The sequence below is a fragment of the Flavobacterium sp. GCM10022190 genome (assembly GCF_042656445.1).
GTDB classification, from domain to species: domain Bacteria; phylum Bacteroidota; class Bacteroidia; order Flavobacteriales; family Flavobacteriaceae; genus Flavobacterium; species Flavobacterium nitratireducens.
In genome coordinates, this window is record NZ_JBHSOQ010000003.1 from 503,993 (window position 1) to 619,335 (window position 115,343).

Annotated in this window: 101 protein-coding genes, 3 tRNA genes and 1 riboswitch (1 of these 105 cut by a window edge); of the genes, 61 read left to right on the forward strand and 43 right to left on the reverse strand. The window is 33.1% G+C overall.

Features of this window, described 5'->3' with window-relative positions; genetic code table 11:
• The coding region (locus tag ACFPTQ_RS12230; protein WP_379777815.1) for an MBG domain-containing protein at window positions 1-2,118 on the reverse strand (2,118 nt) is incomplete at its 3' end.
• Between the two features lie 231 nt (window positions 2,119-2,349).
• Window positions 2,350-3,402 (reverse strand): sensor histidine kinase, encoded by a 1,053-nt coding sequence (locus tag ACFPTQ_RS12235; protein ID WP_379777816.1) that lies wholly within the window; start codon window positions 3,400-3,402, stop codon window positions 2,350-2,352.
• A 148-nt stretch (window positions 3,403-3,550) separates the two neighbouring features.
• Between ACFPTQ_RS12235 and ACFPTQ_RS12240 the strand changes: the two genes are divergently transcribed.
• Window positions 3,551-4,195: an SGNH/GDSL hydrolase family protein gene (locus ACFPTQ_RS12240; protein WP_379777817.1), complete on the forward strand. Its 645-nt coding sequence runs from the start codon at window positions 3,551-3,553 to the stop codon at window positions 4,193-4,195.
• 10 nt (window positions 4,196-4,205) lie between these two features.
• Window positions 4,206-5,192 carry an aldo/keto reductase gene (locus tag ACFPTQ_RS12245; protein WP_379777818.1) on the forward strand — a complete coding sequence of 329 codons (987 nt, stop codon included), beginning with the start codon at window positions 4,206-4,208 and terminating at the stop codon, window positions 5,190-5,192.
• A gap of 50 nt (window positions 5,193-5,242) precedes the next feature.
• On the opposite strand, the gene ACFPTQ_RS12250 is transcribed toward ACFPTQ_RS12245, so the two are convergent.
• Window positions 5,243-5,677 carry a hypothetical protein gene (locus ACFPTQ_RS12250; RefSeq protein WP_379777819.1) on the reverse strand — a complete coding sequence of 145 codons (435 nt, stop codon included), beginning with the start codon at window positions 5,675-5,677 and terminating at the stop codon, window positions 5,243-5,245.
• 214 nt (window positions 5,678-5,891) lie between these two features.
• Here ACFPTQ_RS12250 and ilvD point away from each other — a divergent pair, with 214 nt between their 5' ends.
• The gene (ilvD, locus tag ACFPTQ_RS12255) at window positions 5,892-7,580 is read left to right on the forward strand and encodes a dihydroxy-acid dehydratase (protein ID WP_379777820.1); all 1,689 of its coding nucleotides are present in this window, start codon (window positions 5,892-5,894) and stop codon (window positions 7,578-7,580) included.
• A 274-nt stretch (window positions 7,581-7,854) separates the two neighbouring features.
• On the opposite strand, the gene ACFPTQ_RS12260 is transcribed toward ilvD, so the two are convergent.
• Entirely contained in the window at window positions 7,855-8,205 is a 351-nt protein-coding gene (locus ACFPTQ_RS12260) for a helix-turn-helix domain-containing protein (protein ID WP_379777821.1), read from the reverse strand.
• A gap of 2 nt (window positions 8,206-8,207) precedes the next feature.
• Window positions 8,208-8,537 (reverse strand): type II toxin-antitoxin system HigB family toxin, encoded by a 330-nt coding sequence (locus ACFPTQ_RS12265; RefSeq protein ID WP_379777822.1) that lies wholly within the window; start codon window positions 8,535-8,537, stop codon window positions 8,208-8,210.
• 183 nt (window positions 8,538-8,720) lie between these two features.
• On the opposite strand from ACFPTQ_RS12265, the gene ACFPTQ_RS12270 reads away from it, so the two are divergent.
• The 5 genes from ACFPTQ_RS12270 to ACFPTQ_RS12290 all read left to right on the forward strand — a co-directional run bounded on the left by ACFPTQ_RS12270 (window position 8,721) and on the right by ACFPTQ_RS12290 (window position 13,880).
• Window positions 8,721-9,938: an AAA family ATPase gene (locus tag ACFPTQ_RS12270; RefSeq protein WP_379777823.1), complete on the forward strand. Its 1,218-nt coding sequence runs from the start codon at window positions 8,721-8,723 to the stop codon at window positions 9,936-9,938.
• Between the two features lie 2 nt (window positions 9,939-9,940).
• Window positions 9,941-10,510, forward strand: coding sequence for a DUF4276 family protein (locus ACFPTQ_RS12275; protein WP_379777824.1), 570 nt, complete (start codon window positions 9,941-9,943; stop codon window positions 10,508-10,510).
• 519 nt (window positions 10,511-11,029) lie between these two features.
• Entirely contained in the window at window positions 11,030-12,442 is a 1,413-nt protein-coding gene (rlmD, locus tag ACFPTQ_RS12280; RefSeq protein ID WP_379777825.1) for a 23S rRNA (uracil(1939)-C(5))-methyltransferase RlmD, read from the forward strand.
• 108 nt (window positions 12,443-12,550) lie between these two features.
• Window positions 12,551-13,081: a DUF6452 family protein gene (locus tag ACFPTQ_RS12285; RefSeq protein WP_379777826.1), complete on the forward strand. Its 531-nt coding sequence runs from the start codon at window positions 12,551-12,553 to the stop codon at window positions 13,079-13,081.
• A complete protein-coding gene (locus tag ACFPTQ_RS12290; protein WP_379777827.1) occupies window positions 13,065-13,880 on the forward strand; it encodes a DUF6048 family protein in 816 nt (271 codons plus the stop codon). The genes ACFPTQ_RS12285 and ACFPTQ_RS12290 overlap by 17 nt, the downstream gene beginning before the upstream one ends.
• Before the next feature lie 586 nt (window positions 13,881-14,466).
• Here the strand turns inward: ACFPTQ_RS12290 and ACFPTQ_RS12295 are convergent.
• Both ACFPTQ_RS12295 and ACFPTQ_RS12300 read right to left on the reverse strand, forming a co-directional pair.
• The gene (locus ACFPTQ_RS12295) at window positions 14,467-14,703 is read right to left on the reverse strand and encodes a hypothetical protein (protein ID WP_379777828.1); all 237 of its coding nucleotides are present in this window, start codon (window positions 14,701-14,703) and stop codon (window positions 14,467-14,469) included.
• A gap of 95 nt (window positions 14,704-14,798) precedes the next feature.
• Window positions 14,799-15,962 carry a THUMP domain-containing class I SAM-dependent RNA methyltransferase gene (locus ACFPTQ_RS12300; protein ID WP_278035988.1) on the reverse strand — a complete coding sequence of 388 codons (1,164 nt, stop codon included), beginning with the start codon at window positions 15,960-15,962 and terminating at the stop codon, window positions 14,799-14,801.
• A 108-nt stretch (window positions 15,963-16,070) separates the two neighbouring features.
• Here ACFPTQ_RS12300 and ACFPTQ_RS12305 point away from each other — a divergent pair, with 108 nt between their 5' ends.
• The 11 genes from ACFPTQ_RS12305 to ACFPTQ_RS12355 all read left to right on the forward strand — a co-directional run bounded on the left by ACFPTQ_RS12305 (window position 16,071) and on the right by ACFPTQ_RS12355 (window position 26,085).
• Complete coding sequence (locus ACFPTQ_RS12305; RefSeq protein ID WP_379777829.1) at window positions 16,071-16,835, forward strand: SAM-dependent methyltransferase; 765 nt, start codon at window positions 16,071-16,073, stop codon at window positions 16,833-16,835.
• Window positions 16,836-16,885: 50 nt separating this feature from the next.
• Window positions 16,886-17,581, forward strand: coding sequence for a ZIP family metal transporter (locus ACFPTQ_RS12310; RefSeq protein ID WP_278035990.1), 696 nt, complete (start codon window positions 16,886-16,888; stop codon window positions 17,579-17,581).
• 606 nt (window positions 17,582-18,187) lie between these two features.
• Window positions 18,188-19,219 carry a hypothetical protein gene (locus ACFPTQ_RS12315; protein ID WP_379777830.1) on the forward strand — a complete coding sequence of 344 codons (1,032 nt, stop codon included), beginning with the start codon at window positions 18,188-18,190 and terminating at the stop codon, window positions 19,217-19,219.
• Between the two features lie 289 nt (window positions 19,220-19,508).
• Window positions 19,509-20,174 carry a hypothetical protein gene (locus ACFPTQ_RS12320; RefSeq protein WP_379777831.1) on the forward strand — a complete coding sequence of 222 codons (666 nt, stop codon included), beginning with the start codon at window positions 19,509-19,511 and terminating at the stop codon, window positions 20,172-20,174.
• 246 nt (window positions 20,175-20,420) lie between these two features.
• Window positions 20,421-21,242, forward strand: coding sequence for an N-acetylmuramic acid 6-phosphate etherase (gene murQ, locus ACFPTQ_RS12325; protein ID WP_379777832.1), 822 nt, complete (start codon window positions 20,421-20,423; stop codon window positions 21,240-21,242).
• A 59-nt stretch (window positions 21,243-21,301) separates the two neighbouring features.
• Window positions 21,302-21,523 carry a DUF6095 family protein gene (locus ACFPTQ_RS12330; RefSeq protein ID WP_379777833.1) on the forward strand — a complete coding sequence of 74 codons (222 nt, stop codon included), beginning with the start codon at window positions 21,302-21,304 and terminating at the stop codon, window positions 21,521-21,523.
• Window positions 21,523-22,095, forward strand: a complete 573-nt coding sequence (locus ACFPTQ_RS12335) for a pentapeptide repeat-containing protein (RefSeq protein WP_379777834.1) — start codon at window positions 21,523-21,525, stop codon at window positions 22,093-22,095. Before ACFPTQ_RS12330 ends, ACFPTQ_RS12335 begins: the two co-directional genes overlap by 1 nt.
• A gap of 52 nt (window positions 22,096-22,147) precedes the next feature.
• Window positions 22,148-22,525 carry a DNA topoisomerase IV gene (locus ACFPTQ_RS12340; RefSeq protein ID WP_379777835.1) on the forward strand — a complete coding sequence of 126 codons (378 nt, stop codon included), beginning with the start codon at window positions 22,148-22,150 and terminating at the stop codon, window positions 22,523-22,525.
• A 47-nt stretch (window positions 22,526-22,572) separates the two neighbouring features.
• Entirely contained in the window at window positions 22,573-23,343 is a 771-nt protein-coding gene (locus tag ACFPTQ_RS12345) for a TerC family protein (protein WP_379777836.1), read from the forward strand.
• A 151-nt stretch (window positions 23,344-23,494) separates the two neighbouring features.
• Window positions 23,495-25,432: a DUF294 nucleotidyltransferase-like domain-containing protein gene (locus ACFPTQ_RS12350; protein ID WP_379777837.1), complete on the forward strand. Its 1,938-nt coding sequence runs from the start codon at window positions 23,495-23,497 to the stop codon at window positions 25,430-25,432.
• Window positions 25,432-26,085, forward strand: coding sequence for a PolC-type DNA polymerase III (locus ACFPTQ_RS12355; protein WP_379777838.1), 654 nt, complete (start codon window positions 25,432-25,434; stop codon window positions 26,083-26,085). Before ACFPTQ_RS12350 ends, ACFPTQ_RS12355 begins: the two co-directional genes overlap by 1 nt.
• Before the next feature lie 39 nt (window positions 26,086-26,124).
• Here the strand turns inward: ACFPTQ_RS12355 and ACFPTQ_RS12360 are convergent, their stop codons facing one another.
• The 6 genes from ACFPTQ_RS12360 to ychF all read right to left on the reverse strand — a co-directional run bounded on the left by ACFPTQ_RS12360 (window position 26,125) and on the right by ychF (window position 35,448).
• Window positions 26,125-28,860 (reverse strand): DNA gyrase/topoisomerase IV subunit A, encoded by a 2,736-nt coding sequence (locus tag ACFPTQ_RS12360; RefSeq protein ID WP_379777839.1) that lies wholly within the window; start codon window positions 28,858-28,860, stop codon window positions 26,125-26,127.
• Between the two features lie 84 nt (window positions 28,861-28,944).
• Entirely contained in the window at window positions 28,945-30,807 is a 1,863-nt protein-coding gene (locus ACFPTQ_RS12365) for a DNA topoisomerase IV subunit B (RefSeq protein ID WP_379777840.1), read from the reverse strand.
• A gap of 184 nt (window positions 30,808-30,991) precedes the next feature.
• Entirely contained in the window at window positions 30,992-31,522 is a 531-nt protein-coding gene (locus ACFPTQ_RS12370; RefSeq protein ID WP_379777841.1) for an NADPH-dependent FMN reductase, read from the reverse strand.
• 52 nt (window positions 31,523-31,574) lie between these two features.
• On the reverse strand, window positions 31,575-33,092 hold the full coding sequence (locus ACFPTQ_RS12375; protein WP_379777842.1) for a response regulator: 1,518 nt from the start codon (window positions 33,090-33,092) through the stop codon (window positions 31,575-31,577).
• On the reverse strand, window positions 33,092-34,237 hold the full coding sequence (locus tag ACFPTQ_RS12380; protein WP_379777843.1) for an FIST signal transduction protein: 1,146 nt from the start codon (window positions 34,235-34,237) through the stop codon (window positions 33,092-33,094). The genes ACFPTQ_RS12375 and ACFPTQ_RS12380 overlap by 1 nt, the downstream gene beginning before the upstream one ends.
• 116 nt (window positions 34,238-34,353) lie before the next feature.
• A complete protein-coding gene (ychF, locus tag ACFPTQ_RS12385; RefSeq protein ID WP_379777844.1) occupies window positions 34,354-35,448 on the reverse strand; it encodes a redox-regulated ATPase YchF in 1,095 nt (364 codons plus the stop codon).
• Window positions 35,449-35,718: 270 nt separating this feature from the next.
• Between ychF and ACFPTQ_RS12390 the strand changes: the two genes are divergently transcribed.
• Window positions 35,719-38,346, forward strand: a complete 2,628-nt coding sequence (locus ACFPTQ_RS12390) for a TonB-dependent receptor (protein WP_379777845.1) — start codon at window positions 35,719-35,721, stop codon at window positions 38,344-38,346.
• Window positions 38,347-38,421: 75 nt separating this feature from the next.
• Here the strand turns inward: ACFPTQ_RS12390 and ACFPTQ_RS12395 are convergent, their stop codons facing one another.
• Complete coding sequence (locus ACFPTQ_RS12395) at window positions 38,422-38,772, reverse strand: 4Fe-4S dicluster domain-containing protein (protein ID WP_379777846.1); 351 nt, start codon at window positions 38,770-38,772, stop codon at window positions 38,422-38,424.
• Window positions 38,773-38,907: 135 nt separating this feature from the next.
• Between ACFPTQ_RS12395 and ACFPTQ_RS12400 the strand changes: the two genes are divergently transcribed.
• The 6 genes from ACFPTQ_RS12400 (at window position 38,908) to ACFPTQ_RS12425 (ending at window position 43,823) form a co-directional block, all read left to right on the forward strand.
• Window positions 38,908-39,966, forward strand: coding sequence for an acyl-CoA reductase (locus ACFPTQ_RS12400; protein WP_379777847.1), 1,059 nt, complete (start codon window positions 38,908-38,910; stop codon window positions 39,964-39,966).
• Window positions 39,967-40,059: 93 nt separating this feature from the next.
• Entirely contained in the window at window positions 40,060-41,130 is a 1,071-nt protein-coding gene (serC, locus tag ACFPTQ_RS12405; protein ID WP_379777848.1) for a 3-phosphoserine/phosphohydroxythreonine transaminase, read from the forward strand.
• A gap of 193 nt (window positions 41,131-41,323) precedes the next feature.
• Window positions 41,324-42,274, forward strand: a complete 951-nt coding sequence (locus tag ACFPTQ_RS12410) for a D-2-hydroxyacid dehydrogenase (protein WP_379777849.1) — start codon at window positions 41,324-41,326, stop codon at window positions 42,272-42,274.
• A 97-nt stretch (window positions 42,275-42,371) separates the two neighbouring features.
• On the forward strand, window positions 42,372-42,929 hold the full coding sequence (locus tag ACFPTQ_RS12415; protein ID WP_379777850.1) for a hypothetical protein: 558 nt from the start codon (window positions 42,372-42,374) through the stop codon (window positions 42,927-42,929).
• Between the two features lie 110 nt (window positions 42,930-43,039).
• Window positions 43,040-43,477, forward strand: a complete 438-nt coding sequence (locus ACFPTQ_RS12420; protein ID WP_379777851.1) for a DUF6146 family protein — start codon at window positions 43,040-43,042, stop codon at window positions 43,475-43,477.
• A gap of 34 nt (window positions 43,478-43,511) precedes the next feature.
• Window positions 43,512-43,823, forward strand: a complete 312-nt coding sequence (locus ACFPTQ_RS12425; RefSeq protein WP_379777852.1) for a DUF6787 family protein — start codon at window positions 43,512-43,514, stop codon at window positions 43,821-43,823.
• On the opposite strand, the gene ACFPTQ_RS12430 is transcribed toward ACFPTQ_RS12425, so the two are convergent.
• Both ACFPTQ_RS12430 and msrA read right to left on the reverse strand, forming a co-directional pair.
• The gene (locus ACFPTQ_RS12430; RefSeq protein ID WP_379777853.1) at window positions 43,820-44,086 is read right to left on the reverse strand and encodes a hypothetical protein; all 267 of its coding nucleotides are present in this window, start codon (window positions 44,084-44,086) and stop codon (window positions 43,820-43,822) included. The two genes, ACFPTQ_RS12425 and ACFPTQ_RS12430, sit on opposite strands and share 4 nt — an antisense overlap.
• Window positions 44,087-44,103: 17 nt before the next feature.
• A complete protein-coding gene (gene msrA, locus ACFPTQ_RS12435) occupies window positions 44,104-44,652 on the reverse strand; it encodes a peptide-methionine (S)-S-oxide reductase MsrA (RefSeq protein ID WP_379777854.1) in 549 nt (182 codons plus the stop codon).
• A 140-nt stretch (window positions 44,653-44,792) separates the two neighbouring features.
• Here msrA and ACFPTQ_RS12440 point away from each other — a divergent pair, with 140 nt between their 5' ends.
• The 8 genes from ACFPTQ_RS12440 to ACFPTQ_RS12475 all read left to right on the forward strand — a co-directional run bounded on the left by ACFPTQ_RS12440 (window position 44,793) and on the right by ACFPTQ_RS12475 (window position 54,700).
• Complete coding sequence (locus ACFPTQ_RS12440; protein ID WP_379777855.1) at window positions 44,793-45,482, forward strand: ABC transporter ATP-binding protein; 690 nt, start codon at window positions 44,793-44,795, stop codon at window positions 45,480-45,482.
• Between the two features lie 14 nt (window positions 45,483-45,496).
• Window positions 45,497-46,261: a TIGR02757 family protein gene (locus ACFPTQ_RS12445; protein ID WP_379777856.1), complete on the forward strand. Its 765-nt coding sequence runs from the start codon at window positions 45,497-45,499 to the stop codon at window positions 46,259-46,261.
• Window positions 46,262-46,481: 220 nt separating this feature from the next.
• Window positions 46,482-46,850 (forward strand): response regulator transcription factor, encoded by a 369-nt coding sequence (locus ACFPTQ_RS12450; protein ID WP_379777857.1) that lies wholly within the window; start codon window positions 46,482-46,484, stop codon window positions 46,848-46,850.
• A 20-nt stretch (window positions 46,851-46,870) separates the two neighbouring features.
• The gene (locus tag ACFPTQ_RS12455) at window positions 46,871-47,974 is read left to right on the forward strand and encodes a HEAT repeat domain-containing protein (RefSeq protein WP_379777858.1); all 1,104 of its coding nucleotides are present in this window, start codon (window positions 46,871-46,873) and stop codon (window positions 47,972-47,974) included.
• 2 nt (window positions 47,975-47,976) lie between these two features.
• Window positions 47,977-49,401: a glycosyltransferase family 2 protein gene (locus ACFPTQ_RS12460; protein WP_379777859.1), complete on the forward strand. Its 1,425-nt coding sequence runs from the start codon at window positions 47,977-47,979 to the stop codon at window positions 49,399-49,401.
• Window positions 49,402-49,430: 29 nt separating this feature from the next.
• A complete protein-coding gene (locus ACFPTQ_RS12465) occupies window positions 49,431-51,857 on the forward strand; it encodes a sulfatase-like hydrolase/transferase (protein ID WP_379777860.1) in 2,427 nt (808 codons plus the stop codon).
• Window positions 51,857-53,119, forward strand: a complete 1,263-nt coding sequence (locus ACFPTQ_RS12470; protein WP_379777861.1) for a YaiO family outer membrane beta-barrel protein — start codon at window positions 51,857-51,859, stop codon at window positions 53,117-53,119. Before ACFPTQ_RS12465 ends, ACFPTQ_RS12470 begins: the two co-directional genes overlap by 1 nt.
• 234 nt (window positions 53,120-53,353) lie before the next feature.
• Window positions 53,354-54,700: a DEAD/DEAH box helicase gene (locus tag ACFPTQ_RS12475; protein ID WP_379777862.1), complete on the forward strand. Its 1,347-nt coding sequence runs from the start codon at window positions 53,354-53,356 to the stop codon at window positions 54,698-54,700.
• A 53-nt stretch (window positions 54,701-54,753) separates the two neighbouring features.
• On the opposite strand, the gene ACFPTQ_RS12480 is transcribed toward ACFPTQ_RS12475, so the two are convergent.
• From ACFPTQ_RS12480 to ACFPTQ_RS12490, 3 genes are all read right to left on the reverse strand, one after another.
• Window positions 54,754-55,287 (reverse strand): peroxiredoxin-like family protein, encoded by a 534-nt coding sequence (locus ACFPTQ_RS12480; protein WP_379777863.1) that lies wholly within the window; start codon window positions 55,285-55,287, stop codon window positions 54,754-54,756.
• Window positions 55,288-55,355: 68 nt separating this feature from the next.
• Window positions 55,356-55,931 (reverse strand): Crp/Fnr family transcriptional regulator, encoded by a 576-nt coding sequence (locus ACFPTQ_RS12485; RefSeq protein ID WP_379777864.1) that lies wholly within the window; start codon window positions 55,929-55,931, stop codon window positions 55,356-55,358.
• 8 nt (window positions 55,932-55,939) lie between these two features.
• Window positions 55,940-57,049, reverse strand: coding sequence for a lactonase family protein (locus ACFPTQ_RS12490; protein WP_379777865.1), 1,110 nt, complete (start codon window positions 57,047-57,049; stop codon window positions 55,940-55,942).
• A 141-nt stretch (window positions 57,050-57,190) separates the two neighbouring features.
• Here ACFPTQ_RS12490 and ACFPTQ_RS12495 point away from each other — a divergent pair, with 141 nt between their 5' ends.
• The 5 genes from ACFPTQ_RS12495 to ACFPTQ_RS12515 all read left to right on the forward strand — a co-directional run bounded on the left by ACFPTQ_RS12495 (window position 57,191) and on the right by ACFPTQ_RS12515 (window position 61,967).
• Window positions 57,191-57,667 (forward strand): DUF4488 domain-containing protein, encoded by a 477-nt coding sequence (locus ACFPTQ_RS12495; protein WP_379777866.1) that lies wholly within the window; start codon window positions 57,191-57,193, stop codon window positions 57,665-57,667.
• Between the two features lie 115 nt (window positions 57,668-57,782).
• Window positions 57,783-59,711, forward strand: coding sequence for a BatA domain-containing protein (locus ACFPTQ_RS12500; RefSeq protein ID WP_379777867.1), 1,929 nt, complete (start codon window positions 57,783-57,785; stop codon window positions 59,709-59,711).
• A 15-nt stretch (window positions 59,712-59,726) separates the two neighbouring features.
• Window positions 59,727-60,980, forward strand: a complete 1,254-nt coding sequence (locus tag ACFPTQ_RS12505) for a dihydroorotase (RefSeq protein WP_379777868.1) — start codon at window positions 59,727-59,729, stop codon at window positions 60,978-60,980.
• Between the two features lie 10 nt (window positions 60,981-60,990).
• On the forward strand, window positions 60,991-61,311 hold the full coding sequence (locus ACFPTQ_RS12510) for a DUF4870 domain-containing protein (protein ID WP_278036026.1): 321 nt from the start codon (window positions 60,991-60,993) through the stop codon (window positions 61,309-61,311).
• Window positions 61,312-61,319: 8 nt separating this feature from the next.
• A complete protein-coding gene (locus tag ACFPTQ_RS12515; RefSeq protein WP_379777869.1) occupies window positions 61,320-61,967 on the forward strand; it encodes an alpha/beta hydrolase in 648 nt (215 codons plus the stop codon).
• A gap of 57 nt (window positions 61,968-62,024) precedes the next feature.
• Here ACFPTQ_RS12515 and ACFPTQ_RS12520 read toward each other — a convergent pair whose 3' ends face one another.
• Window positions 62,025-63,137, reverse strand: a complete 1,113-nt coding sequence (locus ACFPTQ_RS12520) for an FKBP-type peptidyl-prolyl cis-trans isomerase (protein ID WP_379777870.1) — start codon at window positions 63,135-63,137, stop codon at window positions 62,025-62,027.
• A 78-nt stretch (window positions 63,138-63,215) separates the two neighbouring features.
• Here ACFPTQ_RS12520 and ACFPTQ_RS12525 point away from each other — a divergent pair, with 78 nt between their 5' ends.
• Both ACFPTQ_RS12525 and ACFPTQ_RS12530 read left to right on the forward strand, forming a co-directional pair.
• Window positions 63,216-63,620 carry an RNA-binding S4 domain-containing protein gene (locus ACFPTQ_RS12525; RefSeq protein ID WP_379777871.1) on the forward strand — a complete coding sequence of 135 codons (405 nt, stop codon included), beginning with the start codon at window positions 63,216-63,218 and terminating at the stop codon, window positions 63,618-63,620.
• 101 nt (window positions 63,621-63,721) lie between these two features.
• Window positions 63,722-64,222 (forward strand): phosphoribosyltransferase family protein, encoded by a 501-nt coding sequence (locus ACFPTQ_RS12530; RefSeq protein WP_379777872.1) that lies wholly within the window; start codon window positions 63,722-63,724, stop codon window positions 64,220-64,222.
• Here the strand turns inward: ACFPTQ_RS12530 and ACFPTQ_RS12535 are convergent.
• Window positions 64,214-64,732 (reverse strand): shikimate kinase, encoded by a 519-nt coding sequence (locus ACFPTQ_RS12535; protein ID WP_379777873.1) that lies wholly within the window; start codon window positions 64,730-64,732, stop codon window positions 64,214-64,216. The genes ACFPTQ_RS12530 and ACFPTQ_RS12535 overlap by 9 nt on opposite strands.
• A gap of 127 nt (window positions 64,733-64,859) precedes the next feature.
• On the opposite strand from ACFPTQ_RS12535, the gene ACFPTQ_RS12540 reads away from it, so the two are divergent.
• The 4 genes from ACFPTQ_RS12540 (at window position 64,860) to ACFPTQ_RS12555 (ending at window position 65,889) form a co-directional block, all read left to right on the forward strand.
• A tRNA-Lys gene (locus ACFPTQ_RS12540) sits at window positions 64,860-64,932 on the forward strand.
• A 41-nt stretch (window positions 64,933-64,973) separates the two neighbouring features.
• A tRNA-Lys gene (locus tag ACFPTQ_RS12545) sits at window positions 64,974-65,046 on the forward strand.
• A 41-nt stretch (window positions 65,047-65,087) separates the two neighbouring features.
• A tRNA-Leu gene (locus ACFPTQ_RS12550) sits at window positions 65,088-65,170 on the forward strand.
• A 215-nt stretch (window positions 65,171-65,385) separates the two neighbouring features.
• Entirely contained in the window at window positions 65,386-65,889 is a 504-nt protein-coding gene (locus ACFPTQ_RS12555) for a tetratricopeptide repeat protein (protein ID WP_379777874.1), read from the forward strand.
• Window positions 65,890-65,966: 77 nt separating this feature from the next.
• Here the strand turns inward: ACFPTQ_RS12555 and ACFPTQ_RS12560 are convergent, their stop codons facing one another.
• On the reverse strand, window positions 65,967-66,494 hold the full coding sequence (locus tag ACFPTQ_RS12560; protein WP_379777875.1) for a DUF4252 domain-containing protein: 528 nt from the start codon (window positions 66,492-66,494) through the stop codon (window positions 65,967-65,969).
• Window positions 66,495-66,682: 188 nt separating this feature from the next.
• Between ACFPTQ_RS12560 and ACFPTQ_RS12565 the strand changes: the two genes are divergently transcribed.
• Together ACFPTQ_RS12565 and ACFPTQ_RS12570 are read left to right on the forward strand one after the other, a co-directional pair.
• Entirely contained in the window at window positions 66,683-68,140 is a 1,458-nt protein-coding gene (locus ACFPTQ_RS12565; RefSeq protein WP_379777876.1) for a S41 family peptidase, read from the forward strand.
• An 83-nt stretch (window positions 68,141-68,223) separates the two neighbouring features.
• On the forward strand, window positions 68,224-68,838 hold the full coding sequence (locus ACFPTQ_RS12570; RefSeq protein ID WP_379777877.1) for an N-acetylmuramoyl-L-alanine amidase: 615 nt from the start codon (window positions 68,224-68,226) through the stop codon (window positions 68,836-68,838).
• 144 nt (window positions 68,839-68,982) lie between these two features.
• On the opposite strand, the gene ACFPTQ_RS12575 is transcribed toward ACFPTQ_RS12570, so the two are convergent.
• From ACFPTQ_RS12575 to ACFPTQ_RS12605, 7 genes are all read right to left on the reverse strand, one after another.
• On the reverse strand, window positions 68,983-70,050 hold the full coding sequence (locus ACFPTQ_RS12575; protein WP_379777878.1) for a YncE family protein: 1,068 nt from the start codon (window positions 70,048-70,050) through the stop codon (window positions 68,983-68,985).
• Between the two features lie 4 nt (window positions 70,051-70,054).
• Window positions 70,055-71,827: a TonB-dependent receptor plug domain-containing protein gene (locus tag ACFPTQ_RS12580; RefSeq protein WP_379777879.1), complete on the reverse strand. Its 1,773-nt coding sequence runs from the start codon at window positions 71,825-71,827 to the stop codon at window positions 70,055-70,057.
• A 110-nt stretch (window positions 71,828-71,937) separates the two neighbouring features.
• Window positions 71,938-72,205, reverse strand: a riboswitch (cobalamin riboswitch).
• 246 nt (window positions 72,206-72,451) lie between these two features.
• Complete coding sequence (gene cobC / locus ACFPTQ_RS12585; RefSeq protein ID WP_379777880.1) at window positions 72,452-72,973, reverse strand: alpha-ribazole phosphatase; 522 nt, start codon at window positions 72,971-72,973, stop codon at window positions 72,452-72,454.
• Complete coding sequence (locus ACFPTQ_RS12590; protein ID WP_379777881.1) at window positions 72,958-73,770, reverse strand: adenosylcobinamide-GDP ribazoletransferase; 813 nt, start codon at window positions 73,768-73,770, stop codon at window positions 72,958-72,960. Before ACFPTQ_RS12590 ends, cobC begins: the two co-directional genes overlap by 16 nt.
• 42 nt (window positions 73,771-73,812) lie before the next feature.
• Window positions 73,813-75,489, reverse strand: a complete 1,677-nt coding sequence (gene cobT / locus ACFPTQ_RS12595) for a nicotinate-nucleotide--dimethylbenzimidazole phosphoribosyltransferase (RefSeq protein ID WP_379777882.1) — start codon at window positions 75,487-75,489, stop codon at window positions 73,813-73,815.
• Between the two features lie 22 nt (window positions 75,490-75,511).
• Entirely contained in the window at window positions 75,512-76,021 is a 510-nt protein-coding gene (locus ACFPTQ_RS12600) for a bifunctional adenosylcobinamide kinase/adenosylcobinamide-phosphate guanylyltransferase (protein WP_379777883.1), read from the reverse strand.
• Window positions 76,022-76,053: 32 nt separating this feature from the next.
• A complete protein-coding gene (locus tag ACFPTQ_RS12605) occupies window positions 76,054-76,416 on the reverse strand; it encodes a DUF5522 domain-containing protein (protein WP_379777884.1) in 363 nt (120 codons plus the stop codon).
• Window positions 76,417-76,512: 96 nt separating this feature from the next.
• Here ACFPTQ_RS12605 and ACFPTQ_RS12610 point away from each other — a divergent pair, with 96 nt between their 5' ends.
• From ACFPTQ_RS12610 to ACFPTQ_RS12645, 8 genes are all read left to right on the forward strand, one after another.
• On the forward strand, window positions 76,513-77,655 hold the full coding sequence (locus tag ACFPTQ_RS12610) for an ABC transporter substrate-binding protein (protein ID WP_379777885.1): 1,143 nt from the start codon (window positions 76,513-76,515) through the stop codon (window positions 77,653-77,655).
• A gap of 5 nt (window positions 77,656-77,660) precedes the next feature.
• Entirely contained in the window at window positions 77,661-78,692 is a 1,032-nt protein-coding gene (locus tag ACFPTQ_RS12615; protein ID WP_379777886.1) for an iron chelate uptake ABC transporter family permease subunit, read from the forward strand.
• 405 nt (window positions 78,693-79,097) lie between these two features.
• Window positions 79,098-80,486: a dihydrolipoyl dehydrogenase gene (gene lpdA / locus ACFPTQ_RS12620; RefSeq protein WP_379777887.1), complete on the forward strand. Its 1,389-nt coding sequence runs from the start codon at window positions 79,098-79,100 to the stop codon at window positions 80,484-80,486.
• A 272-nt stretch (window positions 80,487-80,758) separates the two neighbouring features.
• Window positions 80,759-83,470: an MG2 domain-containing protein gene (locus ACFPTQ_RS12625; RefSeq protein ID WP_379777888.1), complete on the forward strand. Its 2,712-nt coding sequence runs from the start codon at window positions 80,759-80,761 to the stop codon at window positions 83,468-83,470.
• A 209-nt stretch (window positions 83,471-83,679) separates the two neighbouring features.
• Window positions 83,680-84,531 (forward strand): energy transducer TonB, encoded by an 852-nt coding sequence (locus ACFPTQ_RS12630; protein ID WP_379777889.1) that lies wholly within the window; start codon window positions 83,680-83,682, stop codon window positions 84,529-84,531.
• Between the two features lie 184 nt (window positions 84,532-84,715).
• Entirely contained in the window at window positions 84,716-85,615 is a 900-nt protein-coding gene (gene lipA / locus ACFPTQ_RS12635; RefSeq protein WP_379777890.1) for a lipoyl synthase, read from the forward strand.
• Window positions 85,616-85,710: 95 nt separating this feature from the next.
• Window positions 85,711-86,709 carry a type I glyceraldehyde-3-phosphate dehydrogenase gene (gap, locus tag ACFPTQ_RS12640; RefSeq protein ID WP_379777891.1) on the forward strand — a complete coding sequence of 333 codons (999 nt, stop codon included), beginning with the start codon at window positions 85,711-85,713 and terminating at the stop codon, window positions 86,707-86,709.
• 4 nt (window positions 86,710-86,713) lie between these two features.
• Window positions 86,714-88,894: a response regulator gene (locus ACFPTQ_RS12645; protein ID WP_379777892.1), complete on the forward strand. Its 2,181-nt coding sequence runs from the start codon at window positions 86,714-86,716 to the stop codon at window positions 88,892-88,894.
• 2 nt (window positions 88,895-88,896) lie between these two features.
• Here ACFPTQ_RS12645 and ACFPTQ_RS12650 read toward each other — a convergent pair whose 3' ends face one another.
• Together ACFPTQ_RS12650 and lpxK are read right to left on the reverse strand one after the other, a co-directional pair.
• Entirely contained in the window at window positions 88,897-89,709 is an 813-nt protein-coding gene (locus ACFPTQ_RS12650) for a purine-nucleoside phosphorylase (RefSeq protein WP_379777893.1), read from the reverse strand.
• Entirely contained in the window at window positions 89,681-90,706 is a 1,026-nt protein-coding gene (gene lpxK / locus ACFPTQ_RS12655) for a tetraacyldisaccharide 4'-kinase (protein ID WP_379777894.1), read from the reverse strand. The genes ACFPTQ_RS12650 and lpxK overlap by 29 nt, the downstream gene beginning before the upstream one ends.
• 111 nt (window positions 90,707-90,817) lie before the next feature.
• On the opposite strand from lpxK, the gene ACFPTQ_RS12660 reads away from it, so the two are divergent.
• The 4 genes from ACFPTQ_RS12660 (at window position 90,818) to rluF (ending at window position 94,533) form a co-directional block, all read left to right on the forward strand.
• Window positions 90,818-91,912 (forward strand): Nif3-like dinuclear metal center hexameric protein, encoded by a 1,095-nt coding sequence (locus tag ACFPTQ_RS12660; RefSeq protein WP_379777895.1) that lies wholly within the window; start codon window positions 90,818-90,820, stop codon window positions 91,910-91,912.
• 11 nt (window positions 91,913-91,923) lie between these two features.
• The gene (locus ACFPTQ_RS12665; protein WP_379777896.1) at window positions 91,924-92,703 is read left to right on the forward strand and encodes a zinc ribbon domain-containing protein; all 780 of its coding nucleotides are present in this window, start codon (window positions 91,924-91,926) and stop codon (window positions 92,701-92,703) included.
• A 40-nt stretch (window positions 92,704-92,743) separates the two neighbouring features.
• Window positions 92,744-93,586: an alpha/beta hydrolase gene (locus tag ACFPTQ_RS12670; RefSeq protein ID WP_379777897.1), complete on the forward strand. Its 843-nt coding sequence runs from the start codon at window positions 92,744-92,746 to the stop codon at window positions 93,584-93,586.
• 134 nt (window positions 93,587-93,720) lie between these two features.
• Window positions 93,721-94,533, forward strand: a complete 813-nt coding sequence (gene rluF / locus ACFPTQ_RS12675; RefSeq protein WP_379777898.1) for a 23S rRNA pseudouridine(2604) synthase RluF — start codon at window positions 93,721-93,723, stop codon at window positions 94,531-94,533.
• 47 nt (window positions 94,534-94,580) lie between these two features.
• Here the strand turns inward: rluF and ACFPTQ_RS12680 are convergent, their stop codons facing one another.
• The 4 genes from ACFPTQ_RS12680 to ACFPTQ_RS12695 form a co-directional block, all read right to left on the reverse strand.
• Window positions 94,581-95,969, reverse strand: a complete 1,389-nt coding sequence (locus tag ACFPTQ_RS12680; protein WP_379777899.1) for a DUF4153 domain-containing protein — start codon at window positions 95,967-95,969, stop codon at window positions 94,581-94,583.
• 56 nt (window positions 95,970-96,025) lie between these two features.
• Window positions 96,026-96,316 carry a winged helix-turn-helix domain-containing protein gene (locus tag ACFPTQ_RS12685; RefSeq protein ID WP_379777900.1) on the reverse strand — a complete coding sequence of 97 codons (291 nt, stop codon included), beginning with the start codon at window positions 96,314-96,316 and terminating at the stop codon, window positions 96,026-96,028.
• 11 nt (window positions 96,317-96,327) lie between these two features.
• Window positions 96,328-96,942 carry a hypothetical protein gene (locus ACFPTQ_RS12690; RefSeq protein WP_379777901.1) on the reverse strand — a complete coding sequence of 205 codons (615 nt, stop codon included), beginning with the start codon at window positions 96,940-96,942 and terminating at the stop codon, window positions 96,328-96,330.
• 128 nt (window positions 96,943-97,070) lie between these two features.
• Window positions 97,071-99,659, reverse strand: coding sequence for a TlpA family protein disulfide reductase (locus tag ACFPTQ_RS12695; protein WP_379777902.1), 2,589 nt, complete (start codon window positions 99,657-99,659; stop codon window positions 97,071-97,073).
• A 351-nt stretch (window positions 99,660-100,010) separates the two neighbouring features.
• Between ACFPTQ_RS12695 and ACFPTQ_RS12700 the strand changes: the two genes are divergently transcribed.
• A complete protein-coding gene (locus tag ACFPTQ_RS12700; protein ID WP_379777903.1) occupies window positions 100,011-102,242 on the forward strand; it encodes a response regulator in 2,232 nt (743 codons plus the stop codon).
• Window positions 102,243-102,253: 11 nt separating this feature from the next.
• Here the strand turns inward: ACFPTQ_RS12700 and ACFPTQ_RS12705 are convergent, their stop codons facing one another.
• From ACFPTQ_RS12705 to argS, 4 genes are all read right to left on the reverse strand, one after another.
• Window positions 102,254-103,180 (reverse strand): magnesium transporter CorA family protein, encoded by a 927-nt coding sequence (locus tag ACFPTQ_RS12705; RefSeq protein ID WP_379777904.1) that lies wholly within the window; start codon window positions 103,178-103,180, stop codon window positions 102,254-102,256.
• A 232-nt stretch (window positions 103,181-103,412) separates the two neighbouring features.
• Entirely contained in the window at window positions 103,413-104,294 is an 882-nt protein-coding gene (locus tag ACFPTQ_RS12710; RefSeq protein WP_379777905.1) for a bifunctional 5,10-methylenetetrahydrofolate dehydrogenase/5,10-methenyltetrahydrofolate cyclohydrolase, read from the reverse strand.
• A gap of 164 nt (window positions 104,295-104,458) precedes the next feature.
• Window positions 104,459-105,817 (reverse strand): signal recognition particle protein, encoded by a 1,359-nt coding sequence (gene ffh / locus ACFPTQ_RS12715; RefSeq protein WP_379777906.1) that lies wholly within the window; start codon window positions 105,815-105,817, stop codon window positions 104,459-104,461.
• A 138-nt stretch (window positions 105,818-105,955) separates the two neighbouring features.
• Window positions 105,956-107,734, reverse strand: coding sequence for an arginine--tRNA ligase (gene argS / locus ACFPTQ_RS12720; protein ID WP_379777907.1), 1,779 nt, complete (start codon window positions 107,732-107,734; stop codon window positions 105,956-105,958).
• A gap of 220 nt (window positions 107,735-107,954) precedes the next feature.
• Here argS and ACFPTQ_RS12725 point away from each other — a divergent pair, with 220 nt between their 5' ends.
• Entirely contained in the window at window positions 107,955-110,318 is a 2,364-nt protein-coding gene (locus ACFPTQ_RS12725) for a TonB-dependent receptor domain-containing protein (protein WP_379777908.1), read from the forward strand.
• 149 nt (window positions 110,319-110,467) lie between these two features.
• On the opposite strand, the gene ACFPTQ_RS12730 is transcribed toward ACFPTQ_RS12725, so the two are convergent.
• The 4 genes in view from ACFPTQ_RS12730 to ACFPTQ_RS12745 are tightly spaced (at most 18 nt apart) and all read right to left on the reverse strand, a layout consistent with a single transcriptional unit that may run on beyond the window.
• Window positions 110,468-111,625: an MFS transporter gene (locus ACFPTQ_RS12730; RefSeq protein ID WP_379777909.1), complete on the reverse strand. Its 1,158-nt coding sequence runs from the start codon at window positions 111,623-111,625 to the stop codon at window positions 110,468-110,470.
• Between the two features lie 15 nt (window positions 111,626-111,640).
• Window positions 111,641-113,995, reverse strand: coding sequence for a GH92 family glycosyl hydrolase (locus ACFPTQ_RS12735; RefSeq protein WP_379777910.1), 2,355 nt, complete (start codon window positions 113,993-113,995; stop codon window positions 111,641-111,643).
• Between the two features lie 18 nt (window positions 113,996-114,013).
• Complete coding sequence (locus ACFPTQ_RS12740) at window positions 114,014-115,183, reverse strand: glycoside hydrolase family 76 protein (RefSeq protein WP_379777911.1); 1,170 nt, start codon at window positions 115,181-115,183, stop codon at window positions 114,014-114,016.
• A protein-coding gene (locus ACFPTQ_RS12745; protein ID WP_379777912.1) for a glycoside hydrolase family 76 protein crosses the window boundary here: on the reverse strand, window positions 115,183-115,343 show its 3' portion. It continues 1,030 nt past the right edge of the window; the window shows 161 of its 1,191 coding nt (coding positions 1,031-1,191); its start codon lies off the right edge, out of view; its stop codon occupies window positions 115,183-115,185. The genes ACFPTQ_RS12740 and ACFPTQ_RS12745 overlap by 1 nt, the downstream gene beginning before the upstream one ends.

Below are 115,343 nucleotides of genomic sequence, written 5' to 3' on the forward strand. Positions count from 1 at the left end.
CGTGATGCTGTAATTTGGATTGCTTCCTAATGTAATGGCTATTGGATAACTACCTACTCCCGAAAATTGGGTTGCAGTGGTAGCCAAACTATAATCCAATGCATCGCCGTTTACAGTTCCTGAAATTTGCGCTGTCAATAACGGATTAACCTCTCCATAGATTTTTGTTTTTCCATCGGCAACTATTGTAGCTGATTTTGGCGTAATGCTCAATTCTGAATCTGTTGGCGTGATGCTGTAATTTGGATTGCTTCCTAATGTAATGGCTATTGGATAACTACCTACTCCCGAAAATTGAGTTGCTGTGGTAGCTATACTATAATCCAATGCATCACCGTTTACTGTTCCTGAAATTTGCGCTGTCAATAACGGATTAACCTCTCCATAGATTTTTGTTTTTCCATCGGCAACTATTGTAGCTGATTTTGGAGTAATATTTACTGTAACAAGAGTCCTAATCGGACTAATACATCCTGTTGATATATTGCGAGATTCAGCATAAGCTGAATAAGTTCCTACATTTGTTCCACTTGGCGCCGAACTAGTTGTAGTTCCTGTAGCTGTAGTATACCAATAAATCGCTTCACCCGAATTGACTGTAGCTAAACCTGTATGAGACACTCCATCATAAACTCCAGAATAATCTATAGCGATTGGTGCTACTGGCAATGCAAGAACATGAACTGTTTTATTTACTGTTTTAAAACAACCCGAATTTGGATCAGTAACAGTATAGCTAATAGTTACATCACCTGAAGTTATACCGCTAACTAAACCACTACTATCAACAGTTGCATTTGCGGTATTTTGACTATTCCATACACCTCCTTGAGTAGCATTTGATAACTGCAAAGTATTTCCAATACAAACATTAGTAGTTCCGCCAGGTAAAACAGCACTTACAACTGGTAAAGGATTTACTTCATACACTAATATATTAGATTCAGCAGTACAATTAATTCCATTCAGATTTGAAGTAACAATTCTTTTGAAAGAAGTTGTCATTGTCAAAGCAGAAGGATTGTATTGACTTGAAGTTGCAGAGGGAATTGTTGACCAATTTGATCCACCATCTGTACTTTGTTGCCAAAGATAACTTAGTGTTCCTGAACCACTGGCCGCTGATGTATTACTTGTTATTCCTGGATCCAATGTTCCACAACCTGGTCCAGGTTGCACCGCTCCTTTTCCAATAATTCCTGCAGTTACTCCATTAATTACAACATCAATTTTGGCTCTTGTGCTTTCACATTCTGTTGATTGACTAACATAATAACTAGTAGTTCCTATAGAAGTAGTAGAAGGTGTTGGTGGTGTTGTACTCCCTATCCCTTCTGTCTCAGTCGTATACCATAATAAATTACTACCTGTTGCTGTCAAAGCGGTTGCAGTTGCTCCCTGACAGTAAGTTACAGGACTAGTGACAACAGGAGCTGCTAGAGTCGTACATGCTATAGTATAATTAGCCGTGATTAGCTGACCTCCAGCGCCATTATTGGCACCAACAGCAGTTCCTCCTAAAGCTTTATATATAGTACCTGAGATTACAACATCATTAAAAGTATATTCAACAGTCTGACTATTATTAACTGCAATAGCTGGTGTTGAATTATTTGGGGTTGTAAAATTTATAGCTGTAAAACTACCCCCAGGCGAACCAGTGCTATAAACCCTATAATTTACTGTTACATTAGTTCCATTAGGTAAACCATTCGCTTTAAAAGAAACATTAGCATCCGTAAAAAACACTTCATATGTGAAACCAGAAGTTTCACCTAAGGCACCTAATAATAAATCAGCACCTAATTCACAATCATTTACATACCATGAAGCGGTAAAATTACCATTTTCATCGGCTACCGTTGTCCAAGAAACGTGGGGTTGTGGAGATACCGGACCACAATCTACATTAGGATTCGTGAGATTAGCTACTTCTAGAATTACTGTTTCCCCTGGATGCCAACCAAATCCTGTGATATACACAGTTTCACCTGGTGCATAATCCAAATCAGCCTGGTCAAGCAGTACTGTTTGCCCAAAAGAAATATTGCTAAAAAGCAAAGAGGCAATAAAAAAAACAAATACTAGGGTACGTTTTGGGAGTAAAATTGTTTTCATAGGCAAGTTAGTTATAATGAAAATGGAATTAAGGAACGTAATACAAATAAAAACGGTAAAAAACACCAATAACAAACGGTATTATTTACCACGATTTTACTTATATAATTACGAAATTATATACTCCAATTTTATTTAAACTACATTTCCGATAAAAGCACAAAAAAAACTACGAACTACAATCTATGTGAAAAAATTGCATTATTTCAATCTGATTTTTAAGCAATTGAACTAAATTTTAGGAAAAACAATTGTAAAAGTGGCACCTTTATTTTTTCCTTCACTCATTGCTGTTATTAACCCATTATTCCTCTCAATAATTTGCTTTGACAAATACATCCCAATTCCTGTAGATGCTTCTTTCAAAGTCCCTAAACGCCCCATCTTAGTGAATTTGTCAAATATTTTATGACTTTCATTACTCTCAAAGCCAATACCTTGATCTTTTACTTTTAAATAGACAAAATTAGTATCTTGATAACTGCTAATTTCAATTTCTGAATCCGAAAAAGAAAACTTAACCGCATTACTAACTAAATTATAGACTACTCTAGTAAACAACTCGGTATTGATAGTCAAATTAGCTGATTTTAAATCAAGCTTTTCTACAATTGTGATATTTTTAGCTACTGCAAGCTGCTTTATTTGAAATTGAACTACATCAATTATTTCGTTAAAATCTACTTTCTTCACTTCCTTTGTAATCTTGAAAATTTCATCTTGCTCCTTTAATATTTTGATAAAATTCTCAATGTATTGGAATTGTTCAGCTGTAGATTGACAAATCATTTCGGCTAATTCTTTTACCTCATCAGATGGATTGGAATCAATAATCAACTTAGCCAAAGATTGCGGATTTCCGGCGAAAGACTTTAAATCATGGGATAATAAATAAATCAAATTTTGCTTTTCGTCTATAAAAGATTCACTCTCTAAAATAGAATCATGAATATTAGCCAACAACAACCCTGCTTCATCTGGAAAATGAACAGGAACATCGGTTATAACACGTTTTAATCTATATTCTTTTAAAGCTTTTGAGGCTAATTCAATTGGTTTCATCAATCTTTTTAAAACCAACAGCGTGGTAGCTGTAGCAATCAAAGTCATCACCAAAGAAAAAACGAGTAAACTGCCGGTTGTAAAATTTTCTTTTGCAAAAAGGACAAAAAACAATATTCCTATCAACGGAATATGAATCCCTACAAATGCTACAAATAAAAATTTAAGGGCATAACTTTTTTTTAATAATCGAAAAGTAGAAAGTTTTCCATATAACTTCATTTCTTTTAGTATTTGGGTTGACCAAATGTACGAAAAAACTTTTTTAATCGTTTATTTATTTATTATTAATCAAATAATCTAAAATAAGTGACTAAATTTTATTTTAATACTTTTGCTTTCTTAGTTTAATTTGCAATTTCATAATTTTATGAAGGAAAATTTAGCAATCCAAGATTGGCCCTATTTAGAAAAATATAAAAAGGAAAACAAATTGCTTTCTTTTTCGAAAACTAACGAAAACAAAATTGTATTTCTTGGCGATTCCATAACCGAATTTTGGTCCAATGAACATAAACTTTTTTCCAATAATAAAAATTTCATCAATAGAGGAATCAGCGGACAAACCACGCCACAAATGCTTATTCGTTTTAGAGCCGATGTAATTGACTTAAAACCTTCAATAGTAGTGATATTAGCTGGAGGCAATGATATTGCAGGAAATACTGGTTTTGCAACAACAAAAATGATATGTGATAACATCATTTCAATGATTGAACTCGCACAAGTGAACCAAATCAAAGTAATCCTTTGTTCAGTATTACCTGCCAATTTCTTCTATTGGAATCCAAAAGAAAAACCAGCCGAACGTATTATCGAACTAAATAAAGCTTTAGAACACTATGCAACCACTAAACAAATTACTTTTGTAGATTATTATTCGGCAATGGTGGATGATGAAAAAGGCTTAAAATCCGAATTATCCGAAGACCGCGTTCATCCCAACACGAGAGGTTATGAAATAATGAGCCCGCTAATTCAAAAAGCCATACAACTAACTTTAAACAATCAATAATAACAATAAAATGAACTATCGTAAACTAGGAAAAACAAATTTTGAAATATCTGAAATTGCTTTGGGAACATGGCAAGTAGGTGGAAAATGGGGTTCTCCCTTTAATGATCAATCTGCCGATGAACTCTTAAACACTGCCATCGACAAAGGAATCAATTTTATTGACACAGCCGATGTGTATGAAAATGGATTGAGCGAAAAAGCCGTAGGAAGACTTGTTCGTTCCCGTTCTGAACGTATCTATGTTGCTACTAAATGTGGACGCCATATCAATCCGCATGTCAATGAAGGTTACCAACCAAAAGTATTACAAAAGTATGTAGAAGACAGTTTGCAAAGATTAGGATTAGAAACACTTGATTTAATCCAATTGCACTGTCCGCCTACAGAAGTATATTATCGTCCTGAAATTTTTGAACTTTTTGACAAATTAAAACAAGAAGGTAAAATTCAAAATTTAGGTGTTAGTGTCGAAAAAGTAGAAGAAGGTTTAAAAGCCATCGAATATTCGAATGTGACTTCGGTGCAAATTATTTTTAATCTTTTTAGACAACGTCCATCAGAGTTATTTTTTAAAGAAGCTCAGAAAAAAGATATTGGAATTATCGCCCGTGTTCCATTAGCTAGTGGATTATTGACGGGAAAATTTTCAGCTAACACTACTTTTGACAGTCAGGATCACCGCTTTTTCAATCGTGAAGGAGCTGCGTTTGACAAAGGAGAAACCTTTTCAGGAATTAACTACGAATTAGGTTTACAAGCCGTAAACGAACTCAAAAAATTATTCCCAGAAGTGCAAAACTTGGCGCCTATTGCCTTACAATGGATCTTGAGTTTCCCAGAAGTAAGTTGTATTATCCCAGGTGCTTCAACAGAAAGTCATGTTGTATCCAATCTTTCCACTTTGGATTTAGCTGCTTTAACTCCCGAAAAAATTGCAGCAATGAATGCCATTTATGAGCAATACATTAAAAAGGAAGTACACCATTTGTGGTAAAAAATCAAAAAACCAACAATGACAAAGCAATTGTCTTTGTTGGTTTTCTTCTATTTCTTAACCTCTTCAAATACAAATTCAGGTTTACTGTAATCAATCGGTTCTCCTTTTAAAAAAGATGGAATCCCCATATAAACCGAAATTACCCCTTTTCCTAAAAGCAATTTATTTTTTCGCTTCAATAATGCAATAGGATATCGCTTCAAAACACCCCCTCCATAAGGTTGGTAATAATAACTTCCTTTGATGGTATCGCCTACTATAATTCCCCTTACCTCTCCCGAATCTTTTCGAACGCCTCCATAATGAATTTCATAGGCTCCAAAAAAACGATTGTCTTCTAATCGAATAAAATGCAATAAAGCCGTATCCTTATCATTCACCGCTTTATAAAAATAATGTTTGCCATTTTTTATACTATTGTCGCAATTCATAAACAACGCACAAAAAATAACCAAAACAAAAACAACAATCCCTTTTTTCATTATGTAAGTCTTTCTACTTCGTAAAACAAAAAAACAAAGATACCTATAGCGCTATAAATTCAATAAAAGTTTTTAAAAATTGCTGTTTTTACGCCATTTTACAAATGCTTTTCTTTTTTATGCAAAGATTTAACTTAAAAGATTACTTATCTTTGCCCAAGAAAAAAAATTATATAATCATACAACTTTTAAAAAGTATACAAAAAAGCCTATTATGAGAAGTGATGAAGTAAAAAAAGGACATCAAAGAACCCCGCATAGATCATTATTCAGAGCAACTGGATTAGTAGATGAAGATTTTGACAAACCATTCATTGGAGTTGCCAATTCGTATATCGAAATCATTCCAGGTCATTTCTTCTTAGACCGTGTGTCTCGAGTAATTAAAGAAGAAATCAAAGCAAATGGTTGTGTCCCTTTTGAATTCAATACTATTGGTGTAGATGATGGTATCGCAATGGGTCACGATGGAATGCTTTTTTCTTTGCCCTCGAGAGAAATTATTGCCAACTCTATTGAAACGGTAATGAATGCACACAAACTGGATGCGATGATTGCTATTCCTAACTGTGACAAAATTGTTCCGGGAATGATTATGGGCGCATTACGTGTAGACGTTCCTACTATTTTTGTGAGTGGTGGACCAATGAAAAAAGGACATACTAAAGACGGTGTGCCTATCGACTTGGCTACAGCTTTTGAGGCGGTTGGAAAACACGAATTAGGCGAAATTACCGATGAGGAATTAAAAGATATCGAATGTAATGCCTGTCCTTCAGGAGGAAGTTGTTCTGGTATGTTTACCGCTAACTCGATGAATACTTTGATGGAAGCGATGGGAATTGCCCTTCCGGGTAACGGAACTATCCTAGCTTTGACCAAAGAGCGCGAGCAATTGTACCGCCAGGCAGCAAGAAGAATTTGCGAAATCGCCAAAGACGCTGCACAAACTGAAAAATTCAAGTTGAAAAACATCCTTAACGAAAAAGCCGTACGTAACGCCTTTGCAGTAGATATGGCTATGGGTGGAAGTTCGAATACGGTTTTACACATGTTGGCTATCGCCAAAGAAGCGAATGTAAATTTCAACCTAGAGGACATCAACAGTATCTCAAAACGCGTTTCTCACATTGCTAAAATTTCTCCAAGTTTGTCAACCGTTCACATGGAAGACATCAACACAGCTGGAGGAGTTAATGCGGTTATGAAAGAAATGACTAAAAGAGGTGATGACATCTTATTAGACAACCTAACGATTACAGGTGAAACTCTTTTAGAAAAAATCAAAGACGCATATATCAAAGACACCAATATTATCCACACGATTGACAATCCATACTCTGAAGTAGGTGGTTTAGCTGTTTTATATGGTAATCTTGCCGAACAAGGAGCTGTAATTAAAACGGCTGGTATTACGGGAGACCGTGTTTTCACAGGAAAAGCAGTTTGTTTTGACGGTCAGCCGGAAGCTATCGAAGGAATTTTGGGTGGAAAAGTAAAAGCAGGTGATGTTGTTGTTATCCGTTACGAAGGGCCTAAAGGTGGTCCTGGAATGCAGGAAATGCTTGCGCCAACTTCCTTAATCATGGGAATGGGATTAGGTAGCAAAGTAGCATTAATTACCGATGGTCGTTTTAGTGGTGCAACCAGAGGTGCTTCTATTGGTCACGTATCTCCGGAAGCTGCCGAAGGTGGAATGATTGGTTTATTAAAAGATGGTGACGAAATCCATATTGACGTTGACCAATACATCTTATCAGTTAACTTAACTGACGAAGAAATTGCTAAAAGAAAAGCAGAATTCGTTCCATTGAAAAAAGAATTAACTTCAAGATGGTTAGGACAATACCGTTCTTTAGTAACTAACGCTAGTAACGGAGCTATTTTAAGATCGGATTTGTAATTTTTTTATTGAAAGATTAAAAGATTGAATAATTAAAAGATTCCATCTTTTGAAATACCAATCCTCGTTTTACTTCATTGTGAAACGAGGTTTTTTTATGATTCAACACCAAAAAATTAAAATTAAAATTTAACCCAAAATCTACATTACGATTTTTTTCACGCAGATTTTGCAGATTGATACAGATTTTTAGTTTTCTAAAAGTAAAAATCCGTGTAAATCGGTCAAATCAGTATCATCCGTGAGCTATTGAAAATTTGATTTTAATCAAGCACTATGCAAAAAACACCTCAGCAGGAATATTAAAATAGGATTTTAATTTTTGTGCCATTTTTAAAGTAATTTCTCTTTTACCTGAAAGAACAGCCGATACATGACCTTTACTTCCTATTATAGGTTCCAAATCTTTTGCTTTGATTCCCATTTCCTGCATTTTGTATTTAATAGTTTCCAAGGCATCCAGTTCCGGTAATTGATAGTGTTTCTCATCATAATCTTTGATTAAAACAATCAACAAATCCAATTCATCATGCTCAGCAGTGTTGGGTTCAGCATGAAAAATTTCCATCATTCGTATCGAAGCTTTAGTATAATCTTCTTCGGTTTTTAATACTTTCCAGTACATAATTATCCTTTTTTATCCGTTAAAATTCTAGTATCAAAAACAACACTTTCTACATTAATCTTGTCGTATTCTTTATGTGTTCCAAACCAAATCACATAACAGGCAGCTTGCAGAAAATTGATTGAAACAACTAATCTAAAATCATTGCCTTTTATATTAAAAACGACTCTATTATTATTTACAACACTTGCATTCCCATACACATTTTTAAGCTCATTAAAATTGCTGAAATTGAGCTTTGAAAATTCATTATACCAAATTAGCAATGGCGTTGCCGCAATCGGATACTGCTCTATGTAATAGAGAATTGTTTTCTTGACTAGAATTTTCATTGTACAAATGTATTAAAAAGTTTTCATTTTGCAAACAAACAAAAAATAGGACTTGAAGTATTTTGTAAGATTATTTTATATATTTGAAAATAAATAAAGCTTCGCTTATCTAGCCTATTTTGGGTGTAGATGCTAAGTTTTGATTCGCCTATACACTAGTTAGCTACAATTAATAATAAACTTATGATAAAAATTAAAGAAGTATCTATATATAATTACAAATCTTGCATAAAAACGAATTTTAACATCAATAATAACTTGTCAGCTTTTATAGGTGTAAATGGAGCAGGAAAAAGTAATTTACTAACAAGTATATTATTGTTAAAAGAAATAAATAATAGAAAGTTTTATCATTCACATTTCTTAGAAGACAACAAATTTTTTAAAACACGTTTAGATTTTATAGTTGATATTGACAACATTGAATATAATTTAAAAAGTGATTTTATTGTCGATATCGATGAAAATAATAATGATGTAGTTAAACTCTCAAAAATAAAGTTTAGACAAATTAATAGTAAAGCAAAATTTAAGGATTTAGACGATTCTATTACAGAAATGTATAAATATCTAGACCCAAAGGTCATAGATACGAATTTCGACACTATCGTTAAAGAATTATTTGGTAAAAAAAATTTACGTAAAGATGAAGTTGATTTTCATTTTAAATTAATAGAATATATATCTAGTATTAACTATTATAGTGCAACACAATTTTCTAATCCAAAAAATTGTCCAACTTCGATAGATTTAGATAATTATAAATTAGTCAATTCAAGAAAAAAAAGTTCTCATGAAAAATTTATATATGATTTATATATATCCTCGAAAGAAGATAAAAAACTATATAAAAGATTTATAAATATGGTTGGGAGTATGGGATTAGAATTAATAGAAAACATTAAATTTTTTGAACATTCAATTCCCAATAGTCAATTTAAAGTTAAATCAGGAGGTAAAATTGAAAAAATAGATTCATTAAGAAAAATTATTGTTCCTTCTTTCATCATAGATAGCCTAAATCTTTCGCCAAATCAATTGTCAGAAGGAACATTCAAAACATTGGCGCTAATTTTCTATATTCTTAAGGATAATAGTAATTTATTAATAATTGAAGAACCTGAAGTTTGTGTTCATCATGGTTTATTAAGTAGTATTATTGAATTAATTAAACACGAATCAAAAAATAAACAAATATTTATAAGTACACATTCTGATTATATACTTGATAAACTAAAACCAGAGAATATAATTTTAGTAGATAAGAAGAAGGAAAATGGAACCGTTGCTTATCCTTTAACAGATGCTTTTATTGGCGACGACATGCAGGAATTAAAAGATTATTTAGAATATTCTGGGAATTTAGGTGAATATTGGAAACAAACAGGTTTTGAATTATAAATATGATTAGAACAATTGGTATTATTGCTGAAGACAATAGTGATTTTGACACTATTAAAATTATTATAAATAGATTAACAAATAAAAATTTAAGCTATAAAAAAAATATTGGTAATGGATGTGGAAAAATTAAAAAAAAATGCAAAGATTATGTAAATGATTTACATAAAAGAGAATGTGATTTAGTTTTATTATTCCATGATTTAGATAGAAATGATTATCAAAGTTTATATAATACGTTAAATAAAGAAATTAAAGATTGTACAATTGATAAAAAGTTTATTTGTATACCTGTAGAAGAAATTGAAGCATGGTTTCTATCCGATCCTGAAGCCTTAAGGAAAACATTTAAAATTAGAAAACAAATCAAAATAAAAGGGAAACCAGAAACTATCCCATCTCCTAAAGAATTTTTGGAAGATTTAGTTTTAAAAAGTTCTAATAAAACTGTAATATTCAATAATGTAAAACATAATTCAAAAATTGCTCAAAACATTGATTTAAATTTACTTACCAATTCTTGTCAATCATTTAATAAATTAGAAGAGTTTATAAAACAACATAAATATTAACAGCAGCTAATCGAGTATACGGCTCCCCATCTGGTGCTCGATTACATCGAGTACCTACTTTCAGGAAAAAACGTATCGTAGCGTTTATAACGTGGCTGAATACCAAAACTCCCCTGCCCCCGATTATAGCGAAAAACCCGCAGTGTTGCCGGCAAAAAGAACGCTTGCCAGTAAAGAGCGACTGAAAGAAGCTCCTTTAATGGCATTAGCGTTCCTGCCGGCAATGCGAGGATTTGTAGCGGAAAGCGGGATTGGGCACAGATAAAAAAACTAACTGCTTTTGAGATAAACCATTAAGCAATTAAGAATCATTAAGCTTAATTGTCTTCATTTCTTAATGTTAAAAAAAAGAAATCTTTCAATCAATTACTTATCTTCCGGATTGCTCCCGGGAATTTTAAACCGTTACACTTCATAAACACGCGAACTAAGGTTTACAATCACTACAAAAAACAGCCCTTATCAAAAATATTTCCCAAATTGAATTTATAAAAGCGGACAAAAACTTATTTTTGCGCCATGGGTAGAAAAAATACAGACAAAGTTGTCTTTCATCAGATAAAAGTCCTTGATGCAGGTGCAAAAGGCGTTTCGGTAGCGAAGGCTCCCGATGGTAAAGTAGTGTTTATCCCGAATGTGGTTCCGGGTGATGTGGTTGATGTGCAAACTTTCAAAAAACGCAAGGCGTATTATGAAGGAAAAGCGGTGAAATTCCACGAACTTTCAGAACACCGTGTGGATCCTATTTGCGAGCATTTTGGGGTTTGCGGAGGTTGCAAATGGCAAAACATGAACTACGACCAACAGTTGTTTTTTAAACACAATGAGGTAAAAAATCATTTGCAACGTATTGGAAAAATTGAACTTCCGGAATTTGAACCTATCTTGGGTTCGGAGAAAAAGTTTTTCTACAGAAATAAAATGGAATTTTCGTTCTCCAACAGCCGTTGGTTAACCGAGGCTGAAATTGGAAGCAGTGAAGAATTAGACAATAAAAATGCCTTAGGTTTCCATATTCCTAAAATGTGGGACAAAATCCTAGACATCAAAAAATGTCATTTACAGGAAGATCCATCGAACGCTATCCGTAATGAAGTGCGTGATTTTGCTAATGCTAACGGTCTGACTTTCTTTAATCCGAGAGAACATTCCGGATTATTGAGAACCCTGATGTTGCGTACGGCTTCGACAGGAGAAATCATGGTTTTGGTTCAGTTTTTTGAAGATGACCAAGCCAACAGAGAATTGTTATTGGATCATTTGTATAGCCAATTCCCTCAAATTACCTCTTTGCAATATGTGGTGAACAATAAGGCGAATGATACGCTTTATGATCAGGATATCATTTTGTACAAAGGACGTAATTATATCCTGGAAGAAATGGAAGGTTTGAAATTTAGCATCAATGCTAAGTCTTTTTACCAAACCAATTCGGAACAGGCGTATGAATTGTACAAAATCACCAGAGAATTTGCCGGATTAACCGGTAATGAAACGGTTTACGATTTATATACCGGAACGGGAACTATTGCGCAATTCGTTTCTAAAAAAGCGAAGAAAGTAATTGGTGTTGAAAGCGTTCCGGATGCGATTAAAGATGCCAAAGCCAATGCAGAACGCAATAATATTGACAATTGTGAGTTCTTTGTGGGTGATATGAAAGTGGTTTTTAACGATGCTTTTATTGCCCAACACGGTCAACCGGATGTGATTATCACCGACCCACCTCGCGACGGAATGCATAAAGATGTGATTGAACAAATCTTGAAAATCGCTCCAGAAAAAGTGGTGTATGTAAGCTGTAACTCGGCTACACAAGCACGTGATTTGGCTTTGATGGATGAAAAATACAAAGTAACTCGTGTGCGTCCTGTGGATATGTTCCCGCAAACCCATCACGTAGAAAATGTGGTTTTATTGGAAAGAAGGTAGTCATTAGTACTTAGTCCCTAGTCCTTATTATTTTTCTGAACATAAATGCTACTAAGGACTAAGGACTGAAAACTAAGAACTAAGAACTAGCCCCTAACAACTATAAAAATGAAAAAAACGATACTGCTCTTATTAGTACTCAGCTTTGCTTTCTCCTTCTCCAGTTGCGAGAAAGACGATATTTGTGATGGGAATACTATTACGACTCCCCGATTAGTAATTACATTTTATGATGCTAATAACGCCTCGGTAACTAAGAATGTAACAAACCTTAGTATTTTTAGTGAAGGAATGGATGAAGCAGTAAGCTTTAATGGAAATACTTTAATTAACGGAAGCACGGTTTCTATTCCGTTGAAAGTCAATACCGAGTCGACTACTTTTCGATTCATTTTGAATTATGGAAGTACCAGTGTTGTAGCGCCTGCCAACGAAGATATTATCAAATTCAATTACAGAACCCAAAATATTTATGTATCACGTGCTTGTGGTTTTAAAACGAATTATACTTTGGACTCAACTACGCCTTTCGTACATTCGGATGCAGCAACACCTGATCAAAAATGGATAAATGTGGTTTATGTAAGTAACCCTATTATAGCTAATGAAAATGAGACACACCTTGAAATATATTTTTAGTAGCTTCCTGATTTTATCTTTATTTTTTGTACAAGCACAAGAAACTAAAGTAGTTCCAAAAGACAGTTCAAGTAAAGGAATCATCACTCAAAAAGCGGCTGTTAGCTCTAAAACGAGTACAACTGCCAAAAAGGATTCCATTGCAATTCCTATAAAAAAAGACCGTTATGGTGTTCGTTTAGGTGTCGATTTATTCAAACTAAGCAAAAGTTTTTATGACAAAGATTATAAAGGAATTGAACTAGTAGGAGATTATCGTTACGACAAAAAACATTACATCGCTGCCGAAGTTGGTAACGAAAATAAAACCACCGATGACGCCCGATTAAACTTCACCACTAAGGGTTCTTACATCAAACTAGGTTTTGATTATAACGGTTACGAAAACTGGTTGGACATGGAAAATATCATTTCTATTGGTTTACGTTATGGTTTTAGTTCTTTTAGCCAACAATTGAACAGCTACAAAATCTACAATACCAATCAGTATTTTGGTGAAATTCCGCCATTGACTTCTGGGCAAAAATACAATGGGTTAACAGCCAGCTGGATTGAAGTAGTGGCTGGGATGAAAGCCAAAGTATTCAACAATGTCTTTGTAGGCTTCAGTCTTCGTTTAAACCGATTGGTGAGCAACAAGCAACCAAGCAATTTTGAAAACTTATACATTCCGGGATTCAACCGTACGTACAATGGTGATTTTGGAGTGGGATTCAACTATACGGTAACTTATTTTGTTCCAATGTTCAAAAAAGTCGTAAAACCTGCTGACACCAAAAAAGCAGAAAAGAAAAAATAAACCAACTGTCACATCGAGCGAAGTCGAGAGGCTATATAACCGTTCTCGACTTCGCTCGAACTGACAACCCACAATAACAAAACCGCTAATTCGCAAGCTATATAAATTTGTGAATTGGCGGTTTATTTTTTGTAAACGTAGAAAGCTTTGTGCCTTAGAGCCTTTGTGGCTAAAAAAAATCTACCAAAATCAGCTTAATCTGCGTGCCTATTCTTTCACGCAGATTCTGCAGGTTTACACAGATTTCTCTTTGTTCCCTTTGCGAAAAACTTTGCCTCTTTGCGGTTAAATTATTTCACCACAAATTATCACAAATTTTATTTCACTAAACTTAGCGCCTTAGTACCTTTCGACTAAAAAAATCTGCCAAAGTAAGCTCAATCTGCGTGCCTATTCTTTCACGCAGATTCCCTTTATTTCCTTTGCTAGCTTTGCGAAAGCTTTGCGAAAGCTTTGCGAAAGCTTTGCGAAAGCTTTGCGAAAGCTTTGTGCCCTTTGCGGTTAAAAAAAAACGCAAATCCACTGAAATCAATCAGCGAATATGCGGTTCTATTAAAAATTTCTTCACTTTGCGGTTAATCAAAACCTACCCAATTTCTTTCACGTTTTTAGAAAAAACCCATTTCATATACAATTTCTCCCCGTCTTTCGTTTTTACAGCCTGAAACTTCGGCCCAACAAAAGTTGCAACCACAAAAGCTGCAAAAGGCTCCCAAAAACCAGTAAGCCCAGCATATTGGTGAATTAAATAACGGGATAATATAAATAAACTCGCAAAAGTTCCTAATTGGTATAAAAATGCTCTTAGTTGTAATTTTGACATGACTTTTTTGTTTGTTGTTTATGGTTTATTGTTTTTAGTTCAAAGTTTAACTTCTAACCTCTAACTCCTAACTTCTAACTCCTAACCTCTAACCTCTAACTTCTCTCCTGAAATTTCGTTCGCTTACTACCTTCGTACATTTCGTATTTTACCAAACGCGCTTCCAGTCCGGCGTTGAATAATTTAATTTTACGCGAAGGTCTTAAGCCTACAAATTTCAATGCATCCAGATTTCCAGTAATAAACCAAGCATTGGTACCTGGATAGCTTTGTTTCAAGGTATCCCCAATATTTTTATAGAATTTTTCCATATGGATATCCAAACGCTCATCATAAGGTGGATTAAATACGATATGTAATTTTCCTTCTGTATTTTTTTCGCTGTCAAAGAAATTGTTCTCTGAGATGGTTACATATTCATCCAAATTCGCATTTCTAACATTTTCTTTGGCTTTCAACACCGCCGAAGGTGCTTTGTCATACCCTTTAATCGTATAATGAAACTCACGAACTTTGCCTAACAAACTATCGGTGATTTTGTCAAACAACTCATTATCCCAGTCTTTCCATTTTTCGAAAGCAAATTCTTTTCGGTTGATGTTCGCTGGGATATTACAAGCAATCATAGCCGCTTCGGCAAGGAAGGTTCCCGAACCACACATTGGATCCAAGAAATCCGATTGACCATCCCAACCCGACAACAACAAAATTCCCGCTGCCAAAACCTCGTTGATAGGAGCAATATTCGTAGACGTTCTGTAACCACGTTGGTTCAACGGTTTACCCGAAGTATCTAAGGCTACCGAAACCTGATCTTTATCAATATGAATGTTAATGCGTAAATCCGGATGTACCTTATCAATACTAGGACGTTGCCCAGTTCTTTCTCTAAACTGATCCACAATAGCATCCTTACATTTTTGAGAAACAAACTCCGAGTGATTAAAATATTCCGAGTGTACGGTTGTGTCAATTACAAAAGTCTGATTAGCACTAATAAACTTTGACCAGTTCACTCCCGAAATGCCTTTGTAAAGCGCTTTTTCGTTATTCGCTCTAAAAGAATAAATCGGTTTTAGGATTTTCAAAGCTGTACGCAATGCCAAATTCGCCTTGTACATAAAACCTTTGTCGCCTTTAAAACTCACCATTCGCACCCCCTGCTCCACATTTTGAGCGCCTAAGTTTCGTAATTCGGTGGCTAATATTTCTTCAAAACCAAAAAAGGTTTTGGCTATCATCTTATAATTTTCTTCCATTCTTTTTAAATTCCAATTTTCTAAATTCTAAATTCCAAACAAGCTGAAATAGTATATTTCCGCAAAAATACACTAAATTTGCGGGATAGAATTAATTGAACAGCATAAATGTCTGAAGTACAAAATCCAACACAACCCAATCAGGAGCAAGCTGGCGAAGCTTGGTTCAGTTCGTGGTTTGACACTCCTTATTATCATATCCTTTACAAAGAACGCGACGACCGTGAAGCCCAACATTTCATGGACAATTTAACGCATTACTTAAATCTTCCTGAAAATGCCAAAGTTTTGGATTTATGCTGTGGCAAAGGACGTCATTCGATTTATTTGAACCAATTGGGTTTTGATGTCATTGGAGCCGATTTGTCCGAAAACAGCATAGCCGAAGCCAGCAAAAGTGCCAACGAAACCCTGCAATTCAAGGTACACGATATGCGCGAGCCTTTTGAAGAAAAATACGATGCCATTTTCAATTTATTTACCAGTTTTGGCTATTTCGAAAATGACGACGACAATTTAACCACTTTAAAAGCCATCAAAAACAGCTTGACCGACTATGGTTTTGCCGTAATTGATTTTATGAACGTCAACCAGGTTATTGACACTTTGGTTCCTGAAGAAGTAAAAACCGTAGACGGAATTGACTTTCACCTGAAACGCTACGTTGCCGACGGACATATTTTTAAAGAAATTGACTTTGAAGACCAAGGCAAAAAATACCATTTTACCGAAAAAGTAAAAGCCCTGACTTTACAGGACTTTGAAGCCATGATGGACGAAGCCGGAATTTACCTTTTGGATATCTTTGGCGATTACAAACTGAAAAAATTTCATAAGACCGAAAGCGAACGATTAATTATGATATTCAAATAATTAATTTGTTTAACCGATTAAACGGTTAAACGGTTAAACCAAAAAAACACATGAACTACCTTTTACCTTTACTTTCTGTACTCCTTGGGTATATCATTGCATTGGTTTTAAAACCTAAAAACAAAAGCAATCTCAAACTACTATTGGCATTTAGTGGTTCGTTTTTGCTTTCGCTTACCGTGATGCACCTATTACCCGAAATCTACGAAAGTCATCTACATGACGGGGTAGAAAGTCACGACAACAACATTGGGATTTTCATCATGCTGGGGATTTTGTTCCAGATTATCCTGGAATTTTTCTCCAAAGGTGCCGAACACGGTCACGTTCACGGCCACCACAATATGTCGCATATTCCGTGGTTGCTGTTCATCAGTCTTTGTATTCACGCCTTCTTGGAAGGATTTCCTGTGGGTCACAACCATGACAACCTAGCACTGGGAATCGCCATTCACCACCTACCTATTGCCATTATTTTGACCACATTTTTCATCAATTCGCATTTAAACAAGCAGGCTATTTTTGCCTTCATGCTTACTTTTGCCTTGATGACACCGCTGGGCACTTTCGCCTCCGATTATCTCACTACGCTGAGCCATTACCATAACCAAATTACCGCTATCGTAATCGGGATTTTATTCCATATTTCTTCGACTATTATTTTCGAAAGCAGCGAAGGACACAAATTCAATGTTGCCAAAGTTTCCATGATTGTACTGGGAATCGTTTTGGCGTATTTTTTATAAATTTTGGCCGTTCACCCTTGATAACACAGCCCGTTTTGTCATTACGAGTCCCGACACTTCGGGACGAAGTAATCTCACTATCTACTTACGTTAGCTGACTTATCGTTCATCAAAATAACAAAACACGCTTAACATTTTGAGCGTGCCCTCGTTGCACTGCGTTTGTACAAAAAAGCGACTTTCGTTATGCAACGAGGTCGGGTCATCCGTTGCAATCTTGTGTCGGCATAAAGACCGCCGCCACAAGGATTTCCACTACTACCCCTCACGCAAACCCTACTCCAGACAAAATCATTTTTAAATAATGAAACAACTTCTAAGTACGAAAAGTTTGTTACTATCTAAATCTTTTTGATTTTTTGTAGTTAATTTTTTATATATTTGAGGATATAAAATTGAATCATTCAGACCTTTCAAACTAAAAATGGGTGACTTTATATTATTTTATTTTACATATAAATGATTTATATAAAATTACGAAATGACACAAACTAAATCAGAAAATATCGTGACACTAATTAACGAATCGGTTTTCTACAAAGAATTTACTTTTGACAAAATGAATTCTATCCAAAAGATGGAAAAAAAGAATTAGCTGACAATGTAATGATACTTGATGATTTACTTTTCATCATTCAAATTAAAGAACGAAATTTTACAGAGTCAAAAACAAATACAGATAATTGGTTTAAAAACAAAGTCTTAAAAAAAGGAAAGGAACAAATAAGAGACACATTAGAATATTTAATCAGTTACGATGAAATTCTTATTAAAAACAGAAGAAACCAAACAATAAATATTACTAAAATAAATACAACTGAAATAAATAAGATAATTATTTATCATGCTGATGAAAAATTAAAAAAAGAATATAAATTTATGAAATTCTACGAAAGTAGTATTAATGGAAACATTCATATTTTCAACATAGAAGATTATCATTGGATATGTAAATATCTGATTACACCAACTGAATTAGATGAGTATTTAAAATTTAGAGAACGGATTTATTTCAAACATAAATTATTAATGAATAATTGTCCTGAACAATACTTATTAGGCCATTTTTTAAATACAGAAGACGTTTCATTTATAAAACCAGAATACATACACACATTAACAAACTTAAAAGAAGATGTCGATGAATTTGACATGTCAAATTTCTTAGATGCTTTCTCAAATAACATCATAAGAAGTGAACATAAAGAATCAATAGAATATCATTCTATAATTAAACAAATTAGTAAGTTAAAAAGGTATGAATTATTAGAATTCAAAACGAGATTCTTGAAAACTATAGAGGATTGCAAATTAGAAGAACGGAAACTACCTTATCGCTTTGCTTCGTTAAGAACAAGTTGTGGATTTGTATTTATTCCTGTAAATAAAGTAGACCATAAAAAATGGGAAATTATGCTTAAGAATATAACCGAATTATTCAAATATAAACATCGGTTACAAAATTGTATTGGGATTACTATTTCAAAAAAAGGAGAGTTTATAGATATAAATTGGGGCTTAATATCTTTCGAGTGGGAAAGTAATTCTGAATTAGAAGAATTAATAAAAAAAGAAAAAAAATTACTTGGAGCTCCCGAATACAAAGAATTAGAAAGGTATAAGAAAAAAAACAACTAACATCACACTTATAGCCCCACGCTTCAGAACGAATCCTTTCGTGTGGCTTTAACAAACTAAACCACCCCGATAGCGCAGAATTGCATTCTATGTTTACAATTATAAGCAACTTTGTAGAATTACTTAATGATATGCTTCCTTCGTCAGCATGACAAGTTTGTGAGTAATACAAAACCCCCGATCGCTCAGATATACGTACAAACGTTAGGCAGAATTACATTCTGTGCCCGTATAGAAGAGTAAAAAACAAATTGACAAAAATTTAAAAAGATAAATAAACAAGTAAACTATGAAATCAATATTCTATTTTCTTTCAATACTTTCTCTTTTAAGCTGTGAAAGAAAGACTTCTAATTTAGAATTGGAAAACACAATCATAGACGAACTTTTTGTAGCTATGGTAGATTCAATTCATAAGGACAATCGAATTTATTTGAATTTTCCACCAATACCCGAAAGAATTTATGATAAAAAAGGAAATCTCATTAATATTGATTCAACCCAATACAAAAAAGAGATAGTAACATATAATGCTGAAATTGAAAAAATAAAAAAAGACACTTCAAAACTACCGATGACTGTCTCCAAAGAACTTTATTTCCCAAGTGAATACTCATTAGAATCTATAAAGAAATATTTCAAATCAAATGCTTTAAAAATTGACACTACCAACACTGAGACTAACACTATCATTATAGAAAAATTTAAAAAAAATCCGAAATTTAATTTTAGTTATACTAAAAAAGACGAAACCCCTCAAGACCGCTATCTTAGAGTTGAGCCCTATAGTATTGTTTCTTTTTCCAAAATCATCTTTGATGAATCAAAAAATACGGCAGTACTTATTGGCAGCTATAGTTGCGGGGGAAAATGCGGCCTTGGTTATTTGATTATTCTTCATAAAAAAGATGGGAAATGGAAAATAAAACAAATTGAAGATCTTTGGATTTCATAACCCGACTGCTAGGATATACACAAAGTAAAGGCAGAATTGCATTCTGTGCCCACAATTATAAGCAACTTTGAAGCATTACTTAATGAGATTAGCTAAAGCTCAATTCGCTGCGCTCGGGTGCTTCGATACGCTCGCAATGACGAACAAACACTATCTTTCAAAAAATAAAAATACAACAAAATTCCACTATCATTCTTGCTGAAAAGATAGTACCTTTGGCACTTTGCAACTCAGAAACTCAAAAGAATGACCTTCATAAAAACCACCGAGCAATCCTCAAAATACGAGCATTTAGAAAAAATGTCCGTTACGGAATTATTAAGCAATATCAACAACGAAGACAAAACCGTTCCGCTAGCGGTGGAAAAAGCCTTGCCGCAAATAGAAACATTGGTCAACCAAATCGTTGCCAAAATGAAACAGGGCGGTCGTTTGTTTTACATTGGCGCAGGAACGTCGGGACGTTTGGGTGTGGTAGATGCTTCAGAGTGTCCGCCTACTTTTGGAGTGCCTTTCGATTTGGTAGTGGGAATTATTGCTGGTGGCGACAAAGCCATTCGCAAAGCGGTAGAAAATGCCGAGGATAATGCTACCCAAGCCTGGATTGATTTGCAGGAATTCAACATCAACGAAAATGACGTAGTGGTGGGTATTGCCGCTTCGGGAACAACGCCTTATGTGATTGGCGGTTTGGAAGCCTGTAACCAAAATAATATCATCACAGGAAGTATTTCCTGCAATGCCGGTAGCCCGCTTTCGCAAACAGCGCAATTCCCAATCGAAGTTATCGTAGGACCAGAATTCGTAACTGGAAGTTCGAGAATGAAAGCCGGTACCGCTCAAAAGTTGGTTTTGAATATGATTTCAACGGCAACGATGATTCAGTTAGGAAAAGTAAAAGGCAACAAAATGGTCGATATGCAATTAAGCAACGCCAAACTCGTTGACCGCGGCACTAAAATGATTATGGGCGAAATTCCTGTAAGCTACGAAGAAGCCGCTCAGTTATTGAAAGAACACGGCAGCGTGCGTAAGGCAGTGGATTTTTATAATAGTAATAAGTTATGAGTTAGGTGTTATGCGTTATGCGTGACTTCTAACTTCTAACATCTAACTTCTAACTTAAAATGTCAACAAACAAAGATTTATTATCTAAAGGTGTGAAATACTTAACAGGCGCTTTGCCGCTAATGTTCATTGGACCATCATTGATTTATAATGCCTTTATGAACCAAAAAAACGTTTGGCATTATCTGGTTTTAGGAATTGGAATTGTGGCATGTTTGGCTTCGATGTATTTGATTTTTCTAGGATTGAAATATATAATGAAAGCCTTATTTAACGATTAATGGAAGAACTCATTCACATTCAGAAAACCTTTGATAAGGTCATTTTCATCAATAAAAAAGTCAGTCATCGTGAATTTGAAGACTGTGTTTTTAAGAACTGTGATTTCTCCAACAGTGATTTTTCAAACAATACTTTCATGGATTGCGAATTCATCGATTGCAATCTTTCGATGACCAACTTAAAAGGAACGAGCTTAAAAACAGTGTACTTTTCGAATTGCAAATTATTAGGCATTCCGTTTAACGAATGTACTGACTTTATGTTTGCAGTAAGTTTCAGTGACTGCATCTTGGATTTTGCGTCTTTTTCGAATAAAAAAATGACGAAAACAAGATTCAATTCCTGTTCGATGAAAGAAGTGAGTTTCATTGGTACGAATCTTTCCAATTCAGTTTTTGACAACTGCAATCTGGAAAACGCCATTTTTAATGACACCCAATTGAAGGAAGTGAATTTCGTTACGGCGTACAATTATAAAATTGATCCTGAATTCAACCCAATGCGAAAAGCCAAATTTTCGATGCAGGGCATTCCGGGACTTTTAGACAAATACGATATTAAAATTCAATAAATACAAACCTCCTACCCCATCTGAGAAAGGGGAATCTAACCCAATAAAGAGAATGAAAAAAATAATACTACTTCCTCTACTTCTACTTTTAGTTTCTTGTTATCAGGCAGAACACAATTGCAAAGATTTTAAAACAGGAAAATTCCGTTTTGAATACGAAGTAAACGGAGAAAAAAAAGTAACCGCTTTTGAGCGTAATGACAGCATAGAAATTGAAACTTTTGAAGGAAAAACAGATACCGCTTCTATCCGCTGGATTAGCGATTGTGAGTATGTTTTGAAAAAAAAACATCCTAAAAATATGGCAGAAGAAAAAGCCATTGGCATGAAAATTTTGACGACTTCCGGAAATACCTATACCTTTGAATTCGGAATCATAGGCTCCGATCAAAAACAACGAGGAACCGTTACAAAAATTGGAGAATTATAATTCCTTAAACTCACAACACATAAATCATAACCCCTAACCTATACAAAATGGAAGTATTTTTAAATCCAGATGCATGGATTGCTCTTATCACATTAACCTTTCTAGAAATCGTACTCGGAATTGATAATATCATTTTCATCTCAATTGCTACAGGAAAATTACCGGAAGAAAGCCGTAAAAAAGCGACTAAAATTGGTATGTTCCTAGCTATGTTCATGCGTATTTTTCTGTTATTAGGAATTTCCTATTTAATTGCAATGAAAGAACCTTGGTTTAGCATTGATTTTAGCTGGATGACAGCACAGGTTTCGGGTCAAAGCATCATTTTATTATTAGGAGGCTTATTCCTTATTTATAAAAGCACGAACGAAATCAGAGAAAAGGTAGACCATAAAGGGGAAGAAGAGCAAGAAATTAAAAAGGCAGCAGCAAAAACATTCAGCAGTGTAATTGTCCAAATCATATTGATTGATATTGTTTTCTCTTTTGATAGTATCTTAACTGCGGTAGGAATGACTAATGGCGTAGCAGGTGCTTTGTACATCATGATTACAGCGGTGATTATTTCGGTATTAATTATGATGCAATTTGCTGTACCTGTTGGAAGTTTTGTTAATAGACATCCTTCAATTCAAATTTTAGGATTGGCATTTTTAATTCTAATTGGTTTAATGTTAGTTACCGAAAGTGCGCATTTGTCCAATGCCTTAATTTTTGGTAGTCATGTAACACCTATTCCAAAAGGCTATTTGTATTTTGCAATTTCATTTTCACTTATGGTAGAAGCTCTCAATATGAAAGCAACCAAAAAAAAGTAATGCCCATCAACTACGAATTTGAAGCTCCATTTTGGAGCTTCTTTCGTTTTAAAAGATAAAAATTAATACATTAGCATTTGATACCAAGAAATGCATTTCGTATTTCTTTAGCCAAACAAACCCAAAAAATTAGCCATAAAAATATTTTTTAATGAAAAATACCATTTCACAAAGAGTAGCCGACTTTTTAAAAAACTTTCCCCCTTTTAATTTTCTAGACAAATTCGATATCGAAGTACTTTCGGAGCAAGTTTCAATTATTTACAAAGACAAAGGCGCTATTGTTTTTGAAGAAAATGAAGAAACACACAATTGCTTTTATGTGGTTCATAAAGGCGCAATTGAACTTAGTCAAAAATCGAAAAACGATATCCTGGATATGTGCGACGAAGGCGATATTTTTGGTCTACGCCCTTTGATTGCGCATGAAAATTATAAGATGCAAGCTTGTGCTCATGAAGAAAGTATTCTCTACGCCATACCTATTGACGTTTTTAAACCCTATGCGATCAAAAACCCCAATGTAGGGAGCTTCATCATTGATAGCTTTGCCTCAAACACGCAAAATCCCTATTCTAAAAGTCATAGTAAAAAATTATACGGTGAGTTTTTAGACGATGAAACTGCTGGTGGTGATATTATTGATAAGGATAATAAAATATTAGACCTTCAACCTATTAAATATTCGAAAAAAATTGTCACTTGTTCCCGAGCAGCTACTGCCAAAGAAATTGCACTAACAATGACTAAAAAGAATATTGGGGCAATGCTTGTGGTTGAAGATATGCTCCCTATAGGAATTATTACCGACAAAGATTTACGAAATAAGATTGTTACGGGAGACTATTCCATCAATACTACCGCCGATGTAATTATGAATTCGCCTGTAATTACGTATTCAAAAAAAATGACCATTACTCAAGCACAAATGGCCATGATGAAAAGTAATATCAGTCATCTTTGTTTGACAAAAGACGGAACTACTAATACGAAAGTGGTAGGTATTTTATCCAAACATGATGTCATGGTAGCCTTAGGAAACAATCCAGCGGTTTTAATTAAAGCATTAAAAAGGGTTAAAAAAGCGAAAGCGATCAAACCTATTCGTGCTAAAATCATGCAATTACTACAAGGCTATTTAGATCAAAATATCCCTATTACACTTACGTCTAAAATTATCACTGAATTAAACGATGCCTGCATCAAACGTGTAATCGAATTGTCTTTAGACAAAATGAAAACGCCTCCTCCAGCTCGTTTTTCGTGGTTAGCTTTAGGAAGTCAAGGACGTAGCGAACAATTATTACACACTGATCAAGATAATGCCTTGATATACGAAGATGTCCCTGAAGTAATTCGAGAAAAAACACGCAAGTATTTCTTGGACTTAGCGGCCGAGGTCAACAAAGGACTTTTCGAAATTGGTTATGATTATTGTCCTGCCGAAATGATGGCTTCTAACCCAAAATGGTGTTTGAGTTTAAACCAATGGAAAGAATTAGTACACGATTGGATTAGCAATCCTGGAAAAGATGAAGTATTACTGTCGTTCATCTTTTTTGATTATAGCTTATCTTATGGCGATAGAGAACTAGCAAATGAACTCGCAGATTATATTTTTGGTGATATTGAAGCGAATCCTATTTTCTATGTTCACTTGGTTAGTGGCGCACTGCAAAGCCCTTCGCCTACGGGATTTTTTAGACAATTTTTAGTTGAGCAAGATGGCGCACACAAAGATTTCTTTGACATAAAACGCCGTGCATTAATGCCACTAGCCGATGCTGCAAGGGTTTTAATATTATCCCATCGCATAAAAGGAATTAGCAATACTCCTGAACGTTTTGAAAAACTAGCTGAATTGGAACCACAAAACAAAGAATTGTATTTGTCTTGTGCCTACTCCTACAAAGCCTTACTTAAATTCCGAACTAAACAAGGTTTATTGCACCATGATTCTGGACAATTTATCGAATTAGAAGCGCTAACCAAATTAGAAAAAGTAAAACTAAAAGCCACTTTTAAGACAATTAAAGAATTACAGGAGGTTATATCGATACGTTTTAATCCTGGAAAAATTACAATATAATGACACTCAAAGAAAAAATTATAGAAATACTTGAAATATTGGGTATTTTGAAAAAACCCATAGACGAATCCTTAAATAGGCCTATAGAATCCGAGCGATTTGTGGTTTTAGATACTGAAACTACTGGCTTTGATTATGAAAACGATCGTATTCTTTGCATTGGTGCAATAACATTAGAAAATGGCGTTATCAATTTGCAAAATGTTTTTGAACACTATATGGATCAAGAACATTTTGACAAAACGAGTGTACAAATACATGGTATCATCCGTAGTGATGTATTAGACCATAAAACTGAAATTCAGGTTTTGAAATTATTTTTGGATTATGTAGGTGATTCTATTATTATCGCTCATCATGCCCTATTTGACATTACGATGATCAATAATGCTTTGAAAAGAAATGGAATGGATACACTTAAAAACAAAACCTTGGATACCGCTTCTTTGTACAAAAGAACGCTTATAAAATCCAACTTGATTCAACACAAGGATCATTATACCCTTGATGATTTGGCTGATAAGTTTGATATTTCAAAAAAAGACCGACATACCGCTGTGGGGGATGCCTACATTACCGCAATTGCTTTTCTAAAAATCATTAAAAAGTTGAAAGAAAATAAAGAGATGAAATTGTACCAACTCTTTCGGTAAATACCTAAAAAAAAACTTCCGCCGTAGCGGAAGTTTTTTTTATTCTAATACTAAACCTATCTGACCGTCTTCGTCCAATTGTACTTGAGTATCATCGGCATTTAATTCGCCTTTAACCTCTAATTCCTCGGCTATGACTTCTTCAGGAGCTTCATAAGGCAATGGCTCTAACGCATTGACCTGTTTTAGCTTATCGGTTGTTAATTGATTTCCTAGGGCTTTAAATCCTTTTATCGCTATGAAATTTTCAACATCAACTGTGATACTTTCTTTTTGTACCCCTTTTACTTTAGAAAAAACCAACTCTACCATTGGTCTATAATCTGTAGAAACTAATTCTAATTGAGAGTTAGGATGTTCTGTAATAAATATATCCTCTTTGCCTTCATTTTCCACCAAGAAACGTTTCAAATAATAGCGTTCTTTTTCCCCATCATAATAAATGGCCGAAATAGGTTTTTTAGGAATCCATTTTTCCAACACAATCATGTCTTCCTCAAAGTGCGTTGATAATTCCGGAATGATCACCTTCAACTTTCCTGATTGCTGAATGATTAGGATTTTATCACTAGGCCTAAATTCACCCAATAATTCACCTCTACCATCTACATTCAATCGCTGAACGGTATCATCATACCAAATCTTTCTCGGCAACAAAGTAGAAATCCCTTTTTCTTTAATTTCGATTTTCTTAATTGGATATTTGGTTACCAAATTCCCTTTAGAAGCACGTCCTTTAATAGCTAATTTGGCAAAATCCAAATCGAATTTCAATTTCTTAATATTGCTTATTTGGCGTAAAAGAATCGAAATCACTTCTGCTTCCCCATTTGGATTGCAAGTAAAATACAAGACTTGAGAACCTTTAGTTCCATTGGTCAAATCGTACAATTTGTCTCTGGTTACCCCAGAAACATTAAATCGCTTAATATAAGAAGGCCCTGATTTACCGTCTCGATACACCATATTATAAATGGTGCGTTTATCACTCTTGTCAAAAACGGCCACGTAAATAATGTCTTTCCCAACGAAAGTTTTGGCATCTACTTTAGTTACCATCATACTTCCATCTCTCAAGAAAACAATCACATCATCAATATCCGAACAATCGGTAACGTATTCGTCTTTTTTCAAACTGGTACCTACGAAACCTTCTGCTCTGTCTACATACAATTTGGTATTACGCAATACTACTTTTGTGGCTTCGATATCATCAAAAATACGCAACTCAGTTTGACGCTCTCTTCCTTTTCCGTATTTCTCTTTTAACTTGGTAAAATAAGCAATGGCAAAATCAATAATATGTTCCAAATTGTATTCTACCTCCGTCATTTCCTCTTCCAATTTGGCAATGAAATCATCGGCCTTATCAGAATCGAAACGCGTAATACGAATCATCGGAATTTGAGTCAATCGCTGTAAATCCTCATCATTTATTTCTCTAACAAATGATTTTTTGAAAGGCTCAAAACGATCGTACATGTATTTAAATAAAGATTCTTTATCATGATACAATTTGAAATCAATATACATTTCTTCACGAATGAAGATTTTTTCCAGGGTCGAAAAATGCCATTTGTTTTTTAATTCTTCCAATTGAATTTCCAACTCCTGACGCAATAAATCCACAGTCCTGTTAGTTGAAATTTTCAACATCTGTGAAACCCCAATAAACAAAGGCTTATTATCTTCAATCACGCAACCTAATGGCGCCACTGATGTTTCGCAGGCGGTAAAAGCAAACAAGGCATCAATCGTTTTATCTGGAGAAACACCTGGATACAAATGAATTAAAATCTCAACCTCAGCAGCGGTATTGTCTTCAATTTTCTTGATTTTGATTTTCCCTTTTTCATTCGCCTTCAAAATACTATCAATCAAAGTCGAGGTATTCGTAGAAAACGGAATTTGGGTAATAACTAAAGTATTTTTGTCCAGCTGAGCAATTTTGGCACGCACACGCACACGTCCGCCGCGCATACCGTCATTGTAGTTCGACACATCGGCAATACCCGCCGTCATAAAATCAGGATACAGCGTAAATGGCTTTCCTTTTAAAATTTTTATAGAAGCATCAATCAGCTCATTGAAGTTATGAGGTAATACTTTCGTCGAAAGTCCTACTGCAATTCCCTCTGCTCCCTGAGCTAATAACAATGGAAATTTTACTGGAAGATTGATTGGTTCGGCTTTTCTACCATCATAGGAAACACCCCATTCGGTAATCTTAGGCGAATACAAAACTTCCAGAGCAAACTTAGACAAACGCGCTTCAATATAACGTGAAGCCGCAGCACCATCACCTGTTAGAATATTACCCCAGTTTCCCTGACAATCAATTAATAAATCTTTTTGACCAATTTGCACCATGGCATCCGCAATACTCGCATCTCCGTGGGGGTGATACTGCATGGTGTGCCCTACTACATTGGCCACTTTGTTATAACGACCATCATCCAACTCTTTCAAGGAATGCATAATACGACGCTGAACCGGTTTGAATCCGTCCTCGATAGCCGGAACGGCACGCTCCAAAATTACATAAGAAGCATAATCCAAAAACCAGTCTTTGTACATACCAGTAACCTTGGTAATGGTATCACTACCATCACCCTCGTCCTGATTTTCGTAAAAATGACTTCCTTCAAAAGAAGAAGCGGCTACTTCAATAGGTTCCTCTGACTCATCGCCATCTTGATTCTCCTCAATTGCATCCTGCTCTTCGTTATTTTCTTCGTTGTCTGGAATGATGTTATCGTCTTCTTCGTCTTTCATTTATGCTGAATTTATTTCAGTTTTTCTATTATAAAAATTTGTCCAACTCTTGGTTTTGCTCAATTAAAATCTGGCTTTTAAAAACTAAGCCTCTTCCATTGTATCCACTTCCACCTTCAAATTCTTGATGATAAACTCTTGTCGGTCTGGGGTATTTTTACCCATATAAAAAGACAACAATTGTTCTACCGAAGTATTTTTATCCATCATAATAGGATCTAATCGAATGTCATCGCCAATGAAATGCTGAAACTCATTTGGAGAAATCTCTCCCAAACCTTTAAATCGGGTGATTTCCGGTTTTGGTTTTAGCTTTTCGATTGCTGCCACTCTTTCTTCTTCGGAATAGCAATAAATCGTTTCTTTTTTATTTCGAACCCTGAACAAAGGCGTTTGCAAAATATACAAATGCCCTTCTTTGATTAATTCTGGGAAAAATTGCAAAAAGAACGTAATCAATAACAAGCGAATGTGCATACCATCGACATCGGCATCGGTAGCGATTACGATGTTGTTGTAACGCAGATTTTCCATATCGTCTTCGATATCCAAAGCCGCTTGTAACAAATTGAATTCCTCATTCTCGTACACAATTTTTTTACTCATTCCGTAAGAGTTCAAAGGCTTACCACGCAAACTAAATACCGCTTGTGTATTCACGTCACGCGATTTGGTAATCGAACCCGAAGCCGAATCCCCCTCGGTAATAAATAGGGTACTTTCTAAATATCTTGGATTTTTAATATCTGGTAAATGCACGCGACAATCACGTAATTTTTTGTTGTGCAAACTCGCTTTTTTAGCTCTGTCTTTGGCTAATTTTCGAATACCTGAGAGTTCTTTACGTTCTCTTTCGGCTTGTAAAATTTTGCGCAACAACAAATCGGCCGTTTCTGGATTTTTGTGCAAATAATTGTCAAGATTATTTTTGACAAAATCATTTACAAAAGTCCTTACCGATGGCATTCCCGGTTCTGAACCTACTTCTGTTGAACCTAATTTGGTTTTGGTTTGCGATTCGAATACAGGTTCCATCACCTTAATACTCACCGCTCCCACAATGGATTTACGAATATCCGAAGGTTCAAAACCTTTATTGTAAAATTCCCTAACGGTTTTTACAATGGCTTCTCTAAAGGCAACTAAGTGCGTTCCCCCCTGAGTCGTATTTTGTCCGTTTACAAAAGAATGGTATTCCTCGCTGTATTGCGACTTACTATGCGTCATAGCGATTTCGATATCATCTCCTTTCAAGTGAATGATGTCGTAAACCTTATCTTCTTCGGCAATATTTTCGTTTAATAAATCTTTTAATCCATAATCTGAAAAGAATTTATCGCCGTTGTAAATTATGGTTAAACCTGTATTCAGGTAACAATAATTTTTAAGCATTTTAACTACATACTCATTTCTGAATTTGTAGTTTTTAAAAATAGCTTCGTCTGGCGTAAAGGTTACTTTGGTTCCTTTTCGCTTTGTCGTTTCTATGATATCTTCTTCCAGAACCAAATTTCCAGCAGAGAATTCGGCTGCTTTTTGTTTGTCTTCACGAACCGATTCTACCCTAAAGAAAGTCGATAAAGCATTCACCGCCTTCGTACCTACCCCATTCAAACCAACGGATTTCTTGAAGGCCAAGGAATCATACTTTCCTCCCGTATTCATTTTAGAAACCACATCGACCACTTTACCTAATGGAATTCCACGTCCGTAATCGCGAACCGCTACGGTTTTGTCCCTGATAGTCACCTCGATCGTTTTTCCTGATCCCATGACAAACTCATCGATACAGTTATCGAGTACTTCTTTCAATAAAATATAGATACCATCATCAGGTGAAGAACCATCACCCAATTTCCCGATATACATACCGGGACGCATACGAATATGTTCTTTCCAGTCGAGTGACCGAATATTATCTTCGGTATATTTACTTTGATCTGACATTAAATTTTGTGGATTTTTTGCTAATATAGCATATCTCACCCTATTTTAAAAGGGCTTACGACCAAAGTTATCAAAAATGATATTGACAGTGGGAAAAAGAGAAAGCAGAAAACAGATTTTAGAATTAAGAACAGTCCAATACCAAGACAAAAAAAATATCTTATCGTTAAAACGAAATAATCGATTACTTTTCTTGAATTTCACGAATCGTTTTTTTCAATTCACCATCCAATTCGGTATTAGAAATCTTTCCTTTTTCGACATCAAAATTATCATTAAAACTCGGTAAAGAAAAAGTAGCTTTTATATCCGCACCATAACGTGGAAAAGCATTTTTAGCAATTTCTAAAACGGTAGCACCGCCTCTGCCTCCTGGAGAGGTAGCCATTAACAACATTGGTTTTCCCTGGAAAACTTTTGGAACAATTCGGGAACACCAATCGTATAAATTTTTGAATGCTGCCGAATAATTTCCATTATTTTCAGCCAAAGAAACCACTAAAAAATCTGCAGATTTAATTTTTGATAAAAAAGCTTTAGCCAATTCATGCTGCCCAATTTCAGCTTCGATATCCACACTAAAAAGTGGCATTTGATAATCATTTAAATCTAAAATTTCCACTTCTGCATTTTGAAACAATCCAGCCGCATATGTAGCTAATTTTTTATTGATAGAGTTTTTACTCGGACTTCCTGCAAAAGCGATGATTTTCATAATGATCTATTTTTATTAAAAATAATAAAATAAAAAAGATGACGTCTAAAAATCATTTAAAATATCTTCTCATTTTCATATTTAATTCTTTGGGATTAAATGGCTTTATAATGTAATCATTAACTCCTATTTGAAGTGCTTTTTCCAAATAACTATAGGATGAAGAAGCCGTTAAAGCAATAATAGGAATCATCGTATTAGAACCTCTAATAATAGCTGTGGCCTCATACCCATCCATAACAGGCATCGAAAGATCCATCAAAATAACATCGTAAGTATGAGCTTTAAACTTTTCAACTGCTACAAGTCCGTTCTCCGCCTTATCGACTACAACTCCCCATTGTTTGAGAATTTTTTCGGCTATTTTCATGTTTATCATATTGTCCTCAACTAAAAGCACATTCAATCCATCTAGGTTTTCTTCTTTGTAATCATGACGTACTATATCATTTTTCAATTCGACATCGGTCATGAAGAAAGGCAATTCCAGTACAAAACTAAATGTAGAGCCTACTCCAATTTCACTTTGCAATTCAATTTCTGAACCTAACAAATGAAGTAGCTTTTTAGTAATCGCCAAGCCTAAACCTGTTCCACCAAATTGTCTTGAGGTTTTAACTTCTGCTTGCTCAAATTTTTGAAAAATAGATTTGAATTTATGTACATCAATCCCAATTCCTGTATCGATTACTTGAACTTTAAAAACCGAAATACTTTCTCTAATTCCTATTTGGTCAATTTTGATTTGGATTGAGCCTTTTTTGGTAAATTTAATTGCATTGGAAACTAAATTGGTAATTATTTGACCAATTCGTAAGGGGTCACTAATCAAATAAGGAGTAAAATCATCATCAATTACCACATCGATGGAATTCAAATTTTCCGAAGCTTTAATTTTAAATGATTTAGCGATATGCTCTACTAATTCTTTAAAATCAAAAGGAATTTTTTCGAGCTCAATCTTACCCGCTTCAATTCGGTTAAAATCTAAAATATCATTAATGAGCATGAATAAATTTTGTGCCGAAAACTTTAATACCTCTAAATTTTCTCTAAAACTAACCAAGGTATTCTCTTTCTCCATTATGTAAATCAACCCAATAATAGCATTAAGAGGTGTTCTAATTTCATGACTCATTATGGATAAAAAATCCGACTTGGCTTCATTAGCCTTTTCGGCATTCATTTTGGCCAAATACAATTCGTTTTGAAAATCTCTTTTAAAATCAATCTCACCACGAAGAATTTGTATTAAACTTTCAGTAGACTCATCTCCATTTTGAAGTTTAAAATCATGATCATTTAATTGTTTAATTGCCTCAATGAGTTTATTTTGAAGATTTTCTCTTTTATCTAATTCTAAAGATAACTTTTGATTTATTTTATCATACTCTAAATCATTTAATCGAGTAGATTGCTCAAACAACTCGGCATCTTTATCAAAATTCAAATATGAAAGATTTACCGATTCGATGAATTTTTGGACAGACTCATTATTTTCAATAAATTCATCCGAAAAACATTTCGAGATTTGCCTGTTTAATAGTCGATGTAATTTTTTTCTATCCATCACAATTCTTCATAAAAAGTTGCAATTGTCATTGTTTGATTATGGAGTTCGCACGCCACTTTTTCAAGCTTAGGCGATATTTCTCCATAAGAATAGAAACCACAAACTAGAGTATTTTCTCCAAATACTTCTTTAACCACATCCAACTCTTCTTCTATTCGATTCCCCAGAACAATTTTTCGTCCTACACAGCTTACTAATAAGGCTAATTCTGGTTTATCATGTTGTTCCGTGATTGTCTGAGAAGCAGCACTATAAGAGGCGTCAACTAGTCGGTCTAAATTTCCTTTCATCAATCGTACCAGTGCTCCCTCTGGAATATTTCCCGCAAAGGTCATTGATTTATTTTCTTCGTCTATAGAAAGAATCGTTCTTACAACAGGTTCTGATTCATTGCTCTCTTTCATGGAAAGAGGAAAATACAGTGAAGATCCTGGTAATTCGTCTGCATATTTTCCTAAATATTCTTTGTATAAATCTAATGCAAATCGATCTCCTATTTTATACAATACATTTTTATCGGATTGCGTAACTTTTCTTTCAGGACCAAAATCACTCCAACCTCCATCGGAACCAAAACCAAAGTGAATTGCATTTCCATAAAAACCTACCGCAACTATCTTTCCAGGAACAGCATCCTGATTTAAGCCTACGATGGTTTTTTTAAAATTATATTCATCACCGGCTAAACCTCCAAAAATAGGTATTTTGCCTTCGGTAAGTTTTATAAGCTCATTGATAAGTTCCGTTCCATTTACAAAACTACCTTCTGAAAGTATTAATACCGATTTAAGGCTTTTTTCATAAAAATCTTTTTGGATTCTCTTTACTAATTCCTGAATATTAGATTCTTTTACAACATCTATTTCTGCCACTTTAATTTCGGTTTTTTCAAAAGATATGGCAGTAGCTACAACATTATTTTCAACTAAACTAGTATTAGAAATTTGTCCTGAAGTAGAACAAATCACAATTTCAGCATTAGGATACAAAGTATGTATCGCATTATAAGGTTGAAGACGTTCTAGCAATGACCTTTCGCCAAAAGCCAATACTAAATTTACCTTATCTGAACTAAAGTCTACCGAAGAATAAACGACATTAGCCTTTTTCTGATCATCTAAAACAATTTGTTGCAGGTCCATAACAAAATATTTTAAGAATTGGTAGCTATAAAGGAACGAAAAAAATTAACAAGAACAAAAAAAACCTACAAAAATTCTTTTGTAGGTTTTCTAATTTATACTAAAATTATGTAATCTTATACGTTAAATCTAAAATGCATTACATCTCCATCTTTCACGATATACTCCTTACCTTCCACACGTAACTTTCCTGCTTCTTTAACTTTGGCTTCTGAACCATAATTAGAAAAATCTTCATACGCAATTACTTCTGCACGGATAAATCCTTTTTCAAAATCCGAGTGAATTACACCTGCCGCTTTTGGCGCTGTATCCCCAATATTAATTGTCCAAGCACGAACTTCTTTTACTCCTGCTGTAAAATAGGTTTGTAAGTTTAATAATTTATAAGCCGCACGAATTAAAACTGCCGAACCTGGTTCAGTAAGACCTAAATCTTCCAAGAAAACCTGACGCTCTTCATAACTTTCTAATTCAGTAATATCTGCCTCAGCACCTACAGAAAGTACAATAACTTCTGCGTTTTCATCTTTTACCAATTCACGAACTTGATCCACATATTTGTTTCCCGTAACAGCCGAAGCTTCGTCTACATTACAAACATACAAAACGGGTTTTGTAGTAATCAATTGAAAATCTTCCATCAAAGCTTCTTCATCATTGTTTTGAGGAACTACTGTTCTTGCCGATTTTGCTTGCAACAAAGCATCTTTAATTCTATCTAAAAGCGCTTTTTCGGTTTGTGCTTCTTTATTACCTGTTTTTGCAGCACGATTTACTTTCTCCAAACGTTTTTCAACCGTTTCTAAATCTTTCAACTGCAATTCGATATCAATTGTTTCTTTATCACGAATAGGATTTACATTTCCATCTACGTGAACAATATTATCGTTATCAAAACAGCGTAAAACATGAATAATAGCATTACACTCGCGGATATTACCCAGAAATTGATTTCCTAAACCTTCTCCTTTACTTGCTCCTTTTACTAAACCCGCAATATCCACAATATCTACTGTAGCCATTTGAACACGCTCTGGTTTAACTAATTCCTCTAAACGTGCAATTCTAGGGTCTGGAACATTTACCACACCAATATTAGGTTCGATAGTACAAAAAGGAAAGTTTGCACTCTGCGCCTTAGCATTTGACAAACAATTAAAAAGTGTTGATTTTCCAACATTAGGTAATCCTACAATTCCTGCTTTCATGTTATTTATATTTTTTACAGCACAATTAGAAAGTGCTTTTTGAAAAATTTATTTTTAAAAGTGTGCAAATATAAGATTTAATAAATGTATTAGAAGCTATTAACGAAAGATAAAAATGAAATTACTACTTTATTTATTTAAAAAAGTGCATCCCTTTCTTAAATACATTAAATATTTTTTAGACAATTAAACATTTTCCAGAAACTAAATCATAAAAAATGTTAAAATTTTGTTATATTGCAACATCAAACAACTTAAACTTAGACTAGTATGAAAAACGTCCACCTATTAATTCTGCTTTTGAGTTTTAGCTCGATCATAGCACAAAAAAGCATTTCCGGGGTTGTCAAAGACCAAACTGGCAGCAATCTGCCTGGAGTAAATATTATTGAAAAAGGAACTAATAATGGTGTTTCCACCGATTTAGATGGAAAATATGTCATCAAAGTAAAAGAGGGTGCAACTTTGGTATTTAGCTACATTGGATACAAAACCACTGAAAAACAAGCTACCAACAGCGTAATAAACGTGACCCTAAATTCTGAAGGTGGCGAAATATTAAGTGATGTGGTAATTGTAGGTTCGAGAAACACAAAAAGAACCGTAGTAAACACCGCTGTTCCTATTGACATCATCAACATGAGGGACGTAAGTACGCAGAGTGGAAAATTAGAAATCAATGAATTACTACAATATGTAGCACCTTCATTTAACGCTAATAAACAATCAGGCTCTGATGGAGCTGATCACGTAGATCCTGCTACTTTAAGAGGTCTTGGACCTGACCAGACTTTAGTATTAATCAATGGAAAAAGAAGACATCAATCTTCCTTGATTAATTTATTTGGAACACGTGGTAGAGGTAATACTGGTACCGACTTAAATGCCATTCCTGCTGCTTCGATAAAAAGAATTGAAATTTTAAGAGACGGTGCAGCAGCACAATACGGTTCAGATGCTATTGCCGGGGTAGTAAATATTGTTCTAAACGATAATATTGATGAATTCACAGGAACAGTTTCTTATGGCGCCTACAACACTAATGCTAAAGGAGACTTCCCTACAGGAACAGCAAATACTGACGGTTACAGATTAGATCAAAACGGTTTTGGAAACACATACGGAAAAGACCAAGCCTTTGATGGAGGTTCTGTAAAAGTATCTGCAAATTATGGCGTGGCTGTTGGCGAAAAAGGAGGATATGCCAATTTTACAACCGAATATTTAAACAAAAACAAAACATTACGCCCTGGTTTTGATTTCAGAAAAGGATTTGGTGAGGCTTCAATTTTAGGTTTTAACTTATTTGGAAACCTGTCAATACCTGTTTCAGATAAAACGGAAATTTATGCTTTTGGAGGACGAAATTATCGTGACACTGATGCTTATGCGTTCACTAGAAATGATGGAGAAAGAGTGGTTGAATCCATTTATCCTGGAGGTTACACACCACGAATCACTTCTAATATTCTTGACAATTCTTTTGCGGCGGGTATCAAAACAGAAACCAAAAGTGGCTGGAAAATCGACTTCAGTAATACTTTTGGAAAAAACTTATTCCATTATTACATCAAAGGAACCATTAATGCATCACTCGAAGAAGCCTCGCCAACTGAATTTGATGCTGGTGGTCATAGCCTAAGTCAAAATACTACCAATTTAGATTTTTCTAAAAACTTTGATTCGGTTTTAGATGGTTTAAACATTGCTTTTGGTTCGGAATTCAGAACCGAAACTTTTAATATTTTTGCCGGAGAAGAAGGTTCTTATGCTACTTATGACACCAACAGCAGACCTATAACTGACCCAAGCACACAATCAGCACCTATTGACCCTATTTCAAATGAAGCAAGACCTGGAGGCTCACAAGGATTCCCAGGATATAGTCCCGCAAATGTGGTAGACAAAAGTCGCTCTAATGTATCTTTATATACCGATTTAGAGCTTGATGTAAATAAATCCTTTTTAATTAGCGGAGCGATGCGTTTTGAAAATTATAGTGATTTTGGAAGCACATTCAACGGAAAACTAGCAACCCGTATCAAAGCTTCAGACAATTTTAACATTAGAGGTTCTATTAGTACAGGATTTAGAGCTCCATCATTAGCTCAAATTTATTATAACCTAAGATTTACCAACTTTAGCTCAAGCGGTGCTTCTGAAATATTACTGTCACCAAATAACAGCCCAGTTACCAAAGCATTTGGCATTGAAAAACTTAATGAAGAAAAAGCCGTAAATGCCTCATTCGGCTTCACTTCTACTTTTGGTGATTTTAATGCCACTGTTGACGGCTATTTTATCAATGTAAAAGACAGGATTGTTTTGACTGGTTATTTTGATGCTTCTACCTTTAATTTAGGTGTCGATGAAGCGCAATTTTTCGTTAATGGCGTTAATACCAAAACCTATGGTTTGGATGTAGTCCTTTCTTGGAAAAAGAAATTTGCAGACCAAACATTTAGTGCCACTTTAGTAGGAAACATAAATGATATGAAAATTGGAAGTGTTAAAAATGGTACTTTAGACAAAGAAATTTTCTTTGGCGAAAGAGAAAAAGCCTTTTTATTAGCTTCAGCACCTAAAAATAAATTTGGACTAAACCTTAGTTACGATGTAAATTGGTTTAACACAGGATTAGCATTTACCCGTTTTAGCGAAGTTAAGCTAATTGATTATGGTGGAGCTACTGACTATTATAGTTCAAAACTAGTAACCGATTTAACTTTAGGATTTAAATTAAACAAAAATTCTAAACTAAGTATTGGAGCTAACAACCTATTCAATGTTTACCCTGATCAACAAGATGCTGATGTAGAAGGTGGTGGTTATTGGGATGCTGTTCAAATGGGTTTTAGCGGAGCTTATTACTATGCCCGATTAGGTTTTAATTTCTAAAATATTCTAAAACAAAAAAAATCCTGAGTGTTATGCTCAGGATTTTTTCTAAATTGAAATTAAAAATATAATTCACTATTCATTATGCAAGAAAGCTTGTCTATTCAACAAGGTTTCTTCATCCTCTACATGATTTTCATCTGGAATACAGCAATCAACAGGACAAACAGCAGCACATTGAGGCTCGTCATGGAATCCTTTACACTCTGTACATTTTCCTGGAACGATATAATACACCTCATCAGAAATTGGAGTTTGAGCCTCTTCAGCATCTACTTCAGTTCCATCAGGAAGAATTACTTTTCCACTTAATTTAGTACCATCTTTATATCTCCAATCATCAGCACCTTCATAGATTGCAGTATTTGGACATTCTGGTTCACATGCACCACAGTTGATACATTCGTCTGTTATTATAATTGCCATTATGTTTTGGTTTTATGGTTAAAGTACGAAAGCAATACAGTTTTAACAAGCTAGCAGTTATAACTTTTGTCTTTCGACTATATTATACTTATTTTTGTGCAAAATTACAATCAAAACATTTCATAAGCAAACAATATGACAATAGAAAACAAAAAAAATATTTTTGTAGCCTTAGGAAAATTTCTAAGTCAATTTTCTGAAACCGAAAACAAACAAAGAGAAGACGTTCAAGGGAATGCTGTTTTTTTTGATTCTTTTGTTGATTTAATTCAGCTTTCACAATCGCATAACGGATGGTACACTCCTGAACAGGTGTATTTTGCAATACAATCTTGGGCGCAAGCCTTAACAGAAGAAAGTATTAACCAATGGCTTTCTAACTATTCTCTCGATAATATAAAACCAAAAAAGGTAGCCTTAATTCTTGCTGGAAACATCCCTCTTGTTGGTTTTCATGATTTTCTAAGTGTGCTAATCACAGGTCATGATGTGGTTGTAAAAACATCATCGAACGATCAACATTTACTTCCATTTTTAGCCAAATATTTAATTCATATCGCTCCTGAATTAGCTAACAAAATTACTTTTGCCGAAGGCAAACTTGAAAATTTTGATGCAGTGATTGCTACAGGAAGTAACAATACGGCTCGATATTTTGAATATTATTTCAAAGACAAACCTGCTATTATTCGCAAAAACAGAAACTCTGTCGCGGTATTGAACGGCAAAGAAACCAAAGAAGATTTAATTGCATTAGGCGAGGATATTTTTAGGTATTTTGGACTGGGTTGCCGCAATGTTTCTAAACTTTTTGTACCAGAAGGCTATGTTTTCGATTCCTTTTTTGAAGCTATGTTTGAATACCAAAATGTGATTCAATATGAAAAATATGCTAACAATTACGATTACAACAAAGCTGTTTTCTTGATGAGTAATTTTCAATTATTAGACAATGGTTTCTTGACTATAAAAGAGGACAATAGTTATTCCTCCCCTATTTCTAGTGTTTTTTATGAATACTACAAAGACCTTGAAGATGTAAAAAACAAACTAGAAAATGACTCCGAACAAATCCAATGTATCGTGAGTAATAATTTAATTAAAAACAGTATTCCCTTTGGACAAACACAAAAGCCTAAATTATGGGATTATGCAGATAATGTCGACACTATATCGTTTTTGTTAATAACATAGCGCATTTTTTAATAATTATTACGGATATTTTAATGTATTTTCGACCATTTTTATCGAAATTTGCATTTTAATTTTTTGGACTTATACTACACCATGAAAAAACACAATTACAGCGCAGGACCATCTATCTTACCACAAGAAGTTTTTGAAAAATCAGCACAAGCTATTTTAGATTTCAATAATTCGGGATTATCAATTTTAGAGATTTCACACAGAAGCAAAGATTTCGTTGCAGTAATGGACGAAGCTAGAGCCTTAGTGCTTGAGTTACTAGGATTAGAAGGAAAAGGATACCAAGCTCTTTTTCTTGGAGGTGGAGCAAGCCTTGAATTCTTAATGGTTCCATACAACTTGATGAAAGAAGGCGGAAAAGCAGCTTACTTGGATTCAGGAACATGGGCTACTGCAGCTATAAAAGAAGCCAATTTTTTTGGAGAAACAGTAATTGTTGCTTCTTCAAAAGAAGACAATTATACTTATGTACCAAAAGGATATGAAATTCCTGCTGATGCAGATTATTTCCACTGTACTTCAAATAACACTATTTTTGGTACACAAATGAAAGAATTCCCCAAAACAAATGTCCCAATGGTATGTGACATGAGTTCGGATATTTTCTCTAGACAATTAGATTTCTCTCAATTTGATATTATCTATGCTGGAGCTCAAAAAAACATGGGGCCTGCTGGAACTACATTAGTAGTTGTCAAAGAAGAAATCCTTGGTAAAAACGGTCGTGTTATCCCTAGCATGTTAGATTATGCAAAACACATTAAAGCAGACAGTATGTACAACACTCCTCCTGTATTCCCTGTATACGCGTCTCTATTGACATTGAGATGGATCAAGGAAAAAGGCGGAATTGCAGCAGTTGAAAAATTAAACAACGCTAAAGCTGAGTTGCTTTATAACGAGATTGACAGAAATCCATTATTCAAAGGAGCAGCCGTTAAGGAAGATCGTTCTACAATGAACGTTACTTTCTTATTAACAAATCCAGAGCACACAGAAACATTTGACAAAATGTGGAAAGAGGCTGGAATTTCAGGTTTACCAGGACACCGTTCTGTAGGTGGTTACAGAGCATCTATTTACAACTCTATGCCTATTGAAAGCGTACAAGTTTTAGTAGATGTAATGCAAGCTTTAGAGAAAGCGGTTTAAATATTTACAAAAAAATTTCTTTGTTTGTTTAAACTTTAGCTGCTAGCGGAGGCTCTAGCCCCGATAGAAGTGGAAATCCTTGTGGCGGCAGGCATCTACGCCGACACAAGATTGAAACGGATAGCGGGAAACAGCTTCTAAAAACATTTCAATTAATTTGAGGAGGTATCCTCATAATGTAATAAAAAAAAACATGAAAGTATTAGCAAACGATGGGATTTCAAAAAGTGGAATCTTAGCTTTAGAAAAAGGTGGTTTTGAAGTAATCACTACAAAAGTTGCTCAAGAACAAGTAGCTAACTACATCAACAAAAACAACGTAAGTGTTATTTTAGTTCGTAGTGCTACAAAAGTTCGCAAGGACATTATTGATGCTTGTCCGGGTATTAAAATTATTGGTCGTGGTGGTGTAGGTATGGATAATATTGATGTTGAATACGCTAAAAGCAAAGGTATTGCTGTAATCAACACACCTGCTTCGTCATCAGAATCAGTAGCTGAATTAGTATTTGGTCACTTATTAACAGGAGTACGTTTTTTACATGATTCAAACAGAAACATGCCACTTGAAGGTGATACTAAATTCAACGAATTGAAAAAAGCGTATGCTAACGGAATTGAATTAAGAGGCAAAACTTTAGGAATTGTAGGTATTGGTCGTATTGGTCAAGCTACTGCTAAAATGGCTCTTGGTTTAGGAATGAAAGTGATTGCTGCAGATAGTTTTATCCCACAAGTAGATGTAAAAGTAGAGTTCTTTGACGGACAATCAATTACAACTACAATTAAAACACAATCATTAGAATCTGTTTTTGCTGAATCTGATTTCATTACTTTACACGTTCCTGCTCAAAACGGATATATCGTTACTGAGAAAGAATTTGCTACTATGAAAGACGGTGTAGGTATTGTAAACTGTGCTCGTGGTGGTGTAATTAACGAAGTGGATTTAGTGAAAGCATTAGACAGCGGAAAAGTTGCTTTTGCTGGATTAGACGTGTTCGAAAACGAACCAACTCCAGCTACTCAATTACTAATGCACCCAAAAATCTCTTTGACTCCACACATTGGAGCTGCTACAGATGAGGCGCAAGATAGAATTGGAACTGAATTAGCCTCTCAAATCATCAGTATTTTGAGCTAATAATTTAAGGTTTTTATAACACAAAAGGACTCGTTATCAATTGGTAATGAGTCCTTTTTTCATTATATTTGGTTATAACCATTTTAATAAAAAACTCATGTTAGAACAATTAACACAACTAGTACAAGAATTTGGTCAGGATGCTGTTGTAAAAAACGAGGCTATTCCAAACGAACAAAATGAAGCTGTATTGAAAGAAACCAGCAGTTCTATTATTTCCAGTTTACAAAAAATAGCAACCGACGTTGATTTAACTCAAATTGTAGGTTTGTTACATGAAAAGGATATTGACAAAAACCATCCTACAATTCAAAAAATAATTACTGAAGTTTCTAATTCATTAACTGAGAAATTAGGAATAGAACAAAATACCGCCACAAATACCACGACTAACTTAATTCCAAAAGTACTCCACTCTTTAATAAGCAAGGCAAGGGATCCAAATGACAAGAGTATTACTCTTTCGGAAATTCTAGAATCATTAACAGGCGGAAATAGTCCCGAACACGCCAGTATCATGGACGCCATAGATACTTACGGAATTCATTTTGGCTTGGATCAAAATTCGGATGGACAAATTGATTTGGAAGATGCTAAAGAATTAACGAAAAAAGGTGGCTTGGGCGCAATGCTTGGAAAACTCTTTGGAAAATAAAATTTATTTAAACAACTTAGCGGCTTCAAAAAAACAACATTTGATTTATGATCTAAATCAAAGTTACAAGATTATATTCGTAAATTTAATACTACTAAGCGTACTGAATCATGAAAAAAAAGCGATACATAATACCATTCCTTTTAGGTCTAATAATCATAAGTTGTGTAAGTCAAAAAAACACCATCCCTCAAAAAGCAAGTCTAACTTCCAGCAGTAATGACACTATTAAAATAGCTAATGAAGAACTGGAATACGAGGTAATCATTATTGATCCGGGTTTTAACATGTGGCTGGCTTCTATGGCCTACCCAAGAGGGTTTTATTCTCAAAGTTATTTAGAAACCAAAAACAGACTTTACATAAACGAATGGAATAATCGCTTTTTACAACCGCAACGTTACAATCGCAATTTATATGAAATGAGTATCGATTACGACCCTAATATTAATTATGGCTATGAAGTAAATTATCTAATTTACAATTACATGATTTTTTTTCAAAATAATTACCGCCAAAACCTATTGGGCCGTGTCCCTTTAAGATAATCTTTACTACATTTGTAATCATTGTAAATTAAAGATGAAGGAATTAAAAAAACGTTGGAAAATAGAGTCTAACTTTCAACTCACCATTATTTTTATCGTTTTTGCCATTACAGGATCAGCTTCCGCATGGATTTCTAAACCCGTTTGTAATTGGCTAGGAATTCTTAAAGAAGATTTTGGTTTCTGGCATACTCCCATCCGTTTATTAATCATATTTCCTTTGTACCAAATCCTATTAGTCGCTATAGGTTTACTATTTGGCCAATTTAAATTTTTCTGGGCATTTGAAAAAAAGATGCTAAAAAGAATGGGCTTAGGATTCTTTTTTAATGAACCCAAAGCTTAAACATTCTTTTTTATCAAATAATTATAAATCCAAGTTAATGTAAAAGTGGGAATAAAATCAGAGAAAGGAAAAAACTCTTCAACAAAAGAAATAAGCCCACTAAACCTTCCTAACGAACCTTTATACATTCGAGTCATCAAAAAACCAGACAAGGGCGCCCATACCACATCTGAAAACTCACCCAAGAAAGGCACAGAAAAAGATAACATACCAATACAGTCGAAAAGAATCCCTAATAAAAGTTTTTGCTGTTTTTCTCTCATTTCTTTTTACTCCCTTACTAACCTTTTAATTTATCCTTAAAGTAAGTTCTAACCTTATCTATTTTTGGAGTAATAACAAAGGAACAAAACGATTGTGTTTTGTTTTGATTGTAATAGTTTTGATGATAATCTTCGGCAACATAAAAAACTGTAGCTGGTGTAACCTTAGTTACAATAGGATCAGGATATACAGCTTCCTGAGTTAAAAACTGTATAAAGTCTTCAGAAATCGCTTTTTGCTCATCTGTATGATAAAAAATCTCACTACGATATTGCGTACCTATATCATTCCCTTGACGGTTTAAAGTGGTAGGATCGTGCGTAGCAAAATATAATTCTAATAGCTCACCAAAAGAAATTTCTTGAGGGTTAAACTCAATTTGAATAGCTTCCGCATGTCCTGTATTACCTTCACAAACTTCTTTATAGGTTGGGTTTTCAGTTGCACCTCCTATATATCCTGAAACCACCTTATGCACCCCTTTTAATTCTAAAAAAACAGCTTCAGTACACCAAAAACAACCTCCTGCTAATGTAGCTAGTTCCTTTTTATTTTCATTTTCCATAAGTACTATTATTTTTTAATTGTGGGGGCAAATCCCCCTATTATTTATTAACTCAAATTTATGCTTTTTTAAGGCAAAAATATAGCTGCACCAATTTAATAATCATTAAAATCTTTGTTTCTTTGTAAAAATTGCCAAAAATGATACAAGCCAAAAACTTACATAAATATTACGACCAACTTCATGTTCTAAAAGGAGTTGATTTACATATTAAAAAAGGAGAAATTGTTTCCATCGTAGGCGCTTCGGGAGCCGGAAAAACGACTCTTTTACAAATTCTGGGTACACTAGACCGCCCAAGTTCCCCTACTCCTAAAGGAGAAAAAAACAACAACGAAATTGAACTTCGCATAAACGACGAAGACATTTTATCCATGAATGACAAAAATTTATCCAAATTCAGAAATTTGAATTTAGGGTTTATTTTTCAATTTCACCAATTACTCCCTGAGTTCACAGCTTTAGAAAACGTATGTATTCCTGCATATATTGCAAAGAGAAATAAAAAAGAAGTCGAAGAAGAAGCCATAAAACTACTTACTTATTTAGGTCTTTCACATCGAATTCACCACAAACCCAACGAACTCTCAGGAGGGGAACAACAACGTGTTGCCGTTGCTAGAGCACTGATTAACAAGCCTGCCGTTATTTTTGCCGATGAACCATCTGGTAATTTAGACACCCATTCGGCAGAGAACCTACATCAATTATTCTTTAAACTTAGAGATGAATTTGGACAAACTTTTGTTATTGTTACGCACAATGAAGAGTTAGCCAATATGGCCGATAGAAAACTGGTGATGATTGACGGAATGATTAGTAATCATTAATACCAAATTGGTTCATGAATTTTTCCGAACTCAAAGATTTTCTTGACGAAAAAGTATTTCAATACAACACACTGGACTTTATTGAGAGTGATCCTGTACAAATCCCACATTTGTTTACTCAAAAAGAAGATATTGAAATTGCTGGCTTTTTGAGTGCTACTATTGCTTGGGGAAATCGGAAGATGATTATTAAAAACAGTCATCGTATGATGGAACTAATGGGTAATACCCCATATGATTTTATCATGTCACATTCAGAATCCCAATTAGAAAATTTAGAATCTTTTGTACACCGAACCTTCAATGGTAAGGATTTTATTGGTTTTATAAAATCACTGCAAAATATTTATAAAAATCACGGTGGACTAGAGTCTGTTTTTGCAAAAAACCAAGAACCGGATTCGATGCAAAAAAGCATTTCGGAATTCAAAAAAGTATTTTTTGAAGTTCCACATTTAGCCCGCACTCAAAAACACATTTCGGATCCCTTGAATAATTCAGCGGCCAAACGTATTAACATGTACCTGAGATGGATGTGTCGCCAAGACAATAAAGGAGTTGATTTAGGAATTTGGAAATCCATTACCCCAGCAAAACTTTCTTGCCCCTTAGATGTACATTCTGGAAATGTAGCCAGAAAACTCGGTTTATTATCTCGTAAACAAAACGATGCCAAAGCATTGGCTGAATTAGACTCAAAACTTCGTGAGTTGGATAAAAATGATCCTGTAAAATACGATTTTGCCCTTTTTGGCCTGGGTGTATTTGAAGGTTTTTAAGCCTATTTTAAAAAAATCCTCCTTTATAATTCTTTTCTAAATCTATCTAAACGACAGAAATCCTATTCGTTAAAGCTTTTTTGTAATCTTTTTAGTTCTTTTGTGTAAAAAAATGCACTTTATCGGTATTTTTAAGCACTTTATCGATGTAATTCAAAATTTATTTTTACTTTTATCATGTTATTAAGCCCTACTAACATAAACCTAACCTACTAAAAAGATGAATTCTACAAAAAAAATTGTTTTGGCTGAGGATAATTCTATTCTTTCAAAATTATTACAATTTAAATTAGAGAAAGAAGGTTACCAACTCTACATTGCAAACAATGGCAAAGAAGCTGTTGATTTGATTGAGGACAACAATCCTGACATGATACTTACCGATATCATGATGCCTTTCATAAGCGGATTAGAAGTAATTAGTCATGTAAGAAACAAACTCGATAGAAAAACGCCTATCGTTGTGTTTTCTTCTGCTGGACAAGAAGAAATGGTTCTAAATGCTTTCAATTTAGGAGCAACTGACTTCATGAGCAAACCATTTAGTCCAAACGAATTGATTATTCGTATCAAAAGATTATTGCAATAACGCTTTAAATCGGAACTATCATGTTAGAGTTTTTTCAAAATAGTATAGACTCCTTAAATAGTATGCACATTATCCTCAAGATGTGTAACTATTTGTCTCTGGCATTTGCAGTAGCGATATTTCTTTGTATGATTTACTTAAAAAATTTAAGAGATCGATTAAAAATAAAGAATCGAATAGAAACTACGTATCAAAAAAAATATGAATCAGATTTGATTGAATATTTATATGCTGGTGATGATGAGACGGAAAATGAACAACAACAAAAAATTGTTGCTTATTTAAAAAAATGTTCGGAAAACAGATTGAAGAGAAAAATTATCATCAATACTTTTTTGAAATTAAAAAATGATGTTTCAGGTGAAACAGCCGATGCTATTCAACGACTTTATTATCAAACCGATTTGATAAAATCGGCAACTTCTAAGTTAAAAAGTAAAAAATGGGCAGTTGTAGCTAAAGCTATTAGAGAATTAACCAAATTTGAAATCAAAGAAACTCACGATGAAATTATTCAATTAATCAATCATCCTAGAAAAGAAGTTCGTTTTGAAATTCAAAAATACTTGGTGCAGTTATTCCGTTTTGACGGACTTAAATTCTTAGATATTATTGAAAATGATCTTTCTGAATGGGATCAAATTCAATTATTAGAAATTTTAAATAAATTCAAAAATGTAGAAGTTCCAGATCTAAACGATTGGTTACGTTCTAAAAACGATTCTGTTGTATCATTTACACTCAAATTAGTTAGATTGCACAATCAATTTAATGTTGTAGCCGAAATAATTGATTTGTTCAAACATACTAATGAAGAAATCCGAGTAGAAGCGATTAAATTAGTGAGCCATTTAGGAATTTATGAAGCGGTAGAAATCTTAAAAGTAGATCTTCAAGAAAGAACATTGGAAGAACAAATTGCCTTCTTCAAAATGATGGAAGAAATGTCTATGCCTGATGATGTTGAATTTGTAAAAGCATACATGAACCATGATAATTTCTACATCCGAATTTCAGTAATGAAAATCATGAATTTAATTACTGTTGACGATGATAATACATTTGTAATCAACAGCATTGCCGAAGAGTACCCAATTGAAACCAACTTAATCAAAGCTAGTTAATCATGAACCTATCAAATTTCATCATCGATTTTCTTGATTTTATATTCTTTAGTTTTGCAATTGCAGCTGTAGCATCTTACATCATTTTAGCTATAATCTCTGCATTTGAAACGGTAAATTATATGAAGAAAAATAGTTTTGTAAACTATACTGAAATACTTTCTTCTTCCATTTCACCTTCTATTTCGATAATTGCTCCGGCATACAACGAAAGTTTGAATATTGTAGAAAATGTACGCTCTCTGCTTTCAAATCACTATGTAAATTATGATGTAATCATTGTCAATGATGGTAGTAAAGATGATAGTTTAGAAAAATTAATTGCTGCTTATGACTTAGTAAAAGTAGACTACCTAATTAACAATCAATTGCCAACAAAACCGCTTAGAAATGGAGTTTTCAAATCGACTAATCCTGCATTCGAGAAATTAATTGTGGTAGACAAAGAAAATGGAGGAAAAGCCGACGCTTTAAATTTTGGATTAAACATAAGTACTAATAAATATGTTGCTTGCATTGATGTAGATTGCTTACTTTTGGAAGATTCATTACAAAAAATGATAAAACCATTTTTAGAATCAACAGATGAAAAAGTAATTGCTGCTGGTGGAGTAATCAGAATAGCCAATTCCTGTAAAATAAAAGACGGTAAATTACTGGATATTAACTTACCTAAAAGCGGACTAGTAAAAGCTCAAATTTTAGAATATTTGAGAGCGTTTCTTTTAGGACGAATGGCTTGGAGTAAATTAAATGGACTTTTGGTTATTTCGGGAGCTTTTGGTTTATTTGATAAAAAAATTGCCTTAGAAGTTGGTGGTTATGATACTAAAACTGTTGGGGAAGATATGGAAATCATTGTTAGAATGAGACGCCACATGGAAGAAAAAAAGGTAAAATATCGAGTAGCTTATATTCCTGACCCATTATGTTGGACCGAAGCGCCAGATAGCCATAAAATATTTATTTCGCAAAGAAACAGATGGACGCGCGGAACAATAGAAACATTAAAAAAACACAAAAAAATAGGTTTCAAGAGTCAATACAATTCTTTAGGAATGATTAGTTATCCTTATTGGTTTTTATTTGAAAGAGTTGCGCCAATTATTGAAGTACTGGGCTTATTTTACTTTATTGCCCTTATCGTTTACGATTTTGTAGTTTGGAAATATGCCATTTCATTTCTTGTTTTTGCTTACTTATTCAATGTTCTTTTTTCAATTATAACCATTATAACGGAGGAGCTTACTTATCACCAATACTCTAAAAAAGGTATGGGATGGCAACTTGTAAAAACGGCCTTTACTGAACCTATTTTAAATCACCCAGTTGTATTATATGCAGCAATAAAAGGTAACTTTGACTACCATTTTAACAAAAAAATAAAATGGGGAGAAATGACTCGTAAAGGAATGAGCAGCAATTAAAACATAAAAAAACACCAAACAAAAATTCAATGGACACTAATCAAGAACTAAAAAAATCATTTAGTTATGGCTACTTATGCCTATCAATGTTAACTGTATTTTGGTTAATTAGCCTATTCGAAATCGTTGCAAAAAGCTTCACAGGAATAGAAATTACGAATACTTTTTTAACGTTAGTTTACAAACTAATTAATGATTTCACGACCACTTTAGTGATCAGTTTAATTGGATTACCAATCTATTTTATTTTAAATCTCAAAAGTGAAAAATGGGCTAATTTGATATTCAAAATTCTTTTTACTTTAATTGTAATTGGTCAATTTGCTTTAACTAAATACCACCTAACCACTTTAGTTAATTTAGGAGCCGACTTTTTAGGATACTCTTTAGATGACATGTACATTACCGTTACAGCTTCGGAGAGTTTTTCAATTCTGTATTTTGTGCCATTTATTCTATTTCCAGTCTTATTCTGGTGGATTACAAAGTATTTTAGTAAAACGTTTCAATCCAAAAAACTCTATCAGATTTCAGGAATATTTGCAGTTGTTTGCATTTTGATTAAATTCATTCTTCCTGAAATCTCAGAAATTGGATATCAAAATAAACTTGCCTATTTCACGAATGATATTATTCGTTTCCAAAAAGATCAAAGTGAATTTGATGCAGCAAAATTAACCTACAAAAACGAATATCCATTACTAAAACCCGCTTCAGAAACACCGGATGTTTTGGCTCCTTTTTTTAACATTGAAGAGGAAAAACCTAACATTGTCATGATTATTGTGGAAGGTTTAGGTGATGAATTTATAGGAAAAAATGCGAATAGAGGATTCACGCCTTACTTAGATTCAATGATACCTAAATCTTTGTATTGGGAGAATTTTGTGAGTAATGCCGGTCGTACATTTGGAGCATTACCTTCTATTTTAGGTTCATTACCTTACGGAAATAAAGGTTTCTTAGAAATGAATCCTTTGCCTGCTCACAGCTCATTGATTAGTATTTTAAAATCTAACGGTTACAATACCGCTTTTTATTGCGGTGATGAATCAAGTTTTGACCATCGTGTTAATTTCTTAGAATACAACAATATTGACAATATTGTCGACATTAACAAGTTTGGCGCAAGTTACAAAATGACAGAAAAAAACGAAGAAGGCTTTTCATGGGGATATCCTGATGCTGAAATCTTCAAAAAGACACTTTCTGAAATGGATACTAAAAAAGGACCACGATTAGATATCATTATGACTTTGACTAATCATGAACCGTTTAACTTTCCTGAAAAAGAAGAATATTTAAGAAAAGTGGAGCATATCAAGAATACCAACAAAAATTTATCGCTTTCAGCATCCGAAATTGATACTTACAAAGATATTTATGCCTCGCTATTATACACGGATCATTCGATTCAAACTTTCATGGAAAATTATGCTAAAAGACCGGATTACAAAAACACAATTTTTGTAATCACGGGCGACCACCGTTTGATTCCTATTGAACAAAAAGACAAATTATGTCGTTTTCACGTGCCTTTGTATATCTATAGCCCAATGCTTAAAAAAGCAGAATCTTTCAAATCTGTTTCTTCACACTGGGATATAACTCCAAGTTTACTTTCATTTTTAATGAACAATTACAAAATGAATAAAATAGAAAAAACAGCTTGGATGAGTACTGGATTAGATACCGAAAAACGTTTTAGAAACATTCATTCTATTCCAATCATGCAAAACAAAGGAGTTATCAATGATTTAATTTACAAAGATTATCTTTATTCTAATGGTGAATTATTTAAAATTGACGAAAACTTTGAAACGAAAAAAATTAGTGATAGTGAAATGATGCAAACTATTGAAGCGAATATGCTCGAGGCTAAAAAATTGAACGCATATTTGACTCAAAAAAACAAAATCATTCCAAAATATTTACAGATTTACAGTAAGGCTAACTACGAATTCACAAAAGAAGAATTAGCTTTTATTAAAAAAGAAATTCAAGGTTTAAATAATGACCAAATTTTCATGAAAGCTAGAGACTTTGCCTTTAACAATCAACGAAAAGAAGCGCGTACTTTATGCAATTACATTTTAAATGAATTACCTAACTATGCTGATGTGAGAACTTTAAAAGGAAGAACTTTGGCTTGGGATAAAGATTATAAAACTGCAGAAAAAGAATTATTAGAAGTAGTAAAAAGAACCCCTTATTATTACGATAGCTACTTAGCATTAATGGATATTTACTGGTGGTCTGAACAAGACAATAAAGGAATAGAAATTGCTAAAAAAGCATTGAAAAATGAAATCAAAAATCCAGAATTAGGTATTAAATTAGCCAAAGCATACCAGAGAACAAATAATATCGCTATGGCAAAAAGAGCCATTGATAGTATGCTTAAAAAACAACCTAACAATTCTGAAATACTAAAACTTAAAAAGGAAATAAAATAATGATAAAAAAATCAATTATAAAATTAACCTTAGTTTTCTCTTTTGCTTTTGCTCTATCGGCTCAAGCTCAAGTAGTCACCTACAACGGAGACCCTGATAGCTCTTTTGAAACGGCTCGCAAATTAGCTTTTAACCAACAAAGAAAACAGGCTCAAGATACCTTGGTAAATATCTTGACAAAATATCCTAATTACCATGAAATTCGTACTTTCTTAGCCACGACTTACGCTTGGGATGGCGATTATAAAAAAGCCAGAAAAGAATTTGATCAAGTTATTCAAAAAGCACCGGATAACAAAGAAAACTGGATTGCGGCTATCAAAAATGAATCATGGGCAGACGCTCCTTATGAAGCATTAGAAATGGCAAAAAAAGCATTAAAAAAGTTTCCAAACGACCCTGAAATCACCTTATTAAAAGCTGCTGCTTTAAAGAACACTAACAATCCATTGGAAGCCCAAAGTACTGCTCAAGAAATTCTTACCAAACAACCGGATAACAAAGAAGCAACAGATTTTCTGGAAGGTTTAAATAGTTCTTTACGCACTAATACTATTGGTTTAAGAGCTTCTGTTGACTTGTATTCAAAAACCTTTGATCCGATGCAATATTACTCTTTGAGTTATACAAAACAAACCAAATACGGAAGTATTATTAGCAGGGTAAATGTAAACCGTCGTTTTCAAGAAAACGCTGCACAGCTTGAAGTTGATATGTATCCTAAAATTACTAAAGGATTATATGCCTATGTCAATGTTGGTTATGCAAATAGTTTTATTTTTCCCGACTTGAGATACGGAGCCGAATTGTATAAATCCTTGCCTCATAGCTTAGAACTATCTGCAGGTTTTAGAACATTAAAATACAGTACAACTACTAACATTTATACGGGCTCTATCGGTTGGTACACTGGAAATAGTTACTGGTCGTTAAGACCTTATTTTACTCCTGGTGAAGGAGGAACAAGTACTTCTGCAGCATTAAATTATAGAAAATACCGCAGTAATGCCGATAATTATATCGGTTTATTATTCAGTATGGGAGTTTCGCCAGAAATAAACCAATTTAATGATGCTAACAATACAGCAATAGTAAATTTACAAACTCAGCGTTTTAATCTAAGTTACTTTTTTACAACCAATAAAAATAAAAATGCTTGGGGTGCACAATTTGATGTGGCACATCAAGAAATTAGTTTTGACCCAGGTAATTATTTTTGGATTTATTCACTTACGGTTTCTTGGGATTTAAGATTCAAATAAAACCCTCATTATTTTAATTTAACGCAAACTGTTTCGCCTGTTTAGTATCGCTCGAGTCGCAAATTAATTATTTAGATATAAGCTTTCAAAAATGATATTCACTGTATCATTAATAAAATTAGCTATAGTTTGAATAAATAATTTGCGAATTTGCGGTTTTAAATCTCCTTAATATCTTCAATCGCTAATAACGTTATTTTCAAAAAGACTATCTTTGCACAAAATTTACGTTTTATGGCTACTTTCGAGCAATTCAATCTTCCTAAATCATTACAAAAAGCAATAGATGAAATAGGTCTTACAACTCCTACTCCTATTCAGGAGAAATCTTTTTCTGTAATTATGTCTGGAAGAGACATGATGGGAATTGCACAAACAGGTACAGGTAAAACCTTTGCTTACTTATTACCTTTATTAAAACAATACAAGTTTAGCACTACCCATACTCCTAAAATTGTCATATTAGTTCCTACTCGTGAGCTTGTAGTTCAAGTGGTAGAAGAAATAGAAAAATTAACCCAATATATGTCTATTCGAACCATTGGAATTTATGGTGGCGTTAATATCAATACACAAAAAAAGACTGTCTACGAAGGTTCCGATATTTTAGTTGGAACTCCAGGTAGAACAATGGACTTAGCGCTAGATAATGTGGTTCGTTTTGAAGACATGCAAAAGCTGGTTATTGACGAATTTGACGAAATGCTTAATTTAGGTTTCCGTACCCAACTGACATCCTTGTTTGCAATGATGCCTAAAAAACGTCAAAACATCTTATTCTCGGCTACAATGACTGATGAAGTTGATGCTATTTTGAATGACTACTTCGATTATCCTGAAGAAGTAACTCTTGCAGCATCAGGAACACCATTGGAAAAAATCAAACAGATTACCTATAATGTTCCTAATTTCAACACCAAAGTAAACTTGCTCAAACATTTATTAGAAACCAACGAAGAGATGAGTCGTGTTTTGATATTTGTTAATAATAAAAAGATTTCCGACATGCTTCACGAACGCATTGAGGAAGATTTCGAAGGGCTATTTGGTGTGATTCACTCTAATAAATCGCAAAATTACCGTTTGAATACGATGGCTTCTTTTCAGGAAGGTGAACTTCGCGGATTGATTACAACCGACATTATGGCGAGAGGTTTGGATATTTCGGATATCACACACGTCATCAATTTTGAAATGCCTGAATTTGCCGAATTGTACATGCACCGTATTGGTCGTACAGGTCGTGCTGATGCAAATGGTACTGCCATCAGTTTTATTTCTCCTCGTGAAGAAGAAGCTAAAATTGAAGCCGAAGTATTGATGGATATGGAATTAGCCATTGAAGATTTCCCTGAAGAAGTTGAAATTTCTACCAAATTAATTGGTCCTGAAAAAGACAGACAGCCCATTAAAATGTTAATGAAAAAACCAAAAATTGAAGGTGGAGCTGCTTTTCACGATAAGGCTAAAAAGAACCAAAAAGTAAACCTTGGAGGGCCTTCAAAAACCAAGAAAAAAACTCATGGATCTGTTAATAGAAACATGCTGAAACAACAAGCTAAAAAGAAGAAAAAGAAATAATTAAAAAGCCTAAAGATGAGAATTTTCATTTTTAGGCTTTTTTAATTTATTAACTACTCAAATAATTTTTCCAGAGAAAAATGATCTATAACACTATTCCCATAATGTGCTATTTCAATCTTATTTTCATATCCAATTAAAAAATCTGCTGGAATTTGATGTAAAGTTCCTTCAACTTTTCCAACTGCTTTACACCCTTTTTTCATTGCTTCAAACACATGCTGAAATCCTTTTACAGATATCATTCGCAAAGTCTTAACCCAAGATGGATGCACTTTATATAATTTATACAAATCTCTATTTGTATCTGCAATAATTGAAAAATCAAAACCATGCCGATTTGCAATACTCAATCTTAAACTTTCAGCAGGAGATTCAAAAACTACTATTACTTTGATTCCTTTCTTTTCAAACAAATCTTTATGCCTTATAATTTTCGAAATTTGTAAATTACATAATGGACATTCCGCATAACGAAAAAAACTCAATAAGATTTTTTGATTTTGAAACTTATTCAAATCTACATTATTCCCAAAAATATCTTTTGTAACAAATAAAGGTGCCTTTTGTCCTGCAACTAATTTCATAATTTGTGATTTATAAATTATACATTCACAAATTTGAAATTAAAACGAGTTTTTCTTCTTGATCAAAATCAAGAAATTTTAGCTCTAATTCTACTTAAAGTTTCAGGTTTCATCATCAAATAAGAAGCTATATATTTTAAAGGTATTCTGTTTATCAAATGTCCACTCCTTTTTATAAAAACATCATAACGTTCTTTTGGTTTTAAAGTAAGTAATTCTACTTGCCTCTGAATGTGACCTGTTAATGTTATTTCTAACATGGATTGATACCACAAAGCAATTTCGGAATTCGAATGAATTAATTGAATTAAATCAGATTTCGCTATTGCAACCAATTTTGTTTCTACAATAGATTCAATACTTATCAAAGACGGCTTTCCTTCAATAAAAGTCTGAAAACAAGTAATTAAAGCATTTTCATAACCAAATCCCATATTGATTTGTTCTCCGTTATTATCTATAACGAACAAACGTACACAACCTTCTTTTATAAAATACAAATTTGAATCTTGTTGTTTAAAATTCAACAATATTTCTTTAGGTAAAAGTACCCTTTCTTTATTCCAATGCTTCAATAAATCTTGAATGGATTCTGCCGATAATTTCGAATTATGAGATAAAAAATGGACTAAAGCTTGATTCATATTTTAAATTATTGTTTTGTAAACACTAGACAAACCGGAGAACACATCTCAATTCGCTTTCCAGTATCTGTAAGTGCTCCCGTTGTTTTGTCTCTTTTAAATATGACCACATTATTAGTATATTGATGTCCCACTAATAAAAAATTACCCGTTGGATCAATAGCAAAATTTCGAGGACCATCACCCATTGTACTAATTCTTGAAGCCAATTCTAATTGACCATTTTTCAAAATTTTAAAACAAGTAATGGTATTGGCTTCTTTTCTATTAGTGGCATACAAAAATTTTCCATCAGGTGAAATATGAATATCTGCAGCTGTAAAGGTTCCTTTAAATCCATCGGCTACAACAGTAGTTTCCTGAACTAATTTCAATTTTCCTTTTCCATAATTAAATACCGAAACCGTTCCGTCTAATTCTTGTAACAAATACAATTTTTTAGCATCTTTACTAAAGGCAAAATGTCTGGGGCCACTTCCCGCTTTCACGATGATACTATCCTTTAATTGTAAAGGTTTTGCCGCTTTTGGATTGTATTGGTACACATACATTTTGTCGGTTCCTAAATCAGTAGCTAGCACAAATTGATGATCCGGAGTAAATTGAACCGAATGCAAATGTGATTTTTCCTGACGACTTGGATTAATCCCTTTTCCAGAATGCTGTACCAATTGTTTCAGTTCAGTCAAACTTCCATTTTTATTTTTTCCAAAAACGGCCACACTTCCTCCAGTATAATTGGCCGTAATTACAAAGGCATCATCATTTATAATATAACAAGGACCGGGACTTTGAATATTTTGCTTATTGATAAAAACTAATTTACCATTTTTAGCATCATATTTAAATGCAGAGGCCGTACTATTTGCACCATCTTCATTGACTGAATAGACAAAATCATTCTTTTGCGAAAGCGTTATAAAACTAGGATTGACAATACTTTCGGTAGAACTTCTAAGTTGAAAACCCCCTGTTTCGGCATTAAAATCATACACATAAATTCCTTTACTGTCACAGCCTTTTGTATAGGTCCCAATAAGCAAATTAAATTTGTTTTGCTGAGCTTGTAAACCAAAACAAAATAATACAACTAGTACAATTAGAATACTTCTTTTCATCAATTATAATTTTTAGTAAATCTACGACTATAATTTTATAAGAAAAAAACAAGTAAATTATAATTAAAAACAAATTGTGTAAAAAAATAACTACATTGGCTAAATGAAAAATAATTCTACCAATTTAAAAACCAAAAAATTATGAAAAAAACCTTTTTCTTTATCATTTTACTGGTATGTATAAAAACTCCTGCTCAAACACAAACTAAAACTGAAATTAAAAAAAATCTATTGGAAGGATTGTGGTTATTTAGAGCACAAAGAACTTCAAATGCACTAGATAAGGGATTTATTCCAACTACACCAGGAACTTTCAAAATGGTTGCTTCAGATGGAAAATTCACTAATTTCAGCATTAATGGGTACAATGCCATGATTGGAACAGATGGTTACGGTCATATTGAATCGGATAGTATTTATGTAGAATCTGTTCAACGATCAATAATTCCTAGTTTGGTAGGAAAGGACAATAGATTAGTATTTAAATTAAAAAACAACAATTTATACCTTAAATTTTTCTTAGAGAAAAATACAATTGACCAAGATGTTAATATCTGGATTGAAGAAATTTGGGAGAAAATTGAAATGCCTAAAGCAAACCCATATTTAATTCGTTAAAAAAGAGTACTAATAAAATTCTTTTTCTATAATTAAATTCTCAAAAGAACAATTAAACCGATTTTCAATATCGAAATTTGTATTTTTGAATACTCAATAATAACGCAAAACAAGAATGCATTTTAAACATCCTGAAAACTTATACTTTCTCTTTTTATTGATTGTACCTATTTTGGTTCATTTATTTCAATTCAGAAAGTTTAAAAAGGAATATTTTACTAATGTTCGGTTTTTAAAATCCATTTCTATACAAACCCGAAAAAGTTCCAAACTTAAAAAATGGTTGTTGCTTGTCACTCGTTTGTTAGTACTGTTTTGTGTTATTATGGCTTTTGCCCAACCTTTTTTTGATTCTAAAGAAGCAAATAATCGTTCCAATGAAATGTACATTATTCTGGATAATTCTTTCAGCATGCAAGCCAAAGGGAAAAAAGGCGAATTACTAAAAAGAGCTGTTCAAGAATTACTGGAAGAAACGCCCGAAAACAAAAATTTCTCGTTATTAACCAATACCGAAAGTTATTGGAATACCGATATTAAATCTATCAGAAGCACGCTGCAAAATTTAAATTACAGTGCCATTCCTTTTGACCTTAATGCAATTTTAGCCCGAATCAATGCGCATCCATCAGCTAGCAAAAAAGATATCATAATCATTACTGACGCTGTAGGATTGAATGCTAAACAACTTCAAAACCTTCCAAAGGAAGATCTAAGTTATTTTATTATTCCAAAGGCAGAGCAACTAAATAATATTTCAATAGATAGTGTTTATATTGATGAAACTACTGAAGATTTCTACAACATCAATGTTGATTTATCCCGTTTTGGTACAGACATCAAATCGGTTCCAATTGCGATTTACAATCAAAACAAACTGATTGCAAAAACCGTAAGTAACCTAGAAACACCTAAAAAATCATTACATTTTAGTATCCCTAAACAAGCTTTCCATGGCTATGTTTCGATTTCGGATAACAGTTTGACTTACGACAACACTTTTTATTTTAGTATTTCAAAAACTCAAAAGACTTCTGTTATCAGCATTGGCGAAAGCCAAAAAAGCAACTTTTTACAACGAATTTATACGAATGACGAATTTAATTATAGCAATTCGGAATTAGCCAGTTTGGATTATAACAACCTTGAAAAACAAGATGTAATTGTTTTAAACGAATTAGACGAAATTCCACAGGCATTACAATTAACCTTAAAAGATTTTGTTCAAAAAGGCGGCAATCTTGTACTTATTCCTTCGGCTAAAAGCAATGTTGCATCACTAAATACTTTCTTGGGAAATTTTGGAAACATCCAATTCAAATCCCTTGAAATAGCTAACAAACTAATTAGCAAGATTAATTTTAATCATCCTTTGTTCACTGGGGTTTTCGAAAATACAATTTCTAATTTTCAATACCCAATGACAAAAGCTTCCTTTAGTATTGTAAGTTCTAGCCCGGCGGCATTATTATATGAAAATCAAACTGCTTTTCTAACTGGATTATTAAATCCCGTTTCGACCGTTTATGTGTTTTCGGCTCCTATAAATACTGAAAATTCTAACTTTCAACAATCGCCATTAATTGTTCCTACTTTTTACAAAATGGTACAATCCAATCAAAATAATGGTATCAATGCACTGACAATTGGAAACAGCAATCCTTTTATTGTAAGCACTTCACTTTCAAAAGATGGTATTTTAGAAATAAAAAATGCAAACGAACAATTCATCCCAATTCAGCAAATTATGAATTCTAAGGTCAAATTGACTTTTAATGATTTGCCTAAGGAAGCCGGCAATTTTGAAATAATAAACCAAAAACAATGGATAGAAAACATTAGTTTTAATTACAGCCGAAGCGAAAGTAACCTGAACCAATTAGATGACAATTTACTATCTAATTACTCCACTTCAGATACAATAGAAAGTATTTTTCATAGTATACAAAGCGATAGAATGGATAATCAACTTTGGAAATGGTTTGTTATCTTTGCACTGCTCTTTCTGCTATGCGAAATGGCAATTATAAAATTCCTGAAATAAAAATATATTCTACTTATGAAATTCATTATCCGAAACGCCAAAATTATCGACCCACAAAGTCCTTTTCACAATCAAACGGTAGATATTTTAATAGTAGATGGATTCATTGAAAAAATAGGCGCTAACTTAGCCAATATCGATACAGCAGAAGAAGTAAAACTAGACAATCTTCATGTTTCACAAGGCTGGTTTGACAGCAGTGTTTGTTTAGGTGAACCGGGGTTTGAAGATCGTGAAACTATTGCAAACGGCCTTGAAGTTGCAGCAAAAAGTGGATTTACAGGCATTGCTTTGCAACCTAATTCCTTCCCTATAATTGACAATCAATCGCATATTAATTTTGTAAAAAGTAAAGCTTTCGGACAGGCCACAGAACTTTTCCCTATTGGTGCTTTGACTAAAAATGCAGAAGGTAAAGATATGGCTGAATTGTATGATATGAAACAAGCCGGAGCTATTGCTTTTGGTGATTACAATCGTAGTTTAGAAAATGCCAATTTGCTAAAAATAGCCTTGCAATACACTCAGGATTTTGACGGCGTAGTCATTGCATTTGCACAGGAAGAAAAAATTAAAGGAAACGGTGTTGTCAATGAAGGAATCGTTTCGACTCGTTTAGGACTAAAAGGAATTCCCAATTTAGCCGAAGAATTACAAATAGCCCGTAATTTATTTTTACTGGAATATACTGGTGGAAAAATGCATATCCCAACAGTTTCAACAGCTAAATCGGTAGCTTTAATCAAAGAAGCAAAAGCCAAAGGATTACACCTAACTTGTAGCGTAAGTGTTCATCATTTAACTATGACGGATGAAAAATTAGACAATTTTGATACCCGCTATAAAGTAGCTCCACCATTAAGAACTGAAGAAGACCGCCAGGCTTTATTGGCTGGTGTTTTAGACAACACTATCGATGTAATTACTTCCGACCATAATCCAATAGACATTGAGCACAAGAAAATGGAATTTGATTTGGCCAAAAATGGTACAATTGGTTTAGAAACTGCTTTTGGTGCTTTAACACAGGTTTTGCCTTTAGAAAAAATAATCGAAAAATTAACAGCTGCAAAAAGTCTTTTTGGAATTGAAAACTCATCAATCAAAGAAGGTATAAAAGCAAATATCACTTTATTCAATCCAGAAGGAACAAGCGTTTTCTCAAAAGCTTCTATTTTATCTAAATCTAAAAACTCAGCATTTCTAGGCATGGAACTTAAAGGAAAAGCATATGGAATTGTTAACCAAGGAAAATTAATACTTAACTAATTATAGAATCATGACTTTAGATAAAGAAGGTAAAAACATCGCAATAGTTAGTTATTTCACCATCATAGGAGCTGTAATTGCGCTGTTTATGAACGCTGAAAAGAAAAATCCTTTTGCTTCTTTCCATATACGTCAGGCTTTAGGAATCTTTTTATCGTTTTTCCTAATTGGGTATTTCATTGGATATTTCGACAGCTGGACCATTTCTTCCGCTTTTTATTTATTTTATTTTATCCTTTGGATATACGGTTTTTTAGGAGCTTTGCAAGGACAAACGAAAGCGATTCCAATTTTAGGAGAACAATTTCAAAAAATATTTAAAAACGTTTAATTCAAAACATGAATTTATCCTTAGAATACCTCATCAGAGAACCTAAAATAAAATTAGTCAAGAATCCATTATTACTACTGTTACACGGTTACGGCAGCAATGAAGCCGACTTATTCTCCTTTGCTTCCGAATTACCTGAAGAATATTACGTAATCTCAGCCCGTGCTCCTTATGATTTACAATACGGAAGCTACGCTTGGTACGCCATCAATTTTGATGCCAATGAAAATAAATTCTCCGACCATGAACAGGCCAAAAAATCAAGAGATTTAATCGCTAAATTTATCGAAGAATTAATTGCAAAATACCCTATTGATGAAAAAAAAATCACTTTGTTGGGATTCAGTCAAGGGGCTATTTTGAGTAATGCTATCGCTCTTTCACACCCAGATAAAGTGCAAAAAGTAATTGCTTTAAGTGGCTACATTAGCGAACCTATTTTTGAAGAAAATTACAAAAACAATGATTTCTCTAATTTGAAAGTTTTTGCCGCTCACGGAACCGTTGATCAAGTAATTCCTGTAGAATGGGCTCGAAGAACAAAACCTTTCTTAAGTGGATTAGGAATTGATTCTGTGTACAATGAATACCCAATAGGACATGGGGTTTCTCCTCAAGTTTTCAATGATTTCAAAAATTGGTTGATTAAAGAGTAAACTTACAACTAAATATAAAAAAAAGAGGCTGTTTTTATTCAAAACAGCCTCTTTTTTTTATTGTTTCTTAGAGTAATTTTTATCTAAATGAACTCTTAACCTATTAGAAGAAGTATAATCAAACATGTCTTTTCCATTGGTGTCTTTTCCAAGAAATGCAGGTATACCTCTAGGTTCTTTTTCATTATAAGTGGTAAAAGGATTGTCTTCTACAGGGTCATAAGGATAATATTTACTTAAACCAAAATTAAATCCATTAACGACACCTACTTCATTTGTAGGTTTAGTAATTTCGTATCGAGTAGTGTAACCATCACCGTCATCATCTGTATCTAAAAAATCAGGAATTCCATCTTTATCTGAATCATCTGAATTAACTACTCCAGACGCTAAAGAATAAACATATCCATCCCCATTAATATCCTCTAAATAGGAAGGAACTCCATCATTATCTAAATCCGATCTACTCACACCATATAATTTAAAACTAAATATAAGTGGTGAATAACTAGGAATTGTTCCTTGACCTGAACCATAATATCCCAATCCTGAAGGCAAGAACATTACTCCTGATCCAAAACCTGAATGCTCTACAGTACCATCTGACTTAGGAGTTGATGTACCTATTTTAAATTCAGGAAATACTTCACTCCATCCTGTAACCAGTTGATATAAATTTAAAAATGACTGCGGATAAGTAACTTTTTCAAATTCTTTAGTTAACAGTTCAGACGAAGTAGTGGCAGTAGCAGTGGTACGATATAAGTAATCACCCTTATAAGCCGCAAGTACACCATCAACATTACAAGGCGAAACCCCTGTACCTTCTCTTAAAACTAAATAATATAAAGTATAAGTAATATCATGCAATTTAACTTCTTTTTTCAATAATTTTGGAAAAGTTGGACTGTTTAAATAGGACATGATTGATTTTTGATTTACAGCATCCGTTATTTTTTTAAATACTACATCATTATCCGCTAAATTAGCATTGTCCACATCATCCAAATAATAAGTATCTAAATATTCTTTAATAGCAGTAGAATCCGTTTTATATTGATCGGCATAATCCTTAAGCGGTTCAGGAGTAAAAGAGTTGTCATCTTTAGAACACGAAAATAAAGAGAGGCTTGTAATTATTACAATAAAATAATACTTAAATTTGTTCATTATAGCTGAATTTTAAGTGCGCAAGATACAATATTGATTTATTTTTGTAAACTATTTAACTCTGATTTTAGAAATTTTATGCGAATAGATAAATATTTATGGTGTGTCCGATATTACAAAACCAGAAATATGGTTACGGAGGCCTGTAAAAAAAATCACATCACTGTAAACGGTGTGGTTGCAAAACCATCCAAAGAAGTTTTTCCTACTGACAAAATCACTTTTAGAAAAGACCAAATCACTCAAACCATAACTGTTTTAGATATCCCAGAAAATCGTGTTGGTGCAAAATTAGTAGACATCTACAGAAGAAATGATACTCCACCAGAAGTATATCAACATCTGGAATTATTAAAACTTTCTAAAGAACATTATCGAAAAAGTGGTACAGGTCGTCCTACTAAAAAAGATCGTAGAGATATTGATGATTATGGAAACGAAATTCACAAAGACGAAGAAGATGATTTAAATTCCAATTTTTAAAAAATTCCAAATTTCAACTTTAATATTTTATCCCGAAATTTTGAAATCGGGGATTTTCTTATTGGAATTTAAATTTAGTTATATTAGCAAAAAAACAAATTATGAGCAAAAATATCATTCTAACAGACCAAGAAATCAAACACAAAACAAAACGTATTGCTTACCAAATCTACGAAACCTTTATAGATGAGGAAGAAGTAGTTTTGGCAGGTATTGCAACCAAAGGATATGTATTTGCTGAAAAAATTGCTTCAGAACTAAAATCAATCTCTGACCTTAAAATAATTTTATGTGAAGTTCATGTTGATAAACTAAATCCGCAATTGGCTATACAAACCTCTATTTCAGCAGAAGAATACGCAAATAAAGGTTTAATTCTTATTGATGATGTATTGAATTCAGGCACCACCCTAATCTATGCGGTAAAACACTTTTTGGATGTGCCTTTAAAAAAATTCAAAACAGCCGTTTTAGTCGATCGTAATCATAAAAAATACCCAGTAAAAGCCGATTTCAAAGGAATTTCCCTTTCTACTTCCTTATTAGAACATGTACAAGTCGAATTTGATTTAGACGGTAATAGTTATGCTTGGTTAAGCTAAAATGGATAAAATTTCTTGAACCGTTTGTTCTATAGTTTGCTTATCAACCGCCACAGCATATTGCGCCTGATTGTAATAAAAACTTCTTTCAAATAAATGAGTAGCAATAAACTCTTTCATCTCCTCATCGTTTTTGTTGGCGATAAGGGGTCTATTGCTCTTATTTGAAGACAATCTATTTACTAAAGTTTCTATCGAAGCTTTCAAATAAATCGAAACAATATCTTCTCTTTTGAGTAATTCATGATTATTAGCATAACATGGTGTTCCTCCTCCTAAACCAACAATTATAGTTTCTGAGAAATTCAACAATTCCACAAAACATTCATGTTCTAATTTCCTAAAATAGATTTCGCCTTTTTCGGCAAATATTGTTTTAATAGGTGAATTCACCTTTTTCTCGATAAAATCATCCAAATCAATAAAAGGCATTTCTATCTTTTTTGATAATTCTTTGGCAATTGTAGACTTACCACAACCCATGTAACCTAACAGTACAATTTTCTTCATAGAATAAAACCCTATAAATTAAGGTATTAAAATTTATTATTAAAAAAAGACAAATTTATAATAAAAATGCTTGGAAAACTTAAAATAAAGTCCTTATATTTGCACCCGCAATCAGGGAACGATGCAAGACTCGATAGCTCAGTTGGTAGAGCACATCACTTTTAATGATGGGGTCCTGGGTTCGAGCCCCAGTCGGGTCACAAATTAAGTGATTCACTTGAAAAATGTTTTCTGATGCATTGACTCGATAGCTCAGTTGGTAGAGCACATCACTTTTAATGATGGGGTCCTGGGTTCGAGCCCCAGTCGGGTCACAAAAGGTTAAGTATATTTTACTTAACCTTTTTTACTTTTAGGCCACGTGGAGAAACGGTAGACTCGCCATCTTGAGGGGGTGGTGCTCGCAAGGGCGTGTGGGTTCAAATCCCACCGTGGTCACTAAAAAAATCAGCTGTTCAATTTTTCAAAAAAGGTACTTCCACCAACTCATTTTGAACACTCTTTCCTTCGATTTTTATTTAAATTAGCGCACTACCCCATAACTGGATAGATTACACATACCGTTATATTTTTTATTTCCAAAATATTTAACAACCAACACAACTTTGTTTATTACATTGCGTTATCATTTTTAAATAAAAATATAATTTATTATGAAAAACCTCCTACTCTACTCATTACTTCTAATCTCATTTGTAGGTTGGACACAAACTGCTGCTGAAAATTATTTTGACCAAGCAATGAAAAAATCAAAAGCAGGCAATACCAAAGGCGCCATTCAAGATTACGATAAAGCCATAAAAATTCAACCTGATTTTGTTCCTGCCTATTTGAATAGAAGTATGGAAAAAATCAAAATAAACGATTTACAGGGAGCATTAGTAGATGTGAACAAAACGCTAGAAATGCATAATGACAATATTTATGCCTATACAACCAGAGCTAATATTTATTACAAACTCAAAGATTACAAATCTTCGTTAAAAGATTGCGATTATGCACTTCAATACAACAAAGAAGATTATCTTACATACAACCTTAGAGGACTAACCTATATTCACCTTGGAGAGAAAAAAAAGGCCTGTGCTGATTTTTCAAAAGCCCTGAAATTAGGCAGTAAAAGCGCTTCTCAAAATCTAAAAACCTATTGCAAATAAACACTTCAAGAGGACATAAAACAACAAACGCTGTTTCAAAATGAAACAGCGTTTGTTGTTTTTACAAATACTATCGCTTACTTTTGAGTAAGCTTTTTCAATTCGGTTCCGCCTGGAATTTGCATCTTATCAGTCAAAATTGAAATATCCGCCAGATTAAAAACACCTGTCAAAGACATTAAAACTGTTCGACTCATACCATTCGTATCATCCTGAATAAACATCACAAACTCATTCATCACATTTGAATTTCCTGTTCTTTTAACATCAATTGTTATCTGTTTACCATTTTCATTTACCTTTTTTAACTCCTCCATTGCCGAAGTCTTAATGTAGCCATCTGCAACTTCCTTAATTTTCTGAGCTGCTGCTTTGTTCGTAGTTGAAAAAACCCTTAAATCATTCAAATTTTGAATCAACTTTAAATATTGTTGCGTCTCTTTATCAGAAGCATCAACTTTAACTTTACTCATTAATTCAAACATTTTTTTATTCACTACTACCGAAACAACTTCATCTTTACCATTAAACTGATCAAAAACGGCTTGTCCGTAAAACGAAGTTGAAGCAAATGCAACTAACATCGTTAGTATTACTTTTTTCATATCTATATTTTTTATTTAAATAGTTTCTAAATTATTAAATAGGTATAACCATTTCCATGCCAAAAAACGACTTTTTATTTTATTCTCCCAATACATTTAACTAGTTTTATAGAGTATTTCGAAATGAAAGCCCTAAAAACAAAACTAAAGATAGTATTTTTACGTAAATAGCCTAAAAGTTATTCCAAATGAAACTTAAATATAAACGCCTATTATTTCTTTTTATTTCATTATGTTCCTTACAAAGCTGTCAGGATAATGATGACTCATTACCAGAAAACACTGATTTAGATGTCCAAAAATTTATTTGGAGAGGATTAAATGAAATGTATCTGTGGCAGGAAAAAGTTCCAGATTTAGCAGACAACCGATTTACGAACAATTCCGAATATGAAAATTTTTTAAAACCATTTTCTCCTGAAAATCTATTTGAAAAATTACTATACAGAGCACCCGATTCTGATGCTGCTAATCAATATGGTGTTGTAGACCAATTTAGTTGGATAGTAAGCGATTACACCACTTTGGAACAACAATTACAAGGAACTTCAAAAAGCAATGGTGTAGAATTTGGCTTTAGTCGTATTTCACAAAACAGCAATCAGGTAATTGCCTACGTCCGCTACATCATCCCTAATTCGGATGCAGCAGCTAAAGACATTAAGCGTGGTGAAGTCATTTATGGTATTAACGGAACAAGTCTTAATCTAAACAATTATGCCAATTTGTTTTTTAGCAATGCCGAAAGTTACACTTTAAATTTTGCTGATTTAACATACGACTCTAACAACAACCCTGTAATTACTCCAAATGGAAAAAATCTCAGCCTAACCAAAACAACCTTAGCCGAAAATCCAATATTAATTAAAAAAGTAATTACTAGCGGAGCACACAAAATTGGTTATTTAATGTACAATGGTTTTTATCCAAGTTACGATTCCCAACTAAATGATGCCTTTGGTTTTTTCAAATCAGAGGGAATTACAGAACTGGTTTTAGATTTGCGATACAACAGTGGTGGTTCTGTAAATAGTTCGATACGATTAGCCAGTATGATTACAGGACAATTTACAGGTAAAATCTTCAATGAATTAGCTTATAACACTAAAAAATCTTTTCTCAATAAAAAATACCTTTTCGTTAGTACAATTGATGGAAACGCTTTAAATAGTTTAAATCTCACCAAAGTTTATGTATTAACAACCAGAAGCACCGCATCGGCAAGCGAGTTAATCATTAACGGATTAGACCCCTATATTAACGTTGTACAAATAGGAGATTATACTTATGGAAAAAATGTAGCCTCAGTTACACTTTACGACTCTCCTAGTTTGACAAAAACCGGATTAAATAAAAATCACCGCTACGCTATGCAACCTATTGTTGCGCAGTCTCAAAATTCAGTTGGTTTTAGTGATTATTTAGATGGATTAATACCTAATCACCTAGTAACAGAAAGAATAAAAACTTTAGGAATATTAGGTGAACCCAACGAGCCCTTATTAAGTACAGCAATTGGGAAGATCACTGGAACCGCTAAATACACCCTACCAGAAAAAACTACAACCAACTTTATTCATCTTAACGACTCTAAAACATTAAGAGGAATGAATTTGATGTATTTTAACGAGAAATCAGACTTATAAAAAGTAAAAAATATTTTACATAGATACAATAATTTGTTATTTTTAAAGTTGTTAGTTACTAGTAACCATTAAAAACCAACCTCATGAAAAAAATCACACAATTATTATTAATTACTACAGCAGTAATTTTATTGGGCTTTGACAAACCCAAAAAAACAACAATTTCTCCAATACAAGTAGTGATTGATGTAAGCCATGGTGGTACTGACGCCGGAGCTACAAAAAACGGAATTAGCGAAAAACAACTGGTAGAAGCACTTGCTAAGAAAATCAAATCTACAAACAACGATGTTCGCATTCATTTTACAAGAAATAAAGACAAGACACTAACACTCCAAGAAAGAACGGAATATATTAATTCGCTTAAACCTGATTTTGTTTTATCCATTCATATAAACGCAAACAAGGACAATACGAAATCAGGATTAGAACTTTATACGTCACAGGAAAATAAATTCTCAGATAAATCAGTTGAAAAAGCAAACGAACTAAGACAAAAACTTTTAAAACATGACTTTTTCAAATCAAGTTCCGTTAAAACAGCACCATTTTATATCCTTAAAAACAGTAATGCACCAGCAGTAATTGTCGAATTAGGATTTCTTACTAATGAAAATGACTATAAATATTTAACAGATAGTAATTCTCAAGATAAAATTGCGACAACTATTTCAGAATACCTATCGGAATTAAAGTAAAAAAAAGATTTAGACTTTCTAAATAAACACATAATCATAAATTAATTTCTTTCCATAAAAATGCCCCAAATAGTATCTAACTTTTTGGGGCACTTCAATAAAAAAAAAAAAAATGATATACTGTTGTTTGTTATCTCTTAAATTTTAATTATTAAAATAAAAACCATTTGGTCCAACCCCAACTTCTAGAGTTTTTTGCAACACCCCAGCTAAATTATAAATATAAGCTTTACTATCGGCTTTAAAATCGCCACTATCTGCAATATAAATTCTAGCATTTTTTACAGCAAAACCATACAAATATCCCAAATTTGCATTTACAATTGGAGAAGTTGAAGCTGCTGTAGCATTAGAGTTAATTACATAAACGGAATTATTTACTGTGTAATAAATTTTATTATCCTCAATATCCATAAAAGAAGCTCCATCCAAAGTCTCTGGGAATGAAACTCTAGAAACCAATTTGTTAGATAAATTTACTTTTACCAATTCACTTCTATCTCCATAAGGGCTTCTTAAAACATATAAAATACCATTTTCTTGTTCAAGACAATCTGCACTTGAACCTATTTCAATCGAAGATTCCAAAGTTTTTGTAGCAACATTAACAACTAATAATTTGGTACTATTATACGGCTCAGTAATATATAATTTACCATTTTCTAAAACAATTCTATTAGCTGTAGCATTCAATTCAATTTTAGATTCATAAGTATTGGTATTTAAATTAATAACCGCAACATAATCATCGGTATTACCTGTAATTACCGCCGGATCATCAGCAGGTTTACCATATGGAGCATAGGTATTTGCATTAGTTACATATGCTTTTCCATCTTTAGCCACACCATATCTAGGATTTTTTAGTCCTGTATCAATTTTTGCAACTAATTTAAAAGTATATCTATTAACAACATTTATAACATTCGAACCTCCTGCAATAATATAAGCATTGTCTTCGTAAAAAAAGATATTTTGAGCATATTTACCTAGTAAGTCACTTCCATTCGATTTAGTGTAGGCATCTTTTTCAAAGAATTCAAAATCGTCACTAGAAAAAGAAACACTTCCTTGATTTGCACTTCCTTCATTCAAAATAAAAAAACCATTATCATAGGTTCCTTTTGGCTCATTGGATTCATCATTATCATTAGAACAAGAAACAAAAAACATCACACAAAGTGCTGTTAGAAACAAATTAGTCAATTTCATCATATTAGAATTTAAAGATTATATATATATTAATATTTCGTCCAGGCATAATTCTATTTTCCAAACTTTCGTAGGATTTATCAAACAAGTTCAATATTTGAAATCCTATTTTAAATGTTTCCAAAAACTTTAAATCATAATCGATTCCAACATTGGATAGAAAATAGTCTTCAATAATTTCATTAGGATCATTATCGGATCTTTTATAAACAAAACCATTATATAAAAACTGATAATTAACAGACAAATCTTTTCGTGAATAAAAAATCCCAGTAGTCACTTTATTATATGGAACAAAAAATTGCTGTTTCTTAGTATCACTGTTTTCAGATATGGTATGTGCAAAAGTTGTATTTAATGCGACAATATTTTTCCCAAATTGTTTACGCCAGTTCAATAGAGTTTCTGCACCATAACTATTAACTTTATCTGTATTTTGAGGTGTCCATAGACCATTACTACCAGGAACCCATTGTAATAAATCCTTGATTTTATAATAATAAAAAGTTTGCGTTAGGGACAAATTATGGAACCTCAATACATTTCCCAGTTCCACCTGATAGGAACTTTCAGGTCTTAAATTAGGGTTTCCTCCTTGATTCCAATACAAATCATTGAAAGTAGGTATTCTAAAATTACGAGATAAATTAAATTTTAAATTGTAAACTTCAGAAAATTGATACGAAGAACCCAGCGAGAATAATACTGGCGATTTATAATTATTTGTGAATTCTTTTCGAATGCCAACTTCATTTTTCCAATCCGAAAAAAAATCTTGTTTCACCAAAAAAGCAGCAGAACAAATTTTGCGAGTATGATCCCCAAACCCACTTCCAAAACCTTTTGTTCGGTTGTAATCTAACACAGCATTAATTTGAGTAGTATTAAATAACGTATATTCTAAATCGGCTTTAGTAGTCAAACTTTCCGTTTTACCATATGAGAAATCACTCAATGAATTATCAGCAAAATATTGATAATTTTCAAAAATATAAGCCGTTTTAAAACTAGATTTAAATCGTCCAAAATCTCCCGTGTATTCTAATAAATTTCTATTAAAACCATTAACATATTTACTTTTTGTTTCCGATTCTACAATTAATGAAGTATTACGATCTGTATTAGATGTTTGTGTGTAAAATTTAAGTAAATTCTTTGCATTAAGCTTATATCCTAAAACAGCATTTAAAGTTATAATTTCATACTCTCCATTTTGGTTCCAACGTTGTTCCCCTCTCCAAGTATACTTATTTTTATATTTATAATCATTTGTTGAAGAGTTTCTTGAAAATCCAATTTGAGTATTCCAATTTTTATTAGAGATATTGGTTTTATAATTTATTCCAACTGTATTGAAACTCCCATATTCTAACTTCAAACTGTTTTCAAAATGATCATGAAAAAATAAATCATTATTAAGATGCACTGTTCCTCCAATTGCACCACTACCATAGATTAAACTTCCCCCTCCAGCTTTAATACTAACTGAATTATAATCAGACCCTGAGAGTGTATTAAAATCAGTGCTTCCATTCATTTGTGAATTAATATTAATTCCATTCCAAATCACAGCTGTTTGAGAAGACGTAGTTCCTCTAAAAGAAATAGAAGAAAGCATACCACGACCATATTCTTTAAAATATATGGTAGAATTAAAATTCAATAAATTCGTCATCAAACCTTGATTCTTATCCATGATAGAATCATTCAAATTTAAAATGCTTTGAGATGAAGAATATTTTAGAAGTTTTGCATCAGATACGACTACTTCTTTCAATTTAGTAATAGTATCAGCTTGCGCAAGTATGAACTGGCACAAAAAAAACGAAAAAAAAGAAAACCTTATCTTAAAAGTCATAATTTCACAACTCTTTTTCCCGAGAGCTCGATTTAAATTAATATTTAGGCAGGTCTCCTGGCTTGCGTCTTGTTGTTGACCTTCTCATCCGCCGTGGCGGACAATGGTTTTGTAGAAACAACAAGCTTGATAGCTTACAGTTGCGGGTACAGCTCGGGATTTAAGATTTTAGACGAAAGATTTAAGATTTATGATATACATCCTGAAATCTAACTTCCGTTTCTAAACGCTTTCACCTGATTCCCTTTTAAGGCTATTTCTTAAATTGAAAAAGCCACCTCAATACGGCGGCAAAGATAAAACTTAATTTTACAAAAAATAAAATTAAACCTGAATTAATCATTGGAAGATATGATAATAAGACAATAATGATTCTATTAGCGTTAACCCGATATAGGAAATCTTCAATGTTTCACTAAAAACATTGATTAAATTTAATTTATCGACTCCGCTTTTTCTAATGCGGAATTTGAATTAAATCAAATTTCCCACAAACCCATACAAAAACACTGTATTTTAAAGGATTAAAACCCAACAACCAAACTATACTTTTACTTTAATTACCATCCCAAAATCAACTTTGTTAGCAAAAGCATCTTTTAAATCAAGGTTTGATAAAGCGCATAGTATACTTCGAATTACACCTGCATGAGTAACAATAACAATCCTTTTAGCCGTGTTTTGTTGAATATTTACTTTCCAAAAATCCATCACCCGATTATGCAATTCAACAAAAGATTCCCCATTAGGAACAGTCACATTCACAAAATCAGTCATCCAGGGCGTAAAATCAGCTTCAGGAATTACATCCCATTTTTTTAATTCCCATTCTCCAAAATTCATTTCCATCAAACGAGAATCGGTGATTACTTCTGATGATAAATAATTTGCTAATTGAGTACAACGTGACAATGGACTAGAATACACCAAAGCATCTGTTGGAATTTGCTGTTTTATTAATTCAAATTGTTCTATATAAGGTTCTCTCAAATCCACATCTGATTGACCATAACAAATACCTTTTTCGCAAACCGTTTCGGTATGACGTATTAAATAAATTTCCATAGTGCAATTACCGATAAATAAAACACTACTTCACATAGCTGCTGCGTTGCCCCTAAACAATCACCCGTATAACCCCCTATCCATTTTTGAAAATAACGAGCCAGAAAAAATCGGCATAGAAAAACTGGAATCAGCGTAAATAAAATTTGCCAAAAAAAGAAGGACATTATAACAAGTGGAACTAATCCAAAAAAGAAAGCCCCCAATACTTCTCTACAAGAATTTTGTTGAGCAATAGGCTTACTTTTACTGCTAGCGTCCTCGCGAGAGTATTCATGAGTAAAAACTATCGAAATGGCTGCTAATCGACTCAACGAATGAGCAATTATAAAAAGAAGAACGATTCCAAAATGGAAATTCCAGAATCCAAAACCAAAATCTGGAACTCTTGCACTGTTTATCATTTGAACCAAACTCTGATACTTTAACAAAAAAAGTAAAACCAAACCAATAGCACCAAAAGCACCAATAGCACTATCTTTCATAATTAAGAGAATCTTCTCTTTTGTCCATCCTCCTCCAAATCCATCACATACATCGGCAAAACCGTCCTCATGAAAAGCCCCTGTGGTCAGTATACTAGCTATGATTGCAAGAATGACAGCTATTTCCACTGAAAAAACCAAAGAAGACAAATAAAATACTACAAATGAAATTCCGCCCACAATCCACCCTATTAAAGGAAAATATCTGGAAGCTTTATTTAAGTAATCAGGGTGATGATTGATGTTTTTAGGACAAGGAATTCGGGTATAAAATAATAGCGCAGTAAAAAATATATGGAGTTCTTTTTTCATTTTAATATAAATAATTTAAATCTAAAATCTGCATTCTGCAATCTACTTCTCACTCACACCAGCACTTTCAAAACTACTCATTTCATTTAAAAATGCAACTGCTGATTGAACAATTGGAAAAACTAATGCACAACCCGTTCCTTCACCTAAACGCAAATCCAATTGTAATAAAGGGAAAACGCCCAAATACTTTAATAATTTTTTATGTGCTTTTTCAGCCGATTGATGACTAAAAATAGCATTCTTAATTACATCAGGATTCTTTTTAAAAGCCACTAAAAAAGCAACACTACAAATAAAACCATCCACAAGGATAATACTATTTTGCTCACGTGCTTCAAGCATACCTCCAGCTATCTGCAAAATTTCGAAACCTCCAAAATAAGCCAAATACGAGTCTAACTCTTTTGCCCCTTGATAATTCTCGATTGCCTTCCTAAGAATAGCTATTTTAAATTCTAATTTTTCATCAGTAACACCAGTTCCTTTACCCACACAATCTTCAATAGAAAAATCACAAAGTACACTCATTAAAACCGAAGCAGTGGCTGTATTTCCAATGCCCATTTCACCAAAACCAATACAATTAGAACCTTTTTGAGCAATCACATTAACGATTTCTTTTCCTTTTCTAAAACACAATTCCATTTGCTTCATGGACATTGCAGGACCATTTAAAAAAGACTGAGTTCCTTTGTCTATTTTGGCTGAAATCAAAGCAGTATTACTTGGAAAATCATAATTAACACCTGCATCTACAACCGATAAAAAAATTTTATTTTGCTTACAAAACACATTAATGGCCGCTCCACCTTCTAAAAAGTTAGTCACCATTTGTCTGGTTACATCTTGTGGATAAGCACTAACTCCATGTTGGGCAATTCCATGATCAGCAGCAAAGACCACTAAATGAGGTTGGGTTATTTCGGGCGATAAAGTTTGAAAAACAGTTCCTATTTGCAAAGCTATTTTTTCTAGGATGCCCAATGAGCCTATTGGTTTTGTCTTTTGATCTATTTTTTGTTGCAGCATCTCCACAGAAAACATCCCCTCATTTTTCAAGACCTTATAATTTGCTTGTGAAGAATCTTCTACAGAAGTCAAAGTAGTAATTTCGTTAACAATAGGAACTTCTGATTTTTGTTTCCATTGCAATTGTTGCAACATCGGTTGATTATCATAATTGGTGGCAGGTTTGCCTACACAAAAATAGCCCAGTGGTTCTATATGTTCAGGCAATCCTAAAATTTTCTTGAATTGGTAATAATTTAAAATTGAAACCCATCCCATTGAGTATCCTTGTTCAGTTAACGATAGCCAAATATTTTGAGCAGCACAAACAGCACTAAATTTAATTGCTTCATTACTTCCCACAGTTCCTATAGTAAATTGATTCAATACTGATCGATCATAAGCAATTATCAATCCTAATGGCGCTTCTTCGATAGCTTCCAATTTAAGCGCTTGATACTGTAGTTTTTGTGATTCGTTATCAGTGCTTTCAGCAGCCTTTTTATCGTATTCCAAAAACAACACTTTAATCGCTTTTTTAACTTCAACTGAATGAATGAGATAGTATCTTGTAGCTTCTGTCAAACCCACAGAAGGTGCCCAATGCCCTGCTTGCAATGCTTTTTTAATAACCTCATCAGGAACTGCATCATTAGTAAAATGTCGGGTATCACGGCGGGATTTTAGTATTTCATCTAATGTTGACATAGGGTTTTAAATTGAGCAAAAACTACTCCTTTATTATTACTGGAATTCCAGAGACCATTAATATTACTTTATTGGCCTTTTTAGCCAAATATTGATTCATCCATCCCTGCAATTCTGTGAATTTTCGACCTATATGAGTATCTGCATGAACGCCCATTCCTATTTCGTTAGAAATGATAATAATGGTTGCATCCGGTTGATTAGCCACTAATTCAAATTCAGTTTTAGCTTGATTCAGGCTCATTTCGACATCATTTTGAGTATCCACAAAAAAATTAGTCAACCATAAAGTTACGCAATCTATTACAGCGACTTGCCCAGAGAAATCAATTTCGCTTAAAAATTTTTCTTTTTCGATATTTATCCAATGTTCGTCTCTGTCTTTTTGATGGCGGTCAATTCGTTTTTGAAAATCTTCATCCCATTTTCGAGCCGTAGCCACATACATTGGTTTAGATGATAACTCTTTGGCTAAATTCTCAGCATAACTGCTTTTTCCGGAACGTTCTCCGCCTGTTATGAAATAAATCATCCTTTAATTTTTAATTATAAATTGTTAATTATTCAATACGGACAATGACGACAGCCATTTCCACAACAACTTCCTCTTTTTAAATGAAACCAAGCTTTGAAAACATAATTTCCATTCTCTAAATAATAATCTATTCCTTCTATCATTTTTTGAGTCTTAGGCAACTCTTTTGCTTTATTCGTCAAAGCGGTTTGAGGAGTTATAGTTGAGACATATTCCTCAATTTTTATGGAGCAACAATCTTTAAAACAGTTTGAACATAAACAATCTCCGTTTTCAGAAATTGTAAAAATGGGAGGAAAATCATTGCACCAACATTTTTTATCTGGAGCACTATCGCCACAATCAAAGCTGCCCCCACAATTGGAACATTGTTTCACTTTTAGAGTATTCATGAGGTAAAGATAGTACTTGTCTATTTTTTTATCCTAAAAAACGGACTCTTTTTTTTACAAATTCCTATACCTTTGCCCAAATTTAAAATTTAATTAATGAATTTACTTTTCAAAAAAATCATATTTCTGATCGTATTAGTCAACTTTGTTTCTTGCAAAAAAAACGAACATTCAACTACAACTTCTGATACATCACAAAAAAATGAAATTGAATATTCAACTAATCTTTCTATTTATAAATACAAGAGCTTTTCGATAGTAAAAATTAGCAATCCTTGGCCAGATGCTAATAAAGATTTCACCTATATTTTGAAAGAAAAAAATGCCACAATACCTGATAGTCTTTCTAAATACACCTCAATCACTATCCCATTGCAATCTATCGTAGTAACTTCTACCACCAATATTCCTTTTATCGAAATGTTGAATGAAGAAAGAAAATTATTAGGATTCCCTCATACCGATTATATTTCATCCCAAAAAACAAGACAATTAATTGACGATGGGATTGTTAAAAATGTAGGTCAAAATGAACGTTTAGATATTGAAAAACTGATTGATTTAGCACCAGAAGTAATCGTGGCTTTTGGGATTGACAACAATAACCCTATGATTGCCAACTTAGAAAAAAGCGGATTAAAAGTCCTGATTCAAGCTGACTGGATGGAACAATCACCACTAGGAAAAGCCGAATGGATAAAATTATACGCAGCATTGTTTGGCAAAGAAAAAGAAGGAAAAAAACTTTTTGATGCCATTGTAAAAAACTACAACAAAGCACTGAAATTAGTAGCGAATCAAAAAGCCGAAGCTACTGTTTTATATGGTTCCATGTATCAAAATCAATGGTTTGTTGCCAAAGGAAACAGCTGGGCTGCACAGTTTATGAAAGATGCTAAATCCAATTATTTATGGGCCAATACTGAAGGAAGCGGAAGCCTTGGATTGCCTTTCGAAAAAATTTTAGAAAAAGCAAAAACGGCTCAAGTTTGGATTGCAACTGGTTCTTTTAAAAACTTAAAAGAACTAGGTAACAGCAATCCTCATTACAACCAATTCAATGCTTTTACTCAAAAAAACGTATATACTTTTGAAAGTAAATTAGGAGCCACTGGCGGAACTATTTATTACGAACTTGCCCCTAGCCGCCCTGACTTAGTTTTAAAAGATTATATCAAAATTTTTCATCCTGAATTACTTCCGGATTATAATTTTACTTTTGTACAAAAACTAAATTAGTCGAATTGAAAAAACAAAAGCAACATAGTCTTATATTTTTCTTTCTAATAATAGGACTGCTATTTTTATTTTTCACCAATATTAGTTTGGGCTCTATCAATATTCCATTCAAGGAAATATATCATAGTTTGACTGGTGGAATAGCCAGTAAATCTAGCTGGGAATACATCATCATTAATTACCGATTACCAAAAGCAATTACAGTAGTTTTAGTGGGTTTTGGACTAAGTACCAGTGGTTTATTAATGCAAACACTTTTTAGAAATCCTTTAGCAGGTCCCTATGTGCTAGGCTTAAGTTCGGGGGCGAGTTTAGGTGTCGCTTTTGTAATTTTAGGTGCCAGTTTACTTCCTGCTTTTTTACAAGAAATAGTATTATCGCCTTATGGAATCGTATTGGCTTCCACTTTAGGAAGCACAACCGTTTTATTGGCTGTTATTGTAGTTTCCATTCGCTTACGTGATACCATGACCATCTTAATTGTGGGACTAATGTTTGGTAGTCTAAGCTCAGCCATTGTAGGAACTTTAAGTTTTTTTAGTACTGCCGAACAATTACAAAAATTCACCTTTTGGTCACTAGGAAATTTAGGAAATCTTTCGTGGAATTCTATTATTATACTCGCCATTTGTGTTAGTTTAGGATTACTATTAAGTTTGGCTAGTATTAAAGCTTTAAATGCTTTACTTCTAGGTGAAAATTACGCTCGAAGTCTGGGGCTAAATTATCAAAAATCGAGATTAATAATTATTTTGGCAACGAGTATTTTAGCTGGAAGTATTACAGCATTTGCAGGACCTATAGCTTTTATTGGATTAGCAGTACCGCACATCGCAAAATTGGTATTTCAAACAAGCAATCATACTATTTTGTTTTGGAGTACCTTGCTTTTTGGCGCAATGATTATGCTCGTTTGCGATACAATATCACAGGTTCCCGGTGGAGAAATAAGCTTACCAATCAACGCAGTTACTTCTATTTTTGGGGCTCCAATTGTGATTTGGTTATTAGTTAGAAAACAAAAAATGATTGGATAATAAGTTCCATTTTTTCTTAATCAAAATCAGTGATGAAGCGATTTTTGATTTGTAAACTAAACCCAGTAAAACCATAAATTTTCTAAATCCTTAAATTTATTTAAAAAACAAGCTCCATTTTGTTAGATTTCAAATAATCGAGGGTAATAAACAGTATTCTGTTAAAACTTTATCCAATAGGGACTTTCAAAAACAGAAATATTCCTTAAATTCGCAATCTCAATTGATTTTAAGTGAAAGCTGCTTTGGCAAACTTCATTTTTACAACTAAATAAAATAAATAAACATAGAAATGACTTGAGCTTGCTCATCGCATTTCACCAATAAAAAAACAAATAAATAGATAGAAATGACTTGAGCTTGCTCATCGCATTTCACCATTAAAAAACAAATAAATACAAAGAAATGAAATACGACGTAATTGTTTTAGGAAGTGGTCCTGGCGGATATGTAACTGCTATTAGAGCATCACAATTAGGCTTTAAAGTAGCCGTAGTTGAAAAAGAAAACTTAGGTGGAGTTTGTTTGAACTGGGGATGTATCCCAACGAAAGCATTATTGAAATCTGCTCAGGTTTTTGATTATCTAAAACACGCTTCCGATTACGGATTGACAGTTTCTGAATTTGACAAAGATTTCCCTGCGGTTATCAAACGTAGCCGAAATGTTGCTGACGGAATGAGCAAAGGAATTACTTTCCTAATGAAAAAAAACAAAATTGACGTTATCGAAGGTTTTGGAAAATTAAAACCAGGAAAAAAATTAGACGTTACTGCTAAGGATGGTAATGTTACTGAATACAGTGCCGATCATATCATTATAGCTACAGGTGCTCGCTCTCGTGAGTTACCAAACTTACCACAAGATGGTGTAAAAGTTATCGGATACCGTCAAGCAATGACTTTGCCTGAACAACCAAAAAAGATGATTATCGTAGGTTCAGGAGCAATCGGAGTAGAATTTGCTCACTTTTACAACTCTATGGGAACTGAAGTTACAATAGTTGAATTTATGCCAAATGTAGTTCCTGTTGAAGATGAAGATATCTCAAAAGAATTTGAAAAAGCATTGAAAAAATCAGGAATTACTGTGATGACTAATTCTTCTGTAGAGCGAATCGATACAACAGGAAAAGGAGTTAAAGCATTCGTTAAAACAGCAAAAGGAGAAGAAGTTTTAGAAGCGGATATTTTACTTTCTGCTGTTGGTATCAAAACTAACATTGAAAATATCGGTTTAGAAGAAGTAGGTATCGCTACTGACAGAGATAAAATCTTAGTTGATGCGTACAACGCTACCAATATTCCAGGTTACTATGCTATTGGTGATGTAACTCCAGGACAGGCTTTAGCTCACGTAGCTTCGGCTGAAGGAATTAACTGTGTGGAGAAAATTGCTGGTTTGCACGTTCAACCTATCGATTATGGAAATGTTCCTGGTTGTACATATGCTACTCCGGAAATTGCTTCTGTAGGTTTAACAGAAAAAGCGGCCAGAGAAAAAGGATACGATTTGAAAATTGGAAAATTCCCATTCGTAGCTTCTGGAAAAGCCAAAGCATCTGGAAATGCTGACGGATTTGTAAAAGTAATCTTCGACGCTAAATACGGTGAATGGTTAGGATGTCACATGATTGGAGCTGGTGTAACTGATATGATTGCTGAGGCAGTTGTGGCTCGTAAACTAGAAACTACAGGTCACGAAATCCTTAAAGCTATCCACCCACACCCAACCATGAGTGAGGCCGTTATGGAAGCTGTAGCAGCTGCTTACGGTGAAGTGATTCACATATAATCTTCAAAATAAAATTTCAAAATAATAAAATCCGATTGGTGTTTCTACTAATCGGATTTTTTTTTGCTCAAGTAAACTTGGATACTTCAAAAGAAGAAAGTGTTTTTCTCATTATTTCTTAACTATCCTTTATTCTTTAATAAAAACAAAAAAAATCTTACGTAATATTTTTATTTACTATATTTGATATTATCCATTTTTTGACAAAAACCCTTTTATTGTTAAAAAATGAGGTTAAATTCTATCAAAAAAGACCTTAATATCAAATAGTAATGAAGCAAAACGCTATCAAAATCCATAAAAAAATAACTTATATGTATTTGTGCTTGCTGTTTTTAGCTATTCCAAAAATCAAAGCACAGGAAAATAATATAAAAGTAGACAACAGCGCATTTGCCGAAAAAATATACCTGCAACTTGACCGAAAAGTTTACACTAATGGAGACACCGTCTGGTTCAAATGTATCATTACTAATGCCTCTGAAAACATCCCTTCTGTATTAAGTAATGTGTTATATGTAGAATTAATTAATTCGGATAAAAAGCTAATTCAAAAAAAATTAATCAAAATAGAAAACGGAATTGGACAAGGGAATTTTGATTTGGATAAAAAAATCACAAAAGGCAATTACCTTATCAGAGCCTATACTAGATGGAATGAAAATTTCGACACTGACTTCATTTTTGAAGAATACATTCAGGTATTCCCCAATGATTTAAATGGAATAGATGCCATTCAAAACATCAAATTAATTCAAGAAGAAAATGCGAATGACCATTTGGAAATACAATTCAATCCACAAGTAATTGATTCACTACAAAAGAATAAATTGGCTGTATTTCTTACTATTGACGATAAAAAAGACAGTTTGCTCATCAAAAAAAACAAAGACAAATACATTCTAGATTACGAAATTAGCAAAGGAAGTCAATTTGCTAACATAAAAATTCAAACCGAAAACCAAAAAACCTACAGCAAAAATATTGTATTAAACAAAGATTATCTTGATTTACAGTTTTTCCCAGAAAGTGGTGAACTTGTAGAAGGGCTCTCTTCTAAAATTGGCTTTAAAGCGCTGGAAGCAAATGGCAAAGGCAAAGTAATTGAAGGCGAAATCATTGATGAAAAAGACAACCTAATTACTTCATTCAAAAGCAATCCTCTTGGAATGGGAATATTTTATTTGGCAAAAGTTGATCCTAACAAAAAGTATTTTGCTAAAATCAAATCAAATTCGGTAAAATACCCATTGCCTAAAGTAGCTACTACAGGAACTATTTTATCTCTTAACAAACAAGGAAACAAAATACTCCTAAATATTGGGTCTAACCATATCATCAACGATAGCGTGTTTTTAAAAATTTCTTTCAGAGGAATTGAATTACATCAAAAAGGAATAGCTTTAAAAGAAGGAAATTATAGTTCTTACATAACAACTGACTTCATACCCGAAGGAATAGTCGCTTTTACCCTATTAGATTCAAGCAAAAAACCTATCGCAGAAAGACTCTATTTCAATGAAAAACCACAAAGTCGATTAAAAATTGACCTCAGCACTGACAAAGCGAAATATGATAAACGAAATCAAACTACGCTTAACATTCAAACCAAAAATGAAAACAACGAACCAATTAAAGCCAACACTTCTGTTCTTGTGATTCGAAAAGACGAATTAGGAAAGATGCAAAGTTTACGTCAAAATATACTCTCCTATTTTTTAATTGACTCTGAATTAAAAGGAAATATAGAAAATCCAGGTTATTATTTTGAAAATAAAAGCAATAAGCATTTTGACTTGGAGGCACTTATGCTCACTCAGGGATGGAGCAAATATAACTATTCAAAAAACTACCAAAACATTGCTTTTGCTCCCGAAAAATCACTAACTATTTCAGGTAAAGTAAATAGTCTTTTTTCCGAAAAAAAAGGAAAACAAGGATTGGACTTAACCATGATGACTTCTGGAAAAAGCAAAGGCTTTTACAAACAAGTAACAGATAGTTTAGGAAAATTCAGTTTCAATTTAGATGACGAATATGGTAGCGAAATGGAAGTACTTATTCAAACCTCTAAAAGTTCTAACAAAAACACCAATAATCCTGTAGTTATTGATTATAAAAAACCGCCTACGATTTCATTTGAAAATAAACTTTCAATTGAACAAGTAGATAGTATTGTGGCTCAATTCATTCAAAGAAATAAAATGCAAAAAGAATGGAATGAAAAATTAGATATGCAGTTTGGTAGTATTCTTTTAAATCAGGTAAATATTATTAATGAAAGTAATCCCAACCGAAAAAAAGTCACCGAAAGATATGGAAAACCCGAAACCATCATTAGTGGTAAGGAAATACAATCAAAAGAACAAAAATGGTCGTATGGATTATACAGCATACTTCTATTTAACTATCTCGACAAAGTGACTATACAAAGAAATTCAGAACAATTTCTAGAAGCTATTGTCAACAATATGCCTACAGTGGTACTTATTGATGGAATTCCTGTAATATATCATGATTATGTGCATATTCCTAATATCTCACCAAGCGAAGTAAAAAGCTTTGAAATTATTGAATATGCAAATGGTTTTGCACAATTGTACTGCGAGGTTCACCCAGAAATTAGCCCCTGTCCTCCACCTGGTCTTATTTGGGGAAATGTAATTGCTATCTATACCCACGCAGGAATAGGACTTAATGGCGCTTACAAATCAAAAGGAATAACCAAAACAAGTATTCCTGTTTTTGCTGCAGCTAAAGAATTTTATGCTCCTAAATATGATACTATTCAACCAGATGATTGGAAAACTCCTGATTTGAGAACATTAGTACATTGGCAACCCATCCTAAAAACCGATGATTCAGGGAAAGCAACTGCCTCTTTTTACAATACAGATAGTAAAGGAGAAAATACAGTAATCATCGAAGCCATTTCTGAAAACGGAGTTATTGGTTATCAAATTCTTGATTATGAAATAAAATAGCTTAATCTTTTTTTTAAGCAAAAACACCAACAAATAAAGCATTTTCCTTCTTAAAAGGATAAACTTTTAATTCTTAACTAAACTGAATAAAAATTATTTCAAAATACCTTAGGATTTTACATACTAATTTCATAATTTAATCGTTATAAAAATAATACCACATTCGCATACGATTTAACTGAATTTCTTAACCATTAAATCTATAAGTTATGTCTAAACTAAGCCTCTATGAAAACAACTGGATTAACCTAGTTTTCGAAAACCGAAACAAAGAGTACGGTGCGTTTCAATTACGCCAAGAAACAACCAAAACTTCTTTTCGAGCCCTTACGCTGGGAATTGTATTATGTACTTCGTTAATCGTATTGCCCAACCTCTTGCATCTCATTAATGGTAAAGTTGTCTCACCACCACCAACAATAAATTGGGACGAAACGATCATTCAATTAAAGGATATTTATACTCCAGAACAAAAAAAAGAAGCAACACCACCTGCAGCACCACCAGCTCAGAGCCAAAAAGTGACAGATGCAATAGAAAAAACAAAGCAACTGATTAATCCAACAGTAGTAAAACCAATAGAGGCAACTCCTGCAGAAAAATATACTTTAGACAAAACAGAACCTACAGATAAACCAGCAGATGGCCTAACTGTTAGTGGGACAAGTTCTGGAATAGAAGGAGGTGTAATTGGAGGAACTGGAACTGATAGTAGTACGGGTACAGCCGAAGGATCCAACACAGAAGTCATGATCGATGCCGTATTAGACAAAAAACCACAATTTCCAGGTGGAATCGAAAAATTCTACCGTTATGTAGGAACACATTTTAACAGCCCTACTATGGATGAAAGCAAAACGGTTCGTATTTTAGTTTCATTTGTAGTTGAAAAAGATGGAAGCATGACCAGTATTAAAGTGACTAATAAACCTGATGCTGCCTTAGAAAAAGAAGCCATTCGAGTATTGAATTCGATTAAAATAAAATGGTCTCCAGGAATCTACAATGCAAAACCTGTTAGAACAGCCTACAACTTACCTATTGTTGTTCAGGTAGAATAAGTAATATTCGACAAAAATCTCAAAAGCATTCGACAAAAATCGAATGCTTTTTTGTTTTGCAGTAACAAGTATAAAATATAGTAGATATTTAAGCATTTTATAACAAAACTCTCTATAAGCTTGAACATATAAACAGCACATTTTACAACTAGATTACGTATCTTTGCAGCCTTAAATTTGATTTATGGAAACTACTTTAAATACTTCCACAGCAGTTGGAACCCAAGGTACCGCCGAACCAAATAGTACTAAACCAAAATGGTTAAAAGTAAAACTTCCAATAGGAAAAAAATATACTGAACTTCGTGGACTTGTTGACAAATACAGTTTAAATACCATTTGTACTTCTGGAAGCTGCCCTAACATGGGAGAATGCTGGGGTGAAGGAACTGCGACATTTATGATATTAGGAAATACTTGTACACGCTCTTGCGGTTTTTGCGGGGTAAAAACAGGACGTCCTGAAACGGTAGATTGGGATGAACCAGAAAAAGTAGCCCGTTCTATCAAAATTATGAATATCAAGCATGCCGTAATTACTAGTGTAGACCGAGACGATTTGAAAGATGGCGGTTCAATAATTTGGATGGAAACAGTAAGATCCATTCGTAGAATGAATCCTAACACTACATTAGAAACACTGATTCCTGATTTTCAAGGAATCGAAAGAAACATCGACCGTATCGTTGAAGCTAATCCTGAAGTAGTTTCTCATAATATGGAAACGGTGCGCAGACTAACCCGAGAGGTTCGTATTCAAGCGAAATACGATCGTAGCTTAGAAGTTTTACGATACTTAAAAGAAAAAGGAATCAACAGAACCAAATCAGGAATAATGTTAGGACTTGGTGAAGAAGAAGAAGAAGTATTCCAAACCATGCGCGATTTACGCGCTGCAAACGTTGATGTAGTAACCATTGGACAATATTTGCAACCAAGTAAAAAACATTTACCCGTTAAAGAATTCATCACTCCTGAGCAATTTGCAAAATACGAGCAATTTGGATTAGAATTAGGATTCCGTCATGTAGAAAGCGGTCCTTTGGTTCGTTCTTCTTACAAAGCTCAAAAACACATTTTATAATTAAGTCAATTGGGTTATTTGTTTATTCGGTTATTTGTAAAGGATTAAAAATAAACGAATAAACAAATAAACAAATAAACGAATAAACACTACAATTGAAAACAAGAATTGCCATCAATGGTTTTGGTCGTATAGGCCGAAATTTATTCCGTCTACTTTTAAATCATCCAGAAATAGAAGTAGTTGCCATTAATGATATTGCCGATATCCAAACAATGGCTCATCTTATCAAATACGACAGTATACATGGCGTTTTATCACATACGGTAATTGCTAACGAAAATGGCTTTTCTATTGATGAACAAGACTTTTTATTTTTTCACGAAAAAAATATTTCTGACCTGAATTGGAAAGAATTAAATATTGACTTTGTCATAGAGTCAACTGGAAAACATAAAACCTACGAAGTTTTAAACCAACATATAATTGCTGGTGCCAAAAAAGTGATTCTTTCTGCTCCTTCTGAAGTAGACAACATCAAAACAGTCGTTTTAGGAGTAAACGAACATATTTTAGACGGTAGCGAAACAATTATTTCAAATGCAAGTTGTACCACAAACAATGCTGCACCAATGATTAAAATAATTGATGCGCTCTGTGGTATTGAACAAGCCTACATTACAACCATCCACTCATTTACTACCGATCAAAGTTTACACGATCAACCTCATAAAGATTTACGAAGAGCCAGAGGCGCAAGCCAATCTATAGTTCCTACGACAACAGGTGCTGCTAAAGCACTAACAAAAATTTTTCCTATATTAGATGGCAAAATTGGAGGTTGTGGTATTCGAGTACCTGTTCCTGATGGTTCGCTTACTGATATTACTTTTAATGTAAAAAAAGCAGTATCCATAGCTGAAATCAATGAAGCATTCAAAATGGCATCACAAAATGAACTAAAAGGTATTTTAGATTACACCGAAGACCCAATAGTTTCTGTCGATATAATAGGAAACAAAAACTCTTGTTTATTTGACGCCCAACTGACTTCTGTCATTGACAAAATGGTAAAAGTTGTAGGCTGGTATGATAACGAAATTGGGTATTCATCACGATTAATTGATTTAATACTTTTGACCAAACCAAACTAACTAAATGAAATTACAAATCAAATTACTACTGATTTTAGTTTTTTTATTTAAATTCTCTCTGTACTCTCAAAAAAAAGAAACAGACAGCCTAAGCTATTACAAAAGTTTAGCTTATACGAATAGTAAGACAAATAAATACAAAGAAGTTTTATTATACACACAAAAAGCAATTGATTACGCCCGAGAACAAGCCAACCTAAAAGAACAGGCAATACAAACGGCTCAAATGGGTAAAATCTATTTCAGTTTGAAAAAGTATGAAGATGCTGTTGAAAAATTAACAGAAAGCATCCAACTTTTTAAAACCATAAGACCCACTCCAGAATACGCTAAAGCCTTTTATTATCTAGGATTAAGTCAAATTCAGGATTCTAATTTTATTGCTGCAAAAATTAGCATTAATAAGGCCGCTACAATTTCAAAGTCCTTAGAAATAAGAGAAAATGAGGACTTAATTTCACTACAAACAGCCATTATTAACAGGGCAACAAACAACATTGAAGAAGCAACAACGCTATTCAACAACATTATTATCAAACCAGAAAAGCCATACAACCTATATACAAAAGCGGAAGCTTTGTACCAAATGGGGCTTATCGAAAAACAAAACAATCGAAATAATTTGGCATTAAATTATTTCAATAAGGCATTAAATCTAAATGCTAAAAATCAAAATTTAGACCAAAAGGCGAATATTTTATTAGCTATTAGTCAAGTATATGACAAAATGCTGGATAAAAGCAACGCCTACTCCTTTCTAAAATTGCACCTTAATTTAAAAGAAAGCATTGCCATTTCAAACAATAAAAAATTAGGTATAAACGATTATGAAGCGTTCAAAGAAAATCAAAAAAAACTAGCTCTTGCTCGATTAGAGAAAAAGAAAAAAGAACAAGAACGAGATGAAAATTTTTCAAGATTAATCAATTATTTATCTATTGCATTAATTATTATTCTTTCGCTATGGTGCTTCTCCTTGTACAAAAACAATAACATAAAAAAAAGAACTAACTTACTGCTTCAAGAAAAAAACAAAGAACTACGTATAGCTAAAGAAAAAGCCGAAAAAGCGTCAAATGCCAGAGCTGAATTTCTTTCGACTGTAAGTCATGAATTAAGAACACCTCTTAATGCTATTAATGGTATTACGCATCTTTTGCTAGAAGAAAAACCAAAACAATCCCAATTACATTACCTAAGCTCATTACAATATTCAGGTAATTATTTGACAGCTTTCATAAATGACATCTTAGAAATCAATAAAATTGATTCGAATAAAATTGAATTAGAAAAAATCAATTTTGACTTACGAAAATTACTCAACGATATCCAAAACTCGTTAATTGAAGTAGCCACAAAAAACAGAAATGAGTTAATTCTTGATTTTGACCACCAAATTCCCAATAATTTAATTGGTGATCCTATTCGTCTATCTCAAATCTTTATGAACTTAATCAACAATGCTCTCAAATTTACTAAGAACGGAAAAGTAAGCATTGTGGCTCAATTATTAACTCTGGAAAATCAAATAGCAACTATTTCCTTTGAAATAAAAGATACTGGAATTGGTATTCCTGAAGAAAAACTAGAAAGCGTTTTTGAAAGTTTTTCGCAAGGTTCTATCGAAATCAACAGAAAATATGGTGGTACAGGACTTGGCTTAACCATTGTAAAAAAATTACTTCATCTTTTAGACAGTAAAATCCATGTAAAAAGTATTGTAGGCGTAGGCTCAACTTTTTCGTTCAACTTAGCCCTAAAAGTGGCTAAAGACCAAATGGAATTAAAACCCGAAAAAGAAATCACTTTCGACCTTTCGAAAATAAAAGGCAAAAATATTTTAGTGGTTGAAGACAATAAAATCAACCAAATGATTACCAAGCGAATGCTGGAAAATAGAGATATTAACTGTGAAGTAATTGATAATGGTGAAGAAGCCATTGAAGCAATAAAAAACAATAAATACGATTTGGTTTTAATGGATGTGCATTTACCAGGAATCAATGGAACTATTGCCACGCAAGAAGTTCGAAAATTTGATAACAAAACACCGATTATTGCAATGACTGCTATTTCATTGAACGAAAATAGAGAGATGCTCTTGTCTTTTGGAATGAACGATGTAATCACTAAACCATTTATTCCAAATGATTTTTATCTAATGCTGATTAAATTTCTTTCCTAATTTTAGTAATTTAAAATCAATTCTTGAATTAACTTACGCACCTTAGGTTCGGCTTTTCGGGCGGCTTCTAAAACTTCATCGTGAGAAATTGTTTCAATACTTTCTTCATTCCCCATATCGGTAATAACCGAAACCCCAAAAGTTTCTAGATCCATATGACGCGCGACAATAACTTCAGGAACGGTTGACATTCCTACGCAATCAGCTCCTAAAATCTTAACCATTTTATATTCGGCTAATGTTTCAAAAGTAGGTCCTTGCAAACCCAAATAAATTCCGTCTTTGACTTCAATATTATTTTTTTGAGCCAATTCTTTTGCAAGAGAAATCATTTTTTTAGAATAAGGTTCGCTCATATTGACGAATCTCGGCCCAAAACGTTCCTCATTTTTACCGCGCAACGGATGTTCCGTAACCATATTAATATGATCATTGATAATCACAATATCACCTACTCTATAATTCGGATTTACTCCTCCAGAAGCATTCGAAACAATCAATTTTTGAACACCTAAATACTTCATGACACGAACTGGAAAAGTCACTTCCTGCATCGAATAACCTTCATAATAATGAAAGCGACCTTGCATGGCGACAACTTTTTTTGTTCCAATTGTTCCAAAAACTAGTGCTCCTTTGTGACCTTCAACAGTAGAAACTGGAAAATTAGGAATTTCGGTGTAAGGCAGTGTAAATTCGATGGCAATATCATTCGTAAAACTTCCTAATCCTGAACCTAAAATCACTCCATAATCTGGTGTAAAATTGGTTTTATCTTTAATATAACTAACGGTTTCCTGTACAAGTTCCCACATAATCGTTTATTATTTTATCAAACAAATCGGCATTAGAAAGCAATTTACTCTGTATTGGCAAGTAAAATAATTGTTCATTTGGTAAACTTCCTTTTAATCGAACATAATCTTTTTCGGTAGTAACAATGATAGCATCCTGTGCTTTGCCTCTAATTTCCTGAATATCATTTTCTGAAAAATGATGATGATCCGGATAAATTAAACATACATCATTTGGATTCTTTAAATAAGTAAAAAAAGGCTCCGGTTTAGCAATTCCAGCCAAAAGTAATTTGCTTTCTTCTTTTATTTCGGTTACTTCAATTTTTTGATTCTCCGAATAAATGTACTCATCGTAAGCAATACAACTAAAAAACAATTCCTGATAAGTGGCTAAATTTAATTTCTTTTTTATCAAAAGTTGTTCTGCTTCCGGAAGATTAGGCGGACATTTGGTTACCACAACCACATCGGCTCGTTTAGAACCAGTCCGACTTTCACGCAAATTACCTGTTGGCAACATAAAATCATCCGCAAAAATATCTCCGTAAGCCGTTAATAATATATAAAATCCCGCTTTTACCTTTCGGTGCTGATAGGCATCATCCAATAAAATCACCTCGGGTTTTGAAGTTTGAGAAAGTAATTGCTCGATTCCATTTTTCCTATTCGCATCAACAGCCACCTGAATCTGGGGAAACTTTTGAAAAAACTGAAAAGGTTCATCACCCAAAATTGTGGCATTCGCATTGGCATCAGCTAAAACAAAACCTTCAGATTTTCTTTTATATCCACGGCTTAAAGTAGCCACTTTATACTTTTTCGAAAGCAAACGAATCAAATATTCAATCTGAGGCGTTTTACCCGTTCCTCCTACCGACAAATTTCCAACAGCAATCACAGGCAAATCAAAACTATAGGATTTTAAAATGCCTTTATCAAAAAGAAAATTACGAATACTGGTTATCAAACCATACAAAATGGCGAAAGGAAAGAGTATTTTTCTAAGTAAAATCATAAGTACGAAAATATAATATTTTATCTTTGAAATATAATTTTTGTTCTTTTTGTTTAATTTCTAGAGCTGCAAAACTTTAAAATTTAAACCTTGAACTTTAAACTACTAAAAATGACAATCAAAGAAATAATTTCCGTACTCGAAGAAATGGCTCCATTAGCCTACGCCGAAGATTTTGACAATGTAGGTTTACTGGTTGGTGATCAAAGTACCGAAGCCACTGGCGTTTTAGTTTGTCATGATGCCTTAGAAAATGTAATTGACGAAGCTATCGACAAAAACTGCAATTTAGTGGTTTGCTTCCACCCTATTTTATTTTCGGGTATCAAAAAAATTACGGGTAAGAATTATGTAGAACGTGCCATTTTGAAAGCCATTAAAAATGATATTGCCATTTATGCCGTTCACACTGCTTTAGACAATCATCAACAAGGTGTGAACAAAATTTTCTGCGATGCTCTAGGATTAACTAAAACGAAAATATTAATTCCGAAACAAAATTTTATTCGAAAATTAATTACCTATACCATTCCTGAAAATGCCGAAAAACTGCGCAATGCTCTATTTAACGCAGGTGCAGGGAAAATTGGCAACTACGAAGATTGTAGTTTCAATTCGAAAGGAATTGGAACTTATATGGGTAATGAAGATAGTAATCCAGAAATCGGAGAACGATTTGAATTTGTGGAAAGTGATGAAATCAAGATTGAAGTTACTTTTGAAAAATATTTAGAATCTAAAATTCTAAAAGCGCTTTTCAAAAATCATGTATACGAAGAAGTAGCCTATGAAATTTATGATTTGCAAAACCAACATCAAAATATTGGATTGGGAATGATTGGTGAATTAGATAATCCAATGGACGAAACTGCATTTTTAAACATGGTAAAAGACAAAATGCAGGCCGATGGGATACGTCATTCCGCCTTTTTAGGAAAACCAATTAAAAAAGTTGCAGTTTTAGGTGGCTCCGGAAGTTTTGCTATCAAAAATGCCATTCAGTCCGGAGCTGATGCATTTTTGACTGCCGATTTGAAATATCACCAGTTTTACGAAGCCGAAAATCGACTAATTTTAGCCGATATTGGACATTTTGAAAGTGAACGCTATACAAAAAATTATATTGTTGATTATCTTCGAAAAAAAATCCTTAATTTTGCAATCATTTTATCAGAAGAAAATACAAATCCAGTTAAGTACTTATAGAATATAGAAATATGACTAATACGAAAGAATTAAGTGTTGAGGACAAGTTAAGAGCCATCTACGATTTACAATTGATTGACTCTAGAATTGACGAAATTAGAAATGTAAGAGGGGAACTTCCTCTTGAAGTGGAAGATTTAGAAGATGAAGTTGCTGGTTTAAGCACTCGTTCTGAGAAACTAAAAGCAGAGCTTGAAGTAATTGAAGAGCAAATTAAAGCTAAAAAGAATAGCATCGATGAGCACAAAGAAGCTATCAAAAAATATACAAAACAACAAGAAAGTGTTCGTAACAATAGAGAATTCAACTCTTTAAGTAAAGAAATTGAATTCCAAGAACTTGAAATCCAATTAGCTGAAAAGCAAATGAAGGAAATGAAAGCTTCTATCGAGCACAAAAAAGAAATCATTGCTCAATCTAAAGAGAAATTAGAATTAAAATCGAATCACCTAAAACACAAAAAATTAGAGTTAGATGATATCATGGCAGAAACTGCCAAAGAAGAAGAATTCTTAACTCAAAAATCGCAAGAATTCCAAGAGCAAATCGAGGAAAGATTGTTAGCCGCTTACAAAAGAATTCGTTCTAGCGTACGTAACGGATTAGCAGTAGTTTCGATTGAAAGAGGTGCTTCTGCAGGATCATTTTTCACTATTCCACCACAAACTCAGGTAGAAATTGCTTCTAGAAAGAAAATCATCATCGATGAGCATTCAGGAAGAATTTTAGTTGACAGTAGTTTAGCTGAAGAAGAAAAACAAAAAATGGAAAACTTATTCGCAAGTATTTAAGTATATTTAAGTCCCGATTAATCATCGGGACTTTTTTATTATGAAGAAAGCTGTTTACTTCCTCCTTACAAAATCGATTGGGATCTATATCAATCTCCTGAGTTTTATTGTCCCAGACAAGGCAACCCAAATAGCACATGGTTATTTTAGTATGCCTAGAAAAGGAAAATTCAAAAAAAACAAATTACCTAAATTCCTAGAAGAAGCCAAACTTGAAACGGTTTCACACAATGAGGACTCCATTCAAACCTACATTTGGAAAGGTAACGAAACCATTATTTTACTCGTTCATGGCTGGGAAAGCAATTCTTCCCGCTGGAAAAAAATGCTGCCTTACTTAAAACAATCGGGTAGCACCATTATAGCTATTGATGGTCCTGCGCAAGGACTCTCTAGTGGAACCGAATTTACAGTGCCTAAATATGCTGAATTTATTGATATTGTAGCACAAAAATACCAAGCCAACTACATTATAGGACATTCTTTAGGTGGAAAAACAAGTTTGTATTACCAATACAAATACCAAAATCCTACCGTTCAAAAAATGGTTATTTTAGGAGCGCCAAGTGATTTCAATATTATTTTCAATAATTTTATTCGGTTGCTCAGCTTAAATGATAAGATTGTAAAAGCCTTAGAAGATAAATACACCTCTATTTTAGAACAAAATCTGCACCAATTTAGCGCTCATGAATTTGCTTCTAACATTAATGTCAAAGGATTTTTGGCTCATGATATTGATGATATCATTGTTCTTTTTAAAGAAGGGAAAAAAATAGCGCAATCCTGGAAAGATGTCCAATTTGTGGAAACAAAAGGTTTAGGGCATAAACTTCATGACGAAGAACTGTATCAAAAAGTATATCAATTTCTTTTTAAATAAGCTTTTATTTCACAGAGTTTCGCAAAAAAAACAAAGATTGCTAAGTTTTTTATTAGAAACAGAGATTATCTGTTTAATCTGTGGTCAATAATATTTACACAAATATTCCCATCGAAATTGCTTAGTTTTGCACTATGGAAGAAAATCTAAAACGTCTTAATAAATTCATTGCCGAAACCGGCTTTTGTTCTCGCCGTGAAGCTGATAAATTCATCGAAGAGGGTCGTGTAACCATCAATGGTGTCGTTCCTGAATTAGGAACTAAAGTAGGGCCAAATGACGAAGTGCGCATTGACGGTAAATTAATTCACGAAAAAAATGAAAAACCCGTTTATTTAGCCTTCAACAAACCAGTAGGAATTGAATGCACAACTAATCTGGAAGTACGTAACAACATTGTGGATTACATCAATTATCCAAAACGTATTTTCCCTATCGGCCGTTTAGACAAGGCTTCGGAAGGATTGATTTTTATGACGAATGATGGTGATATTGTCAACAAAATTCTTCGTGCATGTAACAACCACGAAAAAGAATATACCGTAACAGTTAACAAACCGATTACCGATCGTTTTATTCAACGCATGGGGAATGGTCTACCCATTTTAGATACTGTAACCCGGAAATGTAAGGTGGAACAAATTAGTAAAAACACTTTCAAAATTATTCTGACACAAGGTTTAAACCGTCAAATTCGTAGAATGTGTGAATATTTAGGTTATGAAGTAACGGCTTTGAAACGCATCCGAATTATTAATATTTCGCTAGATGTTCCAGTGGGAAGATACCGTGAACTGACCGATGCCGAAATCAAAGAATTAAACCAATTAATTGCCCCTTCTAGCAAAACGGAAGAAGCCAGTTTACCAAAAACAGAAGTTCCTAAAAGAAAAACAGAATTCATCAAAAGAGACGATCCCAGATTTAAGAAAAGAGGGGATTATTAAAAAACAAATAGCCCATCTTTTTGAAAGGATGGGCTGTTTGTTTTTGACTATTTTTTAACCTCTACAAACTCATAATAGAGTGCTTTTGATAGAAAAGTATCTTTTTGATGATTTAAAATTGCATCTTCTTTTGAAAAATACAAATCCTTAACTTTATCAGGATGGCTTTTAAAATATTCCATAAATAGACTATCATTGAAATTCAAATCTATTAAAAATTCATAATCCAATCCTTTATTAACCGCTAGATTATAACGCGTAATTAAATTCCCCCAATTGATAAAACTGCATAATAAAATCGTTGCATAAAAACACCAAAACATTTTATTGAAAAGAAAAGCATTTGTTTTTTGCTTATTGATTTTTATAAATGAAATAATCAAACCAATTATGGCTAAAATCAAGAACGCATAAACACCTAAACGTTTATAAGTCAACCCATAAAAAGACACATATTCTGAGTTTTTAACCAGCGTGCTAAGAATCAAAACGCTATTTAAAACAATCCAAACTTTAGCTAAATTTTTAAGCGATTTTGCTTTTGTATCAAAATTAAAACCGCCCTTAAAATAGAATAAAATTACACCTACTGCCATAACTATCGAGAAAATAACCGCATTAACTCTTTCATGGGTATCTGAACTTAATTTTGATTTTTTCACCACTTCAAAAAACTGCTCATAATTATAGGTCACAATAAAAACTAACAATAAAGCATTTAAGAGAAATAAAGTAATTTCGCCACTTTTTCTTTCGAAATCAATATCTAGAAAAGAAATTGAACTTTGTTTAAGCTCTTTTTCTCCTTCTTTGAAATCATCATCTAAAAGTTCATTTTTTTCATAACAAACTTCAGGAATCCAATAATTCCAAAAGCTAAATGAAATATAAAATCCAAAACCAGCGATTAGAATTAAATCCCAAATATCAACATCTAAATAGTAATCTGTAAACAGAGCCGAAAAATGCTTGCTTCCAAAAGTGTAAACAATAAGAAACAATCCTAAAAACACAGTAGGAATTACAAAATAAGCAATTATTTTTTTAGCAAATCCATTGTTTACTTGACGTTTTGGGATATACTGACTAAACATAAATACCCTACCCATTGTTGTGATTCCATTTAAAAACACAAGAGGAATTACTTGCAACATTTTCAAATTGGGTTCTTGAGTCTTAAACTGTAAAAAAATAATGGATAAACTCAACGCTAAAAAAGAAGCAAAATCGCCATACCATGCAAAGGCAAAACTAGACAAAATAGAGGTTATGACTAATACTAAATGAGTCCTTGATTTAAGTTGCTCATGGAAGTAATAACAAATTATGGTTGTAAGTGCAAAACCAAAAATGGCTAAATTCACTCCTACACCTTCATTATAAAAAAGAAGTGTAAAAAGTAAGCTACTCGCTAAGATAAAATGGATTTTTTTCATAATTTAAAATTTAAAAGTACTTTGTGTTTCAAAGTTATTGATTAAAAAAAAGGTAATTAAGACTTAAATAATTTTTCCAAAGCATTAAGATGAGCGCTAAACGCTACTCGTCCTAAATTAGTTACTCGATACGATGTTTTAGGTTTCTTCCCTACGAATTCCTTCTTTACTTCAATATATTGAGATTTCTCCAATGCATTAGAATGACTAGCTAAATTACCATCGGTTATATTTAATAGCGATTTCATTTCAGTAAAATCTACCCAATCGTTTACCATTAGTACCGACATGATACCTAAACGTACACGACTTTCGAAATCTTTATTTAATTTATCTATCATCCCCATGTTATAATGACTTATTTGTATTTTTTGAACATAATCAAACCATACAAAATATGTAAAACACCAAATCCGAAAATCCAAAACAACAAACCATAAGCAATAAAAAACATCGAAATACAACCTAAAAGTATTTCGAGGTAACCCAAATATTTAATATCCGAAAAAGTATATTTCTCTGCATTTACAAGAGCTAAACCATAGAAAACTAAGGTAGCTGATGCTATTAAAAAAGGAACATTGTGATATAATAAGCCTAAACAAAAAATTCCTCCTACGAATAAAGGAATAACTAAGTTAATCAACATATTCTTAGTACTGGAAGTCCAAATAGGCAAATCATTCTTTTTACTTTTTCTAACAGTAAACAAAATTCCGAAACCTAATGCAAAAACAAAAATCATAACTCCTACTTGGATCAATTGCAAAATCAAGTCCTTTGAAAATGAATAGTTTTCAATACCATAACATTTCATCCCATTTTGCTCTAACAGTAAACAGATATACAAACCTCCTATTAGAGCTGAAAGTCCTGCAAATACGCCTGAGAGTCCACTTAAGGAAATAAATCGTGAAGAACGTTCCATCATGGAACGAATATGTGATAAATCTTCTTGGTGCTTTTGATTCATAATTAAAGTACTTTGAAATGCAAAGTTATAGTTTATTTTTAATTGACAAACTTAATTTACATTTATTTAATAAAAAACTCCCTGAAAAAATTACAGGGAGTTTACAATATTTATTGTTTATATTAAAATTACATCTCCTTCTCTAAAATTTGTTTCAGTGATTCATTAGAGTTATGTCCCAACTTAGGATTGACAACTTCTCCATTTTTGTTCACTAATACATAATGTGGAATACCTGAAATGTTGAACTTTTGAGTCAAATAATTCCATTCGTCTGCTGTAACTCTATAATGTTCTCCTTTGATATCTGGAATAGAATTTTCCCAAGTTTTTAACGGAGATGTTTCTCCTGTAATATATAAAAAGACCACATCTTTATCCTTCATATCTTCCTTTAATGGGGCAATTTCTTTAATTCCTTGTTTACAAGGACCACACCAGGTTGCCCAAAAATCAACATAAATGACTTTGCCTTTAAACTTAGCGATCATAGAATCAAAAAGCTCATCGCCTGCCGATTTCTTTAATTGATTTACTGTAAAACCTGTTTTAGTTTTATTAGCTTCCAGTTTATTTTTTAGCTTATCATTTTCATAAACAATATAATTGGATAAAAAAGGATTGTTGATCTTTCCTTGTATCCATTTTAATTGATTAACACTATATGGAATAAAATTTCTTTCTAAATCTCCAGATTGTTTTTGCAATGTAATTACATCAAAAACATAAGATTCCTTTGTACCAAATACATCATTTAATTTATTGTTTAACTCCTGGAAATCAATTTCAGCGTACTCTTCAAAACGTTTTTCTGCTTCAATTTCTTGAAAATTTGCTTTATACTTTTCATTAAATTGCTTTAAACTTTCACCATATTTTTCAAAATATGCTTTTTGAATAGCTATTTCCTTTTTTGTCGCTTGAGCTGATTTGAAAGCAGACAGCAATTCCTTTTCTTCAGGAGTAAAAACAATTCCTTGACTTTTTAAATAAGTTGCTAAATCATGGATTGTAACATTAATATTAGGCTTGTCTTTTTGCAATTTGGTATAAACTTCTTTGTGCTTCTCTATAAATTTTTGAATTCCACTTTGATTTGCATTATAAAAATCAATTGATTTCTTGAATGTTTTATCAATTTCTTTGCCTTCGGCTATCATCTGCAATTCCAAGGCTGTTAAAGTAATTCCAGATTTTTGAAGAAGTTCGATGTTTTCATAAAAAGAATTATAAGAATAACGTACTGAATTAGCATTCCTAAAAATATTAGCAAACCTCAATCTATTTATAAAAAAATAGTAATTGTTAGACAATACTCCTAATTCATTATTTAAAACAGATGGTGTTATAAAATCAAAATAGGATTTATCTAATTTAAAATCTACTGATTTTTGGACAGATGTTGATGTACCAAATAATTTACTTCCTTCTGCTGATTCTCTATTCATTTCATAACTCAATATTTGCTCATAACATAAAAACTCAACATCCAGTTTTTTAATTTGAAGCGCTTTTTGACTGATAAATTGTTTTTTAGACATCGCCTCAACAATTTGAAGTTGGTTGTCTTTTATATTTAAACAAGCTTTTTTGTAATCTTCAGGACTGGTTTCTAAAATTAAGCCCATAAGTTCTCTATATGCTTCGTATTGTCTATAAGGATCGCCAAAACTTAAAAGATCCGAATTTATTCTGGCACAGTCCCCCATAAAAAGAGAGACATCTCTATCAATTAATTGAAACGTTTCTTTTCCTGGTTCTACAAAAACAGATAATCGATTTCCTAATAAGTCAACATAAATGGTTTGGGGATGATTAATTGGAAACTTCACCGAAAAACTTCCATCAGCTGCAATTTCAACTAAATAAGAATCTTGGTTAGAAGCAAAAACATTCTGCACATGAATCATTCCTGTTTTTTTCCCAGCCCTTGGAGAAAACCCCTTTATAACTCCGGAATACGTTGCTGAATCAGTTTTAAAAATTGCATCGGTAAATACCTCATCATGAACTGGTTTATAATTTGGATTATCTACTTTATTTGTGCTATACATTTTTAAATTTTGTTTATCCTCACCTAAACTTAGATTTCCTTTTTTATCAATCTGGGCATATATTGTTTTAAGCTTTCCTTTGTTTTCAAGAACTATCGTATAATTATTCTTTTTCTTCTCCACTTTTATATAATTCCAAACACCTTGATCTACAACGGCCTGATGAGCATAAAAACTATAATCCCATTGATTGCTTCCATCTGTTTGCAACCAATTGCCTTGTAATTCTTTTGGCAAAATTGACACAGTTTCTTGCTTATTAATTACAATATCATATACAGTCCAGTTTCCACCTTCATTGGCCTCTCCAAAATCAACTTTATCGACAGAAGCATTTAATTTCGGAAAATGCAATTGATAACTTACTTCTCCACTTTCTGTCATGGTATAACGCTCCCCTAAAGGAATCCCTTCGGTTTTGGTAACAAAATATTTTTCGCCTCCGTTTACATCTTGGATATAAGATTCCTTAGGAATAAAAATCCAGGCTCCTGTTGGATATTTAATATAAAAATGAATGATCGTAGCCGAATCAGTCAATTCAATTTTTGTTAGTTTTCCCGGAAGATTGCTAAAACCGTAGTCGGGTTTCTCAATTATTTTTTGCGAGAAAATCGCACTGCTTATAAGAAGCAGGACAAGAAGAGTTAAGCTTTTTTTCATAATTTTTGGTTGGTAAAAGGTTAGATTTTGAAAGTTTTTTTTGTCAAACAACACCAAACTTAAACATAAAATCAGAAAAAAACCACAATTAAATGTTAAAAATACACTTTACATAGCATTAATAAAAACGATACGTACTTGTTTTATCTACTTCGAGGTATATCCTATTACTGAAACAAAAACTACAATCAGAAGTGTTTCTAAGAGTTCCTGATAAAATAGCTATTCTATCAAATATTTTGGAATTTAAAAAAATCAAAAACAACAATAAATTAACTATTTCTTCTATCAAAATTAATCTAAAACCTACTTTTACATTATAATTTTACGCGTACAAATACCTCCTCGAAATTGAAATTTTCAGCCCCAAACGTTCGTGATTTTAGAGTCCAAATCTTTATATCATTTTCATTGATGATTCTAATCATCTTGATTTGGTTTCTTACCTACCTAACAATTGATCGTAAAATTGACAATCTCAACAATTATAGTTATCAATCATTTAGGGTTTCACAAGATTTCAGTGCAAACATAAAAGGTTTTCAAACGTTCTTACTGTATGGTTATAAAGAAAAAAACTTTTACATTAACCAAAGTCAAAAGGACTTAAAAGAATACCTTTCTAATTTAAAAAAGCAGCGAGAAGAACTCAATCAAATTTTTAAGGAATCGAAATATTTATACATTAACGTCGATTCTAGCATACAAAACAATCTTTTCATTCAAATTGATAGTCTCATCAAAAATGTGGCCTTGTATAAAAAAATCGCACTGAAAAGAGGATTTAAAGATTACGGCGTTGAAGGTAAAATGCGTGAAAAAGCACACCTTTTAGAAGAAAATAAAGATTTAAACGAAAATTACATATTACAATTTCGTCGCCATGAAAAAGATTATTTATTACGTTCTGAACAAACCTATATCGATAAACATCAACAATTATTCAATCAAACAATTCGTTTAGCTGAACTAAGTCCAAATACAAAACACACATTAAGAGAATACAAATATTATTTCGACCAATTAGTCATTCTTAGTAATAGACTTGGAATATCTCCAAATCAGGGAATTTATGGTGAAATAAACCGTTTAAACGAGGCAATAGAAAACAATCTTCATCAAATTATCTATCAAAATGAGTCTAGAATCCAACAATTAAAAAAGTATTTATTATACATGCAAATAGGACAAACCATCGTAATGATAATAATTGCACTATTTTTATGTATCTACATTTCCAAATATTTTACCAAGGACATCAAGTCTTTGTCCTTAGATATGTCCCAATTTATTTTTTCCAATTTTAAAAATTCAAGTTCTATTTTAACTGAAAAATCATCCATTAAAGAAATTGATTTCTTGTTTACCAGCTACAAAATTTTAAAAGAAAGACTAGTTGAAAACGTAATAACTCTTGAAAAAAACACTGAAATAGCCAATAATACAGCTAAATTTAAAACGCAGTTTCTGGCTAATATGAGTCATGAAATTCGTTCGCCTCTTAATGGTGTAATTGGCATGCTTAATATTTTAAAAACGAGTCCTTTAAACACTGATCAAACAGAATATATAGAAATAGCCGAACACAGCGCCAACCATTTACTAGGAATAGTCAATATGATTTTAGATCATTCTAAAATGGAAGCGGGTAAAATGAAATTAGAAAAATACCCTATCCATCTTAAAAAAGAATTATCAAAACTAATTCGTTTGTTTGAGTACCGTGTTAAAGACAAAAACATCGCTCTTGAATTTAGTTTTGATAGAAACATCAACAGCACCATTCTATGTGACAATTTAAGATTACAACAAGTACTTATCAATCTATTAGACAATGCCGTTAAGTTTACCGCCGAAGGCAAAGTAAAACTTGATGTGCAATTAATCAAAACCGAAAATAACATTCAACACCTTAATTTCCGAATTATCGATTCGGGTATAGGAATTGAGACTCATAAAATTGAGCAATTACTTCTTGCCTTTGAACAAGCCGATTTAACGACTACTCGAAAATACGGAGGAACTGGATTAGGACTCACTATTTCAAATCAATTGATTCAGCTAATGGGTGGTTCTAAATTAAAAATTACTGCTCGGAAAGAAGGAGGTTCCTGTTTTTGTTTTGATATTCCCCTGGACATTAACACGTCCACCACTGGAATTGAAATTCCAAAGACCAACATTACTAATCTAGAAAGTAAAAATATTCAAAAATCATTAATTGTAGAAGATAATATTATCAATCAAAAGGTTTTAAAGAAATTATTAGACAAAATAAATATAAGCGCAGACATTGCTAAAAATGGATTTGAAGCTCTAAGTCTTTATGAAAAAAACGACTATGACATCATTTTCATGGATTTACACATGCCAGAAATGGACGGTTTTCAAGCTACCGAAAAAATCCATTCTTTACCCAAATACCAAATAAATCCAACACCTATAATTGCGGTTACCGCCAGTGCCTTTGAAGAAGATAAAATAAAAGCAATCTCTATGGGTATGGATGATTTTATAACCAAACCCGTTGTATTGAAAAATTTGGAAGAATTAATAGCCAAACAAAGCCAACTCCAAAATTAATACTGAAGTCTTTAAAACCATCTTTTACGCTTAAACAAAAGCACTCCAAAAAGAGACAACAAAGACGAAATAAAAATGATAATCCAAATGCCATAATGGTTGTTTTCTAAATTATTAGGCACATTCATTCCGTACAAACTTGCAATCAAGGTTGGAATCATTAATATAATCGAAATAGAAGTCATTTGCTTCATTATCGTATTCATATTATTTGAAATAACCGATGCATAGGCATCCATAGTTCCCGTTAAGATATCACTGTAAATATTTGTAGTTTCCTGAGCCTGACGCAATTCAATTTCCACATCTTCTAGCAATTCAGGATCAAAATTTTCTTTTTGTGATTTGATATTTCGAATTCGATGCAATAAAATATCATTCCCTTTTAAGGAAGTCATGAAGAAAACCAAGCATTTTTCGATTTGCAATAAAGCTTGCAATTCTTCATTCTTGATAGACTTTTCAAGATTATTTTCGGCTAATTTTATTTTTTGATTTACTTGTTTCAAATATTTCAAATACCAAACACTAGAAGACAATAATAATTTTAAAACCAAATCAAAATTGTCTTTGATATTGATTCGTTTACGTTTAGTGTAAGCTACAAAGTCAGTAAGCATTTCGGTTTCTTGAAAACTAATTGTAACACAAATTTCGCCTTTAAAAACGATTCCTACTGGAATTGTTTGAAACGGTAGTTTTACATCGTTACTTTTTACTGGAATACGAAGAATAATAAGCGTCCATCCATTTTCGACTTCAATACGAGGTCTTTCATCAATATCTGCAATATCATTATAGAAGGCTTCAGGAATTTGAAGTTCATCAAGTAAATATTTTTTTTCTGACTTTGTTGGACATTCAACATTGATCCAGCAATTAGGAGTCCATGCTTCAACTTCAATTAATCCGTTATTATTTTTATAAAATGCTCTCATTAAAAAATGCTATAAAAGGGTTAATAGCATTTTGAAACCTATTTCAAAAGCTATATTATACTAGTTTTTCCGAATAATAATCGTCCACTGCGGATTGAGTTTTTTAAAGTGCTGCAAAAGTATTCCATTAAATTGTATTGAGAAGTTATTTTCAACAAAATTTATGCAATTTTTAAGATAAAAAAAGCCCTAAACTTTCGTTTAAGGCTTATAAACATTGTTTATCGCTATTTTATTTTCTACTTCTGATTTTTCTAGCCAAAAGCGTATTTTTTAATAACATTGCAATTGTCATTGGTCCTACTCCACCTGGAACAGGAGTGATGAAAGAAGATTTTTTACTTACACCTTCAAAATCAACATCTCCTTTAATTACATAACCTTTTGAATTAGAAGCATCCTCAACACGAGTAATTCCCACATCGATAATTACAACTCCATCTTTTACCATATCCGCTTTTAAGAATTCAGGAACTCCTAAAGCAGTAATGATAATATCAGCATTTTTTGTAAACTCTGCTAAGTTTTTAGTACGAGAGTGAGTCAAAGTAACTGTTGAATCACCAGGATTACCTTTACGGCTCATCAAAATACTCATAGGACGACCTACAATGTGACTACGACCAATTACAACGGTGTGTTTTCCTGAAGTCTCCACTTTATAACGCTCTAACAACTCCATAATTCCAAAAGGAGTAGCCGGTAAAAAAGTTTCCATTTCAAGTGCCATACGCCCAAAGTTTGTAGGATGGAAACCATCAACATCTTTTTGCGGATCAATAGCTAGAAGGATTTTTTCTTCGTCGATATGTTTTGGCAAAGGCAGTTGAACGATATAACCATCTAGATTATCATCTTCATTCAACTCTTTTATTTTTGCTAACAATTCAGCTTCTGTCGTTTCTTCTGGTAAAGCTACCAATGTAGAATCAAAACCAATTTGCTCACAAGAGCGAACTTTACTTCCTACATATGTTAAACTTGCTCCGTTGTTACCAACAATTACTGCAGCTAAATGAGGCACTTTTTCGCCGTTGGCTTTCATTTGTTGTACTTCAGCAGCAATTTCATTTTTAATATCTTCCGAAGTTTTTTTTCCGTCTAGTATTTGCATCTTTCTTTTTTAGTTTAAAAAGTTTAAAGTTTAAAGTTTAAAGTTCTCCTGTAGGTAACCCAACTAAAAGTTAAACCAAAATTTTAATTGTTATTTCTATTTAAAATTAAAGTTTAAGATTCAACAACTTTAAACTTTGAACCTTAAACTTTAAAACAAAAATCTTATCTCATTCCTGGCATTCCACCTGGCATCCCTTTCATACCACCCATCATTTTCATCAAGTTTTTTCCTCCCGGACCTTGCATCATCTTCATCATTTTGCTCATTTGGTCAAATTGCTTCATCAATTGATTCACTTGCTCCACCTTGGTTCCAGAACCTTTTGCAATTCTGTTTTTTCTTTTTACATCAATCAAGGCAGGTTTTTTTCTTTCTTCAGGAGTCATTGAATAAATAATGGCTTCGATATGTTTGAAAGCATCATCTTCAATTTGTACATCTTTCATAGCTTTTGAAGCACCTGGTATCATTCCAACCAAATCCTTCATATTACCCATTTTCTTTACCTGCTGAATTTGAGCCAAGAAATCGTCAAAACCAAATTCATTCTTAGCGATTTTCTTTTGTAACTTTCTAGCTTCTTCTTCATTAAATTGTTCCTGAGCTCTTTCTACTAAGGAAACAACATCTCCCATCCCTAAAATACGCTCAGCCATACGGTCTGGATAGAAAACATCAATAGCTTCCATCTTTTCACCTGTACCTACAAATTTAATTGGTTTGTTTACCACCGATTTGATAGACAAAGCAGCTCCACCACGGGTATCACCATCTAATTTGGTTAAGATAACTCCATCAAAATTTAAGATATCGTTGAATGCTTTTGCAGTATTTACAGCATCCTGACCTGTCATCGAATCCACAACAAATAAAGTTTCCTGTGGCTTAATGGCAGAATGAACACGTGCAATTTCGCCCATCATTTCCTGATCAACAGCCAAACGACCAGCCGTATCGACAATCACTACATTCAGACCGTTTGCTTTTGCAAAAGCAATCGCATTTTCGGCAATAACTACAGGATTTTTATTATCTGGTTCCGAATAAACATCAACTCCTATTTGATTTCCTACTACATGCAACTGATTAATAGCCGCAGGACGATAAATATCACAAGCTACTAAAAGCGGCTTTTTATTTTTCTTTGTTTTAAGGTAATTAGCCAATTTTCCAGAAAAAGTAGTCTTTCCAGAACCTTGTAAACCAGACATCAAAATTACTGTTGGCTGTCCTTGCAAATTGATTCCTGCAACATCACCACCCATTAATTCTGTTAACTCATCCTTTACTAATTTAACCAATAATTGTCCTGGTTGTAAAGTAGTTAATACATCCTGACCAATTGCTTTGTCTTTTACTCTAGCCGTAAAATCCTTAGCAATTTTAAAGTTCACATCGGCATCTAACAAAGCACGACGTACTTCTTTTAAAGTATCTGCAACGTTAACTTCGGTAATTTTACCGTGACCTTTTAGTATATGAAAGGCTTTGTCTAATTTATCACTTAAATTATCAAACATGATATTGTTATTTTTTTTGAAATGCAAAGATAAACTAATTAGATAATTAGACAATTACATAATTAGTTTATTGGCATTGATTTTACACTTTATTAAACACAAAAACGACCTCAAAAAGAAGCCGTTTAAATTCTGTAATTACATTCTCTCTGGAACATCAATTCCTAGAAGTCTGAAAGATGCTGCAATTGTGTCCGCAACTTTTTTAGACAATTGAACACGGAACTTTTTAATTTCTAAATCGGCTTCACCTAAAATGGGTACCGCCTGATAGAATGAATTGTATTCTTTAACCAAATCATAGGTATAATTAGCCAATAAAGCCGGACTATGATTTTGAGCTGCATTTTGAATTAACTCAGGGAACAAATGTAATTGTTTTAGCAATTCTTTCTCTTTTTCATGAATACTATCAATGGAAGTTACATTCGAAAAGTCAAAATCAGCTTTTCTTATAATCGATTGAATACGAGCATAAGTATATTGAATAAAAGGCCCTGTATTCCCAGCAAAATCGACTGATTCTTCAGGATTGAACAAAATACGTTTTTTTGGATCTACTTTTAGAATATAATATTTCAAAGCTCCCATTCCGATAGTTTTGTACAACTTAGCTTTTTCTTCATCTGAATAACCATCTAGTTTCCCTAATTCTTCCGAAATTTGCTGAGCAGTATCACTCATATCTTTCATCAAATCATCGGCATCAACTACAGTTCCTTCACGAGATTTCATTTTTCCAGAAGGTAAATCCACCATTCCGTACGATAAGTGGAACAAATTATCAGCCCATTCAAAACCTAATTTTTTCAGGATTAAAAACAACACTTTAAAGTGGTAATCCTGCTCATTTCCTACTGTATAAACCATCCCTCCTACATCCGGCATATCTTTTACACGTTGGATAGCCGTTCCAATATCTTGAGTCATATAAACCGCTGTACCATCTGAACGCAATACAATTTTTCGGTCCAAACCTTCAGCAGTCAAATCAATCCAAACCGAACCATCAGGATCTTTTTCGAAAATTCCTTTTTCCAATCCCATTTGAACTACATCTTTTCCTAACAAATAAGTATTGCTTTCGTAGTAATAACTATCAAAATCAACACCCATATTCTTATAGGTTGTAGCAAAACCATCATAAACCCATTGGTTCATTGTTTTCCAAAGAGACACTACCTCTTCATCTCCAGCTTCCCATTTGCGAAGCATATCCTGGGCTTCTAAAATAATTGGTGCTTGTTTTTTTGCCTCTTCTTCGGTTTTTCCCTCAGTCATTAATTGGTTAATTTCTTCTTTATATGCTTTATCAAAAGCTACATAGAAATTTCCAACCAACTTATCCCCTTTTAAAACAGTAGATTCTGGAGTTTGATCTTTACCAAATTTTTGCCAAGCTAACATCGACTTACAGATATGAATACCTCTGTCGTTGATAATTTGTGTTTTATATACTTTTTTACCCGAAGCTTTAATAATTTCGGCTACCGAATAACCCAATAAATTATTACGAACGTGACCTAAATGTAATGGTTTGTTTGTATTGGGAGAAGAATATTCTACCATAACAGCTTTGTCATCTGGACTTGGAGTTACAAAACCATAGTTAACATCATCTTTAATTTCGTTGAAAAAATTCAAATAATAAGTATCCGAAATTACAATATTTAAAAACCCAGAAACCACATTAAATTTGGCAACCTCAGCTACATTTTCTACTAAATAGTTTCCTATTTTATTCCCTAATTCTACTGGATTGCTTTTTATGATTTTCAACAAAGGAAAAATCACCATCGTAATATCGCCTTCAAATTCCTTACGTGTTGCCTGAAATTCAACTTTATCAACTTCGATGTCGAACAAAACCTGAATAGCATTTTTTATAGATGGCGTAAGTGTTTGTGATAATGTCATTTTGTATATGAATTTTTAAAGTGCGCAAAGATAATCATTATAGACGGATATGAAAATCAGAAAAGAAGATAAATTTCCCCAAAAAACCTTCTAATTCGAGCCCATTAATTTGTAAGAGATTATTTTTTTATAAAAAACAGTACTATGTATTGCAAAGTATTATCTAAAAGATATATATTTGCATTATCAACTAGAAACAAAAATTCAAAAAAATACAATCATGAAACTAAAACTCTTATTACTTTGCTTCATTGGAAACATCGTATCCATGACAGCTAAACATCCAAACCCCATTCCTGCGACAGAAGCTCCTGGAAGTATTTCAGGAAAGGTTATCGACAAAAAAACAAATGAACCTTTACCGTTTGTAAATATTTCAATACTACTAAACAACAAAGTAATCACGGGCGGTGTTACTTCCGAAAAAGGTTTGTTCTTATTCAAAAACTTAGAATTGGAAACTTATAAAATAGAAATACAATTTATGGGTTACAAAACGGTCAGTAAAATGATTTCACTTTCTGAAAAAAACAGAACTTTAAACCTCAACACCATAGCCATTGAAGAAGATGCTATTGAATTGAAAAGCGTAGAAATTGTGAGTGAAAAGTCGATCGTAGAGCAAAAAATCGATAGAAAAGTAATCAACGTGGGGAAAGATTTAATATCTGCTGGAGCAACAGCTGCCGAAATCATGAACAACATTCCTTCTGTAAGTGTTGATCCTCAAACAAACGCTATAAGTTTAAGAGGAAACTCTAATGTAAAAATCCTAATTGATGGAAAACCGACCAACATGGATGCAGCACAAGTGCTTCAACAAATTCCATCGGCCTCCATTAAGCAAATTGAACTCATCACAAATCCTTCGGCCAAATACAATCCAGAAGGAATGAGCGGCATGATCAACATTGTTTTAAATAAAAACACAAAAATTGGCTTTAATGGAAGCGTGAATAACGGAGTTACATTTGCTATAACGCCAAAAGTAAATTCATCTTTTGATATGAATTATAAATCAGGAAAATTCAATTGGTTTGCGAATTATGGATTGAATCATGGAAAATACAACAATGATGGCTACATCAATACTACCGAACCTGGCGAAGAAGATTTTCAGAAATATGTTTTTACAGATAAAAACACTTCACACCTTGCCAAAGTGGGCTTTGATTTCTATTGGAACGAAAAAAACACCATCTCCTTTTATACCAATCAAAATTTTTTCGATGCAAAAGGCTTTTCGGAAACTTACATCGACTTTGTGAATCAAGAAGACATCAATCAATTATTCTTAAATGCAGTTGACAACCTGGGACAAACCTATAACTTAGATTATAAAACGAACTTTAAAAAAGAAGGACACACACTGGAACTGGAAATCAATCAAAACAATACTAAAAATATTGAAGACGCCGCTTTTTATATATACACCCCAAAAACCAATTACATTGACACCAAAGGAAATAACACTTTAGTAAATTTAGACTATGTAAATCCAATAAGCGAAAGCAGCAAATTAGAGCTTGGATTAGAAAGCAGAATTGAAAGTACAAAGAACAAATTCAAGGTTGACGAAATTCCTAATTCCGACTTTGTTTTTGACCGAAATATCTATTCAGCCTATGCGACCTATTCCAAACAATGGGGCAAATGGAACATTCAAGCAGGAACTCGTTTAGAACATTTTGAAGCCAAAGCTGTTTTTAATAAAGAAGATGAAAGCGCTTCTTTTGACACCAATATTTTTAATGTATATCCTTCAGCCTATGTGAATTATTCTCCAAGCGAAAAGAATTCATTTAATTTAAGTGTATCTAAACGTGTGGACAGACCAAGCATTAATCAATTAAATCCGATTAGAGAATGGAGTACGCCACAAATTGACTCCGAAGGAAATCCTGCTTTACAGCCTCAATTTACCTATTCTTATGAGTTGAATTATACTCGAAAATTAAAAAATGGTTCTATAACTACTGGCTTTTTCTACCGAAGAATTAATTCTGAAATCACACGAAATTTATATGAAAATCCTAATGATGCGTCCAAGCAGATTCTATCTTATGCTAACTTAAATGACAACAATGCTTATGGATTTGAAATTTCATCTACTTTGGATTTTGCTAAATGGTTTAGTTCTAATATTAGCTTAGATGCCTATAATAAAAAAATCAGAGGAGTCGTTTCTGACGAAGCTGTTTCGGCTGATGTAACAGCCTTTAATGCTCGTATTAACAACACATTCAAAGCAACAAAAAATTTACGTTTCCAATTATTCGGAATGTATAGAGGTCGCGATTTAGGTTTACAATTATTAGGTAAACCAATGTGGAAAGCAGATTTAGGTTCAAGTCTAACTATTCTAAAAGGAAATGGAACAGTGACTCTAAAATTTAGTGATTTATTTAAAACGATGCGCTATCGTTTTACAGGAGAAATTCCTAAAGATCAATATGGCCAATTCAATTGGGAAAGCCGTTCTGTTTATGTTGGTTTTAATTATCGTTTTGGTACTGGTAAAAACAAAGCTGTACAAAGAAAAACTAGAGACACTAATGAAACACAAGGTGGCGGATTTTTATAATGGAAGTATCTAAAAAAATACTACGTCTTAGAAAAAAAGAAACCGTCTCGTATGGAGAAGAGACGGTTTCAAATTCGTACAAGATTAACAGTACAAATTAACAATAAAAAAAAACTACATTTAATTATAAATTGCTTTATAAATTATTTTTAACTGGAAGAATTTAATTTAAACGAACAGAAAAGCAAATAAGCACTACACAATAAAAGTATTACTAATGAACCTTGCTGCGAGCCTAGTGCATCAGTAGCAAATCCCATCAAAGGCGGAACTATTGCACCTCCTGCAACACCTGTAATCATTAATCCTGATATTTCATTTGTTAATGAAGGTTGTGATTTTATGGCTAGTGTATAGATTACTGCAAAAATACTTGATGAAGCAAATGCCACTACGCTAACTAAAGCTAAGATCACCATTTGTTCTTGCACAAACAATAAACCTACTAGGGCTAGCCCAACTACCATCATATTGATTTTGAAAAAAGATTTTTCTGAAAACTTTGCTAAAAGAAAAATTCCAAAAACAGTACCTATGGTACGAGCGGCAAAATACCAACTAGCTCCGTAAGTTGCTGCTTCCTTAGCCAGTCCCACTCTTTCGATCAATAATTTAGGGGTTACTGTATTCATTCCTACATCCAAACCTACCACGCATAAAATACCTAAAAAAGACAACAATATATTAGAGTTATTTAACAAGCCTAGTGTTTTACTAAAACTTGCTGTTTTTCCCTCTTGTGCTGATTCTTCAATTTTTGTAAAAAACAACCAAACTAGAGATATAGAAGTTATTGCAGTGTATACATAAAAACTTTTTTCCCATGAACCATATTGCAAAGAAAAATAGCCCACAATTAATGGTCCTGTAAAAGATGAAATTGCTTTAATAAATTGTCCCCCAGTAATAAAACTACTTAGTTGTTTACCACTCACCACATTAGTAATCAAAGGATTTAGAGACACTTGTAATATGGTATTTCCCACCCCTAAAAGGATGAAGGTAATGTAACATGTCGATTCCGTAAAGGAAATAATAGGAATAAATGTTGCTATCAAAGTAAATACTAATCCCAATAAAACAAGATTTTTTCTCCCGTATTTATCCATCGCTAATGCAGCAGGAATAGACAAAATAAAAAACCATAAAAAAACTAAAGAAGGTAAAAATCCTGCTTGTGTTTCACTCCAATTAAACTGTTCCTGAGCATAAGTAACCGAAATACCTACTAGATCGCAGAACCCCATGATAAAGAAACCAAATAAAATTGGGAATAGCTTAATAACTATTGATTTTGAATTATTCATATTACACTTAAATTATTAATTAGACCACTTGTTACTTGGTTCACTTCCTACATTGATTTTCAAAACACCACCTTTTGTAATATCTTTTAAGTCAATAGATAAATTATCTAATTGTTTCCCATTTAAATTCACGTCTTGTAGATACACATTAGATTTTGAATTGTTAGCTATATCAATTACAAAATTTTTGCGTCCAGATTTTTTGGCTTGTTTAATGATTACTTTGTCAAACAATGGACTTCCTATTTGAAAAGAAGGATTAATATCTGTAAGTCCTTTTACGTCAAATAAACCTATTGAAGACATAACATACCATGCTCCTAACTGACCTTGATCTTCATCCTGTCCGTATCCATATCCATGAATACCTTCAGTTCCATAAAATTCATCACAAATAGCATGAACCCATTTTTGAGTCAAATAAGGTTTCCCAGAATAATTAAACAACCAAGAAATATGCAGATTAGGTTGATTTCCATGATTATAAAATCCTGATAAACCCGCAAAAGCATCAATTTTAGTACCACCTCCAAAAACATTTTTTTGAGATTTTTCAAAAATATCATTCAAACGATTGTTAAAGGTATCCTTACCTAAAGTAGCAACCAATTCAGTTACATTGTGAGGCACATAAAAAGTATATTGCCATGCATTTCCTTCTTGAAAACCTCTCCAAGGCTGTGATGGGTCAAAATTGGCAACAAATTTACCATCTTCATGTTTAGGTCTAATAAATTTAGTTTCCTTATCATAAAGTAATTTCCATCCTTCTGACAATTTGATTAATTTTTCATAATCCTTAGTTTTCCCTAAGGCTTTTGCAAATTGTGCAACAGCATAAGCGCTATAAGAATATTCTAATGTGTGAGATGCCGAAAATCCAGAACCTTTAGCATTAGTATCAAATCCTATATTGTCTATTTGAGGAGAGTATCCCAATTCTACAAATTGTTGCACGTCCATTTTACCAGCACCTTCGATTCTTCCTCTCCATTCTAGTTCATTTTTTAGAGCCGCTTCATATCCTTTTTCAACATCAAAATTTCGAATTCCACTATTGTAAGCAGAAGCAATTGCAAGTCCCGTAAAATTAGTCCCAACCCCTGAAACATACTTACTGTTAGCAATTCCATCACCCAGCCAACCAGCATCTTTATATACAAGTAATTGAGCTTGAACCCAATCAGCATAATACTCAGGATATGCTAGAGACCATAATTGAGTTAAATTCCAAAATCCACCCCAGATAGCATCTGTATTATAATAATGGTGTTGTGGTTTACCTTTTTTATCCAATGGGATTTGACCTATTCCACCATTATTCATTGGATAAGCACCATTTACATCACTTCCTAATCCTCTTCCTAACAAGGCATGATACAATCCTGTATAGAATTTAACTTTATCAACTTGATTTTTTCCTTCAACTGAAATTCTTCCTAGGGATTCATTCCATGTAAGATCGCTTTGCTTTCTAGCTTTATTGAAGTCAAGCTTTTTAGCTTCCGTATCTAGGTTTAAACGGGCATTAGCAATAGAAGTATATGACAATCCAATTTTTACAGTAATTGTCTCATTTTCCTCAGTATTAAAAGTAAGATAAGCACCTGAGCCCTCCCCTTCGATCGAAACTGCTCCTGAACGTGTTTCTTTTTTATTAAAAGTTCCAAAAGCAATAGGTTTCTTATCTACAACAGCCGAAAAATACATTGCAACATCGGCGCCAGCTTGATATTTTTTTACGTACTCTGGTAACGTGATAACATATCCCTCAATTCTACCATCCTTAGTAATTGTAACCTTAGATTCCTTAACAGCACCACTTTCACCTTGACGATTTCCAATATCAAAAATAATATTAGACTGAGAAGATTTAGGAAAAGTATAACGTTGAAATCCAACTCTTTTTGTAGCCGTAAGTTCAGCTTTAACATTATAATCCTTTAATAAAATAGAATAATATCCTGCAGTAGCATACTCATCCTTACGATCAAATCGAGAACGATAACCTTCATCTGGATTTTCTAAACTTCCAGGTCTAGTTTGTAATTTACCCACTGTTGGTGCCAATACGATACCTCCAATTTGAAATTCATGTAAACATGCAAAACCCTCAATAGATGTATCTCTGTCATCATATCCCGTAGCTTCCCAACCTTGTGCATTTCCTAAGTGCGCATTAGTTGAAGGCCCTAATTTAGCCAAGCCAAAAGGTACAGCTGCAGGAGTATAAAAAAACCAACGACTGTGAGCTGTTCCAATATTAGGATCTACATAGTCTGATAATTTTTTATACGTTTTTTGAGCCTTTACAGAAGTACTGGCTAGACCTACGAAGGCCGAAAATACTAAGATTACAATCTTCTTCATTTTATATTATAATTATATTTATTTCTTAATTAATGCAAATCTTGCATAAAGCTCCACAACTGCTGCCTGATCTAATAACCACTTAGGAGTTTTATACTCGTCTTTATCCGCATTCCAATTACTATAAAGTAATCCTTTGTTATCCTTAGCGTTTTCCCAAGCGTAATCTAAATTAGTTATAATTGTATTAATATATTTTGAATTTTTATCAACCTCATACAAATCTTGATAACCTCTAAACAATACTGTGGTAAACCAAGCATTATCTAATATAGAAATCCTTCCATCAGGTTGTTTTTTTCCAAAATAATTATAAGAACCTTCGGCTAATGATTTAGCTTCAATCAAATATTTTTTGTCATTTGTTATCTTATACAAACTAACTGCTGCTTGTAACATTGTTCCTGTATTGTAAGTCCAAGCGGTTTTTAAAATGGATCGATCAGCAGTTTTCATATCATTCCAATAAATTCCCTCTTCCGCTCGTAAATGAGTATACATCCAATTGTAAAACTTTAACCCCCAATCCAGATAATATTTATCCTTAGTTTGTTCATATATTTTTAAAGCCAGAACAGTTGCTTTGCCATTACTACAAGCTGGTTTTTGATCTTTAACGCCCTCTAACCAGGTTACTCCTCCTTCAAGAGTGTTATCCCAACCACTAATAATGAATTCAAAAACTTCTTTGGCTTTCTTTAAATATTCAGGGTTTTTAGTATTAGCATATCCTTCTATATAATCAATACCTACAAGACCATTATCATCATAATACCTGTCAGCCTTTTCAAAACGAGTTGGATACGCCTGATAACCATTTGGTTTTCTAACTGTATCTAAATATTGTTTTTGCGACTGAACAAATTTGTCGAGCAATGCTTTATACTTTTTTTTATCTAATTTATAAAGCACATTTATAGCAGATGTTATTCCACTATAGGGCCATAAAAAAGAAACTTCCTTTGCGGCCTTTTCACCATCATTAAAATAATTTAGATTAGGCTGATTTGTACTAGGGTAATATTCCGAAAACAAAGAATGTTTAGGGATATAATACAGGTTGTTTACCAATTCAAAAAAAGCTTCTGATCTATGTTTATAGATTTTAGATGAAAGTTTGTTTTTGGTCTGAGCTTGCGAATAATGTAAGGCTAATAAAGTTGTTACTACTATTACTATTCTCCTCATTATTCATGCTCTCCTTTTAACAACGCAATACGTCCATACATTTCTACTAAACCTGCTTGTTGAAGCAACCATTTATCTCTACCAACTTTAACACCTGACCAATCTTCATAAAAAAGACCATATTCATTACGGGCTTTCTCCCAAGCATAATCCGCATTTT

Excerpts from the sequence above, each read along its gene's own strand:
- ACFPTQ_RS12355 (WP_379777838.1), top strand. The coding sequence starts at position 25,432 with ATGACACTCAAAGAAAAAATTATAGAAATACTTGAAATATTGGGTATT.
- ACFPTQ_RS12245 (WP_379777818.1), top strand. The coding sequence starts at position 4,206 with ATGAACTATCGTAAACTAGGAAAAACAAATTTTGAAATATCTGAAATT.
- ACFPTQ_RS12270 (WP_379777823.1), top strand. The coding sequence starts at position 8,721 with ATGATAAAAATTAAAGAAGTATCTATATATAATTACAAATCTTGCATA.
- ACFPTQ_RS12685 (WP_379777900.1), bottom strand. The coding sequence starts at position 96,316 with ATGGGGATGATAGATAAATTAAATAAAGATTTCGAAAGTCGTGTACGT.
- ACFPTQ_RS12400 (WP_379777847.1), top strand. The coding sequence starts at position 38,908 with ATGACAATAGAAAACAAAAAAAATATTTTTGTAGCCTTAGGAAAATTT.
- ACFPTQ_RS12605 (WP_379777884.1), bottom strand. The coding sequence starts at position 76,416 with ATGAATACTCTAAAAGTGAAACAATGTTCCAATTGTGGGGGCAGCTTT.
- ACFPTQ_RS12710 (WP_379777905.1), bottom strand. The coding sequence starts at position 104,294 with ATGCAAATACTAGACGGAAAAAAAACTTCGGAAGATATTAAAAATGAA.
- ACFPTQ_RS12370 (WP_379777841.1), bottom strand. The coding sequence starts at position 31,522 with ATGAAAATCATCGCTTTTGCAGGAAGTCCGAGTAAAAACTCTATCAAT.
- ACFPTQ_RS12495 (WP_379777866.1), top strand. The coding sequence starts at position 57,191 with ATGAAAAAAACCTTTTTCTTTATCATTTTACTGGTATGTATAAAAACT.
- ACFPTQ_RS12505 (WP_379777868.1), top strand. The coding sequence starts at position 59,727 with ATGAAATTCATTATCCGAAACGCCAAAATTATCGACCCACAAAGTCCT.
- ACFPTQ_RS12430 (WP_379777853.1), bottom strand. The coding sequence starts at position 44,086 with ATGAGAGAAAAACAGCAAAAACTTTTATTAGGGATTCTTTTCGACTGT.
- ACFPTQ_RS12440 (WP_379777855.1), top strand. The coding sequence starts at position 44,793 with ATGATACAAGCCAAAAACTTACATAAATATTACGACCAACTTCATGTT.
- ACFPTQ_RS12625 (WP_379777888.1), top strand. The coding sequence starts at position 80,759 with ATGAAGCAAAACGCTATCAAAATCCATAAAAAAATAACTTATATGTAT.
- ACFPTQ_RS12250 (WP_379777819.1), bottom strand. The coding sequence starts at position 5,677 with ATGAAAAAAGGGATTGTTGTTTTTGTTTTGGTTATTTTTTGTGCGTTG.
- ACFPTQ_RS12340 (WP_379777835.1), top strand. The coding sequence starts at position 22,148 with ATGAAAAAAATAATACTACTTCCTCTACTTCTACTTTTAGTTTCTTGT.
- ACFPTQ_RS12530 (WP_379777872.1), top strand. The coding sequence starts at position 63,722 with ATGAGCAAAAATATCATTCTAACAGACCAAGAAATCAAACACAAAACA.
- ACFPTQ_RS12480 (WP_379777863.1), bottom strand. The coding sequence starts at position 55,287 with ATGAAATTAGTTGCAGGACAAAAGGCACCTTTATTTGTTACAAAAGAT.
- ACFPTQ_RS12310 (WP_278035990.1), top strand. The coding sequence starts at position 16,886 with ATGAACTACCTTTTACCTTTACTTTCTGTACTCCTTGGGTATATCATT.
- ACFPTQ_RS12315 (WP_379777830.1), top strand. The coding sequence starts at position 18,188 with ATGATACTTGATGATTTACTTTTCATCATTCAAATTAAAGAACGAAAT.
- ACFPTQ_RS12560 (WP_379777875.1), bottom strand. The coding sequence starts at position 66,494 with ATGAAAAAAGTAATACTAACGATGTTAGTTGCATTTGCTTCAACTTCG.
- ACFPTQ_RS12415 (WP_379777850.1), top strand. The coding sequence starts at position 42,372 with ATGTTAGAACAATTAACACAACTAGTACAAGAATTTGGTCAGGATGCT.
- ACFPTQ_RS12410 (WP_379777849.1), top strand. The coding sequence starts at position 41,324 with ATGAAAGTATTAGCAAACGATGGGATTTCAAAAAGTGGAATCTTAGCT.
- ACFPTQ_RS12690 (WP_379777901.1), bottom strand. The coding sequence starts at position 96,942 with ATGAATCAAAAGCACCAAGAAGATTTATCACATATTCGTTCCATGATG.
- ACFPTQ_RS12345 (WP_379777836.1), top strand. The coding sequence starts at position 22,573 with ATGGAAGTATTTTTAAATCCAGATGCATGGATTGCTCTTATCACATTA.
- cobT (WP_379777882.1), bottom strand. The coding sequence starts at position 75,489 with ATGTCAACATTAGATGAAATACTAAAATCCCGCCGTGATACCCGACAT.
- ACFPTQ_RS12500 (WP_379777867.1), top strand. The coding sequence starts at position 57,783 with ATGCATTTTAAACATCCTGAAAACTTATACTTTCTCTTTTTATTGATT.
- ACFPTQ_RS12680 (WP_379777899.1), bottom strand. The coding sequence starts at position 95,969 with ATGAAAAAAATCCATTTTATCTTAGCGAGTAGCTTACTTTTTACACTT.
- ACFPTQ_RS12275 (WP_379777824.1), top strand. The coding sequence starts at position 9,941 with ATGATTAGAACAATTGGTATTATTGCTGAAGACAATAGTGATTTTGAC.
- ACFPTQ_RS12300 (WP_278035988.1), bottom strand. The coding sequence starts at position 15,962 with ATGGAAGAAAATTATAAGATGATAGCCAAAACCTTTTTTGGTTTTGAA.
- ACFPTQ_RS12380 (WP_379777843.1), bottom strand. The coding sequence starts at position 34,237 with ATGGACCTGCAACAAATTGTTTTAGATGATCAGAAAAAGGCTAATGTC.
- ACFPTQ_RS12510 (WP_278036026.1), top strand. The coding sequence starts at position 60,991 with ATGACTTTAGATAAAGAAGGTAAAAACATCGCAATAGTTAGTTATTTC.
- ACFPTQ_RS12740 (WP_379777911.1), bottom strand. The coding sequence starts at position 115,183 with ATGAGGAGAATAGTAATAGTAGTAACAACTTTATTAGCCTTACATTAT.
- msrA (WP_379777854.1), bottom strand. The coding sequence starts at position 44,652 with ATGGAAAATGAAAATAAAAAGGAACTAGCTACATTAGCAGGAGGTTGT.
- ACFPTQ_RS12285 (WP_379777826.1), top strand. The coding sequence starts at position 12,551 with ATGAAAAAAACGATACTGCTCTTATTAGTACTCAGCTTTGCTTTCTCC.
- ACFPTQ_RS12350 (WP_379777837.1), top strand. The coding sequence starts at position 23,495 with ATGAAAAATACCATTTCACAAAGAGTAGCCGACTTTTTAAAAAACTTT.
- ACFPTQ_RS12665 (WP_379777896.1), top strand. The coding sequence starts at position 91,924 with ATGACTAATACGAAAGAATTAAGTGTTGAGGACAAGTTAAGAGCCATC.
- ACFPTQ_RS12420 (WP_379777851.1), top strand. The coding sequence starts at position 43,040 with ATGAAAAAAAAGCGATACATAATACCATTCCTTTTAGGTCTAATAATC.
- ACFPTQ_RS12460 (WP_379777859.1), top strand. The coding sequence starts at position 47,977 with ATGAACCTATCAAATTTCATCATCGATTTTCTTGATTTTATATTCTTT.
- ychF (WP_379777844.1), bottom strand. The coding sequence starts at position 35,448 with ATGAAAGCAGGAATTGTAGGATTACCTAATGTTGGAAAATCAACACTT.
- ACFPTQ_RS12265 (WP_379777822.1), bottom strand. The coding sequence starts at position 8,537 with ATGAAAATTCTAGTCAAGAAAACAATTCTCTATTACATAGAGCAGTAT.
- ACFPTQ_RS12465 (WP_379777860.1), top strand. The coding sequence starts at position 49,431 with ATGGACACTAATCAAGAACTAAAAAAATCATTTAGTTATGGCTACTTA.
- ACFPTQ_RS12425 (WP_379777852.1), top strand. The coding sequence starts at position 43,512 with ATGAAGGAATTAAAAAAACGTTGGAAAATAGAGTCTAACTTTCAACTC.
- ACFPTQ_RS12575 (WP_379777878.1), bottom strand. The coding sequence starts at position 70,050 with ATGAAATTGACTAATTTGTTTCTAACAGCACTTTGTGTGATGTTTTTT.
- ACFPTQ_RS12295 (WP_379777828.1), bottom strand. The coding sequence starts at position 14,703 with ATGTCAAAATTACAACTAAGAGCATTTTTATACCAATTAGGAACTTTT.
- lpxK (WP_379777894.1), bottom strand. The coding sequence starts at position 90,706 with ATGATTTTACTTAGAAAAATACTCTTTCCTTTCGCCATTTTGTATGGT.
- murQ (WP_379777832.1), top strand. The coding sequence starts at position 20,421 with ATGACCTTCATAAAAACCACCGAGCAATCCTCAAAATACGAGCATTTA.
- ACFPTQ_RS12600 (WP_379777883.1), bottom strand. The coding sequence starts at position 76,021 with ATGATTTATTTCATAACAGGCGGAGAACGTTCCGGAAAAAGCAGTTAT.
- ACFPTQ_RS12390 (WP_379777845.1), top strand. The coding sequence starts at position 35,719 with ATGAAAAACGTCCACCTATTAATTCTGCTTTTGAGTTTTAGCTCGATC.
- ACFPTQ_RS12260 (WP_379777821.1), bottom strand. The coding sequence starts at position 8,205 with ATGTACTGGAAAGTATTAAAAACCGAAGAAGATTATACTAAAGCTTCG.
- rluF (WP_379777898.1), top strand. The coding sequence starts at position 93,721 with ATGGAAGAAAATCTAAAACGTCTTAATAAATTCATTGCCGAAACCGGC.
- ACFPTQ_RS12375 (WP_379777842.1), bottom strand. The coding sequence starts at position 33,092 with ATGGATAGAAAAAAATTACATCGACTATTAAACAGGCAAATCTCGAAA.
- ffh (WP_379777906.1), bottom strand. The coding sequence starts at position 105,817 with ATGTTTGATAATTTAAGTGATAAATTAGACAAAGCCTTTCATATACTA.
- ACFPTQ_RS12630 (WP_379777889.1), top strand. The coding sequence starts at position 83,680 with ATGTCTAAACTAAGCCTCTATGAAAACAACTGGATTAACCTAGTTTTC.
- ACFPTQ_RS12395 (WP_379777846.1), bottom strand. The coding sequence starts at position 38,772 with ATGGCAATTATAATAACAGACGAATGTATCAACTGTGGTGCATGTGAA.
- ACFPTQ_RS12725 (WP_379777908.1), top strand. The coding sequence starts at position 107,955 with ATGAAACTAAAACTCTTATTACTTTGCTTCATTGGAAACATCGTATCC.
- ACFPTQ_RS12240 (WP_379777817.1), top strand. The coding sequence starts at position 3,551 with ATGAAGGAAAATTTAGCAATCCAAGATTGGCCCTATTTAGAAAAATAT.
- ACFPTQ_RS12650 (WP_379777893.1), bottom strand. The coding sequence starts at position 89,709 with ATGTGGGAACTTGTACAGGAAACCGTTAGTTATATTAAAGATAAAACC.
- ACFPTQ_RS12695 (WP_379777902.1), bottom strand. The coding sequence starts at position 99,659 with ATGAAAAAAAGCTTAACTCTTCTTGTCCTGCTTCTTATAAGCAGTGCG.
- ilvD (WP_379777820.1), top strand. The coding sequence starts at position 5,892 with ATGAGAAGTGATGAAGTAAAAAAAGGACATCAAAGAACCCCGCATAGA.
- ACFPTQ_RS12470 (WP_379777861.1), top strand. The coding sequence starts at position 51,857 with ATGATAAAAAAATCAATTATAAAATTAACCTTAGTTTTCTCTTTTGCT.
- ACFPTQ_RS12235 (WP_379777816.1), bottom strand. The coding sequence starts at position 3,402 with ATGAAGTTATATGGAAAACTTTCTACTTTTCGATTATTAAAAAAAAGT.
- ACFPTQ_RS12535 (WP_379777873.1), bottom strand. The coding sequence starts at position 64,732 with ATGAAGAAAATTGTACTGTTAGGTTACATGGGTTGTGGTAAGTCTACA.
- ACFPTQ_RS12705 (WP_379777904.1), bottom strand. The coding sequence starts at position 103,180 with ATGAGAGCATTTTATAAAAATAATAACGGATTAATTGAAGTTGAAGCA.
- ACFPTQ_RS12305 (WP_379777829.1), top strand. The coding sequence starts at position 16,071 with ATGTCTGAAGTACAAAATCCAACACAACCCAATCAGGAGCAAGCTGGC.
- ACFPTQ_RS12485 (WP_379777864.1), bottom strand. The coding sequence starts at position 55,931 with ATGAATCAAGCTTTAGTCCATTTTTTATCTCATAATTCGAAATTATCG.
- rlmD (WP_379777825.1), top strand. The coding sequence starts at position 11,030 with ATGGGTAGAAAAAATACAGACAAAGTTGTCTTTCATCAGATAAAAGTC.
- ACFPTQ_RS12365 (WP_379777840.1), bottom strand. The coding sequence starts at position 30,807 with ATGTCAGATCAAAGTAAATATACCGAAGATAATATTCGGTCACTCGAC.
- ACFPTQ_RS12320 (WP_379777831.1), top strand. The coding sequence starts at position 19,509 with ATGAAATCAATATTCTATTTTCTTTCAATACTTTCTCTTTTAAGCTGT.
- serC (WP_379777848.1), top strand. The coding sequence starts at position 40,060 with ATGAAAAAACACAATTACAGCGCAGGACCATCTATCTTACCACAAGAA.
- ACFPTQ_RS12570 (WP_379777877.1), top strand. The coding sequence starts at position 68,224 with ATGAAAAAAATCACACAATTATTATTAATTACTACAGCAGTAATTTTA.
- ACFPTQ_RS12555 (WP_379777874.1), top strand. The coding sequence starts at position 65,386 with ATGAAAAACCTCCTACTCTACTCATTACTTCTAATCTCATTTGTAGGT.
- ACFPTQ_RS12330 (WP_379777833.1), top strand. The coding sequence starts at position 21,302 with ATGTCAACAAACAAAGATTTATTATCTAAAGGTGTGAAATACTTAACA.
- ACFPTQ_RS12360 (WP_379777839.1), bottom strand. The coding sequence starts at position 28,860 with ATGAAAGACGAAGAAGACGATAACATCATTCCAGACAACGAAGAAAAT.
- ACFPTQ_RS12475 (WP_379777862.1), top strand. The coding sequence starts at position 53,354 with ATGGCTACTTTCGAGCAATTCAATCTTCCTAAATCATTACAAAAAGCA.
- lipA (WP_379777890.1), top strand. The coding sequence starts at position 84,716 with ATGGAAACTACTTTAAATACTTCCACAGCAGTTGGAACCCAAGGTACC.
- ACFPTQ_RS12670 (WP_379777897.1), top strand. The coding sequence starts at position 92,744 with ATGAAGAAAGCTGTTTACTTCCTCCTTACAAAATCGATTGGGATCTAT.
- ACFPTQ_RS12515 (WP_379777869.1), top strand. The coding sequence starts at position 61,320 with ATGAATTTATCCTTAGAATACCTCATCAGAGAACCTAAAATAAAATTA.
- ACFPTQ_RS12565 (WP_379777876.1), top strand. The coding sequence starts at position 66,683 with ATGAAACTTAAATATAAACGCCTATTATTTCTTTTTATTTCATTATGT.
- ACFPTQ_RS12645 (WP_379777892.1), top strand. The coding sequence starts at position 86,714 with ATGAAATTACAAATCAAATTACTACTGATTTTAGTTTTTTTATTTAAA.
- ACFPTQ_RS12445 (WP_379777856.1), top strand. The coding sequence starts at position 45,497 with ATGAATTTTTCCGAACTCAAAGATTTTCTTGACGAAAAAGTATTTCAA.
- ACFPTQ_RS12525 (WP_379777871.1), top strand. The coding sequence starts at position 63,216 with ATGCGAATAGATAAATATTTATGGTGTGTCCGATATTACAAAACCAGA.
- ACFPTQ_RS12610 (WP_379777885.1), top strand. The coding sequence starts at position 76,513 with ATGAATTTACTTTTCAAAAAAATCATATTTCTGATCGTATTAGTCAAC.
- ACFPTQ_RS12450 (WP_379777857.1), top strand. The coding sequence starts at position 46,482 with ATGAATTCTACAAAAAAAATTGTTTTGGCTGAGGATAATTCTATTCTT.
- ACFPTQ_RS12660 (WP_379777895.1), top strand. The coding sequence starts at position 90,818 with ATGACAATCAAAGAAATAATTTCCGTACTCGAAGAAATGGCTCCATTA.
- ACFPTQ_RS12735 (WP_379777910.1), bottom strand. The coding sequence starts at position 113,995 with ATGAAGAAGATTGTAATCTTAGTATTTTCGGCCTTCGTAGGTCTAGCC.
- argS (WP_379777907.1), bottom strand. The coding sequence starts at position 107,734 with ATGACATTATCACAAACACTTACGCCATCTATAAAAAATGCTATTCAG.
- ACFPTQ_RS12520 (WP_379777870.1), bottom strand. The coding sequence starts at position 63,137 with ATGAACAAATTTAAGTATTATTTTATTGTAATAATTACAAGCCTCTCT.
- ACFPTQ_RS12490 (WP_379777865.1), bottom strand. The coding sequence starts at position 57,049 with ATGAAAAGAAGTATTCTAATTGTACTAGTTGTATTATTTTGTTTTGGT.
- lpdA (WP_379777887.1), top strand. The coding sequence starts at position 79,098 with ATGAAATACGACGTAATTGTTTTAGGAAGTGGTCCTGGCGGATATGTA.
- ACFPTQ_RS12730 (WP_379777909.1), bottom strand. The coding sequence starts at position 111,625 with ATGAATAATTCAAAATCAATAGTTATTAAGCTATTCCCAATTTTATTT.
- ACFPTQ_RS12590 (WP_379777881.1), bottom strand. The coding sequence starts at position 73,770 with ATGAAAAAAGAACTCCATATATTTTTTACTGCGCTATTATTTTATACC.
- cobC (WP_379777880.1), bottom strand. The coding sequence starts at position 72,973 with ATGGAAATTTATTTAATACGTCATACCGAAACGGTTTGCGAAAAAGGT.
- ACFPTQ_RS12455 (WP_379777858.1), top strand. The coding sequence starts at position 46,871 with ATGTTAGAGTTTTTTCAAAATAGTATAGACTCCTTAAATAGTATGCAC.
- ACFPTQ_RS12335 (WP_379777834.1), top strand. The coding sequence starts at position 21,523 with ATGGAAGAACTCATTCACATTCAGAAAACCTTTGATAAGGTCATTTTC.